This window comes from Streptomyces sp. NBC_00086 (assembly GCF_026343255.1).
GTDB lineage: Bacteria > Actinomycetota > Actinomycetes > Streptomycetales > Streptomycetaceae > Streptomyces.
In genome coordinates, this window is record NZ_JAPELZ010000001.1 from 5,187,645 (window position 1) to 5,301,602 (window position 113,958).

The window sequence follows — 113,958 nt, forward strand, 5'->3', positions numbered from 1 at the left end:
GGCCCGCCTGAAGCAGGACGAAGGCCCCCGGTGCGCGGATGTGCGCCCCGGGGGCCTTTTCCGTACCCCCGGGGCGGGTTAGGGTCGGCCGCGACGAGCACGGTGCGGAACGGGCGTTGCGCACTGTGCAACAGGCTGGCTGCTGTGAAGGGCTGACGCATGGACCTGATCCCCGTACCCCAGGTCGCGGTTCCGGACGGGGGCGGCCGCCGCCTCGTGCTGGGGCCCGAGCCGGTCCTGACGGCCGGGCCGGGCTCCGAGGGAGTCGCCCGGTGGCTGCGCCGGGAGCTGGGTTCCGCCACCGGCTGGAGCCTGCCGGCCGCGGCGGCCGGTGCGCGCGGCGACGTACGGCTGCGGATCGATCCGGAAGGCGCCGGCGAACTCGGGCCGGAGTCCTACGGGATCACCGTCGACGCCGACGGAGTGGAGCTGACCGGCGCGAGCCCGGCCGGGCTGTTCTGGGCCGCCCAGACGCTGCGTCAGCTCCTGGGCCCCGACGCCTACCGGAAGGCCCCGCTGCCCGGCCGGACCTGGAGCCTGCCGTACGTGGGCATCGCGGACGGCCCCCGCTTCGCGTGGCGCGGCCTGATGCTCGACGTCGCCCGGCACTTCCTGCCCAAGGACGCGGTGCTGCGGTACATCGACCTGCTCGCCGCCCACAAGCTCAACGTGCTCCACCTGCACCTGACGGACGATCAGGGCTGGCGGGTCGAGATCAAGCGCTACCCGAGGCTCACCGAGGTCGGCGCGTGGCGGGCCCGCAGCCGGTGGGGCCACCGGGCCTCGCCGCTGTGGAACGAGACCCCGCACGGCGGCTTCTACACCCAGGACGACCTGCGCGAGATCGTCGCGTACGCGGCGGAGCGGCACGTGCGGGTGGTGCCGGAGATCGACGTGCCGGGGCACTCGCAGGCCGCGATCGCCGCGTACCCGGAGCTCGGGAACACCGACGTCGTGGACACGGCCGCACTCGGGGTGTGGGACGACTGGGGCATCAACGAGAACGTGCTCGCGCCCACCGAGGCCGTCCTGCGGTTCTACGAGGGGGTCTTCGAGGAACTGCTGGAGCTGTTCCCGGCCGAGGTCTCGCCCTTCGTGCACATCGGCGGCGACGAGTGCCCCAAGGCGCAGTGGAAGGCCTCCGCGGTCGCGCAGGAGCGGATCCGCGAGCTGGGGGTCGACGGCGAGGACGGTCTGCAGTCCTGGTTCATCCGGCACTTCGACGGCTGGCTCGCCGAGCGCGGCCGCCGGCTCATCGGCTGGGACGAGATCCTGGAGGGCGGCCTGGCTCCGGGAGCGGCCGTGTCCTCCTGGCGCGGCTACGCGGGCGGCATCGCCGCCGCCGAGGCCGGCCACGACGTGGTGATGTGCCCCGAGCAGCAGGTGTACCTGGACCACCGTCAGGCGGGCGGCGGGGACGAGCCGATGCCCATCGGGTACGTACGGACATTGGAGGATGTGTACCGGTTCGAACCGGTACCGCCGAAGTTGTCCGAAGAGGCCGCCGCCCACGTGCTGGGCGCGCAGGCCAACGTGTGGACCGAGGTGATGGAGGACCAGAGCCGCGTCGACTACCAGGCGTTCCCGCGCCTCACCGCCTTCGCCGAGGTGGTGTGGTCCCGGCTGCCGCGGCCCGAGGAGCGGGACTACGCGGACTTCGAGGCGCGGATGACGGCGCACTACCGGCGCCTGGACGCCCTCGGGGTCGGCTACCGGCCGCCGGGCGGCCCGTTGCCGTGGCAGCGCAGGCCCGGAGTGCTCGGCCGCCCGATCGAGGGAGCGCCCCCGAACGTGTGACGAGCCCTTCCGGGGATGAGCCGCGGTGGCGGCACAGCGGCGGCGCCGGCGGGGAACGCGGCGCCGCCCGCGCGGGATCGAGGCCGGATCGAGGCCGGAGCGAGACCCGATCACGGCCGGATCCCAGCCCGGTCGCGGCCGGATCACGGCGTGATCGCGCTGGTGGTGCGGGGGCCGTGCGGGGGCCCGTACGGGGGCTGCGCGCAGGGCTTCGCGGGGGTGGTGCGCCGGTGGTGCGCGGGCGGTGGACCCTCGCGTCCGGTGCTCCGGAAGATGTGCCAGAGTTGCCACCTCCCGGCGGTGAGCACGTACCGTACGGCGGACAGGCGTGAGCGCCGGGACCGGGACATCGGGAAGGGGCAGCTGGGTTGACCACGCACGCACCGCAGGCACGGGATTCGTCCCAGGGGCCCCGCAGCGACCCGCGGGCGGGGAACGCGGCGCAGTCCGTGACGCTGCCGGCCTCGCTCGACGAGGCCGTGGCGGCGCTCGCGGCCATGCCCGCCGCCGTCCCCGTGGCGGGCGGCACCGACCTCATGGCCGCCGTCAACGCGGGACTCCTGCGCCCCGCCGCCCTGGTGGGCCTCGGCCGGATCAACGAGATCCGCGGCTGGCAGTACCAGGACGGCCACGCGCTCCTCGGCGCCGGCCTCACGCACGCGCGCATGGGCCGGCCGGACTTCGCCGCCCTCATCCCGGCCCTGGCCGCCGCCGCGCGCGCCTCGGGCCCGCCGCAGATCCGCAACGCCGGCACGCTGGGCGGCAACATCGCCACGGCCGCGCCGACCGGTGACGCGCTGCCCGTGCTGGCCGCGCTGGAGGCCGTGCTCGTCATCGTCGGACCCGGCGGATCGCGGCGCGAGATCCCGGTCTCGCACCTGCTCGCCGGCCGGGAGATGCTCCGCCCCGGAGAGCTGATCGGCTTCGTGCGGGTGCCGTTGCTGCACGCGCCGCAGGTGTTCCTCAAGGCCACGGGACGTACGGGACCGGGGCGCGCGGTGGCGTCCGTGGGACTCGTACTGGACCCCGCGCGCCGGGGCGTGCGCTGCGCGATCGGCGCGGTCGCCCCGATGCCGCTGCGGCCGCTGGAAGCCGAGCAGTGGGTTGCTTCGTTGATCGACTGGGACGGGGACCGCAGTCTGGCCCCCGAGGCGCTGGAAGCCTTCGGCGAGTACGTCGCGGCGGCGTGCGTCCCCGACCAGGGGGAGCCGGTGGCTCCCGCAGTACTGCATTTGCGGCGGACGGTGGCCGTGCTGGCACGGAGGGCCCTGGGGAGGGCGCTGAGCTCATGAGTGAGAACGAGAACACGGGTACCGCGGGTCCGACGGGGTCCACGGGTCCCCACTGGGGCTGGGAGCCGGTGCCGCACGGCGGCGAGTACGACTCCGACGCGACCGCCTTCGTGAAACTGCCGCAGGACATGCTGGACGCGCTCGGCACCGGGGAGCCCCTCGCGGCCCCCGGGCACGGCTACGTGCCGCCGCCGATGATCGTGCCGCTGGGTACGGGGAGTACGGATCCGGCGGCCACGGGCACGTGGACGATCCCGGTGCAGTGGCCGGAGGCCGGCGCGTCGGCTCCGGTGGACGCGGGTGCGGGCGCGGGAGGTTCGGGGTCCGCGGCGCGGGCTCCGATCCCGGCGTCGGTGCCGATCCCTGCATCGGTGGCCGCGGCCTTCGCGGATCCGGCGGCGGAGCCGGTGGCCGAGCCCGTCGCGGAGACCTTCGGGCAGCCCCACGCGGAGCCTTTCGCGGAGTCCTTCGCAGAGCCTTTCGGCGAGCCCTTCGGCGAGCCCTTCGCGGGGAACCGGGCCGCGGTGCACGAGCCGGGGTCCACCGCCGAGTGGCGGTTCCCCGAGGCGGAGGCGAGCGACGTGTGGACGCCCGGAGGCGCGGGCGACACGGGCAGCTTCGGGCAGCTCGCGGCCTCGGCCGACTGGAGCCGGGCCCCCGCGACACTGCCCGGCGGGGCCGCGGCTCCGTGGGCGGCCCATCCGGACTTCGAGGGCGCGCGCGGGTACGTGGCGCAGCAGCCGGGCGGGGACGGGCCGGGCTCGGACGGGCCGCGTTCCGACGGTGCGGGGTCCGAGGGTCTGGGTTCCGACCCGCTGGGCTCCGGGGTGTTCCCCGGGGTCTTCGCACCGGCCGGCGGATCCTTCGGCTCGGGCCCGGGGCGCGGACCGCGCGTGCTGGGCGGCCCGGGGGTCGGTACCCCGCTGGACGGGGAGCCGGGCTACCCGGCCCCGCACGACATCGAAGCCGCCCACGGTCCGGCGCAGGTCCCGGACTCGGGGGAGCGGCCGCATCCGGGGGGCGAGGGCGAAGCCCGGGGTGACGAAGCCCGGGGTGGCGAGGAAGCCCGGGGTGCTGACGGAGCGCGGAGCGCTGACGGAGCCGGGGCCGTCGAGGTCGAGGGGGTCGCGGGCGAAGCCGCGGATCCGGCCGGAGCCGGGGCCGTCGAGGCGCAGCAGGGTGACGGCGGAGCCGTGCCGGCCGGCGGCGAAGCCGGGGCCGCGCCCGCGCCGGGTACGGAGGACGCCGACCTGGCTGTCCAGGCGGCTTCTGCGGAGACGGCCGAAGGGGTTTCGGGCGAGCGGGCGACGTACGAGGAAGAAGACGCCGATGCGGCGGACGCCGCGGCCGTCGCACATCACGAGCACCCGTCGGCCTCCTACGTCCTGCGCGTCAACGGCGCCGACCGCCCCGTCACCGGCGCGTGGATCGGCGAGTCCCTCCTCTACGTGCTGCGCGAGCGCCTCGGCCTCGCCGGCGCCAAGGACGGCTGCTCGCAGGGCGAATGCGGCGCCTGCGCCGTGCAGGTCGACGGCCGGCTCGTCGCCTCCTGCCTCGTCCCGGCGGCCACCGCGGCGGGCAGCGAGGTCCGGACCGTGGAAGGTCTCGCGACCGACGGGGAACTGTCGGACGTACAAGAGGCGTTGTGCAGGTCGGGTGCGGTGCAGTGCGGGTTCTGCGTCCCCGGCATGGCCATGACCATCCACGATCTGCTGGAAGGCAACCACGCCCCCAGCGAGCTGGAGACCCGCCAGGCCCTGTGCGGCAACCTCTGCCGCTGCTCCGGCTACTCGGGCGTCATCGAGGCCGTGCGCGAGGTCGTGGCCGAGCGCGGATCGGCGGCCGAAGCGGCCGCCGCGGCCTCCGCCGAGGCCCGGATCCCGCACCAGGCCCCGCCGGGCGAGGGCGGCGTCCACGGCATGCAGGGCAACGAGGGCAACCACGGCGACCAGGGCAACCAGGGGAACCACGGGATGCAGGGCAACCACGGCAACCACGAGGGAGGCACGGCGTGAGCGCCCACGACGCGGCGACGGTCCCGGCAGCGGTCACGACACCGGTTTCCGAGGGCGCGGAGCCGGCGGAGTCGGCCGTCCCGCGCGGCATCGGCGCGTCCGTCTCGGCCACCGACACCCGGGCCAAGACCGAGGGCACCTTCCCCTACGCCGCCGACCTGTGGGCCGAGGGCCTCCTCTGGGCCGCCGTGCTGCGCTCTCCGCACGCCCACGCCCGCATCCTCTCCATCGACACCTCCGCCGCCGCCGAAATGCCCGGCGTGCGGGCCGTCGTCACCCACGCCGACGTCCCCGGCGCCACCACGCACGGCCGCCGCATCGCCGACCGGCCCGTCTTCGCGCACGACGTGGTCCGCCACCACGGCGAGCCCATCGCCGCCGTCGCCGCCGACCACCCGGACACCGCACGCCTCGCGGCCGCCGCGATCGCCGTCGAGTACGAGCTCCTCGACCCGGTCACCGACCCCGAACAGGCCTTCGGCGCCCCCGACCTGCACCCCGACGGCAACCTGATCCGGCACATCCCGCTGCGCTACGGCGACCCCGAAGCCACCGGCGAGTTCGTCGTCGAGGGCCTCTACCGCATCGGCCGCCAAGACCCCGCCCCCATCGGCGCCGAGGCCGGACTGGCCGTACCGCGCCCCGACGGCGGCGTGGAGATCTACACCGCCTCCACCGACCCGCACACCGACCGCGACCTGGCCGCCGCCTGCTTCGGCCTCGAACCGGACCGCGTACGGGTCGTGGTCACCGGGGTCCCCGGCGCGACGGCCGACCGCGAGGACGCCGCCTTCCAGCTCCCGCTGGGCCTGCTCGCCCTGCGCACCGGCTGCCCGGTCAAACTGGCCGCCACCCGCGAGGAGTCCTTCCTCGGCCACCCCCACCGCCACCCGACGCTGCTGCGCTACCGCCACCACGCGGACGCCGACGGCCGGCTGGTCAAGGTCGAGGCCCAGATCCTGATGGACGCGGGCGCGTACGCGGACGCCTCCTCGGAATCCCTCGCGGCAGCCGTGGCCTTCGCCTGCGGCCCGTACGTGGTCCCGCACGCCTTCGTCGAAGGCTGGGCGGTCCGTACGAACAACCCCCCGTCGGGCCACGTGCGCGGCGAAGGCGCCATGCAGGTCTGCGCGGCCTACGAGGGCCAGATGGACAAGCTGGCGGCCGCCCTCGGCATGGACGGCGCCGAACTGCGCCTGCGCAACGTCCTGGCCACCGGCGACCTGCTCCCGACCGGCCAGACGGTCACCTGCCCCGCCCCCGTCGCGGAACTCCTGCGCGCGGTGCGCGACCACGAACTGCCCGCCCTCCCCAAGGACACCCCGGAGGAGGAGTGGCTGCTCCCGGGCGGCCTGGAGGGCGCGGGCGAGCCGGGCGCGGTACGGCGCGGCGTCGGGTACGGGGTCGGCATGGTCCACATGCTCGGCGCGGAGGGCACCGACGAGGTGTCCACGGCGACCGTGAAGATCGTCGGCGGCGCGGCCACGGTCATCTGCGCGGCCGTCGACACCGGCCAGGGCTTCTCCACGCTCGCCCGCCAGATCGTCCAGGAGACCCTGGGCGTGGACGAGGTCGTCACCGCCCCGGTCGACACCGACCAGCCGCCGGCGGGCCCCTCCGCCCACGGCCGCCACACCTGGGTCTCGGGCGGCGCCGTCGAGCGGGCCGCGAAGATGGTCCGTACGCAGCTCCTCCAGCCGATGGCCCACAAGCTCGGCATGTCCACCGAACTCCTCCAGATCGCGGATGGCCGGATCACGTCGTACGACGGAGCCTTCTCCACGACCGTCGCGGAAGCGATGGAGGGCAAGGAACTTTGGGCCACCGCCCAGTGCCGCCCCCACCCGACGGAGCCGCTGGACGGCGACGGCCAGGGCGACGCCTTCGTCGGCCTCGCCTTCTGCGCGATCCGCGCGGTGGTCGACGTGGACATCGAGCTCGGCTCGGTACGCGTCGTGGAACTCGCGGTCGCCCAGGACGTCGGCCGCGTCCTCAACCCCCGCCAGCTGGCGGCCCGTATCGAAGCGGGCGTCATCCAGGGCGTCGGCGCGGCCCTGACGGAGAACCTCCGCACCGCCTCGGGCCTGATCCGCCACCCCGACCTCACGGGCTACGCCCTGCCCACTTCCCTGGACGCCCCGACGGTCCGCATCGTCAAACTCGTCGAGGAACGCGACGTGGTGGCCCCCTTCGGAGCCAAGCCGGCGAGCGCCGTCCCGGTGGTCACGGCCCCCGCGGCGGTGGCCTCGGCGGTCCGCGCGGCCACGGGCCGCCCGGTCAACAGGCTCCCGATCCGGCCATCGGCGGCAGTGGCGGCGCCCAACTCGTAACCTTGTGACCCTGATTGCACCTGCAACCCGGAACTTGGGCCTGTCGGCGTCTGTCGATAGAGTGTTTGTGGACACTGGCGACGTGCGTGTGCGAATGCGCGCGAAGCCGTGCGAACGGGGACGACGGGGAGTCGGGGAGGCCATCGTGGCAGTGGACTATGGGCCGGGCGTGTTCGGAGTGGACTTCGGTGTGGGCGTTGCCTCGCCGGCGGCTCTGGGCGCGCTCCAGGTCGAATACGAATCGCTGACGGACTACAAGAAGCGGGTCGACGGTCTGCTGGCGAAGCTGGTCGAGTCTCCGGCGAGCGACAAGAAACTGGCGGACGGCACCCTCCCGGAGAACTCCCTGGGCGAGGGCTTCGCGGAGGCCAAGCGGCTGTTCACGGCCTACTCGAACGTGCACACGCAGTTGCTCGCGCTGTCGAAGGGGCTGGCTGACCAGATCGAGGGGCTCAGCTTCGCGATTCAGACGAGCCACGGCGGTTTCGAGGGCGTTGACGAGGACACGAAGCGGCGGATGCTGGCGATCAGCAAGCAGGCCGACGCGAACTACGTCCCGGAACGGGACCCGTTGGCGCCGCCGCCTCCGCACAGCTCGGCTTCGCACGGAGGCTCGTCGGCAGAAACTCAGGTGGACTTCTGATGGCGACGAACTTCGAGAGCCACACGCACCAGCAGCTGCTGGCCATGCTCGCCTCGGCCAACGCGGAGACCCTCAAGGCGCGCGGTGCCCAGCTGACGGACGCCGCGGCGACCATCAAGGAGATCGGCGAAAGCCTCAAGGACCACCGGGTGACCGGCTGGGAAGGCGAATCGGCCACGGCCTTCCAGGACTGGGTGAGCCGCGCGGGCAACGCGACGCTGCGCCTGAGCGAGTACAGCGCCGAGGGCGGCAAGCAGCTGACGCAGGCCAGCCAGGTCGTCATCGAGGTCAAGGCCAACATGCCGACGTACGACAGCGGGGCCGCGGCCAATCTGGAGGCCTCCCGCGAGTACCGCAACGACCCCGACGCGGCGCAGATCGGCCAGCAGGCACACTCGAAGCTGAGCGGCGACCGGCAGCAGGCGATCCAGCAGATGACGAAGCTGGCGCAGGGGTACGAGGCTTCGGCTACTGGGATGGAGATGGCGGAGATTCCGACGTTTCCGAAGTGGCCGGATCCCTTCGTCCCACCGCACGTCGACGGTGCGGAGACGATGGCGCGTTCTGGTGGGACCTCTGGCGCAGGAGACTCCTCACATGCGCCCGTGACGGGCGGGTCCAGCGGTTCATCGTCGGCCTTTGTCCCGCCTTCCGGGGCGCCAGCAGGGCAGGGTGGCACATCGACTGGGGTACCGGGCCCCGCACCAGGCACGGCACCGGGTCCCGTTCCGGTGCCCCCGGACCGCAACATCGGCACCGGTCTCGATAACGTCGGCCCGGCGCCGAGTACGACCCTTCCCCCGGCTCCGGGAGTGCCCGGAAGCCCAGGTCCGGTCGGACCGGGTGGCGGCGGTTCGGGTATCACCCCCGGCGGGTTCGTCCCGCCCGTGACGCTGCCGCCGGGCGGTGGCGTACAGAAGCCGATCGGCGGTGGCGGCCCGGGCAGCTTTGGTCCCGTCGGTACCGTTCCCGGCGCTGGTGGAATGGGTGGGAAGGGGGGCGGACCAGGTGGTGTTGCCGGTCTGCCCCCGCGCGACAGCGGCATTTCGGGCGGTCGGCCGGTGACGCCCAGCGGGCCGGGCGCGAGCATTCCCCGTGGCACGGTCATCGGTGGTGAGGGCGCGCAGGCGGCCGGGCGCGGTATGGGCATGGGCGGCGGTATGGGTATGGGGGGTGGCGGAGCGCAAGGCGGTCTCGGCAGCCCCACGGCCGGTCGTCGCCTCGCGAGCGAACCGGGCGGCGTCGTCGGTGGACGCCAGCCAGGTGTGGGCGGTCGCTCAATCTCTGGCGGGCAGCCCTTTACCCAGGGTGGTTCCGGGCTGGTTCGCGGCGCATCGGGTGCGAGCCCGATGGCTGGTCCGATGGGTCACGGTGGCGCGGGTGCACCTGCTTCGGGCCGACGTGGCGATGGCCGGCAGGGTGAGCGCCCTGACTACCTGGCTGAGGACGAAGAGACGTGGCGGGGCGATGGTCGTGTCGTTCCGCCGGTGATCGACTGAGTGGAGCGGACGTTGCACGGGATGCGTATGCGTAGGGCGGGCGCGGTCTTGGCGGGTTTCCTGCTGGCGGGGGTCGCGGCGACCCCCGCCCATGCGGAGACCATTCGGTCGCAGCAGTGGCATCTCACGTCGATGAAGGCAGATGACATCTGGAAGACCAGTACAGGTAAGGGTGTCACGGTCGCCATCATTGACAGCGGCGTTGACTCCATCCCAGAACTGGAAGGCCAAGTCCTACCGGGCAAGGACTACGCCACCAGCTACAAGGGCGATGAGCGAACGGATTGGAATAACCACGGCACGACCATGGCGGCGATCATTGCGGCTAGTGGGAAACACCCCAGCGGCGACGGATCGTTCGGGCTTGCTCCTGGAGCCAAGATTCTCCCGATTCGTGTGCCGCAGGGGGAGAATGCGTCCAATCCGATTTGGACCGAAGCGATTCGGTATGCGGCTGACTCGGACGCGAAGATCATCAACATCTCCATGGCTACATCCGTAGAAGACCCGGCGCGCATCGAAGCAGTGAAGTACGCCCTCTCAAAGGGGAAGCTGATCTTTGCTGGTGTGGGTAACAATGGGGATGCGGGAAACAGAGTCCTTTACCCGGCTGCAACGCCAGGCGTGGTGGGCGTTGGTGCCATCGACAAAAACGGGAAAGCAACCGCAGAGTCACAGCACGGGCCGCAAGTCGACTTGACCGCTCCGGGCGCCGACATCGTTACGGCTTGCGCCAGCGAAACCCAACTGTGCAAGAACCACGGCACCAGTGATGCCACAGCCCTCGCCTCCGCCTCCGCCGCGCTGATCTGGTCCGCCCACCCCGACTGGACCAACAACCAGGTGCTCCGGGTCATGATGAACACTGCCGGCAAGCCCGTCGACGGCGCCGAGCGCAGCGACTTCGTCGGCTACGGCGTCGTCCGCCCCCGCATCGCGGTACCCAACCCCGGCGACCCCGGCCCCGCGGACGTCTACCCGCTCCCCGACCTGGCCGCAGCCGGCGGCGGGACGGGGACGAAGGCCCCGTCGGCCCCCTCGTCCTCCAGCCCCGAGGCGTCGGCCCCGGCCCCGCAGGCAGTCGGGAAGAAGGACGACGGCGTCGGCGGCAGCCACCTCCCCTGGCTGGGCCTTGGCCTCGGGCTCGGTGCCTGTCTGCTCATCGGTGGAGCCGTCACCGCTGTTGTCGTCCGGCGCCGGAGCCGCTGACTCGCGCCAAGGCGCGGAACCGTAAACCACCAAAGGCGGAAGGGAAGGCCACCGCATGTCGTTCGACGAGGAATGGTCCACGGCCCGGAGCACGGCAGCCGCCAACGTCTCCACGCGGCTCAACAGCGTCCCGGCAGCGCCCGGCCCGGGCGGTGGCAGTAGCGACCTCGAACTCGACCAAGACCACATCGGCGCGGTCGGCTCCGAGGCCTACCAGCTCCACACCCGGCTCTCCACCGACGGCAAGCACGCCGCCGCCTCCACCGCCGAGGCGGCCGGCGCGCTCTCGCGAGAGAACTTCGCGAGTGGTGCGGCCCTGCTCAAGGTCAACACCCGCTGGGAGAGCCAGCTCAAGACCCTCGTCGCCGCCTGCGCGAACATCTCCAACGGCCTGAACTACTCCCTCTCCTCGCACAGCAAGGAAGAGCACCAGTTGCACGCCGATTTCACGGCCTCCAAGATCGACCAGCTCCTCAAGTAGCGAAGGCAGCGGACACGTGCTGACGTACGAGAACGTGATGAACGCGCCCCTGGGCCCGCTCCAGACCGCGATCACCGACTGGGCCGCGATGGTCAAGAAGCTGGACGAACTGGCGGAGTCGGCCCGCAACGGCATGAAGGCCAAGTCGGACAAGGCCCAGTGGAACGGCGTCACGGCGGGCGTCGCCCGCCCCTTCATCGACAAGACGGCCAAGGAGTTCGAGGACGCGGCCCAGGAGGCCAAGGGAATTCACAAGGCGCTCACCGAGGGCCACGAGGCCTTCAAGGCCTCGCGCGAGCAGCTCCAGAAGATCGCCGACGTCGAGGCCCCCGCCGCCGGCTTCCGGGTGGGTGCCAACGGCAAGGTCGAGGCGGCTCCCTTCGCAAGCGACGCGGACCGGTACGCCGCCCGCCACGACCCGGACTACCTGGAGTCCGTCCGTGTGAACATCCCGCTCTGGCAGGCGAAGGTCGACGCGGTCATCGACAACTGCGACGACGTCGACCAGTCACTGGTCCGCATCCTCGCCGCCAACGTCACGGACGACAACAACTTCACCGTGGCCAAGTACGGCAGCCTCGACGCCGAACAGGCCGCCCGTGCCGCGGAGCTCGCGAGGAAGGGCCGCGGGCTCACGCACGAGGAGCTCGTCGAGCTCAATGAGCTGCTGGCCGACAACGCGAAGGTGCCGGAGTTCTCGACGAGGTTCTACGAGGCGCTCGGCCCCAAGGGCGCGCTGGAGTTCTTCGGAACGATGTCCACGGACACCTTCGACTACGCGAAGCAGGATCCGCAGCGGCTGGGGGACGTACAGGAACTCCAGCGGAACCTGGGCCTCAACCTCGCCACGGCCACGAACTCCGGGACCGAACCGCACCTGCCGGACAGCTTCGCCCAGGACCTGCGCAGACTCGGCACCGAGCGCATCCCGCTGGCCCGCTACGACCAGAACCCGCCCTACGGTTACCAGTTGCTCGGCGGCATCATGCGCTACGGCGCCTACGACCCCAAGTTCCTGGTCCCGATCGCCGAGCACGCCACCCAGATCCACGCCAAGGACCCGGACTTCTTCAACGGGGCACGCCAGATCAACGGCTACGGCAAGAACATGCTCAACCCGTCGGGTATCAACGGCGCCGGCTACGACCCGGTGGTCAGTTTCCTGGAGGCCCTGGGGCACAGCCCGGAGGCAGCCCGGCAGTTCTTCGACCCGGACGCGTCCCCGCAGGCGTACAACATGGACGGCACGGAGAAGTCCGGCCCCCCTGACCTGGGCAAGGGACCGGACAAGAAGCCGATCACGAGCTACCTCGACTTCTTCGCCAACGACAAGTACGACTTCACCATCGACATGGAGGGCACGAACCCGGACGACCTGAAGAAGGTCCAGACGTACATGCCGGACGCTCTTGGCCACGCCCTCGAAGCGGCGACGCTGGGCCGTGCCTGGGATGACCCGAAGCCTGTCCTCGATCGGACCGAGTCAGGTGCACATGTCATGGAAGCCGTCGTCGCCAAGTACGGCGGTGACGCCGGCCTGCTCAAGGCCCACGAGTCGCTTGCCGACAGCCTTGGCCATATGACCGCCGGATACATCGACGATGTGAACGCGGCGCTGGACGACAAGGGGACCGACAGCGTCTTCTCGCCGGGGCCGGGTGACAAACAGGCGCACGCAGCGTTCGGCCGGGAGGGCGCCCGTGATCTCCTCAGCGCTCTGGGGCAGCATCCGGACGCGTATGCGACCGTCTCCACAGCCGAGCGAATCCATGCGTCGAGCGTGCTGGAGACGCAGGGATTCCACGACGGGCAGATCGACGAAGGCAGGGCTCGGGCGACGATCCGCACCTCCGCCGAAGTCCAGGGGATGCTGGACGAGTCCAGGGCCGGTCAGGTCAAGGCCATGGGCGATTGGAAGCACGAGGAGTACGAGAAGGCCCACGAAAAGCAAGCCGCGTGGGTCGAGTTCGCCACTACGGGGGCACTGGTCGCGGGTGTCGCCTTTCTGCCGGCCACCGCTGCCGCCGCGGGCGCCGCGGCCATCCTCGTGCCCTTGGCCGTGGACCTGGGCAGCGGGGCTGTCGAGCAGGCTGCCTCGCAGGTCGTCGGCGAGTGGTCCGACGGTGCTGTGGAGCGGCACAAGGACGAGGGCGAAGCAAAGGTTCATGCCACGAACAAGCAGATGTACCAGGCGGGCGAGCACAGCGCGGAGGCGCCGATGAAGCAGTTCATCGAACGCCACGACATCGACCCGAACAGCAACTTCGGAAACGATCTCATCGAGTCGCAGCGCGACGGATACCAGGTGGGCAACTCTCGCGCCGTCCAGCAAGGACACGAGGCAGAAACGGGCAAGCCGAAGCCATGAGGAAAAACGTCGGAAGGCCGCGCTCGATCGTTTCGGTCCGCTTGGTGGCCCTCGGTGTCCTGGGTTCCCTGGCCGTGAGCTGCGGATCCACACCGGAGAGCGAGAAGTCGCCGGAACCGAAAACCGTGTCCGTGGGGCAGGTCTGCGGGGGAACGCTGTTCACGCCCGAGGCGGGCACCGCCCTGGAGCGGTTGATGGGCATCTCGGAATTCGTCGTCGAAGACGGGCAAGCGGATCTGAGCGCAGATGGCATCGCCAGGGTGATGGAGCAAAACTATCGGTCGGGCAGAGACGTCGTGGACGCGGACGCTGCGCAATGCCGGATCAAGGGAGCCCCGAAGCAGTCGGAGGGCGGGAAGCCCCGCTCAGCGCAGGCCGCGGTGGTCTTCCTGGGCCACACACGGTCCGCCGCCGAACCGAGCGGGCCGAGACTTCTTCGTGAGGGCAGGGCGCACACGGTCAAGTTCGATTGCGTGAGTTCCCGCGTCGGGTCCACCCGGCAGGTCCCCTTGAGGATCAGTGCCGCTTTCACCGTTGTCGAAGGCGACGCGTCCGGCAAAGCGACAGCCGCCGCCGACGCTCTCGTGCTCGTGCATTCCGCGGCCGTCTCGGTGGCCGAAGAGCTGCGCTGCGAGAACAACGGCGGGCTTCCGGGCCGCCCCGGGGAACTGGAGAAGTTCGCATCCGAACCCTAGGGCGGGCAAGGCGAAGGCCGCTCAGGGGAGCGCCTTCCCCTGAGCGGCCTTCGCCGTGGAAGCCGTGACCGGAATCGAACCGGCGTAACTCGCTTTGCAGGCGAGTCCCTAAACCACTCGGGCACACGGCTGTGTGGTGGTGATGGGTATGACCGTACGAGGGTGCGGGAGGGCGGGGGAAGGGGTGCCGGGGTCGTGCAATGCGACTGCCATGCCGCGTTCACAGTCCAGGGTGCGGAGCGCGGTCCTTGCGGCCCGGTCTCGCGGCTGCTGCCCGGTCACTGCCCCGGCTCAGAGCTCCTTGGTGGTGTTCAGGCGAGTGATCTCGGCAGCGTAGGCGGCGGTGCGGAGCGCCGATGTGCCGGAGACGTACAAGCCGGTGCCGACCGAGGCCAGGGGCAGGGAGAGGAGGAGGGCGGCGAGCATCGGGCCCCAGTCGCGCTCGGCGTCACAGCGTTCGCCGTCGTCGTTGACGTACGACACCGCGAACCTCCTGCTGTCCTGGTGGAAGGCGCGGGACTCGCACTCGACGGGCTTGAAGTCCCCGCCCTGGTCGACGCTGAAGGGGAAGACGAGCAGGTAGCCGATCCAGAGCCAGATGAGGGCGGCCGCGGCCAGCAATCCCCGGCCCCACCCCTGCTGGCGCAGGCCGCGCACACGGAACTCTCTGTCGTATATCTGTGCCAATGAGTTCATGGAGGCGAAGCTAGCGCAGGCCGGTCGCCCGGGACGTGGGCAAGCCGTCGGGGGCCGGTAGGCCTAGGGCCAGGGGCCGAGGTGGGATACGCCGAAAGGACAGGGTCGATATGGGGGGACGCACCTTACGCTGGGGCGATGAGCGTCCTCCCGCAGCGAGCTGCTGCACCCGCCGCACCGATACCCGGCCACCCGAAGGGCGGGGTCTTCGGGCCCGCGTACCGGACGCTCAGCATCGGGATCATCTCGGTCATCTTCCTGATCGCCTTCGAGGCCACCGCCGTCGGGACCGCCATGCCCGTGGCCGCCCGGGAGCTGGACGGGATCGCGCTGTACGCCTTCGCCTTCTCCGCCTACTTCACGACCAGTCTGTTCGGGATGGTGCTCTCGGGGCAGTGGGCCGACCGGCAGGGGCCGCTGCGGCCGCTGACCGTGGGGATCGGGTCCTTCGCCGCGGGGCTGGTGTGTTCCGGGACCGCCGGGGCGATGTGGATGTTCGTGCTCGGGCGGGCCGTGCAGGGGTTCGGCGGCGGGCTGGTCATCGTCGCGCTGTACGTGGTCGTCAGCCGGGCCTACGAGGAGCGGCTGCGGCCCGCGATCATGGCGGCCTTCGCGGCGAGCTGGGTCGTGCCCTCGATCGTCGGGCCGTTGGCGGCGGGGACCGTCACCGAGCACCTCGGGTGGCGCTGGGTCTTCCTCGGGATCCCCCCGCTGGTCTTCGTACCGCTCGCCGTGGCGCTGCCGGCGATACGGCGGAGCGCCTCCGGGCCGGTGGACCCCGAGGCTCCGCCCGTGGCGGTCGACCGGCGGCGGATCCGGCTGGCGCTGGGGATCTCGGTCGGGGCGGGGCTGCTGCAGTACGCGGCGCAGGACGTGAGGTGGCTGTCCCTGCTGCCCGGGCTCGCGGGGGCGGCGCTGCTGGTGCCCGCGGTGCTGGGGCTGCTGCCGCGCGGGACCTACCTGGCGCGGCGCGGGCTGCCGTCGGTGGTGCTGCTGCGGGGCGTGGCGGCGGGGTCGTTCATCGCCGCGGAGAGCTTCATCCCGCTGATGCTGGTCACCCAGCGGGGGCTGAGCCCGACGATGGCCGGGTTCTCGCTCGCGCTGGGCGGGGTGACGTGGGCGGCCGGCTCGTGGGTGCAGTCGCAGGGGCGGACGGCGCCGTACCGGGAACGGCTGATGGTACTGGGCATGATCATGGTCGCCGTGGCGATCGCCGGGGCGCCGGCGGTGCTCGTGGAGTGGGTGCCGGTGTGGATCATTGCGCTGGTGTGGGCGCTGGGGTGCCTCGGGATGGGGCTCGTCATCGGGTCCACGAGCGTGCTGCTGCTGAAGCTTTCGGCGCCGGAGGAGGCGGGGGCCAACTCCGCCTCCCTGCAGATCTCGGACGCGCTGGCGAACGTGGTGCTGCTGGCTGCCGGGGGTGCGGCGTTTGCTGCGCTGGGTGGGGGAGCGGTGGGCTCCGCGGTGCACTCCGTGGGTGAGGGGGGTGGGGTTTCGCACCCCGGTGCGTTCGTGGTGGTGTTCCTGCCGATGGCCTGCGTGGCGCTGGTGGGGGCTTGGGTTGCCACCCGGCTGGATGCGGAGCCTCGGCGGGGCTGAGGCGCTTCGGCGGGTGCCCCGCCGTTGCCGGGGGCCGGCCCCCGGGGGCCCGCTCCTCAAGCGCCGGAGGGGCTGGATTTGGCCGGGGTCGGCCCTGTACGGGTTGGCGGGCCCGGGCCCGTGGTCCGGTGCCGCGCCGTTGCCGGGGGCCAGCCCCCGGGCCCCCGCTCCTCAGGCGCCGGAGGGGCTGGATTTGGCCGGTGTGGGTCTGAGCGTGCGGGCCCGTGGGGCGGGGGCTGGATTTGGCTGGTGTCGCTCTGAGCGTGCGGGCCGGTGGGGCGGGGGCTGGATTTGGCCGGTGTGGGTCTGAGCGTGCGGGCCCGTGGGGAGGGGCTGGATTTGGCTGGCGTCGGTCTGCGTGTGCGGGCCGGTGGGGTTGAAGGGTGCCGAGGCCGGTAATTCGGGGCAGCGTCGGGCCGAGCTGGCTAGCATCCGGGGATGGAAGAGCAGTTGATCATCGTCATGGCCGATGCCGAGCGGGCGGAGTTGGCCGATCTCGCCGATGCCACCGGGCAGAGCGTCGAGGAGGCCGTGCTGGCCGCCGTGCGGGGATGGGTGCGGGGGGAGCGGGAGCGGGCCGGGGGCGAGGCCTTGCGGCTGGCCGGGCGGCATGCCGGGTTGCTGAGGAGGCTCGGGGAATGAGCACCGGGAACATGACGCGGCACCTGACCCTCTCAGAGGTTCTCGACCTCGCGCGGCACGCCTGCCTCGCCCAGGACCAGCCCGTCGAGCTGCGCGCCCCCGGGCTGCTGGAGTCCGCGGTGCACCGGCCGCGGGCCCGGATGTTCGGGACCTCGGCGTACGAGGACACCTACGAGCAGGCGGCCGCCCTGCTGCACGGGATCGCGACGAACCACCCCCTCGTCGACGGGAACAAGCGCACCGCCTGGCTCGCCGCTGCCACCTTCCTCGCCCTCAACCGAGTCGATCTCGGTGACGCCGATGAGGATGCCGCGTACGGCCTGGTCATCGACGTGGCGGCGGGGAACGAGGAGGACATCGGGCGGATCGCGGAGCGGCTGCGCGCGCTCGCCCGGCGAATGTGACGCTCGCCGCACGCGCCGAGGTCACGGGCCTGTCCCTCCGCGAGGGGCGGGCCCGGGCCGGTAAGGTGGCCCGGTTGTCCTACGTACGACTGCCCGTACCGCTGGCCGTACCGATGCCCGGAATGCACGCCGCCCGGAACGGATACGCCGCCGAGAGCCCGAACCGGAGACCGTGACTACTACCGCCTCCCACCACCTCTCACCCGCCTTCCCCGGCCGCGCGCCGTGGGGTACCGCCAGCGCCCTGCGAGCTTGGCAGCAGGGTGCGCTGGACCGGTACCTGGAGACCCAGCCGCGCGACTTCCTCGCCGTCGCCACCCCCGGCGCCGGAAAGACCACCTTCGCCCTGACGCTCGCGTCCTGGCTGCTGCACCACCACGTGGTGCAGCAGGTGACCGTCGTCGCGCCGACCGAGCACCTGAAGAAGCAGTGGGCGGAAGCGGCCGCCCGGATAGGGATCCGGCTGGATCCTGATTACTCCGCGGGGCCGCTCAGCAAGGATTACCACGGGGTCGCCGTCACGTACGCGGGTGTGGGCGTGCGCCCGATGCTGCACCGCAACCGGTGCGAGCAGCGCAAGACCCTGGTGATCCTGGACGAGATCCACCACGCCGGTGACTCGAAGTCCTGGGGCGAGGCCTGCCTGGAGGCGTTCGATCCGGCGACCCGGCGGCTCGCCCTCACCGGTACGCCTTTCCGGTCCGATACGAATCCCATTCCTTTCGTGGCTTATGAGGAAGGGAACGACGGGATTCGGCGGTCCTCCGCCGATTACACGTACGGCTACGGGAACGCCCTCGGCGACGGGGTCGTGCGGCCCGTCATCTTCCTTTCCTACAGCGGCAACATGCGCTGGCGCACCAAGGCGGGCGACGAGATCGCCGCGCGCCTCGGCGAGCCGATGACCAAGGACGCCATCTCGCAGGCCTGGCGTACGGCGCTCGACGCGCGCGGCGACTGGATGCCGAACGTGCTGCGCGCCGCCGACCAGCGGCTGACCGAGGTCAGGAAGGGCATCCCGGACGCGGGCGGGCTGGTCATCGCCGCAGACCAGGACTCCGCGCGCGCGTACGCCAAGCTGATCCGGGAGATCACGGGGAGCAAGGCCACCGTCGTACTGTCCGACGACACCGGGGCCTCGAAGCGGATCGACGAGTTCGCCGCGAGCAACGACCGCTGGATGGTCGCCGTCCGCATGGTGTCCGAGGGCGTCGACGTACCGCGCCTCGCGGTCGGCGTGTACGCCACCACCATCTCGACCCCCCTGTTCTTCGCGCAGGCCGTCGGGCGCTTCGTGCGCTCGCGCCGGCGCGGCGAGACGGCCTCGGTGTTCCTGCCGACCATTCCCTACCTGCTGGGCTTCGCCAACGAGATGGAAGTCGAGCGCGACCACGTCCTCGACAAGCCGAAGAAGCAGGGCGAGGAAGACCCGTACGCCGACTCCGAGAAGGAGATGGAGGAGGCGAACAAGCAGGAGGACGAGGACACCGGCGACGAGGAGCAGATGTCCTTCGAGGCGCTGGAGTCCGACGCCGTCTTCGACCGGGTGCTGTACGACGGCGCCGAGTTCGGCATGCAGGCGCACCCGGGGAGCGAGGAGGAGCAGGACTACCTCGGCATCCCGGGACTGCTCGAACCCGACCAGGTGCAGATGCTGCTCCAGAAGCGGCAGTCGCGGCAGATCGCGCACAGCAAGCGCAAGCCGGACTCGGAGGCGGACCTGCTGGAGCTGCCGGCCGACCGGCGGCCCGTGGTCTCGCACAAGGAACTGCTGGAGCTGAGGAAGTCGCTGAACACGATGGTGGGCGCGTACGTCCACCAGAGCGGCAAACCGCACGGCGTGCTCCACACCGAACTGCGCCGCGTGTGCGGCGGACCGCCGAGCGCGGAAGCCACGGCGGGACAGCTGCGCGAGCGAATCAAGAAGGTCCAGGAGTGGGCCACCCGGATGCGGTGATTTCCTACGGAATCCGGCGCGGGGGGCGGGGGAGTTTTGTACGGTTCCCGCCCGCCCGGGCCACCGTAGCGGTGTCGACGCACCCGTGGTGGGAGGCCCCGAGAGGTCGTCCGGGGCCGTGCTCGGACATGAGCGGCCGTCAGGGCCCGAAGGTCACGAATTGACAGCGATGCGCGTTTTCAACCGGCATAAAACGGCAGTAGGCGCCCGGATTCTGGACGAGCTCTTCCGCTGAGCGAACCTGCTCGCTACTGTCCCCGCATCGAACGCCCCGTGGCAGCGCCGCCGCGGGAGCGCAGCCGGTGCCATGGCCGCTACCGGCGGCCTCTCCGTGCGTCGCCGAGGGACCGGCGGCGCTATCCCCAGAGAGTCACCGCCGCCCACCGAAAGAGGGAGAGGCGTCGTGACCGCGGAAACCTCCCAGACTCTCGACCGAGGACTCCGAGTTCTCAAACTGCTCGCCGACACCGACCACGGTCTGACCGTCACCGAGCTCTCCAACCGCCTCGGTGTGAACCGCACCGTGGTCTACCGCCTCCTGGCCACCCTCGAACAGCACGCCCTGGTCCGCCGCGACCTCGGCGGCCGCGCCCGCGTCGGGCTCGGAGTGCTGCGCCTGGGCCGCCAGGTGCACCCGCTCGTGCGCGAGGCGGCGCTGCCCGCGCTGCGCTCCCTCGCCGAGGACATAGGCGCCACCGCGCACCTGACCCTCGTGGACGGAACCGAAGCGCTCGCCGTGGCGGTCGTCGAGCCGACCTGGACCGACTACCACGTGGCCTACCGGCCCGGCTTCCGCCATCCGCTGGACCGCGGGGCAGCCGGCCGGGCCATCCTGGCCGCCCGCCAGGGCACGCTCATCGAGCCCGGGTACACGCTCACCCACGGAGAGCTCGAAGCGGGCGCCAGCGGCGCCGCAGCGCCGCTGGTGGGCATCACCGGGCTGGAGGGCAGCGTCGGCGTCGTCATGCTGGCCGACGCCGTGCCCGAGCGGGTCGGCCCGCGCGTGGTGGACGCCGCCCGCGAGGTGGCCGACGCCCTGCGCTGAGCCGCGCAGCCGCACGCGCAGCACATCCGGACACCGAGCCGCGCCCCCCACCGCCGGGGGCGCGGCTCGACCCGTTCGGGGGCACCCGCGCTAGATTGGCCCGGTGCTCTCTCGCCTCACACGCCTGCCGCGTCCCGCCGCCCTCGCCGTCTGCGCCGTGCCCGTGCTCGCGCTGCTCGCCGTCGCGGCCCTCGCACCGCTGCCCTTCGTGATCGCGCAGCCGGGCCTCACGGCCGACGTGCTCGGCTCCCGTGACGGCAAGCAGGTCATCTCCATCACCGGGGCCCCCACCCGCGAGACCACCGGCCAGCTGCGGATGACCACGATCCAGGCCACCGGACCCTCCACCACCGTCACCCTCCCCGAGCTGGTCGGCGACTGGTTCGACACCGCCCGGGCGGTCATGCCCAGGGAGTCGGTGTACCCCTCGGGCGGAAGCGACAAGGAGATCGAGGAGCACAACCTGGAGGAGATGACCAAGTCGCAGTCGACGGCCTCCGCGGCCGCCCTCGGCTACCTCCACAAGGACCCCAATGACGTGAAGGTCGAGCTGAACCTCGCCGACGTCGGCGGTCCGAGCGCCGGACTGCTCTTCTCCCTCGGCATCGTCGACAAGCTCGACGGGAACGGCAGCGGCGGCGATCTCACCGGCGGCAGCACCATCGCCGGTACGGGCACCATCACCGCGGCCGGCGAAGTCGGCGCGGTCGGCGGCGTGGCCCTGAAGACCCAGGCCGCGCGGCGCGACGGGGCGAGCGTGTTCCTCGTACCGGCGGCGGAGTGCTCGGACGCCGAGTCCGAACTCCCCAAGGGGCTCCGGCTGGTCCCCGTCACCTCGCTGACGGATGCGGTGAACGCTCTGCGGGCTCTGCAGAAGGGCGAACCGGCTCCGTCCTGCTGAGCCGGGAGGCCGCCTCCATGCTCCGCCAGGAGGGGAACACCAGCGGCGAGAGCGTGACGAGGAAGTAGGTCCCGCCGAACACCAGCAGCGCCTTCGTCACCCCGAAGCCGTCGACCAGCAGCCCCGCGGCCAGCCCGCCCAGCGGCATCGTCAGCTCACAGCCGGCCGTGGTCACGCCGGCGACCCGGCTGCGCAGGGCGTCGGGCACCTTCTCCATCATCACGGTGGTCAGGATCGGGTTGAGCACGCCCGCGCCCAGCCCCGACAGGGCCATCGTCACCGCGAGCGGCAGCGGGGTGTCGGTGAAGGCGGCGACCACGTAGCGCGGGGCTCCGCACAGCAGGAACGCCGCGGCGAATACGGCCCTACGGGGGAACCGCTCGCCCCAGGCTCCGTAGAGCAGGGCGCCCAGCAGCGCGAACCCGCCGAAGAGGGCGATCATCAGTCCGAGCGCGGTGGGTCCGCCGAGGGCTTCGAGGCCGTGCACGGGCAGCAGGACCGAGGACCAGCCCTGGTCTATGCCGTTGGTCATCATCACCATCACCGTGATGCCCAGCAGCAGCCTGGCCCGGGTCAGGAACCGCCAGCCTTCGGCGAGTTCGGCCCGGTAGCCCGCCAACGACACCTTCCCGGCGGCGCGCTGCGGCTCGGCGGCCGGTATCCCGCGCAGGAACACGGCGACCAGCAGCGCGGAGGCGCCGAAGGTGGCCGCGTCGAGGAGCAGCACCGACCCGGCGCCGATCGTGGCGATCAGTACGCCGGCCAGTGCGGCCCCGATCATGCGGGCTCCGCGCGAGACGGCGTCGTAGAGGCTGGCGGCGCGGGCGATGGTGGTGCCGGCGTGCTCGGCGAGATGGGGGAGCAGGACGTAGCGCGCGGTCAGTCCGGGGGTGTGCACGAGGCCGCAGACGGCCATCAGTGCGCACAGCATCCAGAACTCCAGCAGCCCGGTGTGGTGCAGCAGCGGTATCGCGGCCACGGCCAGCCCGCAGATCAGGTCGGAGACGGCGGAGACCCGGCGGCGGCCGATCCGGTCGATGACCGGGCCCCCGACCAGGGCGGCGATCGCGACGGGCAGGGTGGCGCAGAAGGCGACGATCCCGGCCCGGCCGGCGCTGCCCGTGGTCTGGAGCACGAACCACGGCACTCCGATCAGGGTCAGCGAACTCCCGGCTATCGAGATGGTGTTGGCGAGCAGGACGGCGGTGAAGGGGACACGGCTCACGCGATGCCGCCGTGCGGGCGGGAGATCCGGGTGTTGCGGGTGATGCGTGCGTGCAGGTGCGCGGGCTGGATCAGGCGGATGCCGAGCGCGATCAGGGTCTCGCCGAGCTGGTTGCGCAGGGCGGGGGCGCGCAGGCGGGGAACGGGGGAGACCGGCGGCGCGGCCGCCCGCGCGCGGCGCCAGGCGGCGGCCTCGGCGGTGCGGGTGGCGTGGGTCTCGGCATGGATGTGGGCATGGCTGAAGGCGTGCACGGCAGGGCTCCTTCTGCGAAAGGGGTGGAGGCGCGGGCTACTTGGTGCGCACCGGGAAGGCGTGTGTGTGGACGCGGACCGTCTCCGTGCCTTCCGAGGGCGGCAGATCGCGGTAGCTGTTGATCAGGTCGTGCATTTTGAGGACCAGCTCGTGGCTCTGCTCGGGGGTCAGCTGCAGCGAGAAGTCGCTGAGCTCGGAACTCCGCCGCCACTCCAGTGACCAGGTGTGCGCCTCGCCCAGCCAGGAGGACAGCTCCTGTTCGTGGATCTTCACGATCTCCGCGAGGAAGACCTCCGCGGCACCGCGCGTGGCCGGGTCGGTGTCGTAGACCAGCGCCTCGTCGAAGATCGTGCCGTCCTGGGCCGGCCGCCACCAGCGCTCACGGCCCTTGCCGTGCTCGGGGGCGTCCTCGACGAACCCGTACGCGGCGAGCTGGCGCAGGTGGTAGCTGGTGGCCCCGCTCGATTCCCCGAGCCGCTCCGCCAGCTGCGAGGCGGTGGCCGGCCCGTGCAGGCGCAGGTCGCCCAGGAGGCGGATGCGCAGCGGATGGGCCAGGCCGCGCAGGGAGTGGGCGTCGAGCTTGCGGAGCTGGGGCTCCGGATTCTGGGAATCGGCGTTCTTCTCGGGCATGCCTCAACAGTAGAGTTGCAAAGAAGCCTATGCAAGGGTTTCTTTGCAACCACTTCTTTGCATCCCCGCTCCGGCGCTCACTCCTCCTTGATGAACCCCTCCGCCACCAGCCAGTCCTTGGCCACCTCGTGCGGATCCTGCCCGTCCACGTCGACCAGGGCGTTGAGCCGCTGCGCCGTCTCCGTCGTCAGCCGCTTCGACAGGGGGTCCAGCAGGCCCGCGATCTGCGGGTACTTCTCCAGCGTCTTCGCGTGCAGCTCCGGCGCCGCGTTGTAGTTGGGGAAGAAGTGCCGGTCGTCGGCGAGGGTGTCCAGGTCCATGGCCTTGATCCGGCCGTCCGTGGTGAAGGCCTCGCCCAGCAGGCAGGAATCGGACTTCGAGACCTGGGTGTAGATGATTCCGGCGTCCATCTTCATGACGTTGCCCGCCGGGATCTTCATCCCGTACGCCTTCTCCATCCCCGGCAGCCCGTCCTCCCGCGAGGCGAACTCGTTCTCCACGCAGACCGTCACCGCCTTGGGGTCGCGCTGCGACAGCGCCGCCACGTCCGACATGGTCTTCAGCCCGTACTTGGCGTTGTTCTTCTTGCTGATGGCGAGCGTGTAGGTGTTGTTGAGCGTGGAGGGCGGCAGCCAGGCCACGCCGTTCTTCACGTCCGCGTCCCGCACCGCCTCCCACTGCGCGTAGGGGTCCGTGATCGGCTCGTCGTTGCCGAGGTAGGTGATCCACGCCGTGCCCGTGTACTCGTACATGGCGTCCGCGTCGCCCTGGATGATCGCCTCGCGGGCGCTGATCGACCCGGGCAGGTTGGTGCGGTCCAGCACCTCCGCGCCGGCCGCCTTGAAGATCAGGCCGATCATCTGGCCGAGCACGATGTTCTCGCTGAAGTTCTTCGAGGTGACCGTGAGCGAGGCACCCTTGAGCGGCTGCCCCTGGCCCACCGAGCCGGGCAGGACGTCGTCCACCATCGGGGAACCGCTCTTGAGCCCGCAGCCCGCGAGCGCCAGCAGGGCCGCGCAGGCCGCCGATGCCGTCCGTACTGTCCTTGTGCCGAGCCTGTCCATCTACGCCTCCAGCCCGCGCGGGGTCAGGACCGTCTCGGCCAGGGAGGCCAGCCAGTCCACGAACAGCGCCAGCGCCACCGTCAGCACCGAGCCCAGCACCAGCACCGGCATCCGCTGGGTCTGGATCCCGGAGGTGATGAGGTCGCCCAGGCCCCCGCCGCCGCCGAAGGTGGCCAGGGTCGCGGTGCCGACGTTGAGGACGAGGGCCGTCCGTACGCCCGCCAGGATCAGCGGGACCGCCAGCGGCAGTTCCACCTTCATCAGCGTTCCCATGGCGGACATCCCGATCCCGCGCGAGGCCTCCACCAGCTGCGGGTCGATCCCGCGCAGCCCCGCGACGGTGTTGGACAGCACGGGCAGGACGGCGTAGGCGACCATGCCGATGATCGCCGTCGAGGGGCCGATGCCGAGCCAGATGACCAGCAGGGCCAGCAGGCCGATGGCCGGGGTGGCCTGGCCGATGTTGGCGACGGCGGTGACCAGCGGGGCCGCCCGGCGCAGGCCGCGGCGGGTGAGGGCGATGCCGAGCGGGATCGCGATGACCAGCACCCAGAAGGTGGAGATCGCGGTGAGCTGGACGTGCTGCCACAGCCGCAGCTCGACGTTGCCGTCCGCGAGGGAGTTCTCGGCGATCGTGTCGAGGGTGGCGTTGGTGATCCACAGGTACGTGGCCAGCAGCACCAGTGCCAGCACGATGGGCAGGGTCACCAGCCGGGCCCAGGTGAGCCGGCGCCCGGGGCGGGGCGGCGCGGTGGAGGTCATGACCTCCTCGGCGGGATCGGGCTCCTCCGGGTCGCGGAAGACGTGGCCCCCCAGCTCGTGCTCGCCGGGCGGGCGTTCGGGGGAGACGGGGTTGCGCGGGCTCATGAGCCCTCCGTACCGTCCCGGAGCCCCTCCAGGTCCCGCTCGACGCGGTGGTGGCGCAGCTCCTCCAGGTCGTGCGCGTGCTCGGCCGCCGTCAGCCGGTCGGCCTCCAGCATCTCGTGCACGGAGTTCATCAGGGTCTCCATGTCCACGACGCCGATGTACTCGCCGCGCCGCCCGGTGACGGCCACCCGGCCGCCGCTGTCGGTGAGTACGGCCTCCAGGGCGTCGTGCAGGGTCGCGTCGCGGGTCACGGTGTCGTGCACGAGCTGGCCGGCCCGGGCGAGGGAGCCCTTGGCGCGCATCAGGTCGCCGCGGCGCAGCCATTTGTACGGGCGGCCGCGCCGGTCCAGCATCAGGAGCTCGTTGCCCTGGCCGGCGCGCAGGGTGTTGAAGATCTGCTGGAGCGGGTCGTCCACGGACACGGTCGGGAACTCGGCGATCTCCACGTCCCGCACCCGGGTGAGGTTGAGCCGCTTGAGCGCCGCCCCGGCGCCGACGAACCCGGAGACGAAGTCGTCGGCGGGGTTGGTGAGGATGGCCTCGGGGGTGTCGAACTGGGCGATGTGCGAGCGTTCGCGCAGGACGGCGATCCGGTCGCCCAGCTTGATGGCCTCGTCGAAGTCGTGGGTGACGAAGACGATCGTCTTGTGCAGCTCGTGCTGGAGCCGGATCAGCTCGTCCTGGAGGTGGTCGCGGGTGATGGGGTCGACGGCGCCGAAGGGCTCGTCCATCAGCAGGACCGGCGGGTCGGCGGCGAGGGCCCGGGCCACGCCCACGCGCTGCTGCTGGCCGCCGGAGAGCTGGCGCGGGTAGCGGCCGTGGAACTCGCGCGGGTCCAGGCCGACCAGGTCGAGCATCTCCTCCACCCGGTCCTTCACGCGGGACTTGGACCAGCCGGTCATCTTCGGGACCAGGGCGATGTTCTCGGCGACCGTCATGTGCGGGAAGAGCCCGGAGGACTGGATCGCGTACCCGATCTTGCGGCGCAGTTTGACCGGGTCCATGTCGGTGACGTCCTCGTCGCCGATGCGGATCCGGCCCGAGGTGGGCTCGATCAGCCGGTTGATCATCTTGAGGGTGGTGGACTTCCCGCAGCCGGAGGGGCCGACGAACACCACCAGCTCGCCCGCCTTGATCTCCATCGAGACGTCGTCGACGGAGGGGTTGGGGTTGCCGGGGTAGCGCTTGGTGAGGTTCTCCAGCTGGATGGTGGCGCCGGAGGCGGAGGCGGAGGCCGGCCGGGTCTCGGTCGGCGGGGCCTCGGTCGGCAGCTTCTCGGACTTCGGGGCCTCGGACGTCGGTTCAGACACGGATTCCCCTCGGGATGGTGAGACGGCCGAGCAGCACGTACGCGGCGTCGAAGAGCAGGGCGAGGATGACGACGCCGAGGGTCCCCGCCAGGACCTGGTTGATGGCGTTGGCGCTGCCGAGCGAGGCGATCCCGCGGAAGATCTCGTTGCCCAGGCCCGGCCCGGAGGCGTAGGCGGCGATGGCCGCGATGCCCATCAGCATCTGCGTGGAGACCCGGATGCCGGTCAGGATCGGCGGCCAGGCGAGCGGCAGCTCCACCTTCAGCAGCTGGGCGCCGCGCGACATCCCGATGCCCTTGGCGGCATCGACCAGGGCCGGATCCACCCCGCGCAGCCCCACGATGGAGTTGCGGACGATGGGCAGCAGTCCGTACAGGGTCAGGGCGATCACGGTCGGCGCGACGCCGAGGCCGACGATCGGGATCAGCAGGCCGATCATGGCGAGCGAGGGGATGGTCAGCACCGTGGAGGTGGAGGTGACCGCGAGGTTCCCAGCCCAGCCGCTGCGGTAGGTCAGGACGCCGATGGCGACGCCGAGGGCGGTCGCGATCAGCATGCACTGGAAGACGGCGCTGGCGTGCTGGAAGGCGTCGGTGAGGAGCTGCTGGTGGCGGTTGGACAGGTAGGCCCAGAAACTCACGCCACGTCACCTCGTCCGTCGTTGCCGCAGGTCGGTCGGATCAGTCGTCCTCGGCCGCCTGTTCGACCAGGGGGATGATCCGCAAGGGTACGGGATTTTCCATGACAATCGCCGTCGAAGCCCTCACGATGCCATCAAAAGCGACAACTCGGTCGATCACCCGTTGAAGGTCCGCGTTGGACCGGGCCACGAGCCGGCACAGCATGTCCCCGTGCCCGGTCGTCGTGTGCAGTTCCAGCACCTCCGGAACCCCGTCCAAGTGCGCCCGTACGTCCGCGCCTTGCCCCTGCTTGATCTCCAGCGTGGCGAAGGCCGTCACCGGGTACCCCAGGGCCGCCGGATCCACCTGCGGACCGAACCCCCGGATGACTCCGTTCGACTGAAGCCGGTCCAGCCGGGCCTGCGCCGTACCGCGCGCCACGCCGAGCCGGCGCGAGACCTCCAGGACCCCGATCCGGGGCTCGCGGGCGAGCAGGACGATGAGCCTGCCGTCGAGCTCGTCGATTCCCATGGGTGCCTCCGGGGCGGTCGGTCGGTGGTCATAGTGCACAGATATCCCAGTCATGGTCGGCTGAGAGCGAGCAGTGTGTACAGCAGAAATGGAAACTATTGCGCATCTTGTGGAACGGCGGGACTCTGCCGTCATGACTGAGACCCAGCCGCTCGACACCGCACCGCCCACCGCCGCCAAGGCCGATCCCTTCCCGGTCAAGGGCATGGACGCGGTCGTCTTCGCCGTAGGCAACGCCAAGCAGGCCGCGCACTACTACTCGACCGCCTTCGGCATGAAGCTCGTCGCCTACTCCGGACCGGAGAACGGCACGCGCGAGACGGCCAGCTACGTCCTGACCAACGGCGGCGCGCGGTTCGTCCTCACCTCGGTCATCAAGGCCACCACCGACCGGGGCCGCTTCCTCGCCGAGCACGTCGCCGACCACGGCGACGGCGTCGTCGACCTGGCGATCGAGGTCCCCGACGTGAAGGCGGCCTACGCCTACGCCGTCGAGCACGGCGCGCGCGGTCTCGACGAGCCGTACGAGCTCACCGACGAGCACGGCACGGTGCGGCTGGCGGCGATCGCCACCTACGGCCAGACCCGCCACACCCTGGTCGAGCGCGGCGACTACACCGGCCCCTACCTGCCCGGCTTCGTCTCCGTCGCCCCGATGGTCGAGCCCCCGGCCAAGCGCACCTTCCAGGCCATCGACCACTGCGTGGGCAACGTCGAGCTCGGCCGGATGAACGAGTGGGTGGCGTTCTACAACAAGGTCATGGGCTTCACGAACATGAAGGAGTTCGTGGGCGACGACATCGCGACCGAGTACTCGGCGCTGATGTCGAAGGTCGTCGCGGACGGCACCCTGAAGGTGAAGTTCCCGATCAACGAGCCGGCGATCGCGAAGAAGAAGTCGCAGATCGACGAGTACCTGGAGTTCTACGGCGGCGCGGGCGTCCAGCACATCGCGCTGGCCACGAACGACATCGTCGGCACGGTGCGCGCGATGCGGGCCGCCGGCGTGACCTTCCTGGACACCCCGGACTCCTACTACGACACCCTCGGCGAGTGGGCGGGCGAGACCCGGGTCCCCGTCGAGACCCTGCGCGAGCTGAAGATCCTCGTCGACCGCGACGAGGACGGCTACCTGCTGCAGATCTTCACCAAGCCGGTCCAGGACCGCCCGACGGTCTTCTTCGAGATGATCGAGCGCCACGGGTCGATGGGCTTCGGCAAGGGCAACTTCAAGGCCCTGTTCGAGGCGATCGAGCGCGAGCAGGAGAAGCGCGGCAACCTGTAGATCGCGAAGTCCGGGCTCCCGGCCCGCACCGTGAACGCCGGCGGGGCTGGATCCATCCAGCCCCGCCGGCGTCTGAGGCAGGGGGTACCCCCTGCGGTAGCTGGGGGAGGGTCCGGGCGGAGCCCGGTTTCGGGAAGGGGCGGGGTGGGGGAGGCCCCGCGCAGCGGCTCCCCGCCCGGCCGCCTACGGCTTCGGCTTCGGCTTGGCAGCCGGCTTCGCCTTCGGGAGTTCCGGGGCCACCCACGGCTTGGTGGGCTGCATGTTCTCCGGGCCGCCCGCCGGGGGCTTGCCGATCGTCGCCAGGGCCTGCTTGGCCAGCGGGGCCCGCACCGGCGAGAACCGCGGGTTCGTCCGCAGGGCCTCCTCCAGGTGCCGCCGCGCCCCGGCCACGTCGCCCAGGCCGCGCTCGATCACCGCCCGGTGGTACGAGAACTCCGCGAGCCGCAGCCCCTGCTCCGTGGCCTTCTTCGCGTACTCCAGAGCCGCCGCGTCGTCGCCCGTCTTGTGCAGCGCCCAGCCCAGCGCGTCCGCCACCGGCAGGCTCTTGTGCCGGGCCCACTCCGCCGTGAGGCGCCGTACGGCCGCCGTCGGGTCGCCGTGGTCCGCCTCGAACCGGCCCAGGAGCAGCTCCTCGTTCACCCCGCTCCGGGCGGCCTGCGCCGCGATCCCGTCGTACACCGCCTTCGCCTCGTCGCCCCGCCCCAGCGACTCCAGCAGTTCGCCCAGCTCCAGCGACAGCGCCGGCACCGCGGCCCGCCCCAGCGCCAGCCGGTAGTCCCGTACGGCCTCCCCGCCCCGGCCCAGCGCCGCCAGCACCCGCGCCCGGCCGCCCAGCGCCTGCGCCTGCGCCGGATCGGTGCGCAGCGCGGCCTCGTACTGCTTCAGGGCCTCCGCGTCGTCGCCGCGCTCCCACGCCAGCTCCCCGAGCCGGAACAGCACGTACGCCTTCTCCGCAGGGGCCTTCGCCGCGCCTCCCGCGTGCTCCATGGACATGGTCGCGTCCTCGCGCCAGCCCCGGTCCCGGTACACCTGAGAGGCCTTCATGAAGGCCGCCAGCCCCGGACGCAGGTCCACCAGGCTCTCCATCGCCTTCTCCGCGGCCTTGTAGTCCCCGAGACCGCCGTACGCGTCCACGAGCACCGGGTACGCCGTCCACCGCTTCGGCGCTTGCGCCCGTACGAGCTCGCCCCACTTCTTGCCGGTCCCGAAGTCCCGCCGGGCGTTGGCCAGCGTGCCCATGCCCGTCATCGCGTCGAAGTTGCCCTTCTCGGCCGGACGCAGCTCCAGCGAGCGCTTCAGCGCGCCCTCCGCCTTCGGGTACCAGCCGGGATCGGCCGTCCGCCGCGCCTGCTCCAGGTACGCCGATCCCAGCACCGCCCACGAGGCCTCGTCGTCCGGGTGCTCCGCGACCCACTTCTCCCGGTCGAGGACCAGCGCCGACAGGTCCACCGCCGCCACCGGCGCACCCATGCCGACCGCCGCGCGGGCCCGCTCGCTGGGCCCCGGCGGGCGCGCGTCGTCGCCCGTGCGGGCCGGCCGGATCAGCAGGGCCCCGGCGATCAGGACGACCAGGGCCGCCGCCGCCACGAGCGTCTTGCGGCCGGTGAAGGTCACGGGCGGGGCAGCCTGCTGCTGCCTCTCCTGAGAGACGAATGCATCGCGCATAGGGTCCATGGAGTCACTGTGCGTCAATATGAAGAGCTCGCCGAGGTGTCCGAAGAGCGTCGCGGGCGTGTTCACACCGATGGCCCCGGGTGCCACGCTGGCCCCATGGCTGACACAGTTGACGAAGTTGATGGCGGGTCACGCGAGCTCCACGAGCTCGACGAGCTCCACGCGCTCCTCCTCGAAGGCCTCCCGCCCGAGGCACTGCTCACCGACCCCGGGGTGACCGCCTCCTACGCCACCGACATGGCCAGCTTCTGCGCCGCCGGCACCCCGGCCGCCGTGGTCCTGCCCCGGACCGTGGAACAGGTCCAGCACGTCCTGCGCACCGCCCACGCGCTGCGCGTACCCGTGGTTCCCCAGGGCGCCCGTACCGGTCTGTCGGGCGCGGCCAACGCCTCCGACGGCTGCATCGTGCTCTCCCTCGTGAAGATGGACCGGATCCTGGAGATCGACACCGTCGACCGGATCGCCGTCGTCGAACCGGGCGTCGTCAACGCCGTCCTCTCCCGCGCCGTCGCCGCGCGCGGACTGCACTACCCGCCGGACCCCTCCAGCTGGGAGCAGTGCACCATCGGCGGGAACATCGGCACCGCCGCCGGAGGTCTGTGCTGCGTCAAGTACGGGGTCACCGCCGAGTACGTGCTGGGCCTCGACGTGGTCCTCGCCGACGGAAGGCTCCTGCAGACCGGCCGGCGCACCGCCAAGGGCGTCGCGGGGTACGACCTCACCCGCCTGTTCGTCGGCTCCGAAGGCAGCCTCGGCGTCGTCGTCCGGGCCGTCCTCGCGCTGCGCCCGGCCCCGCCCCGCCAGCTCGCCCTCGCCGCCGAGTTCCCCTCCGCCGCGGCCGCCTGCGAAGCCGTCTGCGCGATCATGGAGGCCGGTCTGACGCCCTCGCTGCTGGAACTGATGGACCGTACGACCGTCCGCGCCGTCAACGCGCTCGGCAAGATGGGCCTGCCCGAAACCACCGAGGCCCTGCTGCTCGCCGCCTTCGACACCCCGCACGCGCCCGAGGACCTGGCCGCCGTGGGCGCCCTGTGCACCGCCGCCGGAGCGAGCGCCGTCGTACCGGCCGAGGACGCGGCCGAGTCCGAACTGCTGCTCCAGGCGCGCCGGATGGCCCTGCCCGCCCTGGAGGCCCTGCGGCCCGCGACGATGATCGACGACGTGTGCGTACCGCGCACCCGGCTCGCCGAGATGCTGGACGGGACCGCGGCCATCGCCCGTGCGCACGACCTGCTCATCGGGGTCTGCGCGCACGCGGGCGACGGGAACACCCACCCCATCGTCTGCTTCGACCCCGCCGACGAGGACGAGACCCGGCGGGCCCGCGCGTCCTTCGAGGAGATCATGGCGCTGGGCCTCGAACTGGGCGGCACCATCACGGGCGAGCACGGGGTCGGCGTCCTGAAGAAGGAGTGGCTCGCCCGCGAACTCGGCCCGGTGGGACTGGAGATGCAGCGCGCCGTCAAGCACGCCTTCGACCCGGAGGGACTGCTCAACCCGGGCAAGCTCTTCTGAGCCGCGGCTCCTCGTCGAGCCACGGCCCTTCGTCGAGGCACGGCTCCCCGCCGAGTCACAGCTCCCCGTCCGCCGACTCGTCCGACGGCCACGGGTCGCGCATCCACAGCTCGTCGGCCGGCGTCGGGGCCAGCAGCTCGGCCAGCGCCGCGTCCAGGCCGAGCCGGTCGGCCTCGGTGCCGGGCGGCACGATCCGCAGGGTCCGCTCCAGCCAGGCCGACACCGACACGGCGGGAGCCTCCAGCAGGGCGTCGCCGTCGGGGGAGCTGAGCGCCATGCACAGGACGGCCTGCTGGCCGACCTTCGTGGGCCAGATCCGCACGTCGCCGTGGCCGCACGGGCGGAACACCCCCTCGACCAGCAGCTCGCGGGCGAAGGTCCAGTTGACCGGGGTGCTGGAGCCGGTGTGGAAGGTGATGTGCACGGCGTACGGGTCGTCCGTCAGGTACAGCAGCCGGGCGGGGACGGGGACGCTGCGCTCGGGGGACAGGACCAGCTTCAGTTCCAGCTCGCGCTCGACGACGGGGTGCTGCATGGCGGCCTCACTTCGGTACGGGTGCGTGTTCGGGTGCTGCGCGGGGCCGGACAACCGGCCCACACCCGCAGAGAGCGCCGAAGTGCCCGGGTATGACGCGACTTCGCGAGGCGCATCGAGGATTGGCCGAAATCAATCGGCTGACCGAAAGCTTCCGTACAGGGCTGTGTTCGTCTGCGTTCGCCCGATCGCTTGGATTCTCCCGTTACCGGACCTGCCGGGGGGCGGTTCTTGGCTATGGTCCACCCCTGCAAGAAGCCTCAAGCCACGATCGGAGTTGGGGACATTGACGGCCTCCCCTGGTGACGGCGAGCACGCGGCCCGCGAGGGCTACTACCCAGATCCGTCCATCCCCGGGTACGTCAGGTTCTGGAACGGCCTGAACTGGGTTCCCGGTACGAGCCGCCCCGCGGCCCCTGCCGACGAGACGGGTCCCGTGTTCCTCGACCAGACGGGTGTGAGCGAGGCGCTGCGCGAGCCGGAGCGATGGCCGCGGCCCGAGCCTGCCCCCCGGCCGGCCGCCGACTCCTGGCCGGAGCCCGCCGCACCGCGGCCGCAGCCCGCCCCCCGCGCGGAGTCCGGGGCGTGGCCCGAGCCCGCTCCCCGGCAGGAGCCCGAGCCCTGGCCGGAGCCCGCTGCCCGGGCGGAGACCGGGCGCGGGGAGCAGCCCGGTGCGGACCCCGAGCCCGCGGGATGGCAGGTCGACCCGCTCCACCAGGCCGGGTTCGGCGGGCCGCGCGACCACCGGGTGTCCTGGGGCCACGAGGAGGCCGCAGCCGCCCGCCCCGGCGGGATCTCCCTGGCCCGCCCGCCGGTACCGGCCCCCGCGCAGGCCCCCGCCTCCAGCCCGGCCCCCGCCGCCGTCCCGGCCCCGGCGGGCGTGTCCGCCGCCCTGCCCGCGCAGGCGTCCGCTTCCGCCGCCCCGGGCGGCCTCGGGATCCTCTCGGCGCCCTCGCCCGTTCCGGCGGCCCCCGCGCCCGCCCCCGCCGCCGCCCCCGACCCCGTGTGGCCCGCCGCCCCGGGTGCGCCGGGCTCGGACCCGGAGCCGGTGGGGCGCGTGCGGCCCGCGCGGCGCCCGGCCCCGGCCCCGGCCCCGGCCGCCGCGGCGGAGCCCGCCCGGCGCCCGGCCCCCGTAGAGCCGGCGGACCGTGCGGAGCGGGCCGAGGCCGCAGCGGCCCCCGCACCGCGTCCCGCCAGGACCGGACGCGCGGTGTTCGAGCGGATGGCGGAGCGGGCCGTGCGCCCCGCCGGGCTCGTGCGCCGCGCGACGGCCCGGCTGCTGGACTCCCTCGTGTACGCCGCCGTCGCGACCGGGGTGGCGCTGCCCCTCGTACCCGCGGCGACCGCGCACCTCCAGGCCAAGGTGGACGCCGCCCGGGCGGGCGGCCGCACCACCACCGTGTGGCTGCTCGACGGGACCATCGCGGGCTCACTGGGCCTCGTCCTGGGCGCCGTCCTCCTCTTCGGCGTCTTCTACGAAGCCCTGCCCACCGCCCGTTGGGGCCGCACCCCCGGCAAGAAGCTGCTCGGCGTACGGGTCCTCGCCACCGCCACGCTGCGCCCGCCCCGCTTCGGCGCCGCGCTGCGCCGCTGGCTCGTGTACGCCTTCCTGGGCCTCCCGGGGGCCCTGTGGGCCCTCGGGGACCGCCAGCGCCGCCGGACCCTCCACGACCGCGCGGCAAGGACGTACGTGGCCCGCTAGGGCCCTCGCGCGCCCGCTCGTCCCCCGAATGGACGCGTCCCCGTTGCGGGCCGCTGCGCGCCGGGTTCGACTCGGGCCATGAGCACCGACCAGCCGCCGCCGGGCCAGCCGCCCGAGGACGACCCGTTCCTCAAGAAGCCCCAGGAACCGACGCCTCCGCCGTCGGGTGGTTCGCCGTACGGCTCACCGCCCGCCGGCGCCGGCGGAGGCTTCCCGCCGCCCCCGCCCGGAGGCGGAGGGGGCTATCCTCCGCCGCCCCCGCCCGGGGGAGGGGGCTATCCGCCCCCTCCGCCCCCGTACGGAGGCCCCGGCGGCGGTGACCCGTACGGCGGGGGTGGCGGCTACGGCATGCCCGACCCGCTCGCCGGGATGCCGCCGCTCGCCGACTTCGGCAAGCGGCTCGTCGCCCGCGTCATCGACCTGCTGATCATCGCCGTGCCGCTGTTCGTCATCCAGCTGTTCGCCGGTGACCGCAACCGCTACACGGTCGACACGAACCAGGGCGAGGACGTCACCGAGGTCATCACCAAGTCCTACAGCGGCAGCGGTCTGGTCATGACGCTGATCTCGATCGTCGCGTACGTGGGCTACGACTGGTGGTTCGTCAAGAAGAACGGCCAGACCCTGGGCAAGAAGTGGATGGGCCTGCGCGTCGCGATGCTCAACGACGGCAGCGTCCCGCAGTCCAACGCCGCCCTCAGCCGGTCGGCCGTGCTCTGGCTGCCGACGCTGATCTGCTGCTTCTGCCTGTGGCCGATCGCGCTCGTCATCTCGATGCTCGTCGACAAGCCCTACAAGCAGGGTCTGCACGACAAGGTGGCCAAGACCGTGGTGGTCCAGGCCTCCTAGAGGGCCACCCAGAGGTACGCAGTCCGAGTGCGCGGGCGGTCTCCCCACGGGGGAGGCCGCCCGCGCCGCGCTGTGCGCCGTGTCGGCGGGGTCGGGTCAGTGGTGCACCGGATGCTCGACGGGCGCGGGGGCCGGGGCGGAGGCCGCCACGTCCCGCGGCACGGTGTCGGGAGCCGCCGGGTACGCGGCGGCGGTCCTCGTACGGGTCGCCGCGTGCCGTCCGCGCCGGCGCGGGAGCGGCACGGTGAGGGCGACGAGGAGCCCGAGGGCGAGGGCGGCGGCGGAGATGACCGCGACGCCGAGTCCCGTACTCGTCTGCGAGAGCAGCAGCATGGCGATCGTCGACACGATGACGGTGGCGGACCCGTAGGCGAGCTGTGCGGCAGTCGGACGCGGCATGGCGATATCCGTCCTCGAAGCGGGAGGGGGAGTCGGCTCGGACCAGGTCTGGCGCCGAGTGACTCTACGACGGTGGATGCCCGAGCGGAACTGTCGGTAAGCGCGACCTCACCCATGCGACGGGAAGCAGCGGAGCACGGGGGGCGCACGGGGAGCACCCGAGGGGTCCGGGGGCAGGGAGGGGCGGAGGGGACGGGTGCGGTCCGAGCCGGGCCAGAAGTACCGTTCGTCCCCTATGGCCGCGGAACGTCCGAATAGCGGAACTCGGTGACCGCATAGTGCAGTTGTAAGGAACAAGTCAAGGTCTGTCTTTTCTTGCGACTCTCCGGTCAAATGTCGTCACTTGAGACGCGCGCCGCACGGAACCCCCCACTCCTACGGAGAAGTTCCGCACCACCTTCGCGGCCGCGGGAGGGGAACGACATCAAGTGACCAGCAACTCGGCCAGAAGACGAGCGCTGCGCGCCGCCGCAATCGGCGTGACCCTGGCAGCGACGGCGGCCACCGGCGCCGCCTTCACGATGGCCCAGGCAGACCCGGGTGCGAAGGTGTCTGCCGCCGAACGCCAGGACCCGACCGCTCCCTCGAAGGAGCAGGTCGACCACGACCTGAAGGGCCCGTTCAGCGAGCAGCAGGAGCAGGCCAGGAAGGCTGCCCTGGAGCAGGTACTGAGCGGCAAGAAGAGCGTCGAGCAGCGGGGCGCCTCCAAGGTCGTCAAGCTCGACGACAAGAAGTACGTCGAGCTCGGCCGCGAGAAGACCGACAAGATCTTCACGATCCTCGTCGACTTCGGCGACCAGGTGGACAGCACCACCATGTTCGACCCGGACGGCCCCGGTCCCAAGCCGGCCGTGCCCAAGTACGGCGGCAACCCGGGCCCGATGCACAACCAGATCGCCCAGCCCGACCGTGCGACGAACAACAGCACGGCCTGGCGCAAGGACTTCAACCGCGCGTACTTCCAGGACCTGTACTTCGGTACCGGCACCGGCAAGAACTCGCTGAAGACCTACTACGAGAAGACCTCCTCGGGCCGTTACTCGGTCGAGGGCGAGGTCGCCGACTGGGTCAAGGTCCCGTACAACGAGGCCCGTTACGGCTCGAACTACTGCGGCTCCAGCAACTGCTCCAACGTCTGGGACACCGTCAAGGACGGCGTGACCGCCTGGGCCGAGGGCCAGAAGAAGGCCGGCAAGACCGACGCCCAGATCAAGGCGCAGCTCGCCCAGTACGACCTCTGGGACCGCTACGACTTCGACGGCGACGGCAACTTCAACGAGGCCGACGGCTACATCGACCACTTCCAGATCGTCCACGCGGGCGAGGACGAGTCGGCCGGCGGCGGCGTGCAGGGCACCAACGCCCTGTGGGCGCACCGCTGGTACGCCTACGGCACCGAGGCCGGCAAGAACGGCCCGGCCAACAACAAGGCCGGCGGCACCCAGATCGGCAACACCGGCATCTGGGTCGGCGACTACACGATGCAGCCCGAGAACGGCGGCCTCGGCGTCTTCGCGCACGAGTACGGCCACGACCTGGGCCTGCCCGACCTCTACGACACCTCCGGTGGCGGCGAGAACTCGGTCGGCTTCTGGTCCCTGATGTCGGCCGGCTCCTGGCTCGGCACCGGCAAGGACTCCATAGGCGACCTCCCGGGCGACATGACCGCCTGGGACAAGTTCCAGCTGGGCTGGCTGAACTACGACGTGGCCAAGGCCGCGACGAAGTCCACCCACAAGCTGGGCGTCTCCGCCTACAACACCAAGGACAAGCAGGCGCTCCTCGTCGAGCTGCCGAAGAAGAAGGTCACCACCGAGATCGTCGCTCCCGCCGAGGGTTCCTCGCAGTGGTGGAGCAACATGGGTGACGACCTCAAGAACACCCTCACCCGCTCGGTCGACCTGACCGGCAAGTCCTCCGCGGCCCTGTCCCTCAAGGGCTGGTGGGACATCGAGGCGGAGTACGACTTCCTGTACACCGAGGTTTCCACCGACGGTGGCGCCACCTGGACCGCGCTCGCCGGCACCGCCGACGGCGTGGACATCCCGGTCGACGCCTCCAACAGCCCGTCGCTCACCGGCGTCTCGGGCAGCTGGAAGAACCTGAACTACTCGCTGAACGCCTACGCGGGCAAGAAGGTCGACCTCCGCTTCCGCTACCAGACGGACGGCGGCGCGGGCGGCAAGGGCTTCACGGGCGACGCGCTCAGCATCACGGCGGACGGCGCCACGCTGTTCACCGACGGTGCCGAGAACGGCGACAACGGCTGGACCGGCAAGGGCTTCTCCCGCGTCGGCGCCGGCTTCACCCAGGAGTACGCCCAGTACTACCTGGCCGAGAACCGCCGCTACGTCTCGTTCGACAAGACCCTCAAGGTCGGTCCGTACAACTTCGGCTTCGCCAACAGCAAGCCGAACTGGGTCGAGCACTACGCCTACCAGGACGGCCTCCTGATCTGGCAGTGGGACACCTCCCAGAAGGACAACAACACCAGCCAGCACCCCGGCTCCGGTCTGATCCTTCCGATCGACGCCAACGCCAAGCCGATGAAGTGGTCGGACGGCACCCTGCTGCGCAACAAGATCCAGCCGTACGACGCCGCCTTCAGCGCGTACAAGACGGATGCGATCACCCTGCACAAGAACGGTCAGGAGCTCTTCCTGAAGCCGAAGGCCGCGCAGCTGGTCTTCGACGACCACAAGGGCAAGTACTACTACGACGAGAACCCGACCGGCTCGGTGAAGGTCACTGACACCAACACCAAGATCAAGATCGTGAAGGAGACCTACGACGGTCTCGTCATGACGGTCGAGGTCGGCCCCTCCGTTAAGTAATTCAGTAAAACCGCAGGTCAAAGCATGATCGGCCGTCGCCCTCTAGCGGGCGGCGGCCGATCGCGTTTAGATGCGTGGGCTGAGTTTCTTATTGACGGGGGAGATGAAGACATGCCCGGTGGAGGTTTCGTCCGATTGCCAGGCGGCAGCGTGGTCGTCGCGCTCACGCTGCCCAGACCGTCCGTGGAAGGTGCCGTCAAGGGCGGCATCGAAGGCGGCACCGACGGTGGAAACGTCCGCGTGCTGGTGCACGCGGTGAACCGGGCCCGCGCCCTGACCAGGCTGCGGAACCTCGGACTGCGCGCCGTCTACCTGCGCGGCAACGCCCAGCCGCCCACCCCGGACGAGATCACGGCCGTCCTGCACCACCCCGACGGCCTGCTCTGGCGCTGCGCGCCGGACCGGGCGGCGGAGCTGTGGCACCCGATCAGGGCCCTGCTGGGGTGAGCGGGCGGGGCTGAGAGAGGGCTGAGCGAGGGCTGAGCCGCGGGCTGAGCGGCCCCGGAGGCGCCCCGCGGGTGCCCGGTGTCAGCCGGCCACCACCGGGGTCCCGCTCAGCTCCACACCGGCTTCCCGCAGCTCGGCCAGCGCGCGGGTCGTGGTGTGCGGGGCCACCCCGGCCGTCAGGTCCAGCAGGACGTGCGTACGGAACCCCGCGCGGGCCGCGTCCAGGGCGGTGGCCTTGACGCAGTGGTCGGTGGCGATGCCGACCACGTCGACCTCGGTGACGTGCCGGTCGCGCAGCCACTCCGTGAGCCCGCGGCCGTTCTCGTCCGCGCCCTCGAAGCCGCTGTACGCCGCTTCGTACGCGCCCTTGTCGAAGACGGCGGCCACGGCCCCCGAGGCGACGGCGGGCGCGAAGTTCGGGTGGAAGCCCACGCCCTCGGTCCCGGCGACGCAGTGCACCGGCCAGGAGGTCTCGTAGTCCGGCTGGGCCGGGGGGTGCGCGAAGTGGGACCCGGGGTCGATGTGGTGGTCGCGGGTGGCGACGACGTGCCGGTAGCCGGCGGTGGCCTGCCCGATGAGCTCGGTGATGGCGGCCGCGATGTCGGCTCCGCCGGTGACCGCGAGGCTGCCGCCCTCGCAGAAGTCGTTCTGTACGTCGACGACGATCAGTGCGCGGTGCATGTCCGGTGCCCTTCGGCTTGGTGTGTGGTGGCGGGTGCTGGGCGGGAGACCCTGCGGGGGCTCTTCCCCCACCCCGCCCCTTCCCGAAACTGGGGGCTCCGCCCCCAGCCCCCCTCTGCGGGCGCCGACGCGCCCGCGCGTCCGGGCTGACGCCGGCCGAATCCAGCCCCACCGGCGTGTGAGGCGCGGGGTCTACACGTACTCGGTCGGGATCACGGCCTCGCCGCGCGACAGCTGCGTGGCGGAGAGCGGCAGGCCCGTCAGGGCCTCGCGGTGGCGGTCGCGGGCCGCCTCCAGGGACTCCCGGGCCACGACCTCGCCGCCCTTGACCAGCTCCACCAGGAGCTGCTTGTCCGCCAAGGCGGCCGGCACCGGCCCGGTCCCGAGGACCTCCGCCTCCGCGACCCCCTCGGAGTCGACCCGGCGGGCAGCCCACTTGCGCCCCCCGACGGAGGTCTTGCCGCCGGAGGACTTCTTCGCGACCGACACCAGCGGCGCCTTCGGATCGGCCGAGGCCGCCCGCGCCACCAGCTTGTAGACCATCGAGCACGTCGGGTGCCCGCTGCCCGTCACCAGCTGGGTGCCGACCCCGTACGCGTCCACCGGCGCGGCCGCCAGCGAGGCGATCGCGTACTCGTCGAGGTCCGAGGTCACCACGATCTTCGTCGCGGTCGCCCCCAGCTCGTCCAGCTGCTGCCGCACCCGGTGCGCGACCAGCAGCAGGTCCCCGGAGTCGATGCGGACGGCGCCCAGGTCCGTCCCGGCGACCTCCACGGCCGTCCGGACCGCCTCCGCCACGTCGTAGGTGTCGACCAGCAGCGTGGTGCCGCGGCCCAGCGAGGCGACCTGCGCGGTGAAGGCGTCCCGCTCGCTGTCGTGCAGCAGGGTGAAGGCGTGCGCGCTCGTGCCGACCGTCGGGATCCCGTACCGGAAGCCGGCCGCGAGGTCCGAGGTCGAGGTGAAACCGCCGACGTACGCGGCGCGCGCCGAGGCGACGGCCGCCAGTTCGTGCGTGCGCCGGGCGCCCATCTCGATGAGCGGCCGGCCGCCGGCGGCCGAGGCCATCCGGGAGGCGGCCGCGGCGATCGCGGAGTCGTGGTTGAGGATCGACAGGATCACGGTCTCCAGCAGCACGCACTCGGCGAAGCTGCCCTCGACGCGCAGGACCGGCGAGCCGGGGAAGTAGACCTCGCCCTCCGGGTAGCCCCAGACGTCGCCGGAGAAGCGGTAGGAGGCGAGCCAGTCCAGGGTGCGGGCGTCGACGACGTTCCGCTCGCGCAGGAACTCCAGTACGGCGCCGTCGAAGCGGAAGTTCTCCACCGCGTCGAGCACCCGGCCGGTCCCCGCGATCACTCCGTAGCGGCGCCCCTCGGGGAGCCGGCGGGTGAACACCTCGAAGACCGAGCGGCGGTCGGCCGTGCCGTTGGCCAGCGCGGCCTGCAACATCGTGAGCTCGTAATGGTCCGTGAAGAGCGCTGTCGACGGCACGTCCACCGGCAGGCCCAGGTCCGCAGGGTTCATGCGACGGATGCTAGCGCACATCTCGTCAAAGTGACGAGATGTAGGGGTCCGTTTGTGCGACGGGCCCCTGTCAGTGGCAGCATGGGACAAGTGAGTGTTGCTCCCATTGAGATCGAACGCACCGAATCGGCCGAAGAGACCTTCGCGGTCCCCGAACCCGACGTCCCGTGGGTGACCCTGGTGCACAACGACCCGGTCAACCTCATGAGCTACGTGACGTACGTGTTCCAGGCGTACTTCGGCTACTCCAAGGACAAGGCGAACAAGCTGATGATGGACGTCCACCACAAGGGTCGGGCGGTCGTCTCCAGCGGCAGCCGCGAGGAGATGGAACGGGACGTGCAGGCCATGCACGGCTACGGCCTCTGGGCGACCATGTCCCAGGACCGCAACTGATGGGCGGCGTGTTCGAGCCCCTGAAGGCCGGCGGGGCCGCCATCGCACTGGACGAGATCGAGATCTCGATCCTGCGCTCCCTGGCCGTGCAGCTGCTGGAGCTCATCGGTCCCGGCGACCCGGAGCCCGAGCCGGACGCCGACCCGCTGGCCGCGCTCTTCGCCTCCTCCGACGGCCCGACCGAGCCCCCCTCCGACCCGGCCCTGGCCCGGCTCTTCCCCGACGCCTACGGCGGCCCGGAGACCCCGGCGAACGCCGACACCGAGGAGCTGCGGGCCCACTCGGCCGAGTTCCGCCGCTTCACCGAGAACGACCTGCGCACCCGCAAGCGGGAGGACGCGCTGGCCGTCGTACGCAGCCTGGACGGGCTCAGCCCGGCCGGCGACGGGGCGGCCGTCCTGGAGGTCGACGGGGAGGTGCGGCTGCGCTGGCTGGGCGCCCTGAACGACCTGCGGCTCACCATCGCGGCCCGCCTCGACATCACGGAGGACGACGAGAGCGCCGTGCTCTTCCGGCTCCCGGACGACGATCCGCGCAAGCCGATGGTGATGGCGTACCTCTGGCTCGGCGGTCTCCAGGAGACCCTCGTCGAGACGCTGAGCGACACCCTCTGAGCGGTGCTCCGCAGAACCCTCTGAAGATCCTCAAGCGGGTCGGCCGTTCGCTCAGCGGACGCTCAAATCCGGATAACGATCAGATCACCACGATGTGGTGATCTGATCCATTTCAGGACCTCTGTCCTGATTTTTTTATGCCCTGCGTCACATTTTCCACCCTCCTGCACCCGTAAGCACGTGATAAATCTTCACGACCGCCGAGGGGGCGCCACCCATGCCCCCCGGCCTGCTTGAACCGGCTGACCGCCGGGTGCAACTCCATCCGTATCCGGGGGGATCGAGGACCCGATCCGCTGCCAGTCATGGCGCGGGTCGGCGTGGAGAAAGGCGCACCAAGACATGACCTCCGTACAGGTCGACGAGCAGCAGCACGACACAACCGACGGCGACGGCTACCACCGCGCACTCGGCGCCCGCCAGATCCAGATGATCGCGATCGGCGGCGCCATCGGCACCGGCCTCTTCCTGGGCGCCGGCAAGGCCATCTCCAAGGCCGGCCCCAGCCTGATCCTGGCCTACGCCATCGCGGGCCTGGTCATCTTCTTCATCATGCGGGCCCTGGGCGAACTGCTCATGTACCGCCCGGTGTCCGGCTCCTTCTCGGACTACGCCCGGGAGTTCCTCGGCCCCTTCTGGGGTTACGTGACCGGCTGGACCTACTGGCTCTTCTGGGTGGTCACCGGCATCACCGAAGTCACCGCCGCGGCGCAGTACATGTCGTACTGGACCCATGACAGCTTCCCGCAATGGGCCTACGCGCTGATCTTCACGGTCATCCTCTACGGCGCCAACCTGATCTCCGTGAAGCTCTTCGGCGAGCTGGAGTTCTGGTTCTCCATGGTCAAGGTCACCGCCATCGTCGGCATGATCCTGATCTGCGCCGGCATCCTCACCATCGGCTTCTCCGACGCCGCGGACACCGCCACCGTCTCCAACCTGTGGAACGACGGCGGCTTCTTCCCCAAGGGCATCGGCGGCACGCTGATGACCCTGCAGATCGTCATGTTCGCCTTCCTCGCCGTCGAGCTGGTCGGCGTCACCGCCGGCGAGTCCAAGGACCCCGAGAAGACCCTGCCCAAGGCCATCAACACCGTGCCGTGGCGCATCGCCGTCTTCTACGTCGGCGCGCTGATCATGATCCTGTCGGTCGTCCCGTGGCACGAGTTCCAGCCCGGCGTCAGCCCCTTCGTCGCCGCCTTCGAGAAGATGGGCCTCGGCGTCGGCGCCGCCATCGTCAACTTCGTCGTCCTGACCGCGGCCCTGTCCTCCTGCAACTCGGGCATGTACTCCACCGGCCGCATGCTGCGCGACCTCGCCCTCAACGGCCAGGGCCCGAAGTTCTTCACCAAGCTCACCAAGAGCGGCACCCCGCTGATCGGCACCACCTTCTCGGCGGGCCTGATGCTCGTCGGCGTCTGGATCAACTACGTGGCCCCCGGCAAGGCCTTCGACTACGTCGTCTCCTTCGCCACCATCTCCGGCATGTGGGCCTGGATCATGATCCTGGTCTGCCAGATCCGCTACCGCGCCGCCTCCGACCGCGGCGACCTGCCCAAGTCCCCGTTCCGCGCCCCCGGCGCCCCGTTCACGAGCTACTTCGCCCTGGCCTTCATCGGCATGGTCATCGTGATGATGGGCGTCGACAAGGACGCCCGGGTCTCGCTCTACTGCGCCCCGCTGTGGGGTCTGCTGCTGGGCGTCTCCTACCTGGTGATGAAGTCCCGCGACCCGCGCGGCGCCGCCTTCACCAAGGCCTCGTAGGGGCCTTCCCGAACCGTGGGTCCCGGCCGCCTGTCACGGCCGGGAACCGCGCGGCTTTCCGGCGCGATCCCTTGCGCACAGGGGCTCGCGTCCACCATTCGGGCCCTCGCGTACCAGTCCTCGGTACGCGAGGGCCCGTCTGCTTATCCTGTCGCTCATGCTGACCATCACCCAGGCCCTCCACGACCAGATCGTCGCGCACGCCCGTCAGGACCACCCCGACGAGGCCTGCGGCGTGGTGGCCGGCCCGGCGGGCACGGACCGCCCGGAGCGGTTCGTACCGATGCTGAACGCGGCCCGTTCGCCCACGTTCTACGAGTTCGACTCGAAGGACCTGCTCAAGCTCTACCGCGACCTGGACGACCGGGACGAAGAACCCGTCATCGTCTACCACTCGCACACCGCGACCGAGGCCTACCCCTCGCGCACGGACGTCACGTACGCGAACGAGCCCGGCGCCCACTACGTGCTGGTCTCCACCGCCGACAAGGACGGCCTCGGGGACTTCCAGTTCCGGTCGTACCGGATCGTCGAAGGCGTGATCACGGAGGAAGAAGTGCAGGTCGTAGCGGCCTATTGAGGCACCGGCACAGGGCTACTTCTCAGTATGTGAGCGATATCCGTCCACGATGCGGGATCACACTCCAAACCAGGGACCGGGAATCGTTAACATGACCGCATGGTTTCCCACGACGTGAGCATCGAGACGCCCGGCAGGCTGCTGCTCGTGGCGCGGCTGCACGTCGACCTGTGCCGCCTCGCCAGCGCCATCTGTACTGCCGCCTGAGCCCCACCGGCCCCCTCGCGGGGCCGCACGCTCACGCCCGCTCCGCTTCGCCCGCCTTCCCTTCACCATCCTGACTGGAGCCCGCCATGGCCATCGAGGTCCGCATCCCCACCATCCTCCGCACCTACACCAACGGCGAGAAGGCCGTCACGGGCGCGGGTGCGACGCTCTCCGAGCTGTTCTCCGACCTGGAGACCCGCCACAAGGGCATCCAGGAGCGCATCATCGACGAGGCCAAGGGCGGCGAGCTGCGCCGCTTCGTCAACGTCTACCTCAACGACGAGGACGTCCGCTTCCTCGACGGCATCTCCACCGCGCTCAAGGACGGCGACAACGTCACCATCCTCCCGGCCGTAGCCGGCGGATCGAAGTAATGCGCTACGACTCCCCCCTGGCCGCGGTCGGCAACACGCCGCTGGTACGCCTGCCCCGGCTCTCGCCCTCGGACGACGTCCGCATCTGGGCGAAGCTGGAGGACCGCAACCCGACCGGCTCGATCAAGGACCGCCCCGCGCTCCACATGGTCGAGCAGGCCGAGAAGGACGGCCGGCTGTACCCCGGCTGCACGATCCTGGAGCCCACCTCGGGCAACACGGGCATCTCCCTCGCGATGGCCGCGAAGCTCAAGGGCTACAAGATCGTGTGCGTCATGCCGGAGAACACCTCTCAGGAACGGCGCGACCTGCTGGCCATGTGGGGAGCCGAGATCATCCCGTCGCCGGCGGCGGGCGGCTCGAACACGGCCGTCCGCGTCGCGAAGGAACTGGCGGAGCAGAACCCCTCCTGGGTGATGCTCTACCAGTACGGCAACCCCGACAACGCGGGCGCCCACTACGCCACGACCGGCCCGGAGATCCTCGCGGACCTCCCCTCGATCACCCACTTCGTGGCGGGCCTGGGCACCACCGGCACCCTCATGGGCGTGGGCCGCTACCTGCGCGAACACGTCCCCGGCGTCAAGATCGTCGCGGCGGAACCGCGCTACGACGACCTCGTCTACGGCCTGCGCAACCTCGACGAGGGCTTCGTCCCCGAGCTCTATGACGCCTCGGTCCTGACGACCCGCTTCTCGGTCGGCTCGGCGGACGCGGTCACCCGCACCCGCGAGCTCCTCCAGCAGGAGGGCATCTTCGCGGGCGTCTCCACGGGCGCGGCCCTGCACGCGGCGATCGGCGTAGGCCGCAAGGCTGTCGCGGCGGGCGAGACGGCCGACATCGTCTTCGTCGTGGCCGACGGCGGCTGGAAGTACCTCTCGACGGGCGTCTACACGGCGGCCACCACGGAAGAAGCCATCGAAGTCCTCCAGGGCCAACTCTGGGCGTAGCCCCCGACGGCGGAGGCGATCCGACTCCACCCCGGCCCCGCTGGCCCGGGTGCCGCTGCACGGCGAGGAGTCCCGGGTGCGGCGCCGTTGCCGGGGGCCAGCCCCCGGACCCCTGCTCCTCAAACGCCGGAGGGGCTGGATTCTGCCCGGTCGGGGCTGGATTGCCCGCAGGGCAATTCCAGCCCCGACGGCGTTTGAGGAGCAGGGGTCCGGGGCGGAGCCAGGGGGTCCGGGCGCAGCCCGGGCCCCTTTCCTTCAGCCCGTCCGGCGTGTGCGGACCGGGGTCAGGGCGGAGCCCTGCGCCACACCCAGCCCCGCCGGCGTTTGAGGCGCGGGTCCGGGCAGAGCCCGGGGAACGGTGGAAGGGCGGGTAGGGGACTTCGCCCCGCAAGGCCGACCCACCCGCACCCGCCCACCGGCCCCGCCCCGGGACGGCAGTGGCGGGCACGCCGACCAACCACCGCCGGACGGAGTCCGGCGCAGCGGCGCGAAGCCGGTAAGGCCCGCCAGGGCCGCACCGCGCGAGCGGCGCGTCAAGAAGGGGCCCGCTTCAGCCGGACGACCCGGGTCCTCCCAGCCCCCCGAGCCCCTTCACCTCGTCCCACACCGCCGGATCCACCTTCCCCAGCGGCCGTGCCCGCGCGAACTCCCATACCGACACCTCCACGACCCGGTCCGCCTCCAGGAACCCGCCCCGCGCCCCCACCACCCCCGGCGGCAGCGGGATCACCCCGGCGCTCCGGTCGTCGTACTTCCCGGTGATCCTCGCGATCCGCGCCCGGTGGCCCCGTACGCCCAGCACCAGGACGGGGCGTCCGTCCTCCAGGGACCACAGCTCACCGGCCTCGGGCCGCGGCAGCGGTCCCGGTCCGTGCGGCGGATCGGCGGCCCGCCGTACCCGCCGGGGGAGGAGCACCAGCAGGATCACGACCACCACCGCGGCGACCGCCGGCCACCAGGACGTGTCCATACTCCGACCGTAGTCCTGCCCGGCGCCCCCGGCATGGCGGCAGCACCCCGGCGGCCGCACCGCAACACCATGCCGAACGGCAACCCGAGTCCGCCCCGTCGCTCCCCCGGGTGACAGCTCAGGTGATTCGCCCCACAACGGCCTGCCGCGGAGGAGCGACCGGGCGTTTCGCGCCTTACGCTCGACCCACGCACGGCCCGCATTCCGTCCACGGACCGTCCACGGAGGTTCACGCTCCATGAAGCTCACCGTCGTCGGCTGTTCGGGCTCGTTCCCGTCCGCGGAATCGGCCTGTTCGAGCTACCTCGTCGAGGCCGACGGCTTCCGGCTGCTCCTCGACATGGGCAACGGCTCCCTCGGCGAGCTCCAGCGGCACATCGGGCTCTACGATCTCGACGCGATCTTCCTCAGCCACCTGCACGCCGATCACTGCATCGACATGTGCGCCTACTTCGTCGCCCGCTTCTACCGCCACGAGGGCGGCCGCTGCGGAACCATCCCCGTCTACGGCCCCGAGGGCACCGAGAAGCGCCTCTCCACCGCCTACGAGGACGTCCCCGACGAGCGTTCCATGAGCGAGGTCTTCGACTTCCGGACCCTGAAGTCCGGCACCTTCGAGATCGGCCCGTTCCAGGTCCGCACCGAGAAGGTCTGCCATCCCGTCGAGTCCTACGGGATCCGCGTCGAGCACGGCGGCCGCTCGCTCACGTACTCCGGCGACACCGGCGTCTGCCCCGAGCTGGGCCTGCTCACCGAGGACACCGACCTGTTCCTGTGCGAGGCCTCCTTCACGCACGGCAAGGAGGACATCCCGGACCTCCACCTCAACGGCCGCGAGGCCGGCGAGTTTGCCCGCGCCGGCCGCGCCGGGCGGCTCGTCCTGACGCACATCCCGCCGTGGACCGACGCCGAACGCAACCTGGCCGACGCCCGCGCGGTCTACGACGGCCCGGTGGAGCTGGCGTACACGGGCGCGGTGTACGAGGTCTAGCCGACGCTCCACGACGAAGCCCCCGCCCTCCCTTCCGGGAGAGCGGGGGCTTTCGCGTGGTGTGGGGCGGGAGACCTACTTGGCCTCGGCCTTCTCCATCTCGGCGAGCTCCTCGTCGGACTCGCGGCCCGGCGTCGGAAGGTTGAACTTGGTGATCGCGAAGCGGAAGCCGAAGTAGTAGACCGCCGCGAAGACCAGGCCGATCGGAAGGATCAGCCAGGGCGAGGTGGCCTTGTTCCAGCCGAGGCCGAGGTCGATCAGGCCGGCGGAGAAGGTGAAGCCGGCGTGGACCCCGAGTGCCCAGGTGACGGCCATGGACACGGCCGTCAGCACCGCGTGGATGGCGTACAGCACCGGCGCGATGAACATGAAGGAGAACTCGATCGGCTCGGTGACACCCGTGACGAACGAGGTGAGGGCGAGCGAGACCATCATGCCGGTGACCGCCTTGCGGCGCTCCGGACGGGCGCTGTGGGCGATGGCCAGGGCGGCGGCCGGGAGGCCGAACATCATGATCGGGAAGAAGCCGGTCATGAACATGCCCGCGTCCGGGTCACCGGCGAAGAAGCGGGTGAGGTCACCGTGGACGACCGCGCCGGTGGCGTCGGTGAAGTCACCGATCTGGAACCAGGCGACGGCGTTGACGAACTGGTGCATGCCGATCGGGATCAGCGCGCGGTTGATGAGGCCGAAGAGGCCGGCGCCGACGGAGCCGAGGCCCGTCATCCACTCGCCGAAGTTGGAGATGACCTCGCCGATCGGCTCCCAGGCCAGACCGAAGAAGACACCGACGAGGACGCCGACGAAGGCCATGATGATCGGGACCAGGCGGCGGCCGTTGAAGAAGCCGAGCCAGTCCACGAGCTTGGTGCGGTGGTAGCGCTGCCACAGGACCGCGGCGAGCAGACCCATGATGATGCCGCCGAGGACACCCGGGTTGTTGTACGTCGCGGCGACGTCCACACCCTTGTTCTCGGTGGTGTTGACGATCGCCTCGGTCACCGGGAACGCGGTGAGCACGTTCTTGTAGACGAGGAAGCCGACGAGGGCCGCGAGGGCGGTGGAGCCGTCGGCCTTCTTGGCGAAGCCGATCGCGACACCGATGCAGAAGAGCAGCGGCAGGTTGGCGAAGACGGCGTCACCGGCGGTGGCGAACACCGTGGCGACCTTGCCCCAGCCGAGGCCGTCCTTGCCGAAGACGTCGGGCTGGCCGAGGCGCAGCAGGATACCTGCGGCCGGCAGGACGGCGATCGGCAGCTGAAGGCTGCGGCCGACCTTCTGCAGACCCTGGATCAGGCCGGAGCCCCGCTTCTTGGCGGGAGCGGCGGTGGCCGTACTCATCAACTTCCTCCAGTGGACAAGACGCTGCCTGGGGACATGGAAAAGGGGGGTGGCGGCGTCTCAAGGAAAGGGGAGGACCCCGGGCCGAAAGGCCTACGTGGTCTACACCACTCAGTGGTGTAGACCAGTTGTAGCACGGTGAGGTCCGCGTAAGGAACCCACCAATTCCGTGGTGGAAGACACACCGGGACATACATGGCAAAGGCCTCCGGACCCTGTGGGTCCGGAGGCCTTCGTCTCGTATGTGGCTGTTCTGACCAGGGCTTATGGCATCGCCCCGGGGGGCTTTCGGTGGCCCCCGAGAGGACGTTCGAGAGTCCCCGGGAGGGGCCCTCAGCGGGTCCGGGCGGGACCTTCGCCGGGGTTCAGGGGTGCTCCGGACCCCTTCCGGACCGCGCCGCGCAAGGGCCGGAAGTCCCTGCGGGGCTCACGCCTTGGTGTTCTCCGCCTGCATCACCGCGATCTCCTCGTCCGACTCCCGGCCGGGCGTCTTGATGTCCCACTTGGTGATCGCGAAGCGGAAGATGCCGTAGTAGACGACCGCGAAGCAGAGGCCGATCGGAATGATCAGCCAGGGCTTCGTCGCCAGGCTCCAGTTGATGCCGTAGTCGATCAGGCCGGCCGAGAAGCTGAAGCCGTCCTTGACCCCGAACGCCCAGGTCACCGCCATCGACACACCCGTGAGCACGGCGTGCACCGCGTACAGCATCGGCGCCAGGAAGAGGAACGAGTACTCCAGCGGCTCCGTGATGCCGGTGACGAAGGAGGTCAGGCCCACCGACAGCATCAGACCGCCGACCTCCTTGCGCCGGGCAGGCTTCGCGCAGTGTGTGATCGCCAGCGCCGCCGCCGGGAGGGCGAACATCATGATCGGGAAGAAGCCCGTGAGGAACTGGCCGGCGTTCGGGTCTCCCGCCAGGAACATCGGGATGTCACCGTGGACCGTCTGCCCGTCCGGCTTGGTGTAGCTGCCGAACTGGAACCACACCGGCACGTTCAGGAACTGGTGCAGGCCGATCACCAGCAGCGCGCGGTTCGCGACGCCGAAGATGCCGGCGCCCAACGACCCCAGGCTGATCAGCCAGTCCGAGAAGCTCTCCAGCGCGTCGCCGATCGGCGGCCAGATCAACAGACAGAGGACGGCGAAGGCGATCGCCACGAAGGTCATGATGATCGGGACCAGGCGGCGGCCGTTGAAGAAGCCGAGCCAGTCCACCAGCTTGACGCGGTGGAAGCGCTGCCAGAACCAGGCGGCCAGCAGGCCCATGACGATGCCGCCGAACACCCCCGGGTTCTGGAAGGTGTACTCGGCGAAGGTCTGGTCGGGCCCCAGGCAGCCACCGCCGATGTCCTTCGTCCCCGTCGGGCAGTCCTTGGGGAAGACGCGCAGCACGCTGCGGTAGACGAGGAAGCCGACCACCGCCGCGAGCGCGGTCGAACCGTCCGCCTTCTTGGCCATGCCGATCGCGACGCCGATGCAGAAGAGCAGGGGCAGGCCGAGGTCGGCGTTGAGCAGGGCGCCGCCCGCGGCGGCCATGACCTTGGCGACGGTCGTCCAGCCCAGGCCGTCCTTGCCGAGGAAGTCGTCCTGGCCGAACCGATTCAGGATGCCGGCCGCCGGCAGTACGGCGATCGGCAGCTGAAGGCTCCGGCCCATCTTCTGCAGCCCTTGGAACAAGCCGTTCCACCACTTCGGCTGTGGCACTGCTGCGGCGCTGCTCGCGCTCATCCGCGTCCTCCCTGACCGGCCCGTTTTTGGCAGTCGCGACACTTGCGGCACACTGGTGTAGACCACTCGTGTTGCGATCGCATTTCACCCGCCTCAGGGCAGGTTGGTGCTGATCGTCATCATTCGGCAGATACCGGGCATGTGCCCGCGTAGCTGGGCCAATCGTGGGCTACCGTGACGAAGCGGACCGCCTTGGTTGGTCGGTCGGTCGGGCGGCAGGCGTACCCACAGGCGCCGGACGCCGGATGTCAGTCGGACTCGTTCTTCGTAGAACTCAGGGAGAAACACATGGCCACCAAGGCTGAGAAGATCGTCGCCGGGCTCGGCGGCATCGAGAACATCGAAGAGGTCGAGGGCTGCATCACCCGCCTGCGCACCGAGGTCATCGACCCGAGCAAGGTCGACGAGGCCGCACTGAAGGCCGCCGGCGCCCACGGCGTCGTCAAGATGGGCACCGCGATCCAGGTCGTCATCGGCACCGACGCCGACCCGATCGCCGCCGACATCGAAGACATGATGTGAGCTGAGCCCACCGGCTCCCGCGCGCGCCCCGCGCGCACCCGTACGTACGACAGGACCCCGACCGGACGCACCCGGACGGGGTCTTCTCGTTCCCGTGCACCGGCTAGGCTCGGTGCCATGTCTCGCATCGACGGCCGTACGCCCGAACAGCTCCGCCCGGTCACCATCGAGCGCGGATGGAGCAAGCACGCAGAGGGCTCCGTCCTCGTCTCCTTCGGAGACACCAAGGTCTTCTGCACCGCCTCCTTCAGCGAAGGCGTCCCGCGCTGGCGCAAGGGCAGCGGCGAAGGCTGGGTCACCTCCGAGTACTCGATGCTGCCCCGCGCCACGAACACCCGCGGCGACCGCGAATCCGTACGCGGCAAGATCGGCGGCCGCACCCACGAGATCTCCCGCCTGATCGGCCGCTCGCTGCGCGCCGTCATCGACTACAAGGCCCTCGGCGAGAACACCATCGTCCTGGACTGCGACGTCCTCCAGGCCGACGGCGGCACCCGCACCGCGGCCATCACCGGCGCCTACGTGGCCCTGGCCGACGCCATCTCCTGGGGCCAGGGCAAGAAGCTCATCAAGGCCGGCCGCAAGCCCCTGACCGGCACCGTCGCGGCCGTCAGCGTCGGCATCGTCGACGGCGTCCCGCTCCTCGACCTCTGCTACGAGGAAGACGTGCGCGCCGAGACGGACATGAACGTGGTCTGCACCGGCGACGGCCGCTTCGTCGAGGTCCAGGGCACGGCCGAGGGCGAGCCCTTCGACCGCAAGGAACTCAACGCCCTCCTCGATCTGGCCGCCGGCGGCTGCGCCGACCTGGAAGCCCTCCAGCTCGGCGCCCTGGAGCTCACGCTCTAGGACTACTGGCAACCGCGCGGCCCGTCCGTGCGTCTCTCGGGGTACGGGTGCACGGCGTCGAAGCCGTGCGCCCGTCCACGTACCTGCATGTTGTGCATCCGCACCATCCTCCTGGGGGCCGAAGTGAAGTCGAAGCACCGCCTGGCAGCCATCGCTCTGACGGCAGCGCTCGCCATACCCGCGATCACCTCCTGCGACGCGATCTCGACCGCGATGGACTGCGCGAGCACGGCGGTCGCCATCACGGACGGCGCCAACGACCTCCAGCAGGCCGTCTCGCAGGCCGGCAACAGCCCGCAGGACGCCCAGAACGCGCTCAACGCGATCGAGGCCAACCTGAAGAAGGTCGGCGACCAGACGGACAACGCCGACCTGAGCAAGGCCATTTCCTCGATGAACACGGCCGTCCAGAACGTCCGCACCTCCATCGAGAGCGGCACCACGACCCCCGACGTCACGCCGGTCGCGGACGCGGCGAAGGAAATCTCGAAGGTCTGCACCCCGGGCTGAGCCCGCGTCCCGGAGGCCGGCGGGCGGCCCGGATAATGGCCGTATGACCTCCACGCAGCCCAGCCGCCTGATCCTCGCCACGCGCAACGCGGGCAAGGTCACGGAGCTCCACGCCATCCTGTCCGCCGCCGGCCTGCCGCACGAGCTGGTCGGCGCGGACGCGTACCCGGAGATCCCGGACGTCAAGGAAACCGGCGTCACCTTCGCCGAGAACGCCCTCCTCAAGGCCCACGCCCTGGCCCAGGCCACCGGCCTGCCGGCCGTCGCGGACGACTCGGGCCTCTGCGTGGACGTCCTGAACGGCGCCCCGGGCATCTTCTCGGCCCGCTGGGCCGGCTCCCACGGCGACGATGCCGCCAACCTGGCGCTCCTCCTGGCCCAACTCGGCGACATCGACGACGCCCACCGCGGCGCCCACTTCTTCTGCGCGGCCGCCCTCGCCCTCCCCGACGGCACGGAGCGCGTGGTCGAAGGCCGCCTCCTGGGCACCCTGCGCCACACCCCGTCGGGCACGGGCGGCTTCGGCTACGACCCGATCCTCCAGCCCCTGGGCGAGTCCCGCACCTGCGCGGAACTCACCCCGTCGGAAAAGAACGCCATCTCCCACCGAGGCCAGGCCTTCCGCGCCCTGGTCCCGGTGGTCAGGGAACTGCTGGGCTGACGCCGCCCGGACAACGCCGAAGGCCCCTACGCGGCTGCGTAGGGGCCTTCGTGTAGGTGCGGTCGGAGGGACTCGAACCCTCAAGGGATTTCTCCCACAACTACCTAAAAGTTGCGTGTAGGCCAATTCCACCACGACCGCGACTAACCGGTCAATTCGGGCATCAGGCTTGGCCGGCTGCGGCTAGTGTACGACTGCCTGGCTCCGGCGGGCGACAGCATTGCGGCCACGGCCCCCGCGGCACCAGGTGTCGGTCAGCGCATGGCAGTTGGGGCACAGGTAGCGGAGGTTTTCGCGCCGGTTGTCGCGCCAGTCCCCGTTGATGTGGTCGATGTGGAGCGTGATCGGCTGCCCTAGCCATTCGCCAGGGTTCCCGCAGTTCGCGCAGGTGCACGGAACTCCGACCTCCTGGAGTGCGCGGTGGAGGCGGGGTCGGTTGAGCCGGGCGGACCCCTCTGGGAGGACGTTGAGGGTGTCGGGTGCGACGGCTCTCGGTGTCACCACTATGCCGGACGCCCAGGGGCGCCGCTTGAAGTGATCGACGTCGAGCCCGAGTTGGGCGACGCGTCGGCGTACCCTGCGGTGATTGACGTCGTTGACTTCGAGACCGAGGGTGCGCATGAGGTCCGCGTAGCTGTCCGCCTTCGGCGTGGCGGAGCGCAGGAGTTCCTCGGGAATGGTCAGCCGGGAGTTGCGGAAATGTGTGGTGTCGATGCCGTAGGCCCGGAGCATTCTCCCGAGAACGGATCGGGACCGGCTGTCGTCGGCGATGCCCAGTGCGCGAGCCGTCCCGCGGGTGCTGTCAGCGACGGCAGCCGCTTCGGCGATCTCTGTGGAGGTGAACGGCAGCTCGATCACCTCACGCCTCATGCCTACGAAGTGGCTCGTGTCGATGCCCGCTGCCGTCATGCGTCGGACGATGTGCGACAGGGCGCCGGTGGCAGGGCGTATGCCGAGCTTGAGGGCCACCTCGCGCAGTGTGCTGGATGACGCGGCGGCCGCTGCTATCGCCTCGTCCGGGTACTTGCGCCACGGGCTGCGCTTCGTGAAGTGGCTGCTATCGATCCCGAAGAGGGCGACTCTCTCTTGGAGCATGCGGCGCTGCCCGCCGCTCTCCTTGAGGTGGAGTCGCCGCATCAGGTCGGCCCAGCCCTTCGAGTCGGCGACGGCGGCGGTCAGTGTGTCTCGGTCGTACGGGTCGGCCATGGTCCCCTCCGGTTCGGCCGCGCGTTCGCAGCCTCGTACGGAGCAACGGACCGATAGTCGGACAGTTACGGCTGGATTCGTCCGACAAGCAGCGCGGCCCGCACCGTTTGTGGGGTGCGGGCCGTTCCGGAAGCAGGGGGCGTGTCAGATGCCCAGGTCCTTGATGATCTTGGCTACGTGGCCCGTGGCCTTGACGTTGTAGAGGGCGCGTTCGACCTTGCCCTCCTCGTCGACGATCACCGTGGAGCGGATGACCCCGGTGACGGTCTTGCCGTACAGCTTCTTCTCGCCGTACGCGCCGTACGCCGTCAGGGTCTCCTTCTCCGGGTCGCTGACCAGGGTGACCTTCAGGTGCTCCTGCTCGCGGAACTTCGCCAGCTTCTCCGGCTTGTCCGGGGAGACGCCGATGACGTCGTAGCCGGCCGTGGCCAGGACGGCCAGGTTGTCCGTGAAGTCGCAGGCCTGCTTGGTGCAGCCCGGCGTCAGGGCGGTCGGGTAGAAGTACACGATGACTTTGCGGCCCTTGTGGTCGGCGAGCGAGATCTCGTTGCCGTCCGCGTCGGGCAGGGTGAAGGCGGGGGCGATGTCGCCCGGCTCAAGTCGCTCGCTCATTCTCAACAGTCTCCTCAAGAGGGGATCGGTACGGTGTCGAGACTAAGCTGCTGACAGACTGTTCATGGTGGGCTACACCCGCCGAGGGACCGACCACGACGACGGAGGCAGCGCGGTGCCGGAAGCCAGGACCCCCGCACAGATCGAGGCGGACATCGTCCGCCGCCGCGAGCAGCTCGCCGAGGCGCTCGACGAGATCGGGGTGCGCATGCACCCCAAGACGATCGTCGGGGACGCCAAGGCGAAGATGGTCAGCAACGTCGACCACGTCGTCGGCCGTGCGGTGGCGACCGTGAACCGCCTCGTCACCGACGCCCGCGACGGACTGCGCCACGACGACGGCGCCCCGCGCGTCGAGCGGATCGTGCCGGTCGCGCTGCTCGCGGCCGGTGTCGTCGGCCTGCTGGTGATGTCGGCGCGACGAAAGCGCTGATGACCCTGGGGGGTGCGGGGCGGGTGTGGACGGGTAGGTTCGGGGCGTGAGCGAGAACACCACCACCCACGACAAGCTGCCCATCCGCATGCTGCACGACCGCGTGCTCGTGAAATCCGATTCGCCGGAGGGTGAGCGCCGCTCGGGCGGCGGCATCCTGATTCCGGCGACGGCCGCGGTGGGCAAGCGGCTGGCCTGGGCCGAGGTGGTCGCGGTCGGGCAGAACGTACGGACCGTCGAGCCGGGGGACCGGGTGCTGTACGACCCCGAGGAGCGGGCCGAGGTGGAGGTGCGCGGGGCGACGTACCTGCTGATGCGGGAGCGGGACCTGCACGCCGTGGCCGCCGAGCGGCTGGAGGGGTCGGAAGACTCCACGGGGCTCTATCTCTAGCCCCCAGAGATGTGGGAAAGGGCCGGTGACCCTCGTCACCGGCCCTTTTCGTTCGGTTTTGCTACGGTGGTGGGGAACCCCCGACGAGACGCGCCGTACCGGGTCGCCCTTGGCCAGTGGCCAGTGGCTGCATGACAAGACGACGCACCCCGTTCCGCTCTCGTTCCGGAGGTGCCTGTCATGGCCTGGGTTCTGCTTCTTCTCGCCGGTCTGCTCGAAGTCGGCTGGTCGATCGGTATGAAGTTCACCGAGGGGTTCACGCGGCTGTGGCCGAGCGTGTTCACCGGTGCCGGCATCGTGGCGAGCATGGTGCTGCTGTCGTACGCCGCCAAGACCCTGCCGATCGGTACGGCGTACGGCGTCTGGGTCGGCATCGGTGCGGCCGGGGCGGCGGTGCTCGGTATGGCGGTGCTGGGTGAGCCCGTCACCGCCGCCCGGATCTTCTTCATCTGTCTGCTGCTGGTCGCCGTGGTGGGGCTGAAGGCGACCTCCGGTCACTGAGGGGTGACCGGGGAGCTACTCCAGTAGGTCCGCCGGTGGGCGCAGGCCCTCGGTGGCGCCGCCTTGGGTGCCCGTCGTGGCGCCGCCGTCGGTCTCGCCTCCGGTGGTTTCGCCTCCGGTGGTCTGGCCGCCCGTGGTTTGCCCCCCGGTGGTCTGGCCCCCGGTGGTTTGGCCGCCCGTGGTCTGGCCCCCGTTCGTCTGACCCCCGTTCGTCTGGCCTCCCGTGTTCTGTCCGCCCGTCGTCTGGCCCCCGTTCGTCTGCCCGCCCGTCGACGGGGTCCGGGTCGGGCGGCCCGGCCGGCCGGTGGGGCGGTCGCCCGGGGTTTCCTCCTGGGAGGGGGTCGGGTCCGTGTTCACGGGCGGGGGCACAGGGGGCTGGTTCGCGCCCGGCATGAGTTCCAGGTCGAACTCCACGGGGTCGCTGTCCGCCAGGGCCGTCCTCGTGTACTGGGCCCAGATCCGGGCCGGGTAGCCGCCGCCCCCGATGCGGGCCTCGCCCAGGGCTCCGTAGAGGGATTCCAGGGAGCCGGTGTCCGGGTCCTGGCCCATCATCGACACGACGGTGACCAGGTTCGGGGTGTACGCCGCGAACCAGGCCGAGCGGTCCAGTTCGGCGGTGCCCGTCTTGCCGGCGGCCGGGTGGCCGGCGGCGAGCGCGGCGGTGCCGGTGCCGTTGTCCACGACGCTGACCAGCATGGACGTGGTGGTGTCGGCGGCTTCGCGGCTGACCGCCTGGGCGGGGTCGCGTGCCGGGAGCGCGATGGTGTCGCCCCCCTTGGTGATCTTCTCGACGAAGGTGTGCGGGGTGCGGCGGCCGTGGGCGGCGAGGGTCGCGTAGGCCTGGGTCATGTCCAGGACGCTGGCCTGCATGGTGCCCAGCGCCATGGCCGGTCCCGGGTCGAAGTTCGGGGTGTTCTCGGGGATGCCGAGGGCGATGGCGGTCTGCTTGACCTTGTCGGTGCCGACGTCGACGACCATCTGGGCGAAGACGGTGTTGACGGAGAGGTCGGTGGCGGTGTTGACGGTGATGTTCCCGTAGCTGACCTGCCCCTCGTTCTCCGGCGCGTAGGGGATGCGGGTGCCGACGACGCGCCGCTTGTTGTCGCCGTTGTAGATCGTGTACGGGGTGATCGTGCGGCCGTCCTGGGTGTGCGAGTCGTTCTGCACGGCGGAGGCGAAGACGAACGGCTTGAAGGTGGAGGCCACTTGGTAGTCGTGCCGGGTGGCGTTGTTGACGAACTGCTTGGTGTAGTCGATGCCGCCGTACATGGCGACGACCTTGCCGGTGCCCGGGTCGATGGAGACGGCTCCGGTGCGCACGACGCGGTCGGCCTTGCGCTGACCGGGGTCGAGCTTGCTGACCATCTTGTCGTTGACGGCGTCGACCATGGCGGTCTGGCGGGTCTTGTCGATGGTCGTGGTGATGCGGTAGCCGCCCTCGGCGAGGGTCTTGTCGTCGAGGATCTTGTTCGCGGCGATGTACTCCTTGATGGCCTCGACGAGGTAACCGCGCTGTCCGGAGAGGCCGGCGGCCGGGCGGACCTTGCCGGGCTCGGGGAACTGGGCGGCGGCGCGTTCGGCGGGGGTCATCCAGCCCTTCTTGACCATGCCGTCGAGCACGTAGTTCCAGCGGGCGAGGGCGCGGCCGCGGCTCTGGGGGTGGGCGACGACGTCGAAGGCACTGGGGGAGTTGAGGAGGGTGGCGAGGTAGGCGCCCTCGGTGGTGGTGAGCTTGCCGACGTCCTTGCCGTAGTAGGCCTGGGAGGCGGCCTGGATGCCGTAGGCGTTGCGGCCGAAGTAGCTGGTGTTCAGGTACCCCTCGAGGATGTAGTTCTTCGACTTCTCACGACCGAGCTTGATCGCGATGAAGAACTCCTTCACCTTCCGCTTGATCGTCTGTTCCTGGCCCAGGTAGTAGTTCTTGACGTACTGCTGGGTGATGGTCGATCCGGACTGGGTGCCCTTGCCGGTCGCGGTGTTCCAGGCGGCGCGCAGCATCGCGGCGGGGTCCACCGCCCGTTCGGAGTGGAAGTCGCGGTCCTCGGCGGCGAGTACGGCTTCCTGGACGGTGAGGGGGATCTGGGAGAGCGGCACGTTGACGCGGTTGACCTCGCCGTCCCGGGCGAGCTGGGTGCCGTCGGTGTAGAGGTAGACGTTGGACTGTGCCGTGGCTGCCGCGTTGGCGGGCGGGATGTGGACCAGCAGGTAGCCGGCCACGAGGGCGCCGCAGATGAGCAGGGCGAAGAGCAGGAACGCGCCCAGGAGCATGCGCCAGGTGGGGAGGAGGCGGCGCCAGCCGGTGCGCTTGCGCTTGGCCTTCCTGGCCGCTCTGGCTTGCTGTTTGTGTGCCTTCTTCGTGTCCTTGGCCGTGGGTGGTGGTCCGGGTTGCGGGGCCGCTCCGGCGCCGGTGGCCTGCTGCCCGTCGGGGGTGTCGGGGTCGCGAGGCGTCCATCCGGGCGGTGGTGACGGGTCGCTCATCTCCGGGACTCCTCGGCGCCGTACGAAATATCCACATCTGTACCTCATGCTGTCTACCCGATGGCCGCCGGTTCCGCTCCGGACGGGCGTAATTCGTTCGCGTGGATCGCCCCTCCGCACTAAGCTCGCGCGCTTTGGCCGACGTAGGAACGACGCAGCATCGATCCGGGAAACGGAGGGGATGAGGTGCGCCAGCCGATGGCCGGGCGAGCCGGGCTCTACGGGGCGGTCGCGGCCGGGGGCTTTCGCCGGTACGCCACGTACGGGACGGCCACCGCGGCGGGGGTGTTCACCAACACCGTGTTCGGTTTCATCCTGGCCTACACGTACATCGCCCTCTGGGACGAGCGGCCCGGTCTCGGCGGCTACGACCAGTCCGAGGCCCTGACGTTCATGTGGGTCAGTCAGGCGCTCCTCGCCGCGGGGGCGCTGATCGGCGGCGGCTTCCAGGAGGAGTTCCAAGAGCGCGTCCGTACGGGTGACATCGCCGTCGACCTGTACCGTCCGGCCGATCTCCAGGCGTGGTGGCTCGCGGGTGATCTGGGGCGGGCGGGGTTTCAACTCCTGGGCCGTGGCGTAGTGCCGCTGGTGATCGGCGGGCTCGCCTTCCAACTGGCGCTGCCCACCGCTCCGCTGCGCTGGCTGCTCTTTCTGGTGTCCGTGTTCCTCGGGCTGGTGGTGAGCTTCGCCCTGCGCTACCTGCTGGGGCTGGCGGCCTTCTGGCTGATGGACGGGGCCGGGATCAACATGATGGCCACGGTCGTCTCCATCTTCTTCTCCGGGATGCTGCTGCCGCTGACCGTGTTTCCGGGCGGCTTCGGGGAGTTCGTGCGCGTCCTGCCGTGGGCGGCGATGCTGCAGGTGCCGGTGGACGTGCTGCTCGGCGGGGGCGGCGGGGCCGGGCGTACGGCCGGGGCGCTGGGTTTCCAGGCCGCGTGGGCGGTGGTGCTGCTCGGGCTGGGCCGGCTGGTGCAGGCGGCGGCGACGCGGAAGGTGGTGGTCCAGGGTGGCTGAGCGCGTGGTGGAGGGCGGGTCCGGGGTGGCTTCACCGGCCGGACGGGCGGTGGATCCCGGGCTCCTGGTCCCGCGGCGCAGCCGGGTCCTGGAGGGGCTGCGCGGCTACGGGCTGATCGCCGCGATGTGGATCCGGTCGACGATGACGTACCGCACGTCCTTCTTCCTCTCGACCTTCGGCAACGCGGCCATCACGCTGCTGGACTTCGTCGCGATCATGATCATGTTCTCGCACGTCGACGAGCTGGGCGGCTTCTCACTGCCCGAGATCGCCCTGCTGTACGGGTCCTGCTCGGCCTCGCTGGGCCTGGCCGACCTGCTGCTCGGCAACACCGACCGGATCGGCTCCCGGATCCGTGACGGCTCCCTGGACACCATGCTGGTCCGCCCGGTCCCGGTGCTCGCCCAGGTCGCGGCGGACCGCTTCGCGCTGCGCCGACTGGGGCGGATCGCGCAGGGGATCGCGGTGCTGGGGTGGGCCGTATCCGAGCTGGACCAGCTGCACTGGACGGTCGGGAAGGTGCTGATGGTGCCCGTGATGATCACGGCCGGGGCGGCGATCTTCGGCGCGGTGATGGTGGCCGGGGCGGCCTTCCAGTTCCTCGCCGGGGACGCCGCGGAGGTGCAGAACAGCTTCACCTACGGCGGCTGCACCATGCTCCAGTACCCGCCGACCGTCTTCGCGAAGGACCTGCTGCGCGGGGTGACCTTCATCGTGCCGCTCGCCTTCGTCAACTGGCTGCCCGCGCTGTACGTGCTGGGCCGGCCCGATCCGCTGGGGCTGCCGGGGTGGGTGGCGTACGCGAGCCCGCTGGTGGCCTTCGTGGTGTTCCTTCCCGCGTCGCTGGCCTGGCGCGCGGGGGTCCGTTCGTACCGCAGTACGGGGAGCTAGTCGATGCCGGATTCGGATGCGCTGATTTCACTGCACGAGGTCGAGAAGGTCTTCGACGTACGGCGCCGGGTGGGCCTGGTGCGCCGGGAGAAGCGGCAGGTCAGGGCCGTGGACGGGATCAGCTTCGAGGTGGCCCGGGGCGAGATGGTCGGCTACATCGGGCCCAACGGCGCCGGCAAGTCGACCACGATCAAGATGCTGACCGGCATCCTCACGCCGAGCGGCGGCCGGCTGCGGGTCGCCGGCATCGACCCGGCGCGGGAGCGGATGCGCCTGGCGCACCGGATCGGCGTGGTGTTCGGGCAGCGCACGACGCTGTGGTGGGACCTGCCGCTGAAGGACTCGTACGCGCTGATGCGGCGGATGTACCGGATCCCGCCGGCGCGGTTCGCGCAGAACATGGAGCGCTGCGTGGACCGGCTCGACCTCGCCGAACTGCTCGACGTACCCGTACGGCAGCTGTCGCTGGGGCAGCGGATGCGCGGGGACATCGCGGCGGCGCTGCTGCACGACCCCGACGTGCTGTACCTGGACGAGCCGACGATCGGGCTGGACGTGGTGAGCAAGGCGAGCGTACGGGGCTTCCTGCGGCAGCTGAACGAGGAGCTCGGCACGACGGTGCTGCTGACCACGCACGATCTGCAGGACATCGAGCAGCTGTGCGAGCGGGTGATGGTGATCGACCACGGACGGCTGGTGTACGACGGCTCGCTGGGCGGGCTGCACACGGCGGGCGGCGCGGACGGTGCGGCGGCGAGCGAGCGGACGCTGGTGGTGGACCTGGAGCGGGAGCTTCCGCCGATCGAGGTGGCGGGGGCGCGGGTGGTGAAGGTGGAGGGCGCCCGGCAGTGGCTGGCGTTCCCGGCGCGTGCTTCGGCGGCTCCTCTGGTGGCGGCGGTGGCGGCGGAGTATCCGCTGCTGGACCTGTCGGTGCGGGAGCCGGACATCGAGGACGTGATCGCGCGGATGTACGCGGGGCGGGGGTAGGGGGCGGGGGGTAAATCAGGGACAACCCTGAGGAGGAGCGGGGTTCGGGCCGTACCGCTCTCCGGGGTGACTGCATAGGCTGGTCCGCATGAGTGACGAGCGGCCTGAGAAGTCGTTGCCCGAGAAGTCGCGGTCCGAGGAGCCTTCGTCCGCGGAGTCGTCGGGGCCGTCGTCGGCGCCGCTGCCGGAGCTGCGGGCTTCGGACGCCGACCGGGAGCGGGTCGTGGACCGGCTGCGGGACGCCGTCGCCGAGGGCCGGCTCGACATGGACGAGTTCGAGGAGCGGCTGGACGCGGCCTACCGGTCCCGTACGTACGCCGAGCTCGAACCGCTGACGCGGGATCTGCCCGCGCCCGGCGCGACGGCTCCGATCGCGGCCGCCCCGCTGACTCCGGTCGGGCTGACGAAGGCGGTGCCGGCGGGGTCGCAGGCCGCCTGGCCGACCCGGATCGTGGGCGGCGGCGGGGCGGCGGGCGGCCCCGCCATGGCGGTGGCGGTCATGTCGGGCTTCCAGCGCAAGGGCAACTGGACCGTGCCCGCCCGGTTCCACGCGGTGGCGTTCTGGGGCGGCGGCGAGCTGGACCTGCGCGAGGCGAACTTCGCGGAGCGGGAGGTGGTGATCAACTGCGTCGCCATCATGGGCGGCATCCAGATCATCGTGCCGCCGGGCGTCGAGCTCGACGTACGGGGCATCGGCGTGATGGGCGGCTTCGACCAGACCGACAGCCCCGGCCCGGTGGAGCCGGGGGCTCCGCGGGTGGTCGTGACGGGCCTCGCCTTCTGGGGCGGGGTCGAGGTGAAGGTGAAGCCGCCGAAGCAGCGGGCGGTCTCGAAGCAGAAGCCGCGCAAGGAGCTGTAGGGGGAGCTGTAGAAGGAGCTGTAGGGCGACGCGGTCACGGGGCTGCGGTCCACAGCCCGGGGGATCAGTACGGCGCGCCGGGAACTCCCCGGGCGCCCCGGGAGTCGGATGCTATGGAGTCGGACGCTTTGCGGACGAAACCGTCGCCCGGGGGAAGGCAGGAGCACGTGGAGCAGGGCAGCACGACGGCTACGGCGACGGAATCGTCACCACCGTCACCATCGTCACCATCCGCATCGACCGGAGCCGCCGCACGGGGCGGCTTCGTGTTCAGCGAGGCGGACGAGGAGCGCCGGCGCGGCGTCCGCCGGATGAAGCGGACCGCCACCGGCCTGCTGGTCCTGGTCGCGCTGATCTACGTGGCGGCGAAGTGGGCGGAGCACGCGGGCGCGGGCGGCTGGGCCGGGTACGTCGCGGCCGGGGCCGAGGCCGGCATGGTCGGCGCGCTCGCGGACTGGTTCGCCGTCACCGCCCTGTTCCGGCGGCCGCTCGGCCTGCCCATCCCGCACACCGCGATCATCCCGACGAAGAAGGACCAGCTCGGCGTCTCGCTCGGCGAGTTCGTCGGGGAGAACTTCCTCTCCGCCGACGTGGTGCGTACGAGGCTGCACGCCCTCGGCATCGGCGGCCGGCTCGGCGCCTGGCTGGCCGAGCCCGCACACGCCGACCGGGTCACGGCGGAGCTGGCCACCGCCCTGCGCGGGGCGCTGACGGTCCTGCGGGACTCCGATGTACAGGCCGTCGTGGGCGAGGCGATCACGCGGCGGGCCGAGACGGCGGAGATCGCGCCGGGGATCGGCAAGACGCTGGAGAAGGTCGTCGCGGACGGCGGCCACCGCCGGGTCGTGGACCTGGTGTGCGCGCGGGCGTACGACTGGCTGGTCACCCACGCCGAGTCGGTGGAGGCGGCGGTGCAGGGCGGGGCGCCCGGCTGGACCCCGAGGTTCGTGGACCGCAAGATCGGCGACCGCGTCTACAAGGAACTGCTCCGCTTCGTCCAGGAGATGCGGGACATGCCGGAGCACCCGGCGCGCGGGGCGGTGGACCGCTTCCTCGCGGACTTCGCGGCGGACCTCCAGTCGGACACGGAGACGCGGGCGCGGGTGGAGCGCCTGAAGTCGGAGATCTTGCAGCGCGAGGAGATCCAGGACGTGATCGCCTCCACCTGGACGGCGGTCCGCTCGATGATCATCTCGGCGGCGGAAGACGAGCGGAGCGCGCTGCGCCTGCGGGTCCGTTCCTCGCTGATGTCCCTGGGCGCCAGGCTGGCCACGGACGGTCGCCTCCAGGACAAGGTGGAGGGCTGGATCGAGGGCGCGGTGGTCTACGTGGTCACCACGTACCGCACGGAGATCACCTCGCTGATCACGGACACGGTGGCGGGCTGGGACGCGGAGCACACCTCGCGCAAGATCGAGGCCCACATCGGCCGCGACCTCCAGTTCATCCGCATCAACGGCACGGTGGTCGGCGCTTTGGCGGGCCTCCTGATCTACACGCTGTCGCGGGCGGTGGGCGGGTAGCGGCGGGTCAGCCGCGGTCGGCGACGGCCCAGGACGCGGCGGCCATGATGCCGGTGGCCCCGCCGGCCACGCACCTGCTAGTACAGATGTTCTCGTGTGCAGCCATAGTCCAACAGTCGTACGGTGATCGACGTGCAGCTTCGCTACCAGTACCGCGTCTACCCGACGCCCGGTCAGGCACTTCGCGCCCGCCGAGTATTCGGGTGCCGACGTGTGGTCTGGAACGATGCACTGGCGGTCGTCAAGCCGATCAAGGCGTCGAACAAGCTGCTCGGCAGCCCCAAGACCCGGATCGCTGAGGGCCCCTACGGGCAGATCCCGAGGAACCCGGCTCTCTCCCAGAAGCTGGTCACTGTCGGGAAGAAGACCCTGGAGCGTGCGTTCCTGTCGGATGCGCCGGTCGGCGTCCTCCAGCAGACTTTGCGGGATTTCGACAAGGCGTGGGCGGCGCACGAGGACTCCAAGACGGGCAAGCGCAAGGGTCCCAGGGTTGGGCCGCCCCGGTTCAAGACACGGCGCGACAGCCGGCAGACGGCCCGCTTCACCCGCTCCGACCGCTGGTCGATCACCGAGGATGGCCTGCTACGGCTGCCGAAGATTGGTGACATCGAGGTCAAGTGGAGCCGGGATCTGCCATCGGACGCGTCGTCGGTCACCTTGATCAAGGACCGTTCCGACCGGTATTTCGTCTCGTTCGTGGTCGAGTCCGACCCGGCCGCCGACGTTCTTCCGCCCGTGGACGGGGACCAGGGCATCGATCTGGGCCTGACCCGCTTCGCGGTCCTCGCGGACGGCTCTCACATTGCTAGCCCGAAGTACCTGCGCCGGGCGGAGAAGAAGCTGAAGAAGCGGCAGCGGGAACTGTCGCGCAAGGCGAAGGGATCAAGCAACCGGGACAAGGCCCGGATCAAGGTCGCCCGTGCACACGCCACCGTGGCTGATGCGCGCCGCAACTTCCATCACCAGTGGTCTCACAAGCTGACGCGCGAAAACCAAGCCGTCTTCGCGGAGACTCTGAACGTGCGTGGACTGGCGCGTACCCGGCTGGCCAAGAGCGTGCATGATGCGGGCTGGTCACAGTTCCTCATGTTCTGTGAGTACAAGGCGATCCGGCGCGGCCGGTCCTTCGTCAAGGTCGCCCGCGAGTTCCCCAGTTCCCAGATCTGTTCCGCCTGCGGGCACCGGGACGGCCCCAAGCCACTGCATGTCCGGGCGTGGACGTGCCGCAATTGTGGCGCGCGGCATGATCGTGACTGGAACGCAGGCAAGAACATCCATAATTAAGGCCGCCGCGTTCTCGCGGCAATGACACCATCCACCCCCGGACCGGGGGCCTCACGCCGGTAACGGCGCGAGTAAACGCCTGCGGAGTGCGCGTAAGACCAGGCCACGGCCAGGCAGCACATACAACCCCGTCCCATGACGGGAGGAACCAGGAAACACCGTGGTCGTCGCCCACACACGTGAGCGACGACGGACGGAGAGTCGCCCTTGTCCATGGGGCGAGGCGAGGTCAACACAGAGCTCGGTACGTCACGCCCAACCCCACGTCATCAGCCCGTACGCTCGTGCGGCGAGGCTAGCGCGGCCCCTTGACCACCCGTCGGGCCCCCACCGCGCCCAACACCAGTACGGCGCCGCCGATCACCGGATCCGGTACCGCGTCCCGTACACCGCGCGGCAGCACCGCCACCACACCCAACACGAGCAAAAACGCGAGCCCGCACCCGCCGGCGGCCCGAAGCAGTCTGTCCACGCGCTGCTCAACGCGGCCGCCCGGCCGCCCGACACGGACCGTGCCGAGGGGATTTGTCGCACACTCGCCGGATCCGCGCGATGTCTGCTCAGGGAACCCGATGGGCATAAATTCAATCTCCCACCCAAAGGGGCAAACCACCTCGCCCCCTCCCGCCCACCCCGCCCCACTCACCCCTCATCTCACATCAGGAGCCAGGACATCGTGATTTGCTACGGACAGGCCGTCCTCGACCTCGCGGACGAACTGGTCGACGCCTACGCCGACGTCTTCTCCGCCCCGCCGTGGAACGAAGACGAAGAAACCATTCGCCAGTTCGCTACCCGCCTCCCGGCCGACGCCCGGCGCCGTGGTTTCCGTACTGCCTTCATCCAGTCCGCCACCGGCATCGACGGCTTCGCCACGGGCTGGATCACCCCGGCGGCCTTCCCGAAGAACCGCGCGTACGCCCAGGTCGCGGCGCAGCTCGGCTCGGCCCGAGTGAAGGAACTCCTCACCGGGGCGCTGGAGATAGACGAACTCGCGGTACGCCCCTACGCGCGCGGCCGCGGCACCGCCCGGGACCTCCTCACCGAGATCACCACCGACGCCCCGGACCGCCGCGCCTGGCTGCTGACCAGCCGGCTGGCCAAGAACACGGTGGCCACGTACCGCCGCCTGGGCTGGCACGAGGTCACCCCCCTTCCCGGGACGGAGACGGGCGTCATCGTTTTCCTGTCCCCGGACCACCCGAACCGGGCGGCGTAACGGGGACACCCCCTCCAGACCCCCTCAGCACGCAGCGCCGCGCGCGGCACGGGGCAGGCCGCCCCGTCCTTCCGGCCCGGGCCGGCCGGCCCACCCGGCCCTGCCCGCTCGGCCCGGCCCGGCTCCGCTCGGCTCGGCCCGCCTGGTTCGGCCTGCCTGGCCTGCCCGCCTGGCCCGGCCCGCCCGGCTTGGCCCGCTCCGCTCGGCCTGGCTCGGCCCGCTCCGCTCGGCCTGGCTCGGCCCGCCCGGCCCGCCTGGCCCGCCTGGCTCGGCCCGCTCCGTTCTGCCCTGCCCGCCCGGTTCGGTCGGCGCTAGCCTTGCCGCTCTTTCCGGGGCGGCGATCGCTGAGGGGTGCCCCCTGCCGTCGCGGAGCATCTGAGCACGTCCCCTACGCCTGCCCGCCTGCCCGCCTGCCCGCCCGGCTGCCCGCCTGCCCGCCCGGCCGGCTGCCGGAGCTACCGCCCGACCGCCGTACCCACCGACCGGCCGGCTGCCGGAGCTACCGACCGACCGGCCGACTGCCGTACCCGCGGACCGACCCACCGGCCCCCGACCCGGATCCGGGGAGACCCGGGGTCGGGGTCTCGGTCGTGTTCAGGCGGCGCGACGTAACCAGCCCTCCACGCGACCAACAGCCCAACAGCCCTCGCCGCGCGATGCCTCAACGGACGGCGCAGAACACACCTTGAGGGCTCCAGGGGCAACTCCGAAAGATCGCCCGGCGGGGCGTTCGAGCCACTCGGGCGGGGCATACCGCGCCCATGAACCTCACCACACGCACCACGAGCACCACCCACACGGCGACCACCACGCACCCGGCAAGCCGGGCCCACCGGGTGCGGTCCAGGCCCGCCAGCAGGCCAGGACAGGCCTCCCGGGCCACCCCCGATCTCAACTCCACTGCCCGCCGCCAACTCAACCTCGCCACGCGCCACCAACTCACCACCACCGCCGGCGTCCCACCCGGCACGATCACCTCCCGCACCCGCCCGGGAGGGCCCTGGCAGCGACTCCTGCCCCGGGTCTACCTCCTCCAGACCGGCCCCCCGGACCAGCGCCAACGCGCCCTCGCCGCCGTCCTCTACGCCGCCGAGCCCGGCTCCGACACGCTCTCCGGTGACACCGCCGCCCTCACCGGCGGCGCGGCCCTCGCGCTGCTCGGGATCCGCGAAGCCCCGTACACCCCGGCCGACGTCCTGATCCGCGCCCCGCGCAAGCTCACCGGCTCGCCGGAGGTGCGGCCCGTCCCCACCACCCGCTGGCCCCGCACCATCACGGTGTCCGGCATCCCGAGCACCCGTCCGGTGCGCGCGGCCGCGGACTACGCGGCCCGGACCGAGGAGCCGGCGGACCGGATCCGCTCGGTCCTTGCCCAGGTCGTCCAGTCCGGCTGGTGCCACCCGCAGGACCTGCACGCCGAACTCCGCGCCGCCCGCCTCCTGACCCGCCCCGCGATCCGCGCGGCAGCTGCCGAACTCCTCGCCGGAGTCCGCTCGGTGGCCGAGGCCCTGGCCCGCGACACCCTCTCGGCCACGGACCTCCCGACGCCGCTGTGGAACGCCCGCCTCCACACCCCGGACGGCACGTTCCTGGCGAGCCCGGACGCGTACTGGCCCGACGAGGGCGTGGCCCTGGAGATCGACTCGGCGGAGTACCACTACAACCGCGACTCCTGGCACGCCACCCTCCACCGCCGCCTCCGCCTGGAGTCCCACGGCATCCTGGTGGTCAGCGCCACCCCGTCGATGATCCGCGACACCCCCTCGGAAGTCATCGCAGCCCTCCGCACCCTCCTCACCCTGACCACCACCCGCCCCACCCCACCCACGGCCATGGCCCGAGGCCACGTCCAACTGGAGCTTCCTGTGCCCTGACAATGGCGAGGTGGAAGCCCTTGAGAGCACTCCAGGCGACCGTGCTCGCATGAGCCGGCAGAAGAGCAAGGACACCGGGATCGAAATGGCCCTGCGGCGCGCATTGCACGCGTCGGGGTTGCGATACCGGGTGCATCGGCGTCCGGCGAAGGGAGTGCGACGCGAAGCCGACATCGTCTTTGGGCCCACACGGATCGCCGTCTTCGTCGACGGCTGCTTCTGGCACGGATGTCCCGAGCATGTGACGTGGCCTCGGCGAAACGCCGAGTTCTGGCGAGCCAAGATCGAGGGCAACCGGGCGCGCGACCGCGACACCGACGTGCGCCTGGCCGAGTTGGGCTGGTTGTCGCTCCGCGTGTGGGAACACGAGAGCCCCGACGAAGCCGCCCTCCGTATCGCCGCAGCGGTCGCGGGACGGCGGGCAGCTCGAGGCTCCGTATCGCAGTGAGCCGGTCAGCCCGCCCCGTGGCACTCCCCGTAAGGCCGCCCCGATGTGCACCAGCAGGCCGTGGTGCTCGTCGGGGGCCACGGGGTGGCTTTGCCTCGGGCTGCCAGGGTGGTGGCGTATTCCGCCAGGAGGGACGGGGACGAGGGGGAGGTTTTCTCCGAGGCTGCGAAGGCCTCGTACGAGGGGACGCTGGCCGTGACGATGCCGAGGTTCGTCGTGCCCGAGGCGGCCAGGGTGCGGAGGGAGGCTTCCACCTGGGCCAGGTGGGCGTCGTGGGAGGGGTACTCCGCGGACAGGGTGGGGTACGACGTCAGGAGCTCCGCCAGTTCGCGGGCCGGCCAGTGGAGGATCGCCACCGGGAAGGGGCGGGAGAGCGCGGCGCGGCGGTCGCCGAGTTCGGCGCGCAGGCGGGCGATCTCGGCGCGGAGTTCGGCGGGGTCGTCGGAGCCCAGGGCCCAGATGCGCTTGGGGTCGTGGAGCTCGTCCAGCGGGATCGGGCCGATGTGACGGGTGTCCGCGACCATGTCCCAGTCGTCGTGGGGGAGGGCCAGCAGGCGGCGTACGCGGTGGCGGCCCGTGAGGAGCGCGGTCGTGGCCGGGGTGAGGGGGGCGTTGTCCGGGGCCAGGAGGGTGGCCGCCTCCGTGAAGCACTCGTGGGAGGCTTCGAGTTCGTCGTGGGCCTCCAGGGCCTCGGCGATGACCTCCCAGGGCGCGGGGTCCGAGGGGGCCGCCGCGCGGATGCCCTGGATGAGGGCGCGGGCCTCGGGCTCGTGGCCGTACTCCCAGAGGTTGGCCGCCTGGAGGGCCTTGATGAGGGAGGGGTCGTCGACCGTTTCGGCGGCCAGGAGTTGGTCGTAGAGGGCGCTCGCCCGCTCGCGTTCGTCACCCAGTTCGAGGTGGGCCGCGGCCTGGAGGAGCAAGGGCTCCTGGTCCTCGGGGTAGCGGGTCGCCGTGCGGATGAGGCGCTCGGCTTCGGCGATGTGCTCGGCAGGCGTGTCGGGGCGCATGGTTTGCAGCGTACTGCCGCTGGTCAGTTGACGGGGGAGGACTTAAGGTGCCGCCCGTGCGAGATCGCGTGCGGGTCGTGGTGCAGGGCAGGGGCCGGCGGTCGGGCCGGGCCGGTATCGCGGGTGCGTTGTGGGCTGCCGGTGAACTGGCCGTCACCGTCGGCGTGGTGGTGATGTTGCTGGTGGTGCACCAGGTGTGGTGGACCAATCGGCAGGCGCTGAGTGCCGCGCACGAGGTGGTCAGGGAGCTGGAGGAGGGCGGGTGGCCCGGCTCGCCCGTGGAGGGGGAGCCGGAGGGGGGCCAGGAGAGGCCGTACGTCGAGGATTCCGTCGGGCCGTCCGACGGGCCGGACGGTGACGGGTCCTCGGGCGATGCGTCCGCCGGGAACTCCGGGCCGCGTACCGCCAAGCCGCCGCGGGAGTCGGCGTACGGCATCCTGCGCATTCCGCGTCTCGGCGTCGCCGTGCCCGTGGCGCAGGGCGTGGACAAGCGGTCCGTGCTGGACAAGGGGTACGCCGGGCACTACACGGGGACCGCGCAGCCCGGGGCCGAGGGGAACTTCGCGGTCGCCGGACACCGCAACACGCACGGGGAGCCGTTCCGTTACATCAACCGGCTCAGGCCCGGGGACGAACTGATCGTGGACGTACGGGGGAAGCGGTACGTGTACCTCGTCGGCCAGACGCTGGCGCAGACGACCGAACGCGACACCGGGGTGATCGCGCCCGTCCCGCGCAGCGCCGTCACGCCGGGGGCCGGGTACAGCGAGCCCGGTGCGTACATCACGCTGACCACCTGCACGCCCGAGTACAGCTCCAAGTACCGGCTCGTGGTGTGGGGGACGCTCAAGCGCTGACGGGCAGACGGACCGTAGTGTGGGGCGGTGCGTCGAAAAAGGGTGAAACGTCCGCAGTTGGTGTGGCTCGCCGTGCCGTTCGTCCTGTTCGTCGGAGCGCTGCCGCTCGCGAACCGGGTGGAGCCGGCGCTGGGCGGCGTACCGTTCCTGCTCCTCTGGTTCATCGGGGCGACCCTGCTGACCCCGCTCGCGGTCTGGCTGACCTGGCGCGGGGATCACCGGTGAGTCAGGCGGCCGTGGCGACCGCCGTCTTCGGCGTGTTCATGGTGGCCACCGTCGCGCTCGGGCTGCTCGCGGTGCGCGGACGCGGCGGGGGCGGCGGCGGGCTCGCCGAGTGGTCGGTGGGTGGGCGTTCGCTCGGCACCGTGTTCATCTGGGTGCTGATGGCGGGCGAGGGGTACACGAGCTTCAGTTACCTCGGCGCGGCCGGCTGGGGCTACAACTACGGCGCCCCGGTGATGTACGTGGTCGCGTACATGTCCTGCGGCTACGCGGTCGGTTACGTCGTCGGGCCCGTGCTGTGGGACTACGCGCGCCGCCACGGCCTCGTCGGCATCACCGACATGGTGAGCCACCGGTACGGGCGCCCCTGGCTTGGTGCGGCGGTCGCCGTCCTCGCGACCGTCTTCCTCCTCCCCTACATCCAGCTCCAGATCACCGGAATGGGTGTGGTGGTCTCGACGGTGACCTACGGGGCGGTGTCCCTGGAATGGGCGTACTTCATCGCCTTCGCCGTCACCACCGGCTTCGTCGTCGTCAGCGGGCTGCGCGGCAGCGCGTGGGTGTCCGTACTCAAGGACGTGCTGGTCATCGGCACCCTCGGGTTCCTCGCCGTCTACGTGCCGCACCACTACTTCGGCGGCTACGGGGAGCTCTTCCACCGGCTCACGGCCGAACGCCCGCAGTGGCTGACCCTCCCCGGCGCCGGTGGCGGGGAGGGCGGCCGGGGCGAGCTGGGGGTGGGGTGGTTCGCCTCCACCACCGTGCTGAACGCGCTGACCGTCGTCATCTTCCCGACCACCGTGGCGGGGTACCTGGGCGCGCGCAGCGCCGACGCGCTGCGCCGCAACGCCATCCTGCTGCCCGCCTACAACGTGCTGCTCTTCGTGCCGATGCTGCTGGGCATGGCGGCGTTGTTCGTCGTACCGGGCCTGACGGGCGCCGAGTCCAACCTCGCGCTGTTCAAGCTGGTCGTGGACTCCCTGCCGGCGTGGGCGGTGGGGGTGATCGGGGTGGCGGCGGCCCTGTCGTCGATCGTGCCGATGGCGGTGTTCATGCTGGTCATCGGCACGATGTGGGGGCGAAGCGTGCTCTCGCTCGTGCCGCGCTGGAGCTCGGGGGAGCGGCAGAAGCTCGCCTCGCAGGTGGTCGTGGTGGCGGCCGGGACGATCGCGCTGGTGATGACGTACACGGCGCCGAACACGCTGGTCAGGCTCTCGCTCGTGTCCTACGAGGGCATGGCGCAGCTGGTGCCGATGCTGCTGCTGGGTCTGGTGTGGCGCAGGCTCACGACGGCGGCCGCGGTGTGCGGGCTGGCGGCGGGGGTCGTGGTGGTCTGCGGGCTGGTCTTCACGGGCAACGACCCGGTGTGGGGGGTGAACGCGGGGATGGTCGCCCTCGCGGTGAACCTGGTGGTCGCGCTGACGGTGACCTGGATCGGTCCCCGGGAGGGGGCGTGGAGCGGGGCGGGGGACCCGCGGCCGGACGTGGAGGTGCTGGCGCGTGATCCGCTGCCCGGGGACGGGGATCAAAACGAGGTCCCGTCCGTTGTCAGTGAGCGCGGCTAGTATCGATCGCGAGTACGAGTACGAGTACGGGTGCGGGTGCGAGTGGCGGATCTCCTACGGGAGTTCGCGCGCGGGAGCGGCGGGAGGGGGCGGTTCGTATGGCAGAGCACAGCGGGCTTCGCCCCGTGCGGTTCCGGTTCACGTCGCCGTCCGCGCGACTGGTGGCGCTGCTGGCCTCGCTCCTGGTGCTCGGCGGCTTCCTCGGGCTGTTCGCCGGGGAGGGCGGGCTCGGCGCGGTCGTGGTGGCCCTCGCGGCGACCTTCGCCGTGGGCGCCTCGGCCTTGGCCGCCCGGCTGGTCCGGCCGGTGCCGCCGCACCGAATACGCACCGCGATCCGTGATCGCGAGCAGCGCACGGCGTTCTTGCCGCAGCGCGATCCCGACGCTTCGGGCCGTTCGCGGCCCAGGGCGCCCGGCCGTCTCCTTCCGACGGCCGCGTAGGGGCGCGCAGCTCCTTCCTCCTGATCACTTCTGATCGCTTGACCTTGCCGCCCCTCGCGGGTCGTCACGCCGAAACGCATCTCTTTCGACGTTCGACGAGTCCCTTCGGAGGGCCCACGTGTCCGTTTTCATTGATCTTGTTGCTGTGCTGGGCCGGCTGCTGGACCCGGTGCTGGCCGAGTCCGCGACCGCTGCCGCGATCGTGCTGTTCACCGTGCTCGTGCGGCTCGCGCTGCACCCGCTGAGCCGGGCCGCCTTCCGCGGGGCGACCCCGGTGGCGGGGCTGCTGCCGATGCTGCTCCAACTGCCGGTGTTCTTCCTGATGTACCGGGCGTTCTCCTCGGCGGAGATCGGCGGGGCCGCCAACGAGCTCCTCGGGCACCGGCTGTTCGCCGCGCCGCTGGGGGACCGGTGGGGCGACGCGCTCGGGGACGGCGGCCTGTTCGGGGAGCAGGGGCTGGTGTTCCTCGGGCTGTTCGCGGTCGTCGCGGTGGTGGCCGCGTGGAGCGCGGTGCGCGCACGCAAGGCGGCGGCGCTGATGGCCGCCACGGCCACGGCCACGGCTACCGCAACCGCCAAGGCCACAGGCAAGGCCGCCAAGGGGAAGGCCGCCGGTGCCAAGGCCGCCGGTGCCAAGGCCGCCGGGGCAGCCGGTGCCCTGACTGCCGAGCAGCAGGAGGTCATGCGCAAGCTGGGCGGCGTACTGCCCCTGCTGTCCTTCGGGACGCTGATCACGGCTGCCCTCGTGCCGCTGGCGGCCGGGCTGTACCTGGTCACCACCACCGCCTGGTCGGTGGCCGAGCGCATCTGGCTCCAGCACCGCAAGGACCGGGCGGAGCGTGTAGGGCGCACGGTCGGCGGAGCAGAGCGTTCCGCCATGTGAACAGGGTCTTGCGGATGAGGCCGACATCTTGGAGGATCGACCAATCCTCCGATGGCCGCAACCCATCGTCCGGCCCGGGGCATGCCCAGGGCCGACCACCCTCGACCACGGGAGAATGCCCATGAAGCTGCTGCGTGTAGGACCCGTCGGGTCGGAGCGCCCCGCGCTGCTCGACCAGGACGGGACCCTGCGGGACCTGTCCGGCCTGATCACGGATGTGGACGGCGCGCTGCTCGCCGACGACTCCGTGCTGTCCCGGGTACGGGACGCGGCCGGATCCGGTGAGCTCCCGGTGCTGGACGCCGAGGGTCTGCGGATCGGGTCCGCGGTCGGCCGCATAGGCAAGGTCGTGGGCATCGGCCTGAACTACCACGGGCACGCGGCCGAGGTGGGCGCCGAGGCGCCGGCCGAGCCGATCGTGTTCCTCAAGGCCCCGGACACCGTGGTCGGCCCCGACGACACCGTGCTGATCCCGCGCACCAGCGTCAAGACCGACTGGGAGGCCGAGCTCGGCGTCGTCATCGGTGCCACCGCCCGCTACCTGGCCTCCCCCGAGGAGGGCCTCGCGCACGTCGGCGGGTACGTGCTGGTCAACGATGTGACCGAGCGCGCCTTCCAGACCGAGCGCGGCGGCACCTGGGACAAGGGCAAGAACTGCGAGACCTTCACCCCGCTCGGCCCCTGGCTGGTCACCGCGGACGAGATCCCGGACCCGCAGGTGCTGGACGTCAAGCTGTGGGTCAACGGTGAGCTCAAGCAGGACGGCAACACCTCCGACCAGATCTTCCCGGTCGGCGAGGTCGTGCGGTACGTGAGCCAGTTCATGACCCTGTACCCGGGCGACGTCATCGTCACCGGCACTCCGGCCGGTGTGGCCGCGGGCCAGCCGGAGCCGAAGCCGTTCCTGCGGGCGGGCGACGTGGTGGAGCTGGAGATCGACGGGCTCGGCCGTCAGCGCCAGGAGTTCAAGGACGCGTAGCCGGGTCGGTCCTCGCGGATCGAAGGGCGGATGAAGGAGAGGGGCGGTGCCGTCGTCGACGGCGCCGCCCCCTTCCCGTTCTCCGGCACGCTCCCCGGCAGGGTCTGCGCCGGGGCTCGGACGGGTCAGACCTTCACCGCGCACCCGTCCCTCGACGACCTGAGGGCCGCCTCCAGTACGTCCAGGCAGTGCGCCGCCTCCAAGGCCGTGACGGGAGCCGGGCCGCCGTCGCGCAAGGCCGCCGCCACGGCCGCGTAGTAGGCGGGGTAGTCGCCCGGCGCCGTCCGTACCGGCGTGCCACCGCCGGTCAGCGGCGATTCCCCGGAGCCCAGCCGGCCCCACAGGTGCTCGGGCTCCTCGCCCCAGGTCCGGTCGGGGTCGCCGGGGCGCAGGCCCTCGCGCAGTGCCCCCTCCTGGGGGTCCAGGCCGTACTTGACGTAGCCGGCGCGGGAGCCCAGGACGCGGAAGCGCGGGCCCAGCTGGGCCGTGGTCGCGCTGACGTAGAGGTGGGAGCGGACCCCGCTCGCATGGGTGAGGGCGATGAAGGTGTCGTCGTCCGCCTCGGCGCCGGGGCGGCGCACGTCGGCCTCCGCGTAGACCCGTACGGCCGGGCCGAAGAGGACCAGCGCCTGGTCCACCACGTGGCTGCCGAGGTCGTACAGCAGGCCGCCGATCTCCTCGGGGGCGCCGGACTCCCGCCAGCCGCCCTTGAGCTGCGGACGCCAGCGCTCGAAGCGGGACTCGAAGCGCTGGACCTCGCCCAGCTCGCCGTCGGCGATGAGCCGGCGCAGGGTGAGGAAGTCGTTGTCCCAGCGGCGGTTCTGGAAGACCGAGAGGAAGGTCCCGGTCCGGTCGGCGAGCGCGGCCAGTTCGCGGGCCTCGGCAGCGGTGGCGGCGAGCGGCTTGTCCACGACCACCGGGATGCCGGCGGTGAGGGCGGCGGTGGCGAGCGGGACGTGCGTCTTGTTCGGGGAGGCGATGACGACGAGGTCCGGGGCGGGGCTCTGGGCGAGCAGCTCGGTGGCGGTGGCGGCGATCCGGACGTCCGGGTAGGCCTCGCGGGCCTGGGCGGCGCGGCCCGGGTCGGAGGTGACGACGGTGTCCAGGACCAGGCCCTCGGTCGCGGAGACGAGCGGGGCGTGGAAGACGGAACCGGCCAGTCCGTAGCCGACGAGTCCGACGCGGAGGGGTGCGGTGGGGGTGAGGGGGGTGGCGGGGGAGGCGGGGGCGTTCATGGGTCCACTTTGGCAACAGTGTTGCTTAAGTGCAAGGAGGGTGGACAATGGCCAGGTGGACAGGGGTAGCAGGGGTAGCGGCGGCAGCAGGGGCGACACGAGCGGTGGCGGCGGCGTGAACCTGCCGGCGCTGCGCGGGCACAACGACGCGCTGGTACTCGACCTCCTGCGCGGAGCCGGCCCCGCCGGGCTCGGCCGCGGTGACCTCGCCGCGCGTACGGGACTCACCCCGCAGGCCGTCAGCAAGATCGCGGCGCGGCTCCGGAGCGAGAACCTGGTGGCCGACGCCGGACGCGAGGCCTCCACGGGCGGCAAGCCGCGCACGCTGCTGAGGCTGGTGCCGGAGGCGCGGTACGCGGTCGGGGTGCACCTGGACCGCGACGAGCTCACGGCGGTACGGGTCGACCTGGCGGGCCGCGTCGTCGCCGAGGGGCGGTCCCCGCTGGACTTCGGGGCCGCTCCGGACACGGTGGTCGATGAGGCCGTACGGGCCGTCGCGCGGGTGTGCGGTGACCGGCCGCTCCTCGGCGTCGGCGTGGCCGCGCCGGGGCCGCTGGACTGGCGGACCGGGGTGCTGGGGCGGGTGACGGGGTTCCCGGAATGGGAGGGGTTCCCGTTGCGGGAGGTGCTGGAGGGGCGGCTGGGGGTTCCCGTGCGGGTGGACAAGGACACCAACGCGGGAGTCGCGGCGGGGGCCGGCTTCGGAGAGGCCGCTTTCGGGGAGGCCGTGGCGTACGTGCACGTCGGCACCGGACTGGGAGCGGGGCTCCGGCTGGCCGGCGGGGGCGAGGTCTACCGGGGGCGGCGCTCGGCGGCGGGGGAGTTCGGGCACCAGGTGCTGCTGCTGGACGGGCCGGCGTGCCGGTGCGGGGGGCGCGGGTGCGCGGAGGTGCTGTGCCTGGACGCGGTGGCCGCGGGGCGGCTGGAGGAGGCGGCGCGGATCGTGGGGGAGGCGGCGGCGAACCTTGTCGCGCTGCTGGATGTGGATCGGGTGTTGCTCGGGGGGCGGGTGGTGGCGGGGGCGCCGGGTGTGTTCCTGGCGGGCGTGCGGAAGGTTTTGGGGGTGCGGGGGTTTGTGGGGGGTGCGGTGAGGGTGGAGCTTGCCGAGGGGGGTGTGGCGGAGGGGGCGGCGGAGTTGGTGCTTGGCCCGTTGTTCGGGCGGGGGGTGTGAGTGGCCCCCGGGGACTTGGCCCCCCGGGCCCCTGGCCCCCTGGCCGGACCCCGGTTCTCAGACGCTGGACCCTTGGATCTGCATGTCCGCCGAATGGGGGGAAACGGGTGGAACTCGGGCGTGGTGCTGGACATGGGGTCGGGCGTGCGTGGGAGGGTGCGGGCAAGGCCGGGGTGATTGTCGGGTTGTCCGGTGATCGGTTCGCGGGTCGCTTCGTTGGGTGTTCTGTCGTCGGCGAGTAGGGGTTCTTCATGCGACTGCGCAAAGCCCTTGCCCTTGCAGCCGTCTTCGTGGCCACGGCCACGGCCACCGCCACCGCCGCCCCCACCGCGTCCGCGGACATCGGTACCGGTGGCGGAGCCCGTCCCGCGCCCGCGTTGCCCTCGCGGGTGGAGGCCGTCTGCGGTGACGGGAAGAGCACGCAGTTTCCGATCGGTGCCCGCATTCGCGGTGGACCGGCGGTGTACCGGACCGGTGGTGCGGCGCAGACCTGGTACCTCGACCTCACCAACACCACCACCGCCGAGTGCACGGCCATCCACCCCGTCGTCGTCTTCACCGACCCGGCCCGCGCCCTGCGACCCGCCCATTTCCGCATGGAGTTCGACGCCCCCGGCAGCACCTTCCCCGTCAGCCTGGAGCGCACCGACCGCGAAGAGATCGTCGCCGTCTTCGACGGTGGCGACGCCTTCGCCGGCTTCACCGTCGGCCCCGGCGGTTCGGTGACCGTCACCGTCCGGCTCGCCTTCGCCCCCGGCGCCCCGCGCGGCGAGGTCGTCGCCGATGCCGCGCTGGTGCAGCGCAAGGGTGATGACGGCGACTGGATCGGCGAGGCGGGCGGCTACCGGTTCGAGATCCAGGGCCCCGACGCCGGTGAAACGGGCGAGGCCGGAGCGCTGGCCGACACCGGCCGCACCACGGGGTCCTGGGCGTACGGCGCCGGCGCCGCGGCCGCCGCCCTGCTCGGCGGCGGCGGACTCCTGCTCGGGGCCCGCCGGCTGCGCAAGGGGCCCGGCCCGCAGTCCTCGTAGGCGCAGTCCCCGTAGGTGCGAGCCCGGTGGGCGCAGTCCCCGTAGACCCGGCCCGCGGTGAGCCCCCGTAGACCCGGCCCGCGTTGAGCCCCCGTATGCGCAGCCCACGTAGAGTCCGAGGGTGGAAGAACCGACCGCCTACGCGCACCACCACCAGCCCGGCCTGCCCGTCCGCTCCGGCATCCCCGAGCACGGCCGCATCCCCAAGTACTACGCCGTCAAGGCCCGCATCGCCGGGCTGCTCGACGACCTCGGCGAGGGGGGACCGCTCCCCACCGAGCGCGATCTCGCCGAGCAGCACGAGGTCTCCCGCGAGACCGTCCGCCAGGCCCTGCGCGAGCTGCTGCTGGAGGGCCGGCTGCGCCGCTCGGGCCGCGGTACCGTCGCCGCCGGGCCCAAGCTCGAACAGCCCCTGTCGCTGGCGAGTTACACCGAGGGCGTACGCCGCCAGGGACGCACCCCGGGGCGCCATCTGATCGGCCTGGAACGCTTCCCCTGCCCGGCCTCCGTGGCCCCCGGCATCGGCGCCGAACCCGGGGAGCCGGTCTGGCACCTGGAGCGGGTGCTGCTCGCCGACGAGGAACGGGTCGGACTGGAGAGCACGTACGTCCGGGTCGCCCGCGCACCCCGGCTCGACATCGATTTCCAGCCGGACTCGTCCTTCTACGGCTACCTCCACGACAGCCTCGGCATCTCCTTCGGCGACGCCGACGAGAAGCTGGAAACGGTCCTCGCCACGCCCCGCGAAGCCCTGCTGATCGGCACCCCGCCCGCGCTCCCGATGCTGCTCATCCACCGCTTCTCCCGGGATCGGGACGGCAGGCCGCTGGAGCGGGTGCGTTCTCTCTACCGTGGTGACCGGTTCAGCTTCACGACCCACCTGCAGCCCGAATAGTCCCGCCCGAACATCCCCGTAAGCCCTGAAAGAGGACGAATCAGGATCACGGAATGGTAACGGGTCTAGTCCAAGCGTTGGAGGCTGTTCACCGGCCCGTCGCCCGGGGGATCCTCCCGGGTCACGGGCCGCCGTCACCTTGGAGCACGTGAGAGTCATAGTCGTCGGAGGCGGCGTGGTAGGCACCATGCACGCCTGGCAAGCAGTGGAACGCGGCCACGAGGTCGTCCAGATCGAGCGAGAGGCGGAGGCCCGCGGCGCGTCATTGCGCAATTTCGGCCAGATCTGGGTCAGTGGACGGGCCGGTGGCGAGGAGCTCGACACCGCCCTGCGGGCCCGCGAGCTCTGGGAGGCGATCGGTGAGCGGGTGCCCGGCCTCGGCTTCCGCGCCATCGGCTCCCTGACCCCGGTACGCAACTCCCGCGAGCACGCCGTCGCCGAGGCCGCCGTGGCCCGCGCCGACGCCGCCGCCCGCGGCTACAAACTGGTCACCGCCGACGAGGCCAGGGCGATCAACCCCGCCCTGCGCGGCGCCTTCGAGGCCGCCCTGTGGTGCGAGCGGGACGCGGCCGTGGAACCGCGCACCGCACAACTCCACCTGCGCGAAGCCCTCAAGGCCTCCGGCCGCTACACCTTCCTCCCCGGACGGGAAGTGCGCGAGGTCGTCGGGAACGGCGCCGTCCGCGACGACCACGGCGACGTCCACCAGGGCGACGCCGTCATCCTGGCCACCGGCGCCTGGCTCTCCGGCCTGGTCCGCGAGCTGGTCCCCGACCTGCCCGTGCGCCGCGTCCGGCTGCAGATGATGCAGACCGCCCCGCTCGGCGAGACCCTGACGACCTCGGTCGCCGACGCCGACAGCTTCCGCTACTACCCCGCCTACAAGAGCGAGGCCCTCGACGAGCTCAACGCCGAGCAGGCCCAGGCGCCGATCGCCGCCGCGCACAAGATGCAGCTCCTGATGGTGCAGCGCCGGGACGGCGGACTGACCATCGGCGACACCCACGAGTACGAGCACCCCTTCGCGTTCGACACCCTCGAAGACCCCTACGCGCACCTCACCGAGGTCGTCGAGTCCTTCCTGGGCCGCCCGCTGCCGCGGATCAGGCACCGCTGGGCGGGCGTGTACGCGCAGTGCACCGACACCACCCGCGTCGTCCACCGCCAGCAGGTGGCCGACGGCGTCTGGCTGGTGACCGGGCCCGGCGGCCGGGGCATGACCTGCTCGCCCGCCATAGCCGAAACCACCGCGAACGAACTGGGCTGGTAAGCACCATGACCGACACCAAGGCCAACATGAACAACCACCGCCTGATCGTCCTCGACATGGCCGGCACCACCGTCGCCGACGGCGGCCTCGTCGAGCGCGCCTTCGAGCGGGCCGCCGAACGCCTCGGCGTCGAGCCGGGCAGCGCCGACCACGCCACCAAGCTCCGGTACGTCCGCGACACCATGGGCGAGTCCAAGATCTCCGTCTTCCGCCACCTCTTCGGCGCCGAGGACCTCGCCCAGCGCGCCAACTCCGCCTTCGAGGAGGCCTACGGGGAACTCGTGGACGGCGGCCTCATCGCCCCGATCCCCGGCGCCCGCGAGGCCATCGACAAGCTCCGTGCCGACGGCCGCACCGTGGCCCTGACCACCGGCTTCGCCCGCGTCACCCAGGACGCCATCCTCGACGCGCTGGGCTGGCAGGACCTGGCCGACCTCACCCTGTGCCCCGCCGACGCGGGCGGCCGCGGCCGGCCCTACCCGGACATGGTGCTGGCCGCCTTCCTGCGCACCGGCGCCGTGGCCGACGTACGCGAGATCGTGGTCGCCGGCGACACCTCGTACGACATGCTCAGCGGCGTCCGCTCCGGCGCCGGGATCGTGGCGGGCGTCCTCACCGGCGCCCACGACCGCGCCGCCCTGACCGGGCACGGCGCCACCCACGTCCTGGCCTCCGTCGCCGACCTCCCCGCACTCCTGGCAGGGGAGCCCGGCGCGTGAGCGGCATCCGCTTCGACTCCGTCTCGGTCGCCTACGGCGGCAACACCGTCCTGGACTCCCTCGACCTGACCGTCGAGCCCGGCGAGGTCATGGCGCTGCTCGGCCCCTCCGGCTCCGGCAAGACCACGGCCCTGCGCGCGGTCGCCGGCTTCGTCCGGCCCGCCTCGGGCCGGATCCTGATCGGCGGCCGGGACGTCACCGCGCTCCCGCCGCACAAGCGCGGCATCGGCATGGTCGTCCAGCAGTACGCGCTCTTCCCGCACATGCGCGTCGCGGACAACGTCGCCTTCGGCCTGCGCGCCCAGAAGGCGCCCAAGGCGGAGATCCCCGGCCGCGTCGCCGAGGCCCTGGAGATGACCGGGATGGCCGCCTACTCCAAGCGCTACCCCCGCGAACTCTCCGGCGGGCAGCAGCAGCGCGTGGCCATCGCCCGCGCCCTCGCCATCCGCCCCGGAGTCCTCCTGCTGGACGAGCCGCTGTCCGCGCTCGACGCGCAGCTGCGCTCCGGGATGCTCGCCGAACTGGCCCGCCTGCACCGCGAACTCCCCGACGTGTCCATCCTCTACGTCACCCACGACCAGGTCGAGGCGCTGACCCTGGCCGACCGGATCGCCGTCATGGACCAGGCCCGCCTCCAGGACTGCGGCACCCCGCAGGAGCTGTACCGGTCCCCGCGCACCGAGTTCACCGCCTCCTTCGTCGGCAACGCCAACCTGCTGCCCGTCACCGTCGCCGACGGCGGCGCGCTCTTCGCCGGACACCCCCTCACTCTCGACCCCGGCCCCGCGGCCGCCGGTGCGAGCGCCACCCTGTGCGTACGCCCGCACCTGCTCGGCCTCGGCGCCGGCCCCAACGCGCTGAGCGGAACCATCACCGAGGTGCAGTGGCGCGGCTCCACCCACCGGCTCTACGTGAACATCGAGGGCCACCGGGTCAAGGCGGACCTGCCCGAACTGCGCGAAACCCCGGCGCTGGGCGACCGGGTCACCCTCCACTTCGAACCGCGGGACGCGGTGCTCCTGTCCGCGGGGGTCTCCGATGGCTGAGGCCACGGACCGGCGCACCCCCGCACCGGGGCCGGCGGCCGGCCCCGAACCCGCGGTCATACCCCACCAGCCCGTACGAAGCCCTGCCCCCGGCACGCCCGAAAGCCCGGCCGGAGCCCCCGACGGCTTCGCGGCGAAGGCCTCAGGTACGCCCCGTAGCGTTCCCGGCTGGCTGTGGACCGTGCCTCCCGTCGCCGTGCTCGCGGTGGTGTTCCTCTACCCCCTCGCGCTGGTCGTCCAGCAGTCCCTGTCCCCCGAGAACGGGGGCGGCACCTTCGACGCCTACGCCTCCGTCTTCGCCTCGCACTCCTTCCGCGAGGCCCTCGGCACCACGGTCTGGCTGGCCGTCGGCGCCACCATCGGCTGCCTGCTCCTCGGCTTCGCGCTCGCGCTGGTCATCGCCTTCGTCCCGTTCCCCGGGGCCCGCGCCGTCGCCAAGTTCATCGACGTCTTCCTCTCCTTCCCCTCCTTCCTCATCACCCTCGCCCTCCTCTTCGTCTACGGCACGGTCGGCATGGCCAACGGCCTGTGGACCGAAGGATTCGGCGCCGAGGAAGGCCCCTTCCACTTCCTGACCACCCCCTGGGGCGTCCTCCTCGCGGAGATCACCTACTTCACGCCCTTCGTGATGCGCCCGCTGCTCGCCGCCTTCTCCCAACTGGACACCGCCCAGCTGGAGGTGGCCTCCTCGCTCGGCGCGAAGCCCGGCCGCATCATCCGGCGGGTGATCCTCCCCGAGGCCCTCCCGGCCCTCGCCGCCGGCGGCAGCCTCGTCCTGGTCATGTGCCTCAACGAGTTCGGGATCGTCCTGTTCACCGGAGCCAAGGACGTCACCACGCTCCCGATGCTCATCTACGGCAAGGCGATCCTCGAATCCGACTACGCCGCCGCCTGCGTGGTCGCCGTCGTCAACATCGTGATCTCCGTCGGCCTGTTCGGCCTCTACCGGGTGGTGAGCAAGCGTGCTGGTGCATAGCAAGAGCGGCCGCTGGGCCGCCTGGAGCCTCTTCGGCATCCTCTTCCTGCCCCTCTTCGCCCTGCCGCTGCTCGTCGTGGTGGCCGCGTCCTTCTCGACGCACTGGTCCGGGGCCTTCCCCTCCGGCCCCACCACCGAGAACTACGCCGCCGCCGTCCGCGGCGAATCCCTCCAGGCGCTGACCACCTCGCTGCTCACCGCCTTGGCCGCCAGCCTGATCGCGCTCACCGTCGGCACCTGGGCGGCGCTCGCCGCAGCCGGGCTGAAGAAGCGCGGAAAGAGCTCGCTGGACGCGCTGTTCATGCTGCCGGTCGCCGTGCCGTCCGTGGTCGTCGGCCTCGCCGTGCTCGTCGCCTTCAGCAAGCCGCCGCTGCTCCTCAACGGCACCAGCTCGATCGTGATCCTGGCGCACACGATTCTTGTCACGGCGTTCGCCCACCAGTCGGTTTCGGCTGCCATCGTGCGTCTCGACCCCGCGTACGAGCAGGCGGCGGCCTCCCTGGGCGCCCGCCCCGCGTACGTGCTGTGGCGGGTCAAACTCCCCCTCCTGCTGCCGTCGCTCACCGCGGCGGCCGGGCTCTGCTTCGCCCTGTCCATGGGCGAGCTGAGCGCCACGATGATGCTCTACCCGCCGGACTGGATGCCCCTCCCGGTCCGGATCTTCACCGCCACCGACCGCGGCTCGCTCTTCAGCGGCTCCGCCGTCGCCGTGGTCCTGATGGCCACCACCCTGCTGGTCCTGCTGGCCGTCTCCCGCGTCCGCACCAGGGCCACGTACCGCTAGACCCCACAGCCGAGCCCCGCTGTAACACCCTCCTGCCACACCCTGCTGATTCCCCTGCCGACTCCCTTTGCCCGTAAGGAAGTTCCATGTCCAGCAACAGATACCTCCGCATCACCGCCGCCGTCACCGGCAGCCTCGCCCTCGCCGCCGGCCTCACCGCCTGCGGTGGTTCCTCCTCGGCCGACTCCGCCGGAGGCAAGGGCGGCGAGAAGGTCGTCACCGTCTACAGCGCCGACGGCCTCAAGAGCGACAAGGGTGACGGCTGGTACGACCAGGTCTTCGCCGACTTCACGAAGAAGACCGGCATCGAGGTCAAGTACGTGGAGGGCGGCTCGGGGGAGATGGTGCAGCGCGCCGTCCGCGAGAAGACCAACACGCAGGCCGACGTGCTGATCACGCTCCCCCCGTTCATCCAGCAGGCCGACGGCAAGGGCCTCCTCCAGGCCTACACGCCGCAGGGCGCCGACAAGGTCAACGGGGCGAACAAGTCCTCCGACGGCAAGTGGACCTCGGTCGTCAACAACTACTTCGGCTTCATCTACAACAAGAAGGAGCTGGCCGCGGCCCCCAAGACCTGGGAAGAGCTGCTGGACCCCAAGTTCAAGGGCAAGCTCCAGTACTCCACCCCCGGCGTCGCGGGCGACGGCACCGCCGTGCTCATCAAGGCGATGCACGACTTCGGCGGCAAGGATCAGGCGAACGAGTACCTGAAGAAGCTCCAGGCCAACAACGTCGGCCCGTCCTCCTCGACCAGCAAGCTCGCGCCGAAGACCGACAAGGGCGAGCTGCTCGTCGCCAACGGTGACGTCCAGATGAACTTCGCGCAGTCCAAGTCCATGCCGAACCTCGGCATCTGGTTCCCCGCCAAGGACGGCGGCAAGCCCACCACCTTCTCCCTCCCGTACGCGGCCGGCCTCGTCGACAAGGCCCCGCACACCGAGAACGGCAAGAAGCTCCTCGACCACCTGCTCAGCGAGGACGCCCAGAAGCTGGTCAGCGGTGTCGGCGGCGGCTTTCCGGCCCGCACGGACGTCAAGCCCACCGACGCCAACGCCGTCGAGCTCACCAAGCTCATGACCGGGGTCGAGATCTTCGAGCCGGACTGGGCCGACATCGACAAGAACCTCACCGGCTACGTCGACGCGTGGAAGTCGGCCACCGGAAGCTGACTGGTCGCCTCCCGGTCACCCGCGACCGGAATAGTGACGCACAGATAACGGGTCTGGACCGAGTCTCGCCTTCGGTCCGGACCCGCCGTACGCTCGCTCGCGCTGACGCACGACCGCCGTACGACCGCACGCCCCGTACGTCCCCTGCGCCTTCCCCACGATTACTCCCGGAGGAGTACGTGTCCACTGTCCTGTCCGGACGGACCCTCGCCGTGGCCGCCACCGCCACGGTCCTGCTCGCCACCGGCCTCGGTGCCCACGCCGCGACCGCCGCGCCCGCCGACGAAGCGGCCTCCGCCGCGAACAAGGTGCTCGTGATCGGCATCGACGGCGCGGTCCTGGACCGCGTCAAGGCCGCCAACGCCCCGCACCTGAACGGCCTGATGGCCCAGGGCCTGACCGCCCGCAGCACCCTGTACGCGAACCCGATGGCCGCCACCTCCTCGGGCCCCGGCTGGTCCACCATCGCCACCGGCGTCTGGCCCGACAAGCACGGGGTGAAGGACAACTCCTTCACCGGCAAGAACTACACGGCCTACCCGGACTTCCTGACCCGCATCGAGAACGCCAACCCGGTGCTCAACACCTACGCGGCCGCCGACTGGGAGCCCATCACCTCCACCGACCAGAACGGCCCGATCTTCTCGGCCAAGGTCGACAAGCGCCTCTCCCTCAAGGGCGACCGCGACGGCTACCGCAACGAGGACCCGAAGATCGCCGCCGCGGCCGCCGCCGAGCTGCGCGATCAGAACCCGGACGCCGCCTTCGTCTACCTCGGCGAGATCGACGCGGCCGGCCACTCCTACGGCGCCGCCAGCCAGCAGTACCTGGACACCATCGCCCGCGTCGACGCCCTGGTCGGCCAGCTCCTGACGGCCGTCCAGAACCGCCCGACCTACGCCCAGGAGAACTGGAAGGTCCTGGTCACCACCGACCACGGCCACACCGACTCCGGCGGCCACGGCGGCTCCACCATCCAGGAGCGCGGCACCTTCGTCCTCGCCAAGGGCCCCGGCATCCCCGCCGGTTCGGTACGCAACGACGTGAAGCTCGTCGACGTCGCGGCGACCGCGCTCGCCCAGGTCGGGGTCAACCCCGGCTCCGCGATCGACGGCATCCCGGTCGGCGCCCCCGACGACGGCGACGCCTTCGACACCCTGCGCCCGGGCCTCCAGGCGCGCGTGGACGAGACGGGCATCCCGGCCGGCACCAAGGGCTTCACGCACACCCCGCCGGCCGGCTGGTCCGTCGACAACTCCAAGATGGGCACGGGCGGTGTCACCGAGTGGGCCGGATGGGCCTTCGCGACCGACGAGTTCTGGAGCCAGGCCCAGCGCGACCAGTGGCGCGAGCTGAACGTCCGCTCCCGTGACGTGTTCGCCGTCGCCGACTCCGACGAGTGGGACGACAAGAGCCACACCGGCTCCTACGACTCCACCCTCGCCACCCCCAAGTGGGCGGTCACCGGCGGCAGCACGAGGAACCTGACCTTCCAGACCCACTACCACCACGAGGCCGGCCAGACCGCCCAGGTCCTGGTCTCCTACAACGGCGGCGCCCCTGCGGTCGTCAAGAGCTACACCGCCGACGCCGTCGCCCGGTCCGAGTCGATCGCGCTCCAGGTCCCGGCCGGCGCCACCGACGTCCAGGTCCGCTTCCGCTACGCCGGCAGCAACAACTGGTACTGGACCGTGGACAACGTCAAGCTCGGCTGACGGGACCTTCGTACCCGCCCGTTCCGCCCTGCGGTCCGGGCCGTGGACGCCCACCGCGTCCGCGGCCCGGCCCGGATAAGGTGGTAGAGACCAGAGGTCACCGAGGTCAGACGCCACCGAGAGCGGAGAACAGTCCAGTGGCAGAGCGCAAGCCGATCGAATCCTGGCTCACCGACATGGACGGAGTCCTCGTCCACGAGGGCATCCCGATCCCCGGCGCCGACGCCTTCATCAACCGGCTGCGCGAGTCCGGCAAGCCCTTCCTCGTGCTGACCAACAACTCCATCTACACCCCGCGCGACCTCCAGGCCCGGCTGAGCCGGATGGGGCTCGAAGTCCCGGTCGAGAACATCTGGACCTCGGCCCTGGCCACCGCGAAGTTCCTCGACGACCAGCGTCCGGGCGGCACCGCCTACGTCATCGGCGAGGCCGGCCTCACCACCGCCCTGCACGACATCGGTTACATCCTGACCGACCACGAGCCGGACTACGTGGTCCTGGGCGAGACCCGGACGTACAGCTTCGAGGCCATGACCAAGGCGGTCCGCCTGATCAACGCGGGCGCCCGGTTCATCTGCACCAACCCGGACGAGACCGGCCCCTCCGCCGAGGGCCCGCTGCCCGCCACGGGCGCGGTCGCCGCGCTGATCACCAAGGCGACCGGCAAGAAGCCGTACTTCGCCGGCAAGCCCAACCCGCTGATGATGCGCACCGGCCTGAACGCCATCGGCGCGCACTCCCACACCAGCGCGATGATCGGCGACCGGATGGACACCGACATCCTCGCCGGGCTGGAGGCGGGCATGCAGACCTTCCTCGTGCTGACCGGTCTGACGTCGGTCGAGGACACCGAGAAGTTCCCGTACCGGCCGACCCACACGTTCGACTCCATCGCCGATCTGGTCGATCTGGTTTAGCGCGTACGGCTGACACGTACGGGCCAAGAGGGCGCCGCTCCGGATGCGGAGCGGCGCGCCGCGCGTGAATCTCCTTGTTGAGGAGGTTCACCATGCGCAGTGATGTGATCGCTTTCCGTGTCGCCGGGGTGGCCGTCGCCCTGACGGCCCTGTCCGCCGTGACCGCCCCCTTCGCCTTCGCGGGGGAGGACGACTGGAACCGTGACCGCGGCAGCGTCTCGGCCGACCCCAACCCGGCGGAACCGGGGGCGCAGGTCAAACTGCGCGTCCGCGGCTGTGAGGACGACTGGGCCGTCGCCTCGTCCGTGGTCTTCGTCTCCGAGGTCCGCCTCTCCACCGGCCGCGACGACCGCCGCACCCTGTGGGGCGACGCGATGATCCGCTCCTGGGCCGAGCCCGGACGCCACGACATCAAGATCAAGTGCGGCGGCCGCGGCGGCGAACGCGAGTGGGGCACGATCGAGATCGAGCGCCGCCGCGAGCACCGCCCCAACCCCCACCACACCCCCATCTGGCCGGTCCACGCGGGCGGCGGCGGCATGTCCGAGGAGATCGCCGCGAAGTCGAAGGCGGCGGGCGCGGCGGACGCCGCCAAGGCCGCCGATTCCGCGCAGCTCGCCGCGGCGACGAAGAAGAGCCACGACGGCGACGGCCCGGGCCTGCCGCACACGGTGATCGGCGCCGTGCTCGCCGCCGCCGCCACCCTCGCGGTCGCCGGCCGGGCGCTGACCCTGCGCCGCCGCCGCAGCGGCGAGTGACCGGGTGATCGGGTGAACGGCGAGCCGAGGAGCTCCGGCGGCTCCCGGTTGCTGACCTTCGCCGCCTGGTCGGTGCTGGTCCTCGGCCTGTGGCTGTGGGGCCGTGAGATCACCGGGGTCGCGATACCCCTGCCCGGCCAGGCCGGCGGACCGGCCGCCCCGGGCATGCCCGCGGCGCACACCCCGCTGGGGCCGGCCGCGCCCGCGCGGGTCGACGTACCGTCCCTCGGCGTCCAGGCCCCGGTGATAGTCCGGGACCTCGACACGAAGGGGGCGATCGAAGCGCCCCCGTACGAGAACCCGGGCACGGTCGGCTGGTGGCGCGGCGGCGCCCAGCCCGGCACGGCCGGGACGGCCCTGCTGGTCGGGCACGTGGACACGCGGGCGAAGCCCGCGGTGTTCTACGGCCTGAGCTCGGCGAAGACGGGCGACAAGGTGCGGGTGCTGCGGGCCGACGGCTCGGTGGCGGAGTTCACGATCGAGGACGTACGGGTCCACGAGCGCGCGGACTTCGATCCCGCCAAGGTCTACGGCCCCAAGGTCCGCGGCCGGGCCGAACTGCGGCTGGTGACCTGCGGCGGCACCTACGACAAGGCGGCCAAGGAGTACTCGGCGAACGTGGTCGTGTCGGCGTACCTGACGGGCGTCGGAGTCCGCCCCGGAACGGCGGTCTGAAGCGGCCGGCGCACACCACGCGCAGCACGAAGAAGCCCCTCACAGTTTTCACTGTGAGGGGCTTCTCTGCGTCTGTGCGCCGCCAGGGACTCGAACCCCGGACCCGCTGATTAAGAGTCAGCTGCTCTAACCAACTGAGCTAGCGGCGCTTGGTGACAGGGAAAACTCTACCCCACCGCCACGGGTGCTCGTGACAAGCCGCGCGCGTTCTGTCCGATTAACCCATGTTTGGGGGTTTTGTCGTGCACGATATGTCTGGGCCAAGCCGCATCTGATGCCCCGCCAGATGCGGTCCCGGCCGACCAGTGACGAGCAGGGGAGTGGACGGAACCGCATGACGATGCAGCCTCCGACGCACGTGTACGAAGCGACGCCGGCCTCGACGCCCATGCCGACGCCGATGCCGGCGCAGACGGCGATGGCCGAGGCGATGCCGCCGATGCCGCTGCCCTCCTTCGAGGAGTACGAGCCCGCCGGCGACTGTCCGTGCCAGGGCTGTGCCCAGCGCCGTCGCACGCTCGCGCGCGCCCGGGCCATACCGCTGCGCGACGGCGGACACCCCGCCGCGCGCGGAGCCCGCCGGGCGCTGGTCCTGGCCACCGCCGCGGGCGTGGTCCTCGGCGGCGGCGGTGCGGCCGTGGCCACGGCCGCACCGGGCCCCGGCGGCCGGGTGGCCCTGGACGACCCCGGCTCCCCGCAGGGCGGCCGGGCCCCGCTGCACGGGCCGAAGGGAGCGAAGGGAACCCCCGCGAAACCGGCCGGGCTGCCGGGAGCGCCCTCCGCGGTGCGGCGGACCGACCGGGCGACGATCATCAACCGGGCGAAGCTGTGGCTGGACGCGCAGGTCCCGTACAGCATGGCCGAGTACTGGTCGGACGGGTACCGGCAGGACTGCTCCGGCTACGTCTCGATGGCCTGGAACCTCGGCACCAACGAATGGACCGGCAGCCTCGACAAGTTCGCGACGCGGATCACGAAGGAGGAGCTGCTCCCCGGAGACATGCTGCTCTTCCACAACCCGGCCGACCCCAACAAGGGCTCGCACGTCGTGCTCTTCGGCGGGTGGGTGGACGAGACGCGCACGCACTACGTCGCCTACGAGCAGACGCGGCCGACCACGCGGAAGCTGGCCACGCCGTACGGCTACTGGAACAACGCGGTGAAGTACGTTCCGTACCGCTTCAACGGGGTGGCGGGCGGAGTCGTTCCCGAGCCCCCGGCCACCGGCGAGCCGCCCGCGCCGGGCGGTACGCCGGTCGTCTCGGCCACCTTCCCCGGTGCGTCGAAATTCGGGCCGGGCGCGGACAACGGCTACGTCGCCCAGCTCGGCCGGATGCTGTCCGAGCGGGGCGGGCTGCGCTTCTACCCCAAGGGCGTCGGCACCAAATGGTCCGACGCCGACCGGCAGGCGACCGAGGCCTTCCAGCGCGCCCAGGGCTGGACGGGTGCGGAGGCCGACGGAGTCCCCGGCGCACAGACCTGGCGGCTGCTCGTCAGGCACCAGGGCAAGGACATCCCGCCGCTCACGGGCGGCGCACCCGGCCCCGCGGGCAAGCCCGCCTTCCCCGGGGCGTCGGTCTTCCGGCCGGGCACGTCCCACCCGTCCATCACCGCCCTTGGCCGCCAGTTGGTGAAGAAGGGCTTCGGCAAGTACTACACGGCCGGACCGGGCCCCCGCTGGGGCGAGTCCGACCGCCGCAACGTCGAGGCGTTCCAGCGAGCCCAGGGCTGGCGCGGCGCCGAGGCCAACGGCTACCCGGGCCCGGAAACCTGGCGCCGGCTGTTCGCATGACGGAGGCAACGATGTACCCCACGCGCACGACATCGACCACAGGCACCTTCGAGATCCCCCCGCACCCGACCCCCCGGGCGACGCCCCCGCCTCCGTCCGCCCCGACGCCGTCCGCCCCGACTCCGGCCGAAGCGGAACAGTCCACGGCGATCCAGCCCGGGCCCACCACCGCACCGGCGGCAGCCACACCGACCGCAGCCGCGCCGACCGGAGCCGCACCGGCAGCTGCCGCACCCCGTTGGGCCGCTGCGGCGGAGTCCGCACCGACCGAGGCCGGGTGGGCAGTCGCCGAGGCCGGCACCGAGCCGGGCTCGCACCTGTCGGCTTCGCCCGACCCGGCCACGCTCGTGCCGGCCACGCTCGTGCCGGCCGCAGCCGTGCCGGATGCGACCGAGCCTGACCGGGCCGAGTCCGTGCCGGCTGCCGCAGGGTGGGTGGCGGCCGGGGCCGGCACCGAGCCGGGCTCGTACCTGTCGGCTTCGCCCGACCGGGCCACGCCCGTGCCGGCCGCGGCGGTTTGGGTCCCGGCCGATGCCGATGCCGATGCCGATGCCGAGCGGGGCGCACACCTGTCGGCCGCGCCCGACGTGGCCGCGGCCACGCGGTCCGCGTCCGCGCAGGCCGCCCCCGTGCAGGCCGCGCCCGTCCCCGTGCCTTCGGGGCGGGCCGAGGCCTTCGTGGCCGGGGGCTCCGACGCGGTGCCGGTCGCCGCCTCCGTGTCGCCCGTGCCCGCGGCGGCAGTGACCGAGTGGGCCGCGCCCACGGGTTGGGCACTGGCGGGTGAGCCGTCCGGGTCCGCACGCGCCGAAGCCGCCTCCCGGCCGGCTCCGGCCGGGGCGGACCGGGACGCGGACGGGCTCGTCGCCGTGGGGGCGGGGGTGCAGGCCACTGCCGTCGCCCCGCACGGGCCCGCCGGACGGGCGGGTGAGGGTGCGCGCAGCGACGTACCGGCGGCGCGGGCCCAGGCCGAGCCGGGGGTGGACATCCTGCATCCCCAGGACGAGGCGGCCCACGCCGGTGCGGCCACGCTCCGGCTGCGCAATCCCGACACCGAATTCGCCCGGCCCCACCCGCAGGACGAGGCCTGGCCCCCGGCCGCCGTGCCCGCCAAGGCCGAGCACGCTCCACGGCACGCGGGTCCGCCCGCTGCCCGGGACCTGCCCGGACAGGGCGGCTCGTCCACCGAGCAGGGCCGCGCTCCGCAGCACGCGGTCCCGGGCCCCGCCCCGGAGGCCGAGTACGCGGATCCGTACCCCGTACCGGACCTGCCCGGGCCGGCAGATGCCGATCCCGGCGACCCGCCCGGCGGGCGGGAGGTGACCTGGTCGGTGCCCGGACCGGGCGCCGCCGGTGACGCCGGTGACGCCGGTGACGCCGGCGATGCCGGACCCGGAGCGCGGGAGGGTGCGGACGGCGAGGCCGACACCGCCGCGCAGTCCGCGACCGGTGGCGGAGTGGTCCCCGGGCCCGGGGCTGCCGAGGTGGTCGAGGTCGTCGCGCGGGCCGTGGCGCGGATCGCGGAGGACGATACGCAGGACCTGCCCCTGGTCACCGGGGTGCGCGGGGTCGCGGTGACCGAGGTGCCGGTGCACCTGCCGTTCCGCGGCGCCGCCCAGCCGCAGCCCCGGCAGCCGAAGCCCGAGCCCGAGCCGAAGCCGGAGCCGAGCCGGCCGAAGGCCCAGGCCGCCCCCGCGCCCCGGTCCGCCCCCGGACGCCGCGTTCCCCGTGGTGACGACCGGCTCCACGAGCACCACGGCCCGGTGCTGCCCGGCTGGATCGCGGTGGCCGTCGGCGGGATCGCGCTCGCGGGCTGCGCGGTCGTCCTCTGGCGGGCCGGGGCCGTCCCGGACTCCCTCGCGCTGGCGTTCGGCGCGGAACCCCGCCCCTACCGGGGACTGCAGGCACGGTTCTGGCCGCCGCTCGCCTTCCTCGGGGTCGTCGCGCTCCTCGCCCTCGGCGGGCTGGGCCGCGGCCGGGCCGGTCACGCCTGGGTGCTCACCCTCTTCGGCCGCTACCGCGGCACCGTCCGCCGCTCCGGCCTGACCTGGATCAGCCCCCTGCTGCTGCGCCGCCGGGTCGACGTCCGGCTGCGGCACTGGCGCAGCGACCCGATGCCCGCCGTGGACTCCGGCGGGCTCGCCCTCCAGGTCGTCGTCCAGGTGGTCTGGCAGGTCAAGGACACCGCCCGCGCCACCCTGGCCGTCGCCGACCACGTGGACTACCTCGCCGAGCAGGTCGAATCGGCCATGGCCAGGGTCCTGTCCCAGCTCCCCGCCGACGCCTTCCACGAGGCCGCCCCGACCCTGCGCGACGCCGAGGCCGTCGGCGACGCGCTGACCCGGATGCTGGCGGCGGAGACCGAGGCGGTGGGCGTGGAGGTGTTCTCGGCGCAGCCCACCCGGATCGAGTACGCCCCCGAAGTCGCGGACGCCATGCGGCGGCGCCGGGTCGCGGCGATCGACGCCAAGCACCGGGACACCGTCCTGACCTCGGTGGTCGACGCGGTGGACGACACCGTCCACCGCCTCACCTCGCGCGGGCTCGTGGAGCTCGACGACTACGAGCGCAAGGCCCTCGTGAAGGACCTGACCGTCGCCTTCTACACGGGCCGCGCCGAGTAGCCCTCGCAGGCCGGAGCACAGGCCGGAGCGCAGGCCGGAGCGGGCCAACTCAGGCCGACAGGAGAACGGGTGGAATCCGGGTGGTCCGGACCACCCGTTCTTCCGTTGGTCTGGACATGGCCAACTCCCGTCAATACTGTGGAACTTGGTCTAGACCTAAACCAGAGCTCGTGAACGGGCCGTGCCGCCGAAACCGGTACGGCCCATCCCCACGCGTGCGCACGCTCTCTCCGGACATCCCCCCACGTTCAAGGAGCATCAGCCTCATGCGTTCCTTCCGCATGCCCAGAACCAAGCGGGCCGCCGCCACGGCCACCGCCACCACCGTCGGCCTCGGAGTCGTCGCCGCCCTCGCGCTCGTCACGGCCCCCACGGCCAGCAGCCACGGGTACACCGACACCCCGATCAGCCGCCAGAAGCTCTGCGCCAACAAGACCGTCTCCGACTGCGGCGCCATCCAGTGGGAGCCCCAGAGCGTCGAGGGCCTCAAGGGGTTCCCCGCCGCCGGTCCCGCCGACGGCCGCATATGTTCGGCCAACCACACGGAGTTCGCCCAGCTCGACGACCCGCGCGGCGGCGCCTGGCCGGCCACCCCGGTGACCAGCGGGCAGAGCTACAGCTTCCGCTGGCAGTTCACCGCGAACCACTCCACCACCGACTTCCGGTACTACGTCACCAAGAACGGCTGGGACCCCACCAAGCCGCTCACCCGCGCCGCCCTCGACCCGCAGCCCTTCCTCACGGTCGCCTACAACGGTGCCCGCCCCGCCATGACCACCGTCCATCAGGGCGCCATGCCGAGCGGCAAGACCGGCCGGCACATGATCCTCGCCGTGTGGACCGTCAACGACACCGTCAACGCCTTCTACTCCTGCTCCGACGTCCAGTTCTGATCGCTACGGCCCGCCGCGGCGTTCAATTCTGACGGAACGTCAGCTATTCTCCGGCGGCATGCGGACGACGACACCCGAAACCGTCGCGGAGCTCATCGCGAGCCAATGGGGCGACCACCGGCCCGGTCTGAAGTACGCCGACGGCGTCCTCAGCCACCACCGGACCGCCCGGGAGGCCGCGGCGCGCGCCGCGCTCCTCGTCGACCTGCTGCCGCCGGGGGCGGAGCCGCACATCGGGGTGCTGCTCGACAACACCCCCGAGTTCCCGTTCTGGCTCGGCGCGGCGGCCCTCGCCGGGGCCGCCGTCGCCGGGATCAACCCCACCCGGCGCGGTCCCGAGCTGGCCCGCGACATCCTGCACACCGACTGCCGGATCCTGGTGACCGAGCGGACCCACCTGCCGCTCCTGCGCGGCCTCGACCTGCCCGGCGTACGGCTCCTGGTGACGGACTCGGACGAGTACGAGGCCCTGCTCGCCCCGTACGCGGGCGCGAAGCCCGGCGACGCGACGCTCGGCCCCGGCCCGAGCCCGTCCTCCCGGCTGCTCCTCTACTTCACCTCCGGCTCCACCGGCGCCCCCAAGGCCGCCATCTGCACCCAGGGCCGCCTGGCCGGCGCCGGCGCCTCGCTCGCACGTCACTTTTCAGTCACCCCGGACGACGTCCACTACGTCTGCATGCCCCTCTTCCACGGCAACGCCGTCATCGCCGACTGGCTCCCCGCCCTCGCGGGCGGGGCCGCCGTGGCGCTGCGCCGCCGCTTCTCGGCCTCCGCGTTCCTGGACGACGTACGGGCCTACGAGGCGACGTACTTCACCTACGTAGGCCGCGCGGTGCAGTACCTCCTCGCCACCCCGCCCCGCCCCGACGACCGCGCGCACACCCTGCGCCTCGGCTTCGGCACCGAGGCGGGCGCGGTCGACGCGGCGCGCTTCGCCGAGCGCTTCGGGGTCCGCCTCGTCGAGGGCTACGGGGCCACCGAGGGCGGCGCCTCCGTCCAGCGCACCCCCGACACCCCGCCGGGCGCCCTGGGGCGCGCGGGCGCCGGCGACGACCTGGCCGTCATCGACCCGGAGACGGGCCGCGAGTGCCCGCCGGCCGTGCTCGACCCGCGGGGCCGCCTCCTCAACGGCGCCGAGGCCATCGGCGAGCTGGTCAACAAGGGCCGCAGCCTCTTCGAGGGCTACTGGCGCAACCCCGACGCGGAGGCCGCCCGCACCCGCGACGGCTGGTACTGGACCGGGGACCTCTTCTTCCGCGACCCCGACGGCTTCCTCTACTTCGCCGGCCGCACCGACGACCGGCTGCGCGTCGACAGCGAGAACCTGGCCGCGGCGGTGATCGAGAACATCCTGGCCCGCTGGACCCGGGCGGCCGCGGTGGCCGTGTACGCCGTACCGGACGAGGTGGCGGGCGACCAGGTCATGGCCGCCGTGGCCCTGCGCGAGGGGGCCGTCTTCTCCCCGCAGGGGTTCGCGTCCTTCCTCGCCGCCCAGCCCGACCTCGGCACCAAGATGGCCCCGCGCTACGTGCGCGTCGTCGGCGTCATGCCGACCACGGCGACCAACAAGGTCCACCGGGTCTCCCTGCGCGGCGAGGCCTTCCAGACCACCGACCCCGTGTGGTGGCGGCCGCCGGGCGAGGACGCGTACCGGCGACTGGAAGCGGAGGACCTGGCCGGGCTCCTGGCCGCCTACGAGGCCCAGGGGCGGGCGGATCTGCTGAGCCGCTGACGGGGGCGCCGGCGGGGCCTCCGGAGGCGTCTGGGGAGGCGGTTTTGAGCACCCTGGAGGAGCAGGTAGTATTTTCTCTGTCAGCAGGCGCCGCTAGCTCAGTTGGTTAGAGCAGCTGACTCTTAATCAGCGGGTCCGGGGTTCGAGTCCCTGGCGGCGCACCTGTCCTTCGGGCGGTTTCCGGTTCACCGGGAACCGCCCGAAGTGTTTTCCGGGCCTGTGCGGGTCGGTCCCGGCCCGGTGTCCGGGGCCCTGTCGCGCAGGGCCCCGTGGCTCAGAGGGTGAGCGAGAGCAGCAGCGGCGCGGCCTTGCGGTTCAGCACGTCGGCCGCGGCCCGCAGCCGGTGGGCGTGCTCCACGGGCAGGGACAGGGCCAGGCAGCCCACCGAGGCTCCGGCCGTGATCGGGACGGCCGCGCAGACCGTGCCGACGGCGTACTCCTGCAGGTCGAGCGTGGGCACCGTGGCCGGCTGGCTGTCCAGCTTCGAGAAGAGGATCCGCTCGTTCACGATGGTCTTCGACGTCAGCCGGGCGATCTTGTGCCGGGACAGGTGGTCGCGCCGGCCGTCGAGGTCGAGCTGGGTCAGCAGGCACTTGCCGACCGCGCTGGCGTGCGCCGCCGAGCGGAAGTCGACCCACTCGTGGACCTTGGGGGTGCGCGGACTGTCCGCGAACTGCGTGATCCGGACCTCGCCGTCCACGTACCGGCTGATGTAGACCGCGGCGCCGACGGAGTCCCGGAGCCGGTCCAGGGTGTCCTGGAGCTTGTCCTGCAGGGCCTGCTGGCGGTCGACGCCGGAGCCGAGCAGGACGAGGGAGTCCCCTATGGCGTAGGCGCCGTCGGACACCTGCAGTACGTACCCCTCCCGGCGCAGCATGAGGAGCATGGGGGCGAGATGGACCGCGGGCAGGCCGGTCTCACGCGCGATCTGTACATCGGTCACGCCGCCGGTATGGCGTGCGACCGTTTCGAGTACGCGCAGGGCGTACTGCACCGAGTGGAACGGCGCGGTCGGCTCGGGCTTCAGCGCCACGGTTTCCCCCTAGCAGGTTGTTACCGCTTGCTCTCACACGATAGCCATCAAGAGGGCCGTGTGGAGCGCCTGTTGATGAGATTGATGGCTCAATCACACCGGTCTGCCTGGATCTACTCCACTGGCATATGCCTAGGTCATGGGTGGTGTCCGAGAGTGCCGGGAATGCCCGGACCGGCCGCGCGGTTCGGGTTCTTCGTACGGACGAGAACGGACGGGCGAGCGGAGCGGGAGAGACGATGAGTGACATCGCGGACGCGGAGGACGCTGGACGACGGGGAGCCGACCGTCCGGGCGACGGACCGAGCGCCGGACCGGGTGACGGATCGAGCGCCGGAGGGGTCCCCGGCGGGATCCGCGGGACGGCCCTCGGCCGGGCGCCGGTGCCGCTCTCGGTGCTGGACCTCGTCACCGTCGGCGCCGGCAGCACCGCCCGCGACGCCCTGCTCACCAGCGTCGACATAGCCCGGCTCGCCGAGTCCCGCGGCTACCACCGCCACTGGGTCGCCGAACACCACTCCATGCCCGGGGTCGCCAGCTCCTCCCCGGCCGTGATCCTGGCCCACCTCGCGGCCCACACCTCCCGGATCCGGCTCGGCTCGGGCGGGGTCATGCTGCCCAATCACGCCCCGCTCGCCATCGCCGAGCAGTTCGGCACCCTGGAGGCACTGGCCCCGGGCCGGATCGACCTCGGCCTCGGCCGGGCGCCCGGCACCGACGGGCACACGGCCGCCGCGCTGCGCGGGCCCGGGCGGCGCGACGAGGCCGTGGACGAGTTCCCCCGGCAGCTCGCGGAACTGATCCGCTTCCTCGACGACGACTTCCCCGACGGGCACCCGTACGCCCGCGTGCACGCGGTACCGGGTCCGGTGCAGGGTCCCGCCGGGCGGCCGCCGGTGTGGCTGCTCGGCTCCTCCGGCTTCAGTGCCCGCCTCGCCGGCGCACTCGGGCTGCCCTTCGCCTACGCGCACCACTTCTCCCCGGCCGGGACCCTGCCCGCCCTCGACCTCTACCGGCAGTCCTTCCGCCCCTCGGCCGTCCTGGACGCCCCGTACGCCGTCATCGGGGTCGGGGCCCTCGCAGCCGACACGGAGGCGGAGGCCCGCGCGCAGGTGCTCACCGGCGCGCTGGCGATGCTCCGGCTGCGCAGCGGGCGCCCCGGGCTGGTCCCGACGCCCGAGGAGGCGGCCGCGTACCCGTACACGCCGCTGGAGCGGGAGTTCGTGGACGAGCGGCTCGCGAGCGTGGTCCACGGAACCCCCGACGAGGTCACCGCGGGCCTGGACGACCTCGCGAAGCGGACGGGCGCCGACGAACTGATGCTGACCGCCAACGCCCACGCCGGCCAGGCCCGCCTGCGCTCGTACGGCCTCGTCGCGGACGCGTACGGCATGCCGCTCCTCGACGCCTGAGCCGCCCGCCCCGGTCCGGTCACGGACCGGGGGAACCCGGCCCGCCGCACGTCCGGTTCGGAGCTCCGTCGCGCGCCTCCTGATCGACCGGCGGGTCAGGCCGGATGCAGCACCGCCGTGGCGATCTCGCGCACGCGGTCCAGCGTGATCCCGGTGCGCTGTTCGACGGCGAGGGGGTGGTCGGTCGGCTCCAGCTCGATCAAGGGCCGCTTGCCGACCGGTCGGGTGTGGGCGTTGGTCTTCAGGTCGATGGTGCCCTCGGAGTAGAGCGCGAGCTCGGTGCTCAGCCAGCCGAAGTACGGCTTCGCGCGCTCGCGCCCCTCCGTGTTCCGCACCTCGAGAGCACGGGCGAAGTCGTCCCTGCTCAGAGAGACCCAGACGCCCCAGGAGAAGACGTCCCGGCTGCCGATCACGGGTATCTCGATCAGCCCCCTGATGAAGAAGTGCTGGCCCTTGATCACGCACTGGTCGGACGACAGCGTGCTGTCCGGATCGCTCTCGAAGGCGGGATCCCACACGTCAGGGGCCATGGCCGAGTGACTCATGGGGAGTTCTGCGTGGTGGTCGCCGCAGCATGCGCAGGTGAAACCGCGATCGTTAGCCATGGGGCGAGCGTAGTGCTGTGACCGGAAAGCCTGCCCGGTCCGCCGACGCGTGCCCGCCCGGAAGGGTTTACGGGTGTACACGAGCCCCGGGGGAGCCCGGAGGAACCCGCACGCGCCGGCAACCAGAGTTTGGCTGGTTTGTTGCTGAAACCTTGCCGGAGGGTGAATCAAGGGAGCCTTAAATCGCTCGTCACCATGGGTGGCGGGCGATTTTTGGTGTGGTCCCACGTCGCTGACGTGGGGTTCTGGGCCCGGACTGGTCTAGTCCTTCTTTGGTCCAAACCATTGACTCGGGGCCGGAGTGATCGCTATCACTATCCCCACCTGAAGTCTTGCCTTCCCCTCCCACTTCCCCGGAGGCAGTTCATGCACATCCGTAAATCCCTCATCGCGGCCGCCGCCACGGCCGCGCTGGCCGGCGGGACGCTGGCCGCCTTCGCGGGACTCACCACCGCCTCGGCCGCCGAGGCCGGGACCACCGCGACGGCCGGCAACGTCAAGATCGCCTACTACGACCAGTGGTCGGTGTACGGGAACGCCTTCTACCCCAAGCACCTCGACACCCGTGGCATAGCGGGCAAGTTGGACGTCATCAACTACTCGTTCGGCAACATCCACCCCACCAACCTCACCTGTTTCGAGGCGAACAAGGCGGCGGGCGACGACAACAACCCCAACGCCGGTGACGGTGCGGGCGACTCGTACGCCGACTACCAGAAGTCCTTCAGCGCGGCCGACAGCGTCAGCGGCGTCGCCGACAAGTGGGACCAGCCGATCGTCGGCGTGTTCAACCAGTTCAAGCAGCTCAAGGCGAAGTACCCGAACCTGAAGATCAACATCTCGCTCGGCGGCTGGACCTACTCGAAGTACTTCAGCGACGCGGCCAAGACCGACGCTTCCCGCAAGAAGCTCGTCTCCTCCTGCATCGACCAGTACATCAAGGGCAACCTGCCCGTCGAGGGCGGCTACGGCGGCGCGGGCAGCGCGGCCGGCATCTTCGACGGCATCGACATCGACTGGGAGTACCCGGGCTCGTCGGGCGGCCACCTCGGCAACCACTACGCCCCCGAGGACAAGCAGAACTTCACGCTCCTGCTCAAGGAGTTCCGCACCCAGCTCGACGCCCACGGCGCGGCCAACGGCGGCAAGAAGTACCTGCTGACCTCGGCCCTCCCGGCCGGCCAGGACAAGATCAAGTACATCGAGACGGACAAGATCGGCGCGTACCTCGACTACGCGAACATCATGACGTACGACATGCACGGCGCCTGGGACTCGGACGGTCCGACGTACCACCAGTCCCCGCTGCTGCCCTCGTCGTCCGACCCGACCGACGTGATCGCCCCGGGCAACGAGAAGTACAGCGTCAAGAACGCCATCGACTCCTGGATCGACGGCAACGCGGCCTACGGCATCACCGGCGGCTTCCCCGCCAACAAGCTGGTCCTGGGCTACGAGTTCTACTACCGCGGCTGGAAGGGCGTGCAGCCCGGCACCACCAACGGTCTCGCCCAGCCCGCCACCCTGGCCTCCGCCGCCCGTCCGACCAGCCAGCAGGCCGGCATCGCGCTCTACAAGGAGCTCGGCGGCATCGTCGACAACCCGGCGACCACCTTCTGGGACGACCAGGCCAAGGCCTCGTACTTCTTCAAGGACGGCGAGTTCTTCACCGGCCTGAACCAGAAGTCCATCCAGGCCCGGGTCGACTACGGCAAGCAGCGCGGCCTGGCCGGCGCGATGATGTACTCCCTGCTTGGCCTGGACGCCAACGCGACCCTGCTGAACCAGATCTCGGACTCCCTCGGCGGCACCACCCAGCCGCCGACCACCCCGCCGACCACGCCTCCCACCACCCCGCCCACGACGCCGCCGACGACCCCGCCGACCACGCCTCCGACGACGCCGCCCAGCACGGGCTGCACCGCCGCGGCCTACGTCCACGGCACCGTCTACACCGGTGGCAGCGAGGTCTCGTACAACGGCCGCAAGTACAAGGCCCAGTGGTGGACCCAGAACGAGGTGCCCGGCACCACCGGTGAATGGGGTGTCTGGAAGGACCTCGGCGCCTGCTGATCCCCCCCACCCCGCGCCGAGCGCCGGCCGCCCCCGTCCCCTTCCAGGGGCCGGGGGCGGCCGTGTCTTGCGCCGGGTCGTGGCTCCCGCTCAGACGGCGGGGTGCGGGGCGGGTCCCTCCGGTTGCCCGGGGTCGGTGCCCGTGACCGCTCCCGCGGCGGCAGCCACCTGGCGGCTGATGATGGCGGCGATCGCCTCCGGAGCCACCGCCCGGGAGTACAGCCAGCCCTGGCCGGTGTCGCAGCCGACGCGGCGCAGCCGGGCCGCCTGGCCGGCGGTCTCCACGCATTCCGCCGTCACCGTCAGGCCCAGCCGGTGCGCGAGCTGGACCAGGGCCTCGACGATGGTCTCGTCGGCCGGGTTCGGGTGGGCGCCCTCCTCGTAGCGGAAGCCGCGGACGAAGGAGCCGTCCAGCTTGAGCACCGAGACCGGCAGCCTGCTGAGGTAGGCGAGGTTCGAGTACCCGGTGCCGAAGTCGTCGATGGCGATCCGCACCCCCATGTCGCTCAGCGCCTGCAGGGCCTGGAGCGGCCGCCCGGCCGAGCCCATCACGGCCGACTCCGTCAGCTCCAGCTGCAGCAGCTGGGGCGCCAGGCCCGTCTCCGCGAGGATCTCGGCGACGTCGCCGACCAGGTCGGAGTCCCAGACCTGGCGCACCGCGACGTTGACGGACACGAAGACGGGGGAGTCGCTGGGCTGCTCGATCTGCCAGCGCCGCGCCTGCCGGCAGGCGGTCTGGAGCACCCACCGGCCCAACTGGACGATGGAGCCGTCCTCTTCGGCGATGCCGATGAACCGATTCGGCGTCAGCGTGCCGAACTGCGGGTGGTTCCAGCGCACCAGGGCCTCCACCCCGCGCACCACCCCGCTCTCCAGGTCCACGAGCGGCTGGTACTCCAGCGCGAACTCCCCCCGTTCCACGGCCGGCCGCAGCGTCGAGGACAGCGCCTGGCGGGTCATCCGGTGGGCGTTGCGCTCCGGGTCGAAGAGCGTCCAGCGGGCCTTGCCGTCCGCCTTGGCCCAGTACAGCGTGGTGTCCGCGGCCTGCATCAGCCCCGTCGCCGACGTTCCGGCCGCCGCCCGCTCCACCACCCCGATCGAGGCGGAGACCGACAGCCGCTGCCCGGCCAGGTCGAACGGCTCCTGTACGGCGGCCAGTACGCTCCGCGCCAGGTCCGCGAGTTGCTCGGTGCCGGTGGAATCCTCGACCAGCAGGGCGAACTCGTCGCCGCCGAGCCGTGCCACCAGGTGCCCGCCGGTGCGCCCGTAGCCGGACTGGTCGGCGCACTGGGTCAGCCGCTTGGCCACGGCGGTCAGCAGCCGGTCGCCGACCCGGTGGCCCAGGGTGTCGTTGACCGCCTTGAACCCGTCGAGGTCCAGGTAGCACAGCCCGATCCGGCCGGTGCCGCCGTGCTCGTACGAGGAGGCCTCCAGGGCGGCGGAGAGCCGCTCGAAGAACAGCGCGCGGTTGGCCAGCCGGGTGACCGGGTCGTGCATCTGGAGGTGGCGCAGGCGGGCCTGGAGGTCGCGCCGGTCGCTGATGTCGGCGACGGACAGCAGGACGTCACCCGTCCCGGGGACGGGCCCGAGGGTGATCTCGGTCCACAGGGAGTGCCCGTCGGGGTGCTTGAGGCGGCGGGTGCAGCGCAGCCGGGCCTGGCGGCCGCGCAGGACCTCCTGGTACGCCTGCCAGGTGCGGGCCTCGGAGGCCAGGTCCACCAGGTCGGCGGCGGACTGCCCGGCGAGGAGGTGCGGCTCGGAGCCGAGGAGGCCGGCGAGCGCCTGGTTGGCGAGGGTGACGTGGCCGGTGCGGTCGATGACGGCCATGGGGAGGTGGGCCGCGTTGAAGGCGGCCCGGTAGTCGGCCCTGTACTCGGCCCGGTACTCGGCCTGGTGGCCGGACCGGTGGGTGGCCTGACGGCCGGGCCCGTGACCGGTCGTGTGGCTCGTCGTGGGGGCTGTCGCGTGGCCCGTCGCGCGGTCCGTCGTGGGTCCGGCCAGGTGGTCGGTCGCGTGGTCGTCCCCGTGGTCGGCCGTCGGATCGGACGCGGCGTCGGCCGCGCGATCGTGCGGCGTGCACGCGGCACGGTCCGGGGTCGGCGTCGTCGCCGGTTCCGGGTGACGCTGCGTCATGGCCGGTCGGATGCTGTCGGCCGCCGAACCGGTTCCATCTGGGGTTCCGCTCACCGTTGGCTCCCGCAGTGCGTGTGAGTGTCCGTGCAGGAAAGTGTGCCGATCATAGAGGTTCCCGGACGGCCCTATCCAGCGGCGACGCCGTGCGGGGCGCGGGAGTTCGGCGTGATGACGGATCGTCGACGTGACGGCGACTGATCGTTTCCGCACGGCCGTGAGCATCCGACGCCCATCACTGATCCGACCTGATCGGTCGTGACTTTCCGTAGGCGAATGTGCGAAACCCGGCGTCACCGGCTTGCCCTAGTGCTCACTCGTGTGGGGCAGCGGAACAGGGCATTAGTAAGACAATCGCCCCAAGGTGGATGAAGAGGTACTAATCCACCACCGGAGGTCGATGTGCCGCGACAGCAGACACCCGGGGGAGTGGACCGCTCCCGCATGCGAACCACGGCGGCGGCGCTCACTTCCCTGACGGCGCTCGCCGCCATGTCGCTCGTCGCGGGACCCGCGGTCGCCGCCCCCGGAGCCGGACCCTGCGCGCTGACCCGTACCGCGGCACACCACTCCCTGGGCCTGGACAGCTGGAACGGCGCCTATCCCAAGCCCGAGCGGACCCTCAACGCGGTCATGGTCTTCCTCTCCTTCCCCGACCACCGCCCCACCCTGACCACCGACGAGCTCACCGCCGACTACTTCCCGGCGACCAGCGAGTTCTTCGAGCGGGCCTCCTACGGCCGCTTCCGCCTGGTCCCGCACCCGCAGAAGCAGTGGATCCAGATGCCGAAGCCGTCCGCCGCCTACGGCATACAGCGCGACTGGGCCCCGGCGGACCGGGCCGCCTACCTGCGCGACGCGGTGGCCGGGGCCGATCCGGCGGTGGACTTCGGCCGGTATGACGTCGTCTACTTCGTCGCGGACCCGGAGGCGCCCGGCGTCGACTCCGATGCCACCAAGGTCGTCAACTTCGAGCAGCCGATCCGGGCCGACGGCACCGACCTGCGCCGCATCGTCACGGTCTTCGAGAAGCACCCGCCGGACCGCAACGTGCTGGCCCACGAGACCGGGCACGTCTTCGACCTGCCGGACCTCTACCACCGGCCCTCCGACGGCAAGGGGGACTGGGACACGTACGTCGGTGACTGGGACGTCATGGGCAGCCAGTTCGGCATGGCCCCGGACCTCTTCGCCTGGCAGAAGTGGAAGCTCGGCTGGCTGGACGCCTCCCAGGTCGACTGTGTGGGAGCCGGCTCCTCCCTGCACACCCTCCAGCCGCTGTCCGAGGCCCCGCGCCCGGGCGGCACGGGCGGAACCCGGCTCGCGGTGGTCCGTACGGGCGCCGGCAGCGCGATCGCCGTCGAGGCGCGGGGCTCCGCCGGCAACGACGGGGACACCTGCACCGAGGGGGTGCTCATCTACCGGGTCCGCAACGAGGCGGCCTCCGGCGGCGGGCCGATCGAGGTCGTGGACGCGCACCCCGCCACCGAGGCCTGCTGGGACCGCTCGGTGTACCCGCCGCTGGCGGACGCGCCGCTGGAGGTGGGGGAGACCTTCACCGTCCCGGGCGAGGGGATCACCGTGGAAGTGGCGGACCGCACACAGTCGGGCGCGTACACGGTGAAGATCACGCGGGAGGAGCGGTAGGGGGCGCGGGACCCCGGACACGAAGAAGGCCCCCACTCGCGTGGGGGCCTTCTTCCGTCTGTGCGCCGCCAGGGACTCGAACCCCGGACCCGCTGATTAAGAGTCAGCTGCTCTAACCAACTGAGCTAGCGGCGCTTGGTGACGAGGAAGACATTAGCACCCCGGGCGGCGATCGGAAAAATCGATATCCGCAGCTCGGGTGGCACGGACGAACGCCCACAGCAGAGCCTCCGGCCCGGGCAGCCACGGCAGCCGGGTATCGGGCGCCACGAGCCAGCGCGAGGGCCCCCCGTCGGCGGCCAGCGGGGGCACGGTGACGGCGTCGCCGCGGCCGTGGCAGAGCGGGGCGGGTACGGGGGTGTTCCACTCCTCCCAGGCCAGCAGGGCCGGGAGGCGGTGGGCGGTGCCGGGGGCGGCGAAGAGCAGGGTCCGCCCGCGGTGGACGGCGGCCGGGCCCGAGCCGGGGCCTTCGGCCCAGAGCAGGTCGAGCATCCGGCGTCCGAGGACGAGGGGGACGTTGACGACGTCGAAGGCGGTCCCGCAGGGCAGCACGGCGGGCGCGGTGGGCCGGGCCTGCCAGGCTGCCAGCGTGCCTCCGGGCTGGGCGGAGGCCGAGGCCAGCCAGGCTGCGCCGGCCGGGGTGACGTGGGTCGCGGAGGCGGTCGTCGTCGTCCGCAGGTCGAGCGCGGGGCAGCCGGTCAGGGTCGTCATGTCTTCAGGTCTACCCGGAGTGGCGAACCGATCTCCGGGAGTTACGGGAAACCGGGACAGGCCGGGTGGGACTGGGGTATGTTGCGCCCCGCATATGCCAGAGGTCGCGGCCGGGCGCGACCTCAGGTGCCCTCGGGGGCGGTGCCGCGCAGCAGGGGCTCGCCGAACTCGATCATCTTGCGGGCGTAGTCCTCGGTCCACTCCGCCTGCTCCGCGATCGTCGCCGCCGAGAGCCGGTCGAACCGCCGGGGATCCGCGAGCTGCGCCGCCGCCACCGCCTGGAACTCCACCGCCCGTTCCTGCGCGGCGCGGAAGGCCAGGGTCAGCTCCGTCGCCCGGACCAGCAGTTCCCGCGGGTCGTCGATCGATTCGAGGTCGAAGAAGTGCTCCGGGTCCGTGACGGTCTCCGACGGCTCGAAGAGCAACTGCGCGGGCCGCAGCCTCCGCTCGGTCCGCTCGGGCTCTGCCATGCGTGTCCTCCTGCTGGACGTGGGGGAAGCCTCCCGGCCGGGAGGCCCCCGGGTCGAAAGGCTTCCGGGTCGAAAGCTTCCGGGCCACCGTCCATTGTCCAGCTTCGCGCAAGGGTGCCCGAGGGTCCCGGCGCATGGGCTAGAACGTGCGTATGACCGATGGTGTGCACGAGACGCTGGACAAGCTCTGCGACGAGGGCATCGAGCAGGTGATCGGCTGGCGCCGCCACCTCCACCGAAATCCGGAGCTGCCCAACCGGGAGGCCGCCACCGCGCGGCTCGTGGCGCGGGAGCTCGCCGCGTTCGGGCTGGACGAGGTGCGGACCGGCATCGCCGGGCACGGAGTGGTCGGGGTGCTGCGCGGCGGCCTGCCCGGGGACCGGGTGGCGGCGCTGCGGGCCGACATGGACGCGCTGCCCGTCCCCGACCGCTGCGGCGCGGACTTCGCCGCCACCGGGCAGGCCTCGCACGCCTGCGGCCACGACTGCCACACCGCGATGCTCCTCGGAGCCGCGCGCGCACTGGCCGACGTACGGGTGCGGGAACGGCTGCCCGGGACCGTGCTGTTCGTGTTCCAGCCCGCCGAGGAGGGCCCGCCGGTCGGCGAGGAGGGCGGGGCGCGCCTGATGGTGGCCGAGGGGGCCTTCGACGACCCCGTCCCCACGATGGCCTTCGGCATGCACGTCACCCCGCACCCCAAGGGCTGGGTGGGCTACAAGTCCGGCCCGATGTACGGGGCCTCCTGCCTGGTCCGCGTCACCGTCACCGGCCGGCAGTCCCACGCCTCCTCGCCCTGGTACGGCATCGACCCGATGCCCGCCGTCGGGGCGCTGCTGACCGGGATCGGCCAGCTGTACCGGCAGGTCTCGGCGTTCTCCCCGGTCACGGTCTCCATCGGCCACATCGAGGACGTCGGCCGGTACAACGTCATCGGTGAAACGGTCACCTTGTGGGGCACGATCCGCTGCGCCGAGGAGCGGGACATGGCCGAGGTCAAACGCCGGCTGACGGTGCTGGCCGAGCACACGGCCGAGGCCTACGGGGCCTCCGCGACCGTCGAGCTGCTCCAGGACGTGCCCGCCGTGCGCAACGACGCGGCCTGGGTCGAGGCCGCGCTGCCCACCCTGCGCCGGGTCGCGGGCACGGACCGGGTGGTGGAGGTCGGCGGCACGCTCGGCTACGACGACGTCTCCGAGCTCATCCTCCGCTTCGGCGGGCTGTACGTGATGCTCGGCGTCCAGGACACCGCCCTGGACCCGGCGAGCGGCGAACCCGTGGCCGTGCCCGGTGGCCGGGGCCTGGTGGGCAACCACCACCCCGCCTTCTACGCCGACGACGACACCCTGATCACGGGCGTACGGCTGCACGCGCACGCCGCGTACGACCACCTGACGGGGGCCCTCGTCACGCGCTGACCGGCGTCTTCGCGAGGGCGGCGAGCTCGTCCAGTACGACCGCGAGCTCGCCCGCGAGGCCCTCCGGGGCGCGGAATCCGTCGGCCGTGACCAGCCCGGTGATGCCCGGGACGGCCACCGAGGCCCCGGTCGGCACCATGCCGACGGCCTCCAGCACCGGCCGCAGCATCCGGCCGGCCGGGGCGCCGCCGGAGCCGCCCGCGCTGTAGGAGAGCAGGCCGGCCGGCTTGCCCTGCCATTCGCGGTAGAGGAAGTCCACGGCGTTCTTGAAGGGGGCGGTGAAGCCGCCGTTGTACATCGGCAGGACGAACAGGAAGGCGTCGGCGGAGTCGACCAGGGCGCTCCACGCGCGGGTGTGGGGGTGGGCGTAGATCCCGGTGGAGGCGTATTCGGGCTCGTCGAGGAAGGGCAGGTCGATCTCGGCGAGGTCGACGGGGGTGACGTCGAAGCGCCCGTGCTCGCGCGCCCGGCCGGCGGCCCAGCCGGCCAGCGGGCGGGCGGCGGAGGTGGGGCGGACGGAGGCGGAGACGACGTGCAGGCGGATCGGGTGCGGGTTCACGGTGGGCTCCTCGCGGCCTGGAAAGTTTTGTTGACGTGTCACCTATGGCGTTGCGCCCATGGAAGCGCAGGAATGGGTGACGTGTCAACTAGGTAGGTGACGTGTCACGTACCGGGCTAGACTTCGACCATGACCGAGAACGGGAGTGACAGCGCACCTCGCTGGCTCAGTGAGTCCGAACAGCAGGCCTGGTACGCCTGGCGGCGGATGTTCCCGCTGGTCAACGCCGATATCGCGCGCGATCTGACCCAGGACAGCGGGCTCTCCGAAGCCGACTACGACGTCCTGTCCGTCCTCGGCTCCACCGACGGCCACCGCATGCGCATCAGCGCCCTCGCCGTCCTCATGCAGTGGTCCCGCAGCCGGCTCTCCCACCAGCTCACCCGGATGGAGCAGAGGGGCATCGTCCGCCGCGAAGAGGTGGCCGACGACGGACGCGGAGCCGAAGTGGTGCTCACCGAGCAGGGCGTCACCACGATCATGACGGCCGCCCCGCTCCACGTGGAGTCGGTGCGCCGCCACCTGATCGACATCCTGACCCCGGAACAGCTGCGCACCTTCGCCGAGGTGGGCGAACTGCTCCGCACCCGCCTCGGCGTGGAGCGCAAGACCCGCTGACCGTGGCTACGGCCGCCAGACCACCCGGTGTTCGGCCAGGTGGGCCAGTACCGAGTGGTTGGCCTCCCACCCGTCCGGGAACTTCATGGTCACGCCCAACTGCACCGGCTCCGAGGACGGGTGGGCGTCCAGGAGGTCCGCTATCCCCGCCCGGGCCACCACCACGCAGGCGTGCCGGTGGCGTGAGGCCAGTACGCACAGCCGGCCCGTCTCCAGGTGGAAGGCGGTCGCGTCCGGGCGGCCCGACAGGGGGTGCAGGACCACCGTGAGGTCGTACTCGCGGCCCTGGAGCCGGTTGGCCGTGTCCACGGTGACCCCCGTGACCCCGAGCGCGGACAGCGCCGCCCGGACCGCCGCCGCCTGGTCCCGGTGCGCGGTGCCCACCGCGATCCGGTCCGCCGTCAGCGGGGACGGGCCGCCCGCGTGCTCGTCCACCGTCACCGCACCCCGGTCCAGCGCCCGGCGCACCACCAGGGCCACCGCCCGGACCGCCTCCGGGTCGGTGCGCGGGGTGTGCCGGGCGGGCAGCTCCAGCAGCCCCCACCCCGACTCGGCGGCCTCGTCCAGCACCCGGTCGGGGCCCGAGCCGTCGCCCGCGACCCCGTAGGACATCCGCCGATCGCCCGGGCCCGTGCCGCTGCGGAACTGCGTGTACGGGTAGAAGGCGCGGGAGACCAGCGGCGCGGCCGAAGCCGGCAGCCGCCAGGACACCGGCAGCCGGTGCTGCGGCAGGTCCGGGTTGTGCGCGAGGAGGGTGGACACCGCCGAGGCCGAAGGGTCGTAGGACAGGCCCGCCCACTGCTCGGCGCCGACCACGCTGAAGGGGTCCAGCTGCCCCGGGTCGCCCACGAACAGCGCCCGGTCGAACAGCCCGGCCACGGCCAGCAGCGCGTCCGAGCGCATCTGGTACGCCTCGTCCACGATGGCGTGCTCCCAGGGCTCCACGTCCTTGACCCAGGCCCACTTGGCCGCCGTCGAGATCGTCACCGGCAGCCCCGCCAGGTCCCCCGGCTTCGCCGAGAGGACCACCGAGTCCAGGTCGCGCAGCGCAGGATCGTAGGCGTCGCCCTCGCTGCTGTGCAGCCGGCCCACCTTCAGCTCGGGATCCTTCGCGTGCAGCCGCAGCACCAAGTCGTCGACCTGCGCGTTGGTCTGCGCGACCACCATCAGCCGGCGCCCGGCCGCCGCCAGGTCCCGGGCCGCCCGCACCACCAGGGTGGACTTCCCGGCCCCGGGCGGGGAGTCGACGACCACGCCCCGGGCCCCGCCGTGCAGGGTGTCGCGCAGGATGGCGTCGGTGGCCCGGCCGGCGGCCGCGCCCGGATCGAAAGCGGTGCTCGCGGTGCTCACAGGAGGTCCTCGGCGGTCACGGGGTCGGGCAGCGGCAGCGCGGGGGCGTCACCGGTCAGGTGCGCGGGCGGCCCGCCGTGGGTCCACGGGGTCCGCTCGGCGTCCGGCAGCTTCGGGCCGCCGCGCGCATCGTGCTCGAAGAGCGTCCAGCAGAACCGGTCGCCCTTCTCCGGCACCGAGCCCGGCTCCGGGTCCTTGCCCCGGCCCATCTTGTCGAGGACGCGCAGCAGGAGCCGGCCGTCCTCCTCCCGGCGCACGAACTGCGCGCTCTGCGGGCGCCCGTCCAGCGAGCGGTACACCTTGGGACCCGCACCGCCCGCGCCGCCGCTCCCGCCGTCCTCGGTGAGCTGCGGCCGGTCCTCCGTGGCCACCCACACCAGCGGGCGCGGGCTCGGCCGCTTCGACTCCGTCCACTCCATGACCACTTCGGTGACCTCCCCGGCGAAGGCCTCGCCCGCGAGCCGCCGCCCCGCCATCACCAGCAGGTCGTCCAGCGCCTCCTGGGCGTCGAGCCGCACCTGCTCGGTCTCCCGCGTCGCGAGCTTGCGGGCGGCCGTCACCGCGTCGTCGCGGCGCGGCTGCGGGCCCTCGCCCGCCCGGACCCGGTCCCGGTGGCCGGTGTACGACCAGCGGTCACCGGTCCAGCGGTCCTCGGTCCGCTCGCCCGGAGGCAGTTCGCGCATCAGGTCCAGCGCCTGCCACACGGCCCACCAGGTGCTCTGCATCTGGTCCACGACCAGCCGCCGGACCGCCCGCTCGGCGAACCGCGGACCGTCGCCGTCCCTGGGTTCGCTCATGCGCGCCGCGTCGAACTTCGCGATCGCCGGGGCCAGCAGCTTGTTGTCGAAGGCCGGATCGGTGGCCGGACCGGCCGGCGGGAGCAGCAACTGGCCGTGCTCGTCCCGGCCGAGTTCGGCGCGCAGCGCCTGCTCGGCGCCGGAGGTCCCCTCGGGCGGGTCGATCCACGCCAGCAGCGCCTGCAGGTGCTGGTCCTCCAGGTTGCTCTGGCCGGTCGCCCAGTGCCGCGACAGCAGGTCCGTGGCCGACAGCAGCATCGAGGCACCGGGTACCCGGGAGCGCTCGGCGAAGTGGGTGAACCAGCGGCCCAGCAGCGGTACCTGCGTGGGTACCGGATACGGGTTCTCGGGGTCCTCCTCGGCGGTCCGCCGGAACCGCATGGACCGCCCCAGCAGCCGTACGTACTCGATGCCCGCGCGGCTCGGCACGATCAGCTGCGGAGCGTCCAGGCAGAGCTCGGCCTCCACCTTGACCCGCTTGCCCGTCTCCGGGTCGGTCTCGGTGCGCTCCACCGGCTCGACGGCGTCCGCGTAGCCGTCGATGTACGGCATCAGGTTCCGGGCGAGCTCGGCCAGGAACTCCCACCGCATGTCCCGGTCGCGCGGCTGCGGCACGACCAGGATCCGGGGGTCCTGCCGGTCGGTGCCGAACATCGCGCCCAGCGGGGCCCCGGCCTCACCCGCGGTCGTCAGCGGTACGAAGACCAGCGGCTGCTCGCCGAGATGCCGGTGCCGTACGGTCGCCAGCGGCCGCGCCCGCCCGGCGCGGACGGCCTCCAGCCGGGCCAGGGTGTTCAGCAGGGACATTCGACGACCTTCGGGCGGATGCGGGCGGGGGCTTGCTCCAGTGCCTCGGCGCGCAGCCGGGCGGCGTACCGCAGCGCGGCCGCGGTGGGGTCCTCGAAGGCCACGTCGGGGGCGGGGCCGGTGCCGTCGGTGCCGTCGGGGCCGGTGCCGCCGGGCGCACCGCAGCCCGCGGCCGCCGCGAGGGCGGCCTCGACCGTGGTCAGCCCGCCCAGCTCACCCCGGACGGAGCGGCCGAGCGTGGTCACCTCGTCGGCCGTGCGCGCCCGGTCCCGGCAGTGGAAGGCCAGCTCGCAGGCGGCCAGGCACTCGGGGGCGTAGGCGGCGGACACGGCCGACACCGCCTCGGTCAGCTCCTCGGCGGAGCACGCCGGATCGAAGGTGAGGCCCGCGGGCAGGCTCTCGGCCAGCTCCTCGACGCGGGTGAGCCGCTCCAGCTGGCGCCGGGTCACCGAGCGCTCGCGGCGGATGTCGACCGGGGCCGCGGTGGGCAGGTTGGAGAAGTCCTTGGGGCAGACGAGCAGCACGGTGTGCCCGACCTCGGCGCCTTTCACCTTGGCGGCGGTCGTCTCCAGGGCCAGGACGTAGACGGCGGCCTGGCGTGCGGCGGCGCCCACCTTCGCGGCGTCGGCGGATCCGTCGATCATCGGGAACGACTTGATCTCCACCACGGTCCAGCGCCCGTCGGGGTGCACGACGACGGCGTCCGGCTCCAGGTAGGCGGGGGAGCCGGCCACCTCCAGCGCGAGCATGGGGTGGTCGAGCAGGGTCCAGGCCCCGGCGGCGGTCGCCTCGCGCAGCGCGAGCGCGGTCCGGGCGGCGCGGCCCTGGGGGCCGGCGGCGGTGAGGTCGGGGGTGAGGGCGTCCGGTCCGGGCGGGCCGGCCGCGCCGGCGGGCCCCGCGTCATCGAACCCTGCGCCGAGGTGCTCGTACACCAGCCGCAGCAGCTCGGCTCCGCCGTCGCCCTTGACCTTGGCCTCGAAGGAGTTGCCGCGCACGATGGCGAACTGCGACTGGCCGAAGGCCGCCGGGGAGCCGAGGGCCGCCGCGAGGACGGTCTTGTCCACGCCGGCGCCGTCGAGCAGGGCGCGTCTGCCGCACCCGGGGTTGGCGGCGAGGGCCGCCAGGGCGCGGGCGTCGAGCGGGCGCGGTGCGACATCGGCGCCGCGCAGATCAGCGAGCCGTTGCCGCAGCGTCTTCGGGGGAGTCGGGGGACTCATCGGCTGCGCGGCCTGCGCGGCCTGTGCGGCCTGTGCGGTCTGCCAGGCCGGCGGCTGCGCCGTCGGCGC

The 113,958-nt window shown here is 71.8% G+C and carries 106 protein-coding genes, 5 tRNA genes and 2 pseudogenes (1 of these 113 cut by a window edge); 76 read left to right on the forward strand and 37 right to left on the reverse strand.

Going from position 1 to position 113,958, the window contains the following annotated elements; genetic code table 11:
* Positions 1–159 precede the first annotated feature (159 nt).
* The 10 genes from OG276_RS23275 to OG276_RS23320 all read left to right on the forward strand — a co-directional run bounded on the left by OG276_RS23275 (position 160) and on the right by OG276_RS23320 (position 14,329).
* On the forward strand, positions 160–1,797 hold the full coding sequence (locus OG276_RS23275; RefSeq protein ID WP_266908374.1) for a beta-N-acetylhexosaminidase: 1,638 nt from the start codon (positions 160–162) through the stop codon (positions 1,795–1,797).
* 497 nt (positions 1,798–2,294) lie between these two features.
* Entirely contained in the window at positions 2,295–3,089 is a 795-nt protein-coding gene (locus OG276_RS23280) for a xanthine dehydrogenase family protein subunit M (RefSeq protein ID WP_266913048.1), read from the forward strand.
* A complete protein-coding gene (locus OG276_RS23285; RefSeq protein ID WP_266908376.1) occupies positions 3,086–5,104 on the forward strand; it encodes a 2Fe-2S iron-sulfur cluster-binding protein in 2,019 nt (672 codons plus the stop codon). The genes OG276_RS23280 and OG276_RS23285 overlap by 4 nt, the downstream gene beginning before the upstream one ends.
* Before the next feature lie 89 nt (positions 5,105–5,193).
* Positions 5,194–7,434, forward strand: coding sequence for a xanthine dehydrogenase family protein molybdopterin-binding subunit (locus OG276_RS23290; protein WP_266913050.1), 2,241 nt, complete (start codon positions 5,194–5,196; stop codon positions 7,432–7,434).
* Positions 7,435–7,579: 145 nt separating this feature from the next.
* Positions 7,580–8,077 carry a hypothetical protein gene (locus tag OG276_RS23295; protein WP_266908378.1) on the forward strand — a complete coding sequence of 166 codons (498 nt, stop codon included), beginning with the start codon at positions 7,580–7,582 and terminating at the stop codon, positions 8,075–8,077.
* A complete protein-coding gene (locus OG276_RS23300; protein WP_266908380.1) occupies positions 8,077–9,576 on the forward strand; it encodes a WXG100 family type VII secretion target in 1,500 nt (499 codons plus the stop codon). The genes OG276_RS23295 and OG276_RS23300 overlap by 1 nt, the downstream gene beginning before the upstream one ends.
* Positions 9,577–9,624: 48 nt before the next feature.
* Entirely contained in the window at positions 9,625–10,785 is a 1,161-nt protein-coding gene (gene mycP / locus OG276_RS23305) for a type VII secretion-associated serine protease mycosin (RefSeq protein ID WP_266908382.1), read from the forward strand.
* Between the two features lie 55 nt (positions 10,786–10,840).
* Positions 10,841–11,266: a hypothetical protein gene (locus OG276_RS23310; protein WP_266908384.1), complete on the forward strand. Its 426-nt coding sequence runs from the start codon at positions 10,841–10,843 to the stop codon at positions 11,264–11,266.
* Positions 11,267–11,282: 16 nt separating this feature from the next.
* Positions 11,283–13,634, forward strand: coding sequence for a hypothetical protein (locus OG276_RS23315; protein WP_266908386.1), 2,352 nt, complete (start codon positions 11,283–11,285; stop codon positions 13,632–13,634).
* Between the two features lie 44 nt (positions 13,635–13,678).
* A complete protein-coding gene (locus OG276_RS23320; protein ID WP_266908388.1) occupies positions 13,679–14,329 on the forward strand; it encodes a hypothetical protein in 651 nt (216 codons plus the stop codon).
* A 56-nt stretch (positions 14,330–14,385) separates the two neighbouring features.
* On the opposite strand, the gene OG276_RS23325 is transcribed toward OG276_RS23320, so the two are convergent.
* A tRNA-Cys gene (locus tag OG276_RS23325) sits at positions 14,386–14,460 on the reverse strand.
* A 160-nt stretch (positions 14,461–14,620) separates the two neighbouring features.
* Complete coding sequence (locus OG276_RS23330; RefSeq protein ID WP_266908390.1) at positions 14,621–15,025, reverse strand: hypothetical protein; 405 nt, start codon at positions 15,023–15,025, stop codon at positions 14,621–14,623.
* 138 nt (positions 15,026–15,163) lie between these two features.
* Between OG276_RS23330 and OG276_RS23335 the strand changes: the two genes are divergently transcribed.
* The 7 genes from OG276_RS23335 to OG276_RS23365 all read left to right on the forward strand — a co-directional run bounded on the left by OG276_RS23335 (position 15,164) and on the right by OG276_RS23365 (position 21,573).
* On the forward strand, positions 15,164–16,624 hold the full coding sequence (locus OG276_RS23335) for an MFS transporter (protein WP_266908392.1): 1,461 nt from the start codon (positions 15,164–15,166) through the stop codon (positions 16,622–16,624).
* A 438-nt stretch (positions 16,625–17,062) separates the two neighbouring features.
* Complete coding sequence (locus OG276_RS23340) at positions 17,063–17,266, forward strand: hypothetical protein (RefSeq protein ID WP_266908394.1); 204 nt, start codon at positions 17,063–17,065, stop codon at positions 17,264–17,266.
* Positions 17,267–17,277: 11 nt separating this feature from the next.
* Positions 17,278–17,670 (forward strand): type II toxin-antitoxin system death-on-curing family toxin, encoded by a 393-nt coding sequence (locus tag OG276_RS23345; RefSeq protein WP_266913052.1) that lies wholly within the window; start codon positions 17,278–17,280, stop codon positions 17,668–17,670.
* Entirely contained in the window at positions 17,667–17,846 is a 180-nt protein-coding gene (locus OG276_RS23350; RefSeq protein ID WP_266908396.1) for a hypothetical protein, read from the forward strand. Before OG276_RS23345 ends, OG276_RS23350 begins: the two co-directional genes overlap by 4 nt.
* Positions 17,843–19,627, forward strand: coding sequence for a DEAD/DEAH box helicase (locus tag OG276_RS23355; protein ID WP_266877913.1), 1,785 nt, complete (start codon positions 17,843–17,845; stop codon positions 19,625–19,627). Before OG276_RS23350 ends, OG276_RS23355 begins: the two co-directional genes overlap by 4 nt.
* 403 nt (positions 19,628–20,030) lie before the next feature.
* Complete coding sequence (locus OG276_RS23360) at positions 20,031–20,672, forward strand: IclR family transcriptional regulator (protein WP_054222485.1); 642 nt, start codon at positions 20,031–20,033, stop codon at positions 20,670–20,672.
* A 103-nt stretch (positions 20,673–20,775) separates the two neighbouring features.
* On the forward strand, positions 20,776–21,573 hold the full coding sequence (locus OG276_RS23365; RefSeq protein WP_266908399.1) for a S16 family serine protease: 798 nt from the start codon (positions 20,776–20,778) through the stop codon (positions 21,571–21,573).
* Here OG276_RS23365 and OG276_RS23370 read toward each other — a convergent pair.
* The 8 genes from OG276_RS23370 to OG276_RS23405 form a co-directional block, all read right to left on the reverse strand.
* Entirely contained in the window at positions 21,503–22,798 is a 1,296-nt protein-coding gene (locus tag OG276_RS23370; RefSeq protein WP_266908401.1) for an MFS transporter, read from the reverse strand. The genes OG276_RS23365 and OG276_RS23370 overlap by 71 nt on opposite strands.
* Positions 22,795–23,049: a hypothetical protein gene (locus tag OG276_RS23375; protein WP_266908403.1), complete on the reverse strand. Its 255-nt coding sequence runs from the start codon at positions 23,047–23,049 to the stop codon at positions 22,795–22,797. Before OG276_RS23375 ends, OG276_RS23370 begins: the two co-directional genes overlap by 4 nt.
* A gap of 37 nt (positions 23,050–23,086) precedes the next feature.
* Positions 23,087–23,680, reverse strand: a complete 594-nt coding sequence (locus OG276_RS23380; RefSeq protein WP_266908405.1) for a transcriptional regulator — start codon at positions 23,678–23,680, stop codon at positions 23,087–23,089.
* Between the two features lie 77 nt (positions 23,681–23,757).
* Complete coding sequence (locus tag OG276_RS23385; RefSeq protein WP_266908407.1) at positions 23,758–24,744, reverse strand: glycine betaine ABC transporter substrate-binding protein; 987 nt, start codon at positions 24,742–24,744, stop codon at positions 23,758–23,760.
* Positions 24,745–25,611 carry an ABC transporter permease gene (locus OG276_RS23390; RefSeq protein ID WP_266908409.1) on the reverse strand — a complete coding sequence of 289 codons (867 nt, stop codon included), beginning with the start codon at positions 25,609–25,611 and terminating at the stop codon, positions 24,745–24,747. It lies immediately after the preceding gene.
* The gene (locus OG276_RS23395; RefSeq protein ID WP_266913054.1) at positions 25,608–26,882 is read right to left on the reverse strand and encodes a betaine/proline/choline family ABC transporter ATP-binding protein; all 1,275 of its coding nucleotides are present in this window, start codon (positions 26,880–26,882) and stop codon (positions 25,608–25,610) included. The genes OG276_RS23390 and OG276_RS23395 overlap by 4 nt, the downstream gene beginning before the upstream one ends.
* 31 nt (positions 26,883–26,913) lie before the next feature.
* Positions 26,914–27,561: an ABC transporter permease gene (locus OG276_RS23400; RefSeq protein WP_266908411.1), complete on the reverse strand. Its 648-nt coding sequence runs from the start codon at positions 27,559–27,561 to the stop codon at positions 26,914–26,916.
* Between the two features lie 40 nt (positions 27,562–27,601).
* Positions 27,602–28,072, reverse strand: coding sequence for an Lrp/AsnC family transcriptional regulator (locus OG276_RS23405; RefSeq protein ID WP_112448141.1), 471 nt, complete (start codon positions 28,070–28,072; stop codon positions 27,602–27,604).
* 133 nt (positions 28,073–28,205) lie between these two features.
* Here OG276_RS23405 and hppD point away from each other — a divergent pair, with 133 nt between their 5' ends.
* A complete protein-coding gene (hppD, locus tag OG276_RS23410) occupies positions 28,206–29,357 on the forward strand; it encodes a 4-hydroxyphenylpyruvate dioxygenase (protein ID WP_266908414.1) in 1,152 nt (383 codons plus the stop codon).
* Positions 29,358–29,540: 183 nt separating this feature from the next.
* On the opposite strand, the gene OG276_RS23415 is transcribed toward hppD, so the two are convergent.
* Positions 29,541–31,022, reverse strand: a complete 1,482-nt coding sequence (locus OG276_RS23415) for a tetratricopeptide repeat protein (protein WP_266908416.1) — start codon at positions 31,020–31,022, stop codon at positions 29,541–29,543.
* A 105-nt stretch (positions 31,023–31,127) separates the two neighbouring features.
* On the opposite strand from OG276_RS23415, the gene OG276_RS23420 reads away from it, so the two are divergent.
* Positions 31,128–32,546 carry an FAD-binding oxidoreductase gene (locus OG276_RS23420; protein WP_266908418.1) on the forward strand — a complete coding sequence of 473 codons (1,419 nt, stop codon included), beginning with the start codon at positions 31,128–31,130 and terminating at the stop codon, positions 32,544–32,546.
* A gap of 55 nt (positions 32,547–32,601) precedes the next feature.
* Here OG276_RS23420 and OG276_RS23425 read toward each other — a convergent pair whose 3' ends face one another.
* Positions 32,602–33,081, reverse strand: coding sequence for an SsgA family sporulation/cell division regulator (locus OG276_RS23425; protein ID WP_266908420.1), 480 nt, complete (start codon positions 33,079–33,081; stop codon positions 32,602–32,604).
* A 286-nt stretch (positions 33,082–33,367) separates the two neighbouring features.
* Here OG276_RS23425 and OG276_RS23430 point away from each other — a divergent pair, with 286 nt between their 5' ends.
* Together OG276_RS23430 and OG276_RS23435 are read left to right on the forward strand one after the other, a co-directional pair.
* Entirely contained in the window at positions 33,368–34,783 is a 1,416-nt protein-coding gene (locus OG276_RS23430) for an RDD family protein (protein WP_266908422.1), read from the forward strand.
* Positions 34,784–34,861: 78 nt separating this feature from the next.
* Positions 34,862–35,632 (forward strand): RDD family protein, encoded by a 771-nt coding sequence (locus OG276_RS23435; protein ID WP_266908424.1) that lies wholly within the window; start codon positions 34,862–34,864, stop codon positions 35,630–35,632.
* A gap of 96 nt (positions 35,633–35,728) precedes the next feature.
* On the opposite strand, the gene OG276_RS23440 is transcribed toward OG276_RS23435, so the two are convergent.
* The gene (locus OG276_RS23440; protein ID WP_266908426.1) at positions 35,729–36,031 is read right to left on the reverse strand and encodes a hypothetical protein; all 303 of its coding nucleotides are present in this window, start codon (positions 36,029–36,031) and stop codon (positions 35,729–35,731) included.
* A 428-nt stretch (positions 36,032–36,459) separates the two neighbouring features.
* Between OG276_RS23440 and OG276_RS23445 the strand changes: the two genes are divergently transcribed.
* Together OG276_RS23445 and OG276_RS23450 are read left to right on the forward strand one after the other, a co-directional pair.
* The gene (locus OG276_RS23445; protein WP_266908429.1) at positions 36,460–38,865 is read left to right on the forward strand and encodes an immune inhibitor A domain-containing protein; all 2,406 of its coding nucleotides are present in this window, start codon (positions 36,460–36,462) and stop codon (positions 38,863–38,865) included.
* Positions 38,866–38,976: 111 nt separating this feature from the next.
* Positions 38,977–39,312, forward strand: a complete 336-nt coding sequence (locus OG276_RS23450; RefSeq protein WP_266908431.1) for a hypothetical protein — start codon at positions 38,977–38,979, stop codon at positions 39,310–39,312.
* 81 nt (positions 39,313–39,393) lie between these two features.
* Here OG276_RS23450 and OG276_RS23455 read toward each other — a convergent pair whose 3' ends face one another.
* Both OG276_RS23455 and OG276_RS23460 read right to left on the reverse strand, forming a co-directional pair.
* Entirely contained in the window at positions 39,394–39,993 is a 600-nt protein-coding gene (locus OG276_RS23455) for a nicotinamidase (RefSeq protein ID WP_266908433.1), read from the reverse strand.
* A gap of 192 nt (positions 39,994–40,185) precedes the next feature.
* The gene (locus tag OG276_RS23460) at positions 40,186–41,514 is read right to left on the reverse strand and encodes a nicotinate phosphoribosyltransferase (protein WP_266908435.1); all 1,329 of its coding nucleotides are present in this window, start codon (positions 41,512–41,514) and stop codon (positions 40,186–40,188) included.
* An 81-nt stretch (positions 41,515–41,595) separates the two neighbouring features.
* Here OG276_RS23460 and clpS point away from each other — a divergent pair, with 81 nt between their 5' ends.
* From clpS to OG276_RS23490, 7 genes are all read left to right on the forward strand, one after another.
* Positions 41,596–41,910 carry an ATP-dependent Clp protease adapter ClpS gene (clpS, locus tag OG276_RS23465; protein WP_243337276.1) on the forward strand — a complete coding sequence of 105 codons (315 nt, stop codon included), beginning with the start codon at positions 41,596–41,598 and terminating at the stop codon, positions 41,908–41,910.
* Entirely contained in the window at positions 41,910–42,524 is a 615-nt protein-coding gene (locus tag OG276_RS23470; protein WP_266908437.1) for a DUF2017 domain-containing protein, read from the forward strand. Before clpS ends, OG276_RS23470 begins: the two co-directional genes overlap by 1 nt.
* 342 nt (positions 42,525–42,866) lie before the next feature.
* Positions 42,867–44,288 (forward strand): amino acid permease, encoded by a 1,422-nt coding sequence (locus OG276_RS23475; RefSeq protein WP_266908439.1) that lies wholly within the window; start codon positions 42,867–42,869, stop codon positions 44,286–44,288.
* A 157-nt stretch (positions 44,289–44,445) separates the two neighbouring features.
* Entirely contained in the window at positions 44,446–44,868 is a 423-nt protein-coding gene (locus OG276_RS23480; RefSeq protein WP_266908441.1) for a M67 family metallopeptidase, read from the forward strand.
* Positions 44,869–44,967: 99 nt separating this feature from the next.
* Entirely contained in the window at positions 44,968–45,075 is a 108-nt protein-coding gene (locus OG276_RS40840) for a putative leader peptide (RefSeq protein WP_323182362.1), read from the forward strand.
* Positions 45,076–45,161: 86 nt separating this feature from the next.
* On the forward strand, positions 45,162–45,449 hold the full coding sequence (locus tag OG276_RS23485) for a MoaD/ThiS family protein (RefSeq protein ID WP_254383264.1): 288 nt from the start codon (positions 45,162–45,164) through the stop codon (positions 45,447–45,449).
* The gene (locus OG276_RS23490) at positions 45,449–46,399 is read left to right on the forward strand and encodes a PLP-dependent cysteine synthase family protein (protein ID WP_266908443.1); all 951 of its coding nucleotides are present in this window, start codon (positions 45,449–45,451) and stop codon (positions 46,397–46,399) included. Before OG276_RS23485 ends, OG276_RS23490 begins: the two co-directional genes overlap by 1 nt.
* A gap of 550 nt (positions 46,400–46,949) precedes the next feature.
* On the opposite strand, the gene OG276_RS23495 is transcribed toward OG276_RS23490, so the two are convergent.
* Entirely contained in the window at positions 46,950–47,369 is a 420-nt protein-coding gene (locus OG276_RS23495; RefSeq protein ID WP_266908445.1) for a hypothetical protein, read from the reverse strand.
* A gap of 238 nt (positions 47,370–47,607) precedes the next feature.
* On the opposite strand from OG276_RS23495, the gene OG276_RS23500 reads away from it, so the two are divergent.
* Entirely contained in the window at positions 47,608–48,360 is a 753-nt protein-coding gene (locus OG276_RS23500; RefSeq protein ID WP_266908447.1) for an MBL fold metallo-hydrolase, read from the forward strand.
* Positions 48,361–48,435: 75 nt separating this feature from the next.
* Here the strand turns inward: OG276_RS23500 and OG276_RS23505 are convergent, their stop codons facing one another.
* The gene (locus OG276_RS23505) at positions 48,436–49,701 is read right to left on the reverse strand and encodes a PTS transporter subunit EIIC (protein WP_266908449.1); all 1,266 of its coding nucleotides are present in this window, start codon (positions 49,699–49,701) and stop codon (positions 48,436–48,438) included.
* A gap of 427 nt (positions 49,702–50,128) precedes the next feature.
* Positions 50,129–51,430: a PTS transporter subunit EIIC gene (locus tag OG276_RS23510; protein ID WP_266908451.1), complete on the reverse strand. Its 1,302-nt coding sequence runs from the start codon at positions 51,428–51,430 to the stop codon at positions 50,129–50,131.
* Between the two features lie 174 nt (positions 51,431–51,604).
* Here OG276_RS23510 and OG276_RS23515 point away from each other — a divergent pair, with 174 nt between their 5' ends.
* The 4 genes from OG276_RS23515 to rdgB all read left to right on the forward strand — a co-directional run bounded on the left by OG276_RS23515 (position 51,605) and on the right by rdgB (position 53,972).
* Entirely contained in the window at positions 51,605–51,952 is a 348-nt protein-coding gene (locus tag OG276_RS23515; protein WP_323182363.1) for a PTS glucose/sucrose transporter subunit IIB, read from the forward strand.
* A 117-nt stretch (positions 51,953–52,069) separates the two neighbouring features.
* The gene (gene rph, locus OG276_RS23520; protein WP_250741140.1) at positions 52,070–52,801 is read left to right on the forward strand and encodes a ribonuclease PH; all 732 of its coding nucleotides are present in this window, start codon (positions 52,070–52,072) and stop codon (positions 52,799–52,801) included.
* 123 nt (positions 52,802–52,924) lie between these two features.
* Positions 52,925–53,311 carry a hypothetical protein gene (locus OG276_RS23525; protein WP_266908455.1) on the forward strand — a complete coding sequence of 129 codons (387 nt, stop codon included), beginning with the start codon at positions 52,925–52,927 and terminating at the stop codon, positions 53,309–53,311.
* Between the two features lie 43 nt (positions 53,312–53,354).
* Positions 53,355–53,972 (forward strand): RdgB/HAM1 family non-canonical purine NTP pyrophosphatase, encoded by a 618-nt coding sequence (gene rdgB, locus OG276_RS23530; protein ID WP_266908457.1) that lies wholly within the window; start codon positions 53,355–53,357, stop codon positions 53,970–53,972.
* Positions 53,973–54,029: 57 nt separating this feature from the next.
* Here the strand turns inward: rdgB and OG276_RS23535 are convergent.
* The 3 genes from OG276_RS23535 to bcp form a co-directional block, all read right to left on the reverse strand.
* Positions 54,030–54,113, reverse strand: a tRNA-Leu gene (locus tag OG276_RS23535).
* A gap of 42 nt (positions 54,114–54,155) precedes the next feature.
* Positions 54,156–55,178 carry an HNH endonuclease gene (locus OG276_RS23540; RefSeq protein WP_266908459.1) on the reverse strand — a complete coding sequence of 341 codons (1,023 nt, stop codon included), beginning with the start codon at positions 55,176–55,178 and terminating at the stop codon, positions 54,156–54,158.
* 144 nt (positions 55,179–55,322) lie between these two features.
* On the reverse strand, positions 55,323–55,790 hold the full coding sequence (gene bcp / locus OG276_RS23545) for a thioredoxin-dependent thiol peroxidase (RefSeq protein ID WP_243337246.1): 468 nt from the start codon (positions 55,788–55,790) through the stop codon (positions 55,323–55,325).
* A gap of 64 nt (positions 55,791–55,854) precedes the next feature.
* On the opposite strand from bcp, the gene OG276_RS23550 reads away from it, so the two are divergent.
* The 3 genes from OG276_RS23550 to OG276_RS23560 all read left to right on the forward strand — a co-directional run bounded on the left by OG276_RS23550 (position 55,855) and on the right by OG276_RS23560 (position 57,115).
* The gene (locus OG276_RS23550) at positions 55,855–56,223 is read left to right on the forward strand and encodes a DUF3618 domain-containing protein (protein WP_266908462.1); all 369 of its coding nucleotides are present in this window, start codon (positions 55,855–55,857) and stop codon (positions 56,221–56,223) included.
* Positions 56,224–56,269: 46 nt separating this feature from the next.
* Positions 56,270–56,614, forward strand: coding sequence for a co-chaperone GroES (locus OG276_RS23555; RefSeq protein ID WP_243337241.1), 345 nt, complete (start codon positions 56,270–56,272; stop codon positions 56,612–56,614).
* Positions 56,615–56,794: 180 nt separating this feature from the next.
* Entirely contained in the window at positions 56,795–57,115 is a 321-nt protein-coding gene (locus OG276_RS23560) for a multidrug efflux SMR transporter (protein WP_030026576.1), read from the forward strand.
* A gap of 15 nt (positions 57,116–57,130) precedes the next feature.
* Here OG276_RS23560 and OG276_RS23565 read toward each other — a convergent pair whose 3' ends face one another.
* Entirely contained in the window at positions 57,131–59,593 is a 2,463-nt protein-coding gene (locus tag OG276_RS23565) for a transglycosylase domain-containing protein (protein WP_266908464.1), read from the reverse strand.
* Between the two features lie 198 nt (positions 59,594–59,791).
* Between OG276_RS23565 and OG276_RS23570 the strand changes: the two genes are divergently transcribed.
* From OG276_RS23570 to OG276_RS23595, 6 genes and pseudogenes are all read left to right on the forward strand, one after another.
* Positions 59,792–60,607 (forward strand): ABC-2 family transporter protein, encoded by an 816-nt coding sequence (locus tag OG276_RS23570; protein WP_266908466.1) that lies wholly within the window; start codon positions 59,792–59,794, stop codon positions 60,605–60,607.
* A 25-nt stretch (positions 60,608–60,632) separates the two neighbouring features.
* Entirely contained in the window at positions 60,633–61,499 is an 867-nt protein-coding gene (locus tag OG276_RS23575; protein ID WP_266913056.1) for an ABC transporter permease, read from the forward strand.
* 3 nt (positions 61,500–61,502) lie between these two features.
* The gene (locus OG276_RS23580) at positions 61,503–62,486 is read left to right on the forward strand and encodes an ATP-binding cassette domain-containing protein (RefSeq protein ID WP_266908468.1); all 984 of its coding nucleotides are present in this window, start codon (positions 61,503–61,505) and stop codon (positions 62,484–62,486) included.
* A gap of 88 nt (positions 62,487–62,574) precedes the next feature.
* Positions 62,575–63,345: a DUF1707 domain-containing protein gene (locus tag OG276_RS23585; protein WP_266908470.1), complete on the forward strand. Its 771-nt coding sequence runs from the start codon at positions 62,575–62,577 to the stop codon at positions 63,343–63,345.
* A gap of 263 nt (positions 63,346–63,608) precedes the next feature.
* Positions 63,609–64,868: pseudogene (locus OG276_RS23590) on the forward strand (DUF445 domain-containing protein); the annotation flags it as partial.
* A 123-nt stretch (positions 64,869–64,991) separates the two neighbouring features.
* Positions 64,992–66,152 carry an RNA-guided endonuclease TnpB family protein gene (locus OG276_RS23595; RefSeq protein WP_266908472.1) on the forward strand — a complete coding sequence of 387 codons (1,161 nt, stop codon included), beginning with the start codon at positions 64,992–64,994 and terminating at the stop codon, positions 66,150–66,152.
* 295 nt (positions 66,153–66,447) lie between these two features.
* Here the strand turns inward: OG276_RS23595 and OG276_RS23600 are convergent, their stop codons facing one another.
* Complete coding sequence (locus OG276_RS23600) at positions 66,448–66,624, reverse strand: hypothetical protein (RefSeq protein WP_266908474.1); 177 nt, start codon at positions 66,622–66,624, stop codon at positions 66,448–66,450.
* A 204-nt stretch (positions 66,625–66,828) separates the two neighbouring features.
* On the opposite strand from OG276_RS23600, the gene OG276_RS23605 reads away from it, so the two are divergent.
* The 3 genes from OG276_RS23605 to OG276_RS23615 all read left to right on the forward strand — a co-directional run bounded on the left by OG276_RS23605 (position 66,829) and on the right by OG276_RS23615 (position 69,693).
* Positions 66,829–67,371 carry an N-acetyltransferase gene (locus tag OG276_RS23605; protein ID WP_266908476.1) on the forward strand — a complete coding sequence of 181 codons (543 nt, stop codon included), beginning with the start codon at positions 66,829–66,831 and terminating at the stop codon, positions 67,369–67,371.
* A 761-nt stretch (positions 67,372–68,132) separates the two neighbouring features.
* The gene (locus OG276_RS23610; protein WP_266908478.1) at positions 68,133–69,245 is read left to right on the forward strand and encodes a hypothetical protein; all 1,113 of its coding nucleotides are present in this window, start codon (positions 68,133–68,135) and stop codon (positions 69,243–69,245) included.
* Between the two features lie 49 nt (positions 69,246–69,294).
* Positions 69,295–69,693, forward strand: coding sequence for a very short patch repair endonuclease (locus tag OG276_RS23615; RefSeq protein WP_266908480.1), 399 nt, complete (start codon positions 69,295–69,297; stop codon positions 69,691–69,693).
* 5 nt (positions 69,694–69,698) lie between these two features.
* Here OG276_RS23615 and OG276_RS23620 read toward each other — a convergent pair whose 3' ends face one another.
* A complete protein-coding gene (locus tag OG276_RS23620) occupies positions 69,699–70,700 on the reverse strand; it encodes an SEC-C metal-binding domain-containing protein (RefSeq protein ID WP_266908482.1) in 1,002 nt (333 codons plus the stop codon).
* A 56-nt stretch (positions 70,701–70,756) separates the two neighbouring features.
* On the opposite strand from OG276_RS23620, the gene OG276_RS23625 reads away from it, so the two are divergent.
* From OG276_RS23625 to OG276_RS23650, 6 genes are all read left to right on the forward strand, one after another.
* A complete protein-coding gene (locus OG276_RS23625) occupies positions 70,757–71,557 on the forward strand; it encodes a class E sortase (RefSeq protein WP_266908484.1) in 801 nt (266 codons plus the stop codon).
* Between the two features lie 42 nt (positions 71,558–71,599).
* Positions 71,600–71,782: a DUF3311 domain-containing protein gene (locus OG276_RS23630; RefSeq protein WP_266908486.1), complete on the forward strand. Its 183-nt coding sequence runs from the start codon at positions 71,600–71,602 to the stop codon at positions 71,780–71,782.
* Between the two features lie 38 nt (positions 71,783–71,820).
* Positions 71,821–73,344 carry a sodium:solute symporter gene (locus OG276_RS23635; RefSeq protein WP_266913058.1) on the forward strand — a complete coding sequence of 508 codons (1,524 nt, stop codon included), beginning with the start codon at positions 71,821–71,823 and terminating at the stop codon, positions 73,342–73,344.
* 98 nt (positions 73,345–73,442) lie between these two features.
* Positions 73,443–73,784 carry a DUF6412 domain-containing protein gene (locus OG276_RS23640; RefSeq protein ID WP_266908487.1) on the forward strand — a complete coding sequence of 114 codons (342 nt, stop codon included), beginning with the start codon at positions 73,443–73,445 and terminating at the stop codon, positions 73,782–73,784.
* A gap of 118 nt (positions 73,785–73,902) precedes the next feature.
* The gene (locus tag OG276_RS23645; protein WP_266908488.1) at positions 73,903–74,667 is read left to right on the forward strand and encodes a YidC/Oxa1 family membrane protein insertase; all 765 of its coding nucleotides are present in this window, start codon (positions 73,903–73,905) and stop codon (positions 74,665–74,667) included.
* A gap of 121 nt (positions 74,668–74,788) precedes the next feature.
* On the forward strand, positions 74,789–75,646 hold the full coding sequence (locus OG276_RS23650; protein ID WP_266908489.1) for a fumarylacetoacetate hydrolase family protein: 858 nt from the start codon (positions 74,789–74,791) through the stop codon (positions 75,644–75,646).
* A 125-nt stretch (positions 75,647–75,771) separates the two neighbouring features.
* On the opposite strand, the gene OG276_RS23655 is transcribed toward OG276_RS23650, so the two are convergent.
* Complete coding sequence (locus OG276_RS23655) at positions 75,772–76,881, reverse strand: Gfo/Idh/MocA family oxidoreductase (protein ID WP_266908491.1); 1,110 nt, start codon at positions 76,879–76,881, stop codon at positions 75,772–75,774.
* A gap of 55 nt (positions 76,882–76,936) precedes the next feature.
* Between OG276_RS23655 and OG276_RS23660 the strand changes: the two genes are divergently transcribed.
* From OG276_RS23660 to OG276_RS23720, 13 genes are all read left to right on the forward strand, one after another.
* Positions 76,937–78,052, forward strand: coding sequence for an ROK family transcriptional regulator (locus OG276_RS23660; protein WP_266908493.1), 1,116 nt, complete (start codon positions 76,937–76,939; stop codon positions 78,050–78,052).
* A 251-nt stretch (positions 78,053–78,303) separates the two neighbouring features.
* Positions 78,304–79,083, forward strand: coding sequence for a hypothetical protein (locus tag OG276_RS23665; protein ID WP_266908495.1), 780 nt, complete (start codon positions 78,304–78,306; stop codon positions 79,081–79,083).
* A gap of 121 nt (positions 79,084–79,204) precedes the next feature.
* A complete protein-coding gene (locus OG276_RS23670) occupies positions 79,205–79,978 on the forward strand; it encodes a GntR family transcriptional regulator (RefSeq protein WP_266908497.1) in 774 nt (257 codons plus the stop codon).
* A 148-nt stretch (positions 79,979–80,126) separates the two neighbouring features.
* A complete protein-coding gene (locus tag OG276_RS23675; RefSeq protein WP_266908499.1) occupies positions 80,127–81,248 on the forward strand; it encodes a TIGR03364 family FAD-dependent oxidoreductase in 1,122 nt (373 codons plus the stop codon).
* Positions 81,249–81,253: 5 nt separating this feature from the next.
* A complete protein-coding gene (locus OG276_RS23680; RefSeq protein ID WP_266908501.1) occupies positions 81,254–81,967 on the forward strand; it encodes a phosphonatase-like hydrolase in 714 nt (237 codons plus the stop codon).
* The gene (locus OG276_RS23685) at positions 81,964–83,013 is read left to right on the forward strand and encodes an ABC transporter ATP-binding protein (protein ID WP_266908503.1); all 1,050 of its coding nucleotides are present in this window, start codon (positions 81,964–81,966) and stop codon (positions 83,011–83,013) included. Before OG276_RS23680 ends, OG276_RS23685 begins: the two co-directional genes overlap by 4 nt.
* Positions 83,006–83,989, forward strand: a complete 984-nt coding sequence (locus tag OG276_RS23690) for a 2-aminoethylphosphonate ABC transporter permease subunit (protein ID WP_266908505.1) — start codon at positions 83,006–83,008, stop codon at positions 83,987–83,989. Before OG276_RS23685 ends, OG276_RS23690 begins: the two co-directional genes overlap by 8 nt.
* Positions 83,976–84,773 carry an ABC transporter permease gene (locus OG276_RS23695; protein ID WP_266908507.1) on the forward strand — a complete coding sequence of 266 codons (798 nt, stop codon included), beginning with the start codon at positions 83,976–83,978 and terminating at the stop codon, positions 84,771–84,773. The genes OG276_RS23690 and OG276_RS23695 overlap by 14 nt, the downstream gene beginning before the upstream one ends.
* 86 nt (positions 84,774–84,859) lie before the next feature.
* Positions 84,860–85,942: a 2-aminoethylphosphonate ABC transporter substrate-binding protein gene (locus OG276_RS23700; protein WP_266908509.1), complete on the forward strand. Its 1,083-nt coding sequence runs from the start codon at positions 84,860–84,862 to the stop codon at positions 85,940–85,942.
* 179 nt (positions 85,943–86,121) lie between these two features.
* Positions 86,122–87,657, forward strand: coding sequence for an alkaline phosphatase family protein (locus tag OG276_RS23705; RefSeq protein ID WP_266908511.1), 1,536 nt, complete (start codon positions 86,122–86,124; stop codon positions 87,655–87,657).
* Positions 87,658–87,794: 137 nt separating this feature from the next.
* Positions 87,795–88,574, forward strand: coding sequence for an HAD-IIA family hydrolase (locus OG276_RS23710; RefSeq protein ID WP_266908513.1), 780 nt, complete (start codon positions 87,795–87,797; stop codon positions 88,572–88,574).
* A 92-nt stretch (positions 88,575–88,666) separates the two neighbouring features.
* Positions 88,667–89,332, forward strand: a complete 666-nt coding sequence (locus OG276_RS23715) for a hypothetical protein (RefSeq protein WP_266908515.1) — start codon at positions 88,667–88,669, stop codon at positions 89,330–89,332.
* Between the two features lie 12 nt (positions 89,333–89,344).
* Positions 89,345–90,007, forward strand: a complete 663-nt coding sequence (locus tag OG276_RS23720; RefSeq protein WP_266908517.1) for a class F sortase — start codon at positions 89,345–89,347, stop codon at positions 90,005–90,007.
* Between the two features lie 75 nt (positions 90,008–90,082).
* Here the strand turns inward: OG276_RS23720 and OG276_RS23725 are convergent.
* Positions 90,083–90,156 (reverse strand) — tRNA-Lys (locus OG276_RS23725).
* Between the two features lie 290 nt (positions 90,157–90,446).
* On the opposite strand from OG276_RS23725, the gene OG276_RS23730 reads away from it, so the two are divergent.
* From OG276_RS23730 to OG276_RS23750, 5 genes are all read left to right on the forward strand, one after another.
* Complete coding sequence (locus OG276_RS23730; RefSeq protein WP_266913060.1) at positions 90,447–91,799, forward strand: peptidoglycan-binding protein; 1,353 nt, start codon at positions 90,447–90,449, stop codon at positions 91,797–91,799.
* A complete protein-coding gene (locus OG276_RS23735; protein WP_266908519.1) occupies positions 91,796–94,420 on the forward strand; it encodes an SPFH domain-containing protein in 2,625 nt (874 codons plus the stop codon). Before OG276_RS23730 ends, OG276_RS23735 begins: the two co-directional genes overlap by 4 nt.
* Positions 94,421–94,686: 266 nt before the next feature.
* A complete protein-coding gene (locus tag OG276_RS23740) occupies positions 94,687–95,313 on the forward strand; it encodes a lytic polysaccharide monooxygenase (protein ID WP_266908521.1) in 627 nt (208 codons plus the stop codon).
* 58 nt (positions 95,314–95,371) lie between these two features.
* The gene (locus tag OG276_RS23745; protein ID WP_266908523.1) at positions 95,372–97,045 is read left to right on the forward strand and encodes an AMP-binding protein; all 1,674 of its coding nucleotides are present in this window, start codon (positions 95,372–95,374) and stop codon (positions 97,043–97,045) included.
* 87 nt (positions 97,046–97,132) lie between these two features.
* Positions 97,133–97,206: transfer RNA gene (locus OG276_RS23750), tRNA-Lys, on the forward strand.
* A 113-nt stretch (positions 97,207–97,319) separates the two neighbouring features.
* Here the strand turns inward: OG276_RS23750 and OG276_RS23755 are convergent.
* Positions 97,320–98,078 carry an IclR family transcriptional regulator gene (locus OG276_RS23755; RefSeq protein ID WP_243337173.1) on the reverse strand — a complete coding sequence of 253 codons (759 nt, stop codon included), beginning with the start codon at positions 98,076–98,078 and terminating at the stop codon, positions 97,320–97,322.
* 239 nt (positions 98,079–98,317) lie between these two features.
* Between OG276_RS23755 and OG276_RS23760 the strand changes: the two genes are divergently transcribed.
* Entirely contained in the window at positions 98,318–99,490 is a 1,173-nt protein-coding gene (locus OG276_RS23760) for an LLM class flavin-dependent oxidoreductase (RefSeq protein WP_266908525.1), read from the forward strand.
* 95 nt (positions 99,491–99,585) lie between these two features.
* On the opposite strand, the gene OG276_RS23765 is transcribed toward OG276_RS23760, so the two are convergent.
* Positions 99,586–100,035, reverse strand: a complete 450-nt coding sequence (locus OG276_RS23765; protein WP_266913062.1) for a DUF2199 domain-containing protein — start codon at positions 100,033–100,035, stop codon at positions 99,586–99,588.
* A gap of 426 nt (positions 100,036–100,461) precedes the next feature.
* On the opposite strand from OG276_RS23765, the gene OG276_RS23770 reads away from it, so the two are divergent.
* Entirely contained in the window at positions 100,462–102,168 is a 1,707-nt protein-coding gene (locus OG276_RS23770) for a glycosyl hydrolase family 18 protein (RefSeq protein ID WP_266908527.1), read from the forward strand.
* A 90-nt stretch (positions 102,169–102,258) separates the two neighbouring features.
* Here the strand turns inward: OG276_RS23770 and OG276_RS23775 are convergent, their stop codons facing one another.
* Complete coding sequence (locus OG276_RS23775) at positions 102,259–103,995, reverse strand: bifunctional diguanylate cyclase/phosphodiesterase (RefSeq protein ID WP_266913064.1); 1,737 nt, start codon at positions 103,993–103,995, stop codon at positions 102,259–102,261.
* A 705-nt stretch (positions 103,996–104,700) separates the two neighbouring features.
* Between OG276_RS23775 and OG276_RS23780 the strand changes: the two genes are divergently transcribed.
* On the forward strand, positions 104,701–105,945 hold the full coding sequence (locus OG276_RS23780; protein WP_266908529.1) for a M6 family metalloprotease domain-containing protein: 1,245 nt from the start codon (positions 104,701–104,703) through the stop codon (positions 105,943–105,945).
* 61 nt (positions 105,946–106,006) lie between these two features.
* Here OG276_RS23780 and OG276_RS23785 read toward each other — a convergent pair.
* The 3 genes and pseudogenes from OG276_RS23785 to OG276_RS23795 all read right to left on the reverse strand — a co-directional run bounded on the left by OG276_RS23785 (position 106,007) and on the right by OG276_RS23795 (position 107,126).
* Positions 106,007–106,080 (reverse strand) — tRNA-Lys (locus tag OG276_RS23785).
* A pseudogene (locus tag OG276_RS23790) lies at positions 106,071–106,656 on the reverse strand (bifunctional DNA primase/polymerase). The gene OG276_RS23785 and the pseudogene OG276_RS23790 overlap by 10 nt, the downstream one beginning before the upstream one ends.
* A 122-nt stretch (positions 106,657–106,778) precedes the next feature.
* On the reverse strand, positions 106,779–107,126 hold the full coding sequence (locus OG276_RS23795) for a hypothetical protein (RefSeq protein ID WP_266908531.1): 348 nt from the start codon (positions 107,124–107,126) through the stop codon (positions 106,779–106,781).
* 152 nt (positions 107,127–107,278) lie between these two features.
* Between OG276_RS23795 and OG276_RS23800 the strand changes: the two genes are divergently transcribed.
* On the forward strand, positions 107,279–108,541 hold the full coding sequence (locus OG276_RS23800; protein WP_266908533.1) for a M20 family metallopeptidase: 1,263 nt from the start codon (positions 107,279–107,281) through the stop codon (positions 108,539–108,541).
* Here the strand turns inward: OG276_RS23800 and OG276_RS23805 are convergent.
* Positions 108,531–109,100: an NADPH-dependent FMN reductase gene (locus tag OG276_RS23805; RefSeq protein WP_266908535.1), complete on the reverse strand. Its 570-nt coding sequence runs from the start codon at positions 109,098–109,100 to the stop codon at positions 108,531–108,533. The genes OG276_RS23800 and OG276_RS23805 overlap by 11 nt on opposite strands.
* A gap of 129 nt (positions 109,101–109,229) precedes the next feature.
* Here OG276_RS23805 and OG276_RS23810 point away from each other — a divergent pair, with 129 nt between their 5' ends.
* Positions 109,230–109,718, forward strand: a complete 489-nt coding sequence (locus OG276_RS23810; RefSeq protein ID WP_266908537.1) for a MarR family winged helix-turn-helix transcriptional regulator — start codon at positions 109,230–109,232, stop codon at positions 109,716–109,718.
* Positions 109,719–109,724: 6 nt separating this feature from the next.
* Here OG276_RS23810 and OG276_RS23815 read toward each other — a convergent pair whose 3' ends face one another.
* The 4 genes in view from OG276_RS23815 to OG276_RS23830 are tightly spaced (each overlapping or abutting the next) and all read right to left on the reverse strand, a layout consistent with a single transcriptional unit that may run on beyond the window.
* A complete protein-coding gene (locus OG276_RS23815; protein WP_266908539.1) occupies positions 109,725–111,068 on the reverse strand; it encodes an AAA domain-containing protein in 1,344 nt (447 codons plus the stop codon).
* Positions 111,065–112,672 carry a hypothetical protein gene (locus OG276_RS23820; protein WP_266908541.1) on the reverse strand — a complete coding sequence of 536 codons (1,608 nt, stop codon included), beginning with the start codon at positions 112,670–112,672 and terminating at the stop codon, positions 111,065–111,067. The genes OG276_RS23815 and OG276_RS23820 overlap by 4 nt, the downstream gene beginning before the upstream one ends.
* The gene (locus OG276_RS23825; RefSeq protein ID WP_266913066.1) at positions 112,660–113,889 is read right to left on the reverse strand and encodes a hypothetical protein; all 1,230 of its coding nucleotides are present in this window, start codon (positions 113,887–113,889) and stop codon (positions 112,660–112,662) included. The genes OG276_RS23820 and OG276_RS23825 overlap by 13 nt, the downstream gene beginning before the upstream one ends.
* A protein-coding gene (locus OG276_RS23830; protein WP_266908543.1) for a phosphatase PAP2 family protein crosses the window boundary here: on the reverse strand, positions 113,843–113,958 show its 3' portion. It continues 910 nt past the right edge of the window; the window shows 116 of its 1,026 coding nt (coding positions 911–1,026); the start codon falls outside the window, past its right edge; its stop codon occupies positions 113,843–113,845. Before OG276_RS23830 ends, OG276_RS23825 begins: the two co-directional genes overlap by 47 nt.

Coding starts and splice junctions, on each gene's coding strand:
- OG276_RS23640 (WP_266908487.1), top strand. CDS start 73,443: ATGGCAGAGCACAGCGGGCTTCGCCCCGTGCGGTTCCGGTTCACGTCG.
- OG276_RS23760 (WP_266908525.1), top strand. CDS start 98,318: ATGAGTGACATCGCGGACGCGGAGGACGCTGGACGACGGGGAGCCGAC.
- OG276_RS23775 (WP_266913064.1), bottom strand. CDS start 103,995: ATGGCCGTCATCGACCGCACCGGCCACGTCACCCTCGCCAACCAGGCG.
- OG276_RS23795 (WP_266908531.1), bottom strand. CDS start 107,126: ATGGCAGAGCCCGAGCGGACCGAGCGGAGGCTGCGGCCCGCGCAGTTG.
- OG276_RS23335 (WP_266908392.1), top strand. CDS start 15,164: ATGAGCGTCCTCCCGCAGCGAGCTGCTGCACCCGCCGCACCGATACCC.
- OG276_RS23655 (WP_266908491.1), bottom strand. CDS start 76,881: ATGAACGCCCCCGCCTCCCCCGCCACCCCCCTCACCCCCACCGCACCC.
- OG276_RS23560 (WP_030026576.1), top strand. CDS start 56,795: ATGGCCTGGGTTCTGCTTCTTCTCGCCGGTCTGCTCGAAGTCGGCTGG.
- OG276_RS23540 (WP_266908459.1), bottom strand. CDS start 55,178: ATGGCCGACCCGTACGACCGAGACACACTGACCGCCGCCGTCGCCGAC.
- OG276_RS23415 (WP_266908416.1), bottom strand. CDS start 31,022: ATGCGCGATGCATTCGTCTCTCAGGAGAGGCAGCAGCAGGCTGCCCCG.
- OG276_RS23730 (WP_266913060.1), top strand. CDS start 90,447: ATGCCGCTGCCCTCCTTCGAGGAGTACGAGCCCGCCGGCGACTGTCCG.
- OG276_RS23340 (WP_266908394.1), top strand. CDS start 17,063: ATGGAAGAGCAGTTGATCATCGTCATGGCCGATGCCGAGCGGGCGGAG.
- OG276_RS23280 (WP_266913048.1), top strand. CDS start 2,295: ATGCCCGCCGCCGTCCCCGTGGCGGGCGGCACCGACCTCATGGCCGCC.
- OG276_RS23500 (WP_266908447.1), top strand. CDS start 47,608: ATGAAGCTCACCGTCGTCGGCTGTTCGGGCTCGTTCCCGTCCGCGGAA.
- OG276_RS23650 (WP_266908489.1), top strand. CDS start 74,789: ATGAAGCTGCTGCGTGTAGGACCCGTCGGGTCGGAGCGCCCCGCGCTG.
- OG276_RS40840 (WP_323182362.1), top strand. CDS start 44,968: ATGGTTTCCCACGACGTGAGCATCGAGACGCCCGGCAGGCTGCTGCTC.
- OG276_RS23330 (WP_266908390.1), bottom strand. CDS start 15,025: ATGAACTCATTGGCACAGATATACGACAGAGAGTTCCGTGTGCGCGGC.
- OG276_RS23450 (WP_266908431.1), top strand. CDS start 38,977: ATGCCCGGTGGAGGTTTCGTCCGATTGCCAGGCGGCAGCGTGGTCGTC.
- OG276_RS23615 (WP_266908480.1), top strand. CDS start 69,295: ATGAGCCGGCAGAAGAGCAAGGACACCGGGATCGAAATGGCCCTGCGG.
- OG276_RS23435 (WP_266908424.1), top strand. CDS start 34,862: ATGAGCACCGACCAGCCGCCGCCGGGCCAGCCGCCCGAGGACGACCCG.
- OG276_RS23565 (WP_266908464.1), bottom strand. CDS start 59,593: ATGAGCGACCCGTCACCACCGCCCGGATGGACGCCTCGCGACCCCGAC.
- rdgB (WP_266908457.1), top strand. CDS start 53,355: ATGACCTCCACGCAGCCCAGCCGCCTGATCCTCGCCACGCGCAACGCG.
- OG276_RS23620 (WP_266908482.1), bottom strand. CDS start 70,700: ATGCGCCCCGACACGCCTGCCGAGCACATCGCCGAAGCCGAGCGCCTC.
- rph (WP_250741140.1), top strand. CDS start 52,070: ATGTCTCGCATCGACGGCCGTACGCCCGAACAGCTCCGCCCGGTCACC.
- OG276_RS23680 (WP_266908501.1), top strand. CDS start 81,254: ATGACCGACACCAAGGCCAACATGAACAACCACCGCCTGATCGTCCTC.
- OG276_RS23825 (WP_266913066.1), bottom strand. CDS start 113,889: ATGAGTCCCCCGACTCCCCCGAAGACGCTGCGGCAACGGCTCGCTGAT.
- OG276_RS23275 (WP_266908374.1), top strand. CDS start 160: ATGGACCTGATCCCCGTACCCCAGGTCGCGGTTCCGGACGGGGGCGGC.
- hppD (WP_266908414.1), top strand. CDS start 28,206: ATGACTGAGACCCAGCCGCTCGACACCGCACCGCCCACCGCCGCCAAG.
- OG276_RS23285 (WP_266908376.1), top strand. CDS start 3,086: ATGAGTGAGAACGAGAACACGGGTACCGCGGGTCCGACGGGGTCCACG.
- OG276_RS23310 (WP_266908384.1), top strand. CDS start 10,841: ATGTCGTTCGACGAGGAATGGTCCACGGCCCGGAGCACGGCAGCCGCC.
- OG276_RS23580 (WP_266908468.1), top strand. CDS start 61,503: ATGCCGGATTCGGATGCGCTGATTTCACTGCACGAGGTCGAGAAGGTC.
- OG276_RS23570 (WP_266908466.1), top strand. CDS start 59,792: ATGGCCGGGCGAGCCGGGCTCTACGGGGCGGTCGCGGCCGGGGGCTTT.
- OG276_RS23455 (WP_266908433.1), bottom strand. CDS start 39,993: ATGCACCGCGCACTGATCGTCGTCGACGTACAGAACGACTTCTGCGAG.
- OG276_RS23490 (WP_266908443.1), top strand. CDS start 45,449: ATGCGCTACGACTCCCCCCTGGCCGCGGTCGGCAACACGCCGCTGGTA.
- OG276_RS23420 (WP_266908418.1), top strand. CDS start 31,128: ATGGCTGACACAGTTGACGAAGTTGATGGCGGGTCACGCGAGCTCCAC.
- OG276_RS23800 (WP_266908533.1), top strand. CDS start 107,279: ATGACCGATGGTGTGCACGAGACGCTGGACAAGCTCTGCGACGAGGGC.
- OG276_RS23405 (WP_112448141.1), bottom strand. CDS start 28,072: ATGGGAATCGACGAGCTCGACGGCAGGCTCATCGTCCTGCTCGCCCGC.
- OG276_RS23635 (WP_266913058.1), top strand. CDS start 71,821: ATGGTGGCCACCGTCGCGCTCGGGCTGCTCGCGGTGCGCGGACGCGGC.
- OG276_RS23700 (WP_266908509.1), top strand. CDS start 84,860: ATGTCCAGCAACAGATACCTCCGCATCACCGCCGCCGTCACCGGCAGC.
- OG276_RS23475 (WP_266908439.1), top strand. CDS start 42,867: ATGACCTCCGTACAGGTCGACGAGCAGCAGCACGACACAACCGACGGC.
- OG276_RS23470 (WP_266908437.1), top strand. CDS start 41,910: ATGGGCGGCGTGTTCGAGCCCCTGAAGGCCGGCGGGGCCGCCATCGCA.
- OG276_RS23495 (WP_266908445.1), bottom strand. CDS start 47,369: ATGGACACGTCCTGGTGGCCGGCGGTCGCCGCGGTGGTGGTCGTGATC.
- OG276_RS23460 (WP_266908435.1), bottom strand. CDS start 41,514: ATGAACCCTGCGGACCTGGGCCTGCCGGTGGACGTGCCGTCGACAGCG.
- bcp (WP_243337246.1), bottom strand. CDS start 55,790: ATGAGCGAGCGACTTGAGCCGGGCGACATCGCCCCCGCCTTCACCCTG.
- OG276_RS23820 (WP_266908541.1), bottom strand. CDS start 112,672: ATGTCCCTGCTGAACACCCTGGCCCGGCTGGAGGCCGTCCGCGCCGGG.
- OG276_RS23480 (WP_266908441.1), top strand. CDS start 44,446: ATGCTGACCATCACCCAGGCCCTCCACGACCAGATCGTCGCGCACGCC.
- OG276_RS23380 (WP_266908405.1), bottom strand. CDS start 23,680: ATGCCCGAGAAGAACGCCGATTCCCAGAATCCGGAGCCCCAGCTCCGC.
- OG276_RS23770 (WP_266908527.1), top strand. CDS start 100,462: ATGCACATCCGTAAATCCCTCATCGCGGCCGCCGCCACGGCCGCGCTG.
- OG276_RS23550 (WP_266908462.1), top strand. CDS start 55,855: ATGGTGGGCTACACCCGCCGAGGGACCGACCACGACGACGGAGGCAGC.
- OG276_RS23765 (WP_266913062.1), bottom strand. CDS start 100,035: ATGAGTCACTCGGCCATGGCCCCTGACGTGTGGGATCCCGCCTTCGAG.
- OG276_RS23810 (WP_266908537.1), top strand. CDS start 109,230: ATGACCGAGAACGGGAGTGACAGCGCACCTCGCTGGCTCAGTGAGTCC.
- OG276_RS23300 (WP_266908380.1), top strand. CDS start 8,077: ATGGCGACGAACTTCGAGAGCCACACGCACCAGCAGCTGCTGGCCATG.
- OG276_RS23715 (WP_266908515.1), top strand. CDS start 88,667: ATGCGCAGTGATGTGATCGCTTTCCGTGTCGCCGGGGTGGCCGTCGCC.
- clpS (WP_243337276.1), top strand. CDS start 41,596: ATGGGACAAGTGAGTGTTGCTCCCATTGAGATCGAACGCACCGAATCG.
- OG276_RS23425 (WP_266908420.1), bottom strand. CDS start 33,081: ATGCAGCACCCCGTCGTCGAGCGCGAGCTGGAACTGAAGCTGGTCCTG.
- OG276_RS23440 (WP_266908426.1), bottom strand. CDS start 36,031: ATGCCGCGTCCGACTGCCGCACAGCTCGCCTACGGGTCCGCCACCGTC.
- OG276_RS23385 (WP_266908407.1), bottom strand. CDS start 24,744: ATGGACAGGCTCGGCACAAGGACAGTACGGACGGCATCGGCGGCCTGC.
- OG276_RS23740 (WP_266908521.1), top strand. CDS start 94,687: ATGCGTTCCTTCCGCATGCCCAGAACCAAGCGGGCCGCCGCCACGGCC.
- OG276_RS23505 (WP_266908449.1), bottom strand. CDS start 49,701: ATGAGTACGGCCACCGCCGCTCCCGCCAAGAAGCGGGGCTCCGGCCTG.
- OG276_RS23510 (WP_266908451.1), bottom strand. CDS start 51,430: ATGAGCGCGAGCAGCGCCGCAGCAGTGCCACAGCCGAAGTGGTGGAAC.
- OG276_RS23735 (WP_266908519.1), top strand. CDS start 91,796: ATGACGGAGGCAACGATGTACCCCACGCGCACGACATCGACCACAGGC.
- OG276_RS23690 (WP_266908505.1), top strand. CDS start 83,006: ATGGCTGAGGCCACGGACCGGCGCACCCCCGCACCGGGGCCGGCGGCC.
- OG276_RS23585 (WP_266908470.1), top strand. CDS start 62,575: ATGAGTGACGAGCGGCCTGAGAAGTCGTTGCCCGAGAAGTCGCGGTCC.
- OG276_RS23345 (WP_266913052.1), top strand. CDS start 17,278: ATGACGCGGCACCTGACCCTCTCAGAGGTTCTCGACCTCGCGCGGCAC.
- OG276_RS23390 (WP_266908409.1), bottom strand. CDS start 25,611: ATGAGCCCGCGCAACCCCGTCTCCCCCGAACGCCCGCCCGGCGAGCAC.
- OG276_RS23610 (WP_266908478.1), top strand. CDS start 68,133: ATGAACCTCACCACACGCACCACGAGCACCACCCACACGGCGACCACC.
- OG276_RS23745 (WP_266908523.1), top strand. CDS start 95,372: ATGCGGACGACGACACCCGAAACCGTCGCGGAGCTCATCGCGAGCCAA.
- OG276_RS23485 (WP_254383264.1), top strand. CDS start 45,162: ATGGCCATCGAGGTCCGCATCCCCACCATCCTCCGCACCTACACCAAC.
- OG276_RS23665 (WP_266908495.1), top strand. CDS start 78,304: ATGCGACTGCGCAAAGCCCTTGCCCTTGCAGCCGTCTTCGTGGCCACG.